General features: G+C 61.1%; 90 protein-coding genes, 2 pseudogenes and 1 riboswitch (2 of these 93 cut by a window edge). Of the genes and pseudogenes, 57 read left to right on the top strand and 35 right to left on the bottom strand.

Annotated elements, in window-relative coordinates:
* The 6 genes in view from ACQY47_RS12475 to ACQY47_RS12450 are tightly spaced (at most 9 nt apart) and all read right to left on the bottom strand, a layout consistent with a single transcriptional unit that may run on beyond the window.
* Positions 1–994: the 5' portion of an AMP-binding protein gene (locus ACQY47_RS12475; RefSeq protein WP_428557181.1), read on the bottom strand. 677 nt of this gene lie to the left of the window's left edge; the window shows 994 of its 1,671 coding nt (coding positions 1–994); the start codon lies at positions 992–994; its stop codon lies beyond the left edge, outside the window.
* On the bottom strand, positions 991–1,536 hold the full coding sequence (locus ACQY47_RS12470) for a membrane protein (protein WP_017138543.1): 546 nt from the start codon (positions 1,534–1,536) through the stop codon (positions 991–993). The genes ACQY47_RS12475 and ACQY47_RS12470 overlap by 4 nt, the downstream gene beginning before the upstream one ends.
* Positions 1,533–1,787: an acyl carrier protein gene (locus tag ACQY47_RS12465; protein WP_003187949.1), complete on the bottom strand. Its 255-nt coding sequence runs from the start codon at positions 1,785–1,787 to the stop codon at positions 1,533–1,535. Before ACQY47_RS12465 ends, ACQY47_RS12470 begins: the two co-directional genes overlap by 4 nt.
* 9 nt (positions 1,788–1,796) lie before the next feature.
* A complete protein-coding gene (locus tag ACQY47_RS12460; RefSeq protein WP_017138542.1) occupies positions 1,797–2,066 on the bottom strand; it encodes a phosphopantetheine-binding protein in 270 nt (89 codons plus the stop codon).
* Entirely contained in the window at positions 2,044–2,856 is an 813-nt protein-coding gene (locus ACQY47_RS12455; protein ID WP_017138541.1) for a lysophospholipid acyltransferase family protein, read from the bottom strand. The genes ACQY47_RS12460 and ACQY47_RS12455 overlap by 23 nt, the downstream gene beginning before the upstream one ends.
* Positions 2,832–3,551 (bottom strand): beta-ketoacyl synthase chain length factor, encoded by a 720-nt coding sequence (locus tag ACQY47_RS12450; protein ID WP_428557180.1) that lies wholly within the window; start codon positions 3,549–3,551, stop codon positions 2,832–2,834. Before ACQY47_RS12450 ends, ACQY47_RS12455 begins: the two co-directional genes overlap by 25 nt.
* A gap of 317 nt (positions 3,552–3,868) precedes the next feature.
* On the opposite strand from ACQY47_RS12450, the gene ACQY47_RS12445 reads away from it, so the two are divergent.
* Positions 3,869–4,639: a ParA family protein gene (locus tag ACQY47_RS12445; protein WP_017138539.1), complete on the top strand. Its 771-nt coding sequence runs from the start codon at positions 3,869–3,871 to the stop codon at positions 4,637–4,639.
* A 468-nt stretch (positions 4,640–5,107) separates the two neighbouring features.
* Positions 5,108–5,329 (top strand): DUF6124 family protein, encoded by a 222-nt coding sequence (locus ACQY47_RS12440; RefSeq protein WP_428557179.1) that lies wholly within the window; start codon positions 5,108–5,110, stop codon positions 5,327–5,329.
* 125 nt (positions 5,330–5,454) lie between these two features.
* Here ACQY47_RS12440 and trxC read toward each other — a convergent pair whose 3' ends face one another.
* From trxC to ACQY47_RS12410, 6 genes and pseudogenes are all read right to left on the bottom strand, one after another.
* Complete coding sequence (gene trxC / locus ACQY47_RS12435) at positions 5,455–5,889, bottom strand: thioredoxin TrxC (protein ID WP_017138537.1); 435 nt, start codon at positions 5,887–5,889, stop codon at positions 5,455–5,457.
* A gap of 216 nt (positions 5,890–6,105) precedes the next feature.
* Positions 6,106–7,569 (bottom strand): protein adenylyltransferase SelO, encoded by a 1,464-nt coding sequence (selO, locus tag ACQY47_RS12430; RefSeq protein ID WP_428557178.1) that lies wholly within the window; start codon positions 7,567–7,569, stop codon positions 6,106–6,108.
* 48 nt (positions 7,570–7,617) lie between these two features.
* Complete coding sequence (mscK, locus tag ACQY47_RS12425; protein ID WP_428557177.1) at positions 7,618–10,956, bottom strand: mechanosensitive channel MscK; 3,339 nt, start codon at positions 10,954–10,956, stop codon at positions 7,618–7,620.
* A 56-nt stretch (positions 10,957–11,012) separates the two neighbouring features.
* On the bottom strand, positions 11,013–12,755 hold the full coding sequence (locus tag ACQY47_RS12420; protein ID WP_428557176.1) for a potassium/proton antiporter: 1,743 nt from the start codon (positions 12,753–12,755) through the stop codon (positions 11,013–11,015).
* 229 nt (positions 12,756–12,984) lie between these two features.
* Positions 12,985–13,584, bottom strand: a pseudogene (locus tag ACQY47_RS12415) (methyl-accepting chemotaxis protein); the annotation flags it as partial.
* Positions 13,585–13,887: 303 nt separating this feature from the next.
* Positions 13,888–14,544 (bottom strand): annotated as a pseudogene (locus ACQY47_RS12410) (MCP four helix bundle domain-containing protein); the annotation flags it as partial.
* A 343-nt stretch (positions 14,545–14,887) separates the two neighbouring features.
* Between ACQY47_RS12410 and ACQY47_RS12405 the strand changes: the two are divergent.
* Positions 14,888–15,118 carry a hypothetical protein gene (locus ACQY47_RS12405; protein WP_017138532.1) on the top strand — a complete coding sequence of 77 codons (231 nt, stop codon included), beginning with the start codon at positions 14,888–14,890 and terminating at the stop codon, positions 15,116–15,118.
* Positions 15,115–15,408, top strand: coding sequence for a cell division protein ZapA (locus tag ACQY47_RS12400; protein ID WP_017138531.1), 294 nt, complete (start codon positions 15,115–15,117; stop codon positions 15,406–15,408). Before ACQY47_RS12405 ends, ACQY47_RS12400 begins: the two co-directional genes overlap by 4 nt.
* Here the strand turns inward: ACQY47_RS12400 and ACQY47_RS12395 are convergent.
* Positions 15,405–17,207 (bottom strand): acyl-CoA dehydrogenase, encoded by a 1,803-nt coding sequence (locus tag ACQY47_RS12395; protein ID WP_099548068.1) that lies wholly within the window; start codon positions 17,205–17,207, stop codon positions 15,405–15,407. The two genes, ACQY47_RS12400 and ACQY47_RS12395, sit on opposite strands and share 4 nt — an antisense overlap.
* 210 nt (positions 17,208–17,417) lie before the next feature.
* Positions 17,418–21,371 (bottom strand): trifunctional transcriptional regulator/proline dehydrogenase/L-glutamate gamma-semialdehyde dehydrogenase, encoded by a 3,954-nt coding sequence (gene putA / locus ACQY47_RS12390; protein WP_428557175.1) that lies wholly within the window; start codon positions 21,369–21,371, stop codon positions 17,418–17,420.
* Positions 21,372–21,831: 460 nt separating this feature from the next.
* On the opposite strand from putA, the gene putP reads away from it, so the two are divergent.
* A complete protein-coding gene (putP, locus tag ACQY47_RS12385) occupies positions 21,832–23,316 on the top strand; it encodes a sodium/proline symporter PutP (protein ID WP_017138528.1) in 1,485 nt (494 codons plus the stop codon).
* Between the two features lie 139 nt (positions 23,317–23,455).
* Here putP and ACQY47_RS12380 read toward each other — a convergent pair whose 3' ends face one another.
* On the bottom strand, positions 23,456–23,944 hold the full coding sequence (locus tag ACQY47_RS12380) for a DUF2165 family protein (protein ID WP_099548069.1): 489 nt from the start codon (positions 23,942–23,944) through the stop codon (positions 23,456–23,458).
* 186 nt (positions 23,945–24,130) lie between these two features.
* Here ACQY47_RS12380 and ACQY47_RS12375 point away from each other — a divergent pair, with 186 nt between their 5' ends.
* Both ACQY47_RS12375 and ACQY47_RS12370 read left to right on the top strand, forming a co-directional pair.
* Positions 24,131–26,143: a type VI secretion system tip protein VgrG gene (locus tag ACQY47_RS12375; protein WP_428557174.1), complete on the top strand. Its 2,013-nt coding sequence runs from the start codon at positions 24,131–24,133 to the stop codon at positions 26,141–26,143.
* A gap of 15 nt (positions 26,144–26,158) precedes the next feature.
* Positions 26,159–26,884: a DUF4123 domain-containing protein gene (locus ACQY47_RS12370; RefSeq protein ID WP_428557173.1), complete on the top strand. Its 726-nt coding sequence runs from the start codon at positions 26,159–26,161 to the stop codon at positions 26,882–26,884.
* Here ACQY47_RS12370 and ACQY47_RS12365 read toward each other — a convergent pair.
* Positions 26,870–28,147, bottom strand: a complete 1,278-nt coding sequence (locus ACQY47_RS12365; protein WP_176991743.1) for an O-acetylhomoserine aminocarboxypropyltransferase/cysteine synthase family protein — start codon at positions 28,145–28,147, stop codon at positions 26,870–26,872. The genes ACQY47_RS12370 and ACQY47_RS12365 overlap by 15 nt on opposite strands.
* 250 nt (positions 28,148–28,397) lie before the next feature.
* Between ACQY47_RS12365 and ACQY47_RS12360 the strand changes: the two genes are divergently transcribed.
* The gene (locus ACQY47_RS12360; protein ID WP_017138523.1) at positions 28,398–29,234 is read left to right on the top strand and encodes a 23S rRNA (adenine(2030)-N(6))-methyltransferase RlmJ; all 837 of its coding nucleotides are present in this window, start codon (positions 28,398–28,400) and stop codon (positions 29,232–29,234) included.
* Positions 29,235–29,330: 96 nt separating this feature from the next.
* Here ACQY47_RS12360 and msrA read toward each other — a convergent pair whose 3' ends face one another.
* The 4 genes from msrA to aceE form a co-directional block, all read right to left on the bottom strand.
* Positions 29,331–29,978, bottom strand: a complete 648-nt coding sequence (gene msrA, locus ACQY47_RS12355) for a peptide-methionine (S)-S-oxide reductase MsrA (RefSeq protein ID WP_138453027.1) — start codon at positions 29,976–29,978, stop codon at positions 29,331–29,333.
* A 72-nt stretch (positions 29,979–30,050) separates the two neighbouring features.
* Positions 30,051–32,744, bottom strand: coding sequence for a putative bifunctional diguanylate cyclase/phosphodiesterase (locus ACQY47_RS12350; protein ID WP_428557172.1), 2,694 nt, complete (start codon positions 32,742–32,744; stop codon positions 30,051–30,053).
* Between the two features lie 306 nt (positions 32,745–33,050).
* Positions 33,051–34,703 (bottom strand): dihydrolipoyllysine-residue acetyltransferase, encoded by a 1,653-nt coding sequence (aceF, locus tag ACQY47_RS12345; protein WP_428557171.1) that lies wholly within the window; start codon positions 34,701–34,703, stop codon positions 33,051–33,053.
* A gap of 11 nt (positions 34,704–34,714) precedes the next feature.
* On the bottom strand, positions 34,715–37,360 hold the full coding sequence (aceE, locus tag ACQY47_RS12340; RefSeq protein WP_428557170.1) for a pyruvate dehydrogenase (acetyl-transferring), homodimeric type: 2,646 nt from the start codon (positions 37,358–37,360) through the stop codon (positions 34,715–34,717).
* 383 nt (positions 37,361–37,743) lie between these two features.
* On the opposite strand from aceE, the gene glnE reads away from it, so the two are divergent.
* The 8 genes from glnE (at position 37,744) to ACQY47_RS12300 (ending at position 47,859) form a co-directional block, all read left to right on the top strand.
* Positions 37,744–40,683, top strand: coding sequence for a bifunctional [glutamate--ammonia ligase]-adenylyl-L-tyrosine phosphorylase/[glutamate--ammonia-ligase] adenylyltransferase (glnE, locus tag ACQY47_RS12335; RefSeq protein WP_017138518.1), 2,940 nt, complete (start codon positions 37,744–37,746; stop codon positions 40,681–40,683).
* A 229-nt stretch (positions 40,684–40,912) separates the two neighbouring features.
* Positions 40,913–41,947, top strand: coding sequence for a lipopolysaccharide heptosyltransferase II (gene waaF, locus ACQY47_RS12330; protein WP_017138516.1), 1,035 nt, complete (start codon positions 40,913–40,915; stop codon positions 41,945–41,947).
* A gap of 1 nt (position 41,948) precedes the next feature.
* Entirely contained in the window at positions 41,949–43,010 is a 1,062-nt protein-coding gene (gene waaC, locus ACQY47_RS12325; RefSeq protein ID WP_428557169.1) for a lipopolysaccharide heptosyltransferase I, read from the top strand.
* A complete protein-coding gene (locus tag ACQY47_RS12320) occupies positions 43,010–44,134 on the top strand; it encodes a glycosyltransferase family 4 protein (RefSeq protein ID WP_428557168.1) in 1,125 nt (374 codons plus the stop codon). The genes waaC and ACQY47_RS12320 overlap by 1 nt, the downstream gene beginning before the upstream one ends.
* Entirely contained in the window at positions 44,131–44,937 is an 807-nt protein-coding gene (gene rfaP / locus ACQY47_RS12315; RefSeq protein WP_017138513.1) for a lipopolysaccharide core heptose(I) kinase RfaP, read from the top strand. The genes ACQY47_RS12320 and rfaP overlap by 4 nt, the downstream gene beginning before the upstream one ends.
* Positions 44,937–45,671, top strand: a complete 735-nt coding sequence (locus ACQY47_RS12310) for a lipopolysaccharide kinase InaA family protein (protein WP_138817155.1) — start codon at positions 44,937–44,939, stop codon at positions 45,669–45,671. Before rfaP ends, ACQY47_RS12310 begins: the two co-directional genes overlap by 1 nt.
* Positions 45,668–46,420, top strand: coding sequence for a lipopolysaccharide kinase InaA family protein (locus ACQY47_RS12305; RefSeq protein ID WP_176991747.1), 753 nt, complete (start codon positions 45,668–45,670; stop codon positions 46,418–46,420). The genes ACQY47_RS12310 and ACQY47_RS12305 overlap by 4 nt, the downstream gene beginning before the upstream one ends.
* The gene (locus tag ACQY47_RS12300) at positions 46,420–47,859 is read left to right on the top strand and encodes a lipopolysaccharide kinase InaA family protein (protein ID WP_428557167.1); all 1,440 of its coding nucleotides are present in this window, start codon (positions 46,420–46,422) and stop codon (positions 47,857–47,859) included. The genes ACQY47_RS12305 and ACQY47_RS12300 overlap by 1 nt, the downstream gene beginning before the upstream one ends.
* Before the next feature lie 198 nt (positions 47,860–48,057).
* Here the strand turns inward: ACQY47_RS12300 and ACQY47_RS12295 are convergent, their stop codons facing one another.
* A complete protein-coding gene (locus ACQY47_RS12295) occupies positions 48,058–50,142 on the bottom strand; it encodes a TonB-dependent receptor family protein (RefSeq protein ID WP_428557166.1) in 2,085 nt (694 codons plus the stop codon).
* A 183-nt stretch (positions 50,143–50,325) separates the two neighbouring features.
* On the opposite strand from ACQY47_RS12295, the gene ACQY47_RS12290 reads away from it, so the two are divergent.
* From ACQY47_RS12290 to ACQY47_RS12255, 8 genes are all read left to right on the top strand, one after another.
* Positions 50,326–50,661, top strand: a complete 336-nt coding sequence (locus ACQY47_RS12290) for a YceK/YidQ family lipoprotein (protein WP_099548079.1) — start codon at positions 50,326–50,328, stop codon at positions 50,659–50,661.
* Between the two features lie 133 nt (positions 50,662–50,794).
* Positions 50,795–52,552: a carbamoyltransferase family protein gene (locus ACQY47_RS12285; protein ID WP_017138507.1), complete on the top strand. Its 1,758-nt coding sequence runs from the start codon at positions 50,795–50,797 to the stop codon at positions 52,550–52,552.
* Positions 52,536–53,666, top strand: a complete 1,131-nt coding sequence (locus ACQY47_RS12280) for a glycosyltransferase (RefSeq protein ID WP_428557165.1) — start codon at positions 52,536–52,538, stop codon at positions 53,664–53,666. Before ACQY47_RS12285 ends, ACQY47_RS12280 begins: the two co-directional genes overlap by 17 nt.
* Positions 53,666–54,562: an antimicrobial resistance protein Mig-14 gene (locus ACQY47_RS12275; protein WP_017138505.1), complete on the top strand. Its 897-nt coding sequence runs from the start codon at positions 53,666–53,668 to the stop codon at positions 54,560–54,562. The genes ACQY47_RS12280 and ACQY47_RS12275 overlap by 1 nt, the downstream gene beginning before the upstream one ends.
* On the top strand, positions 54,559–55,974 hold the full coding sequence (locus ACQY47_RS12270) for a PIG-L family deacetylase (protein WP_428557164.1): 1,416 nt from the start codon (positions 54,559–54,561) through the stop codon (positions 55,972–55,974). The genes ACQY47_RS12275 and ACQY47_RS12270 overlap by 4 nt, the downstream gene beginning before the upstream one ends.
* A gap of 58 nt (positions 55,975–56,032) precedes the next feature.
* Positions 56,033–56,917 carry a DUF6625 family protein gene (locus ACQY47_RS12265; RefSeq protein ID WP_428557163.1) on the top strand — a complete coding sequence of 295 codons (885 nt, stop codon included), beginning with the start codon at positions 56,033–56,035 and terminating at the stop codon, positions 56,915–56,917.
* Positions 56,914–58,068 carry a glycosyltransferase family 4 protein gene (locus ACQY47_RS12260; protein WP_138450531.1) on the top strand — a complete coding sequence of 385 codons (1,155 nt, stop codon included), beginning with the start codon at positions 56,914–56,916 and terminating at the stop codon, positions 58,066–58,068. Before ACQY47_RS12265 ends, ACQY47_RS12260 begins: the two co-directional genes overlap by 4 nt.
* Complete coding sequence (locus tag ACQY47_RS12255; protein ID WP_177034882.1) at positions 58,065–58,949, top strand: glycosyltransferase; 885 nt, start codon at positions 58,065–58,067, stop codon at positions 58,947–58,949. The genes ACQY47_RS12260 and ACQY47_RS12255 overlap by 4 nt, the downstream gene beginning before the upstream one ends.
* 453 nt (positions 58,950–59,402) lie before the next feature.
* Here the strand turns inward: ACQY47_RS12255 and ACQY47_RS12250 are convergent, their stop codons facing one another.
* Entirely contained in the window at positions 59,403–61,265 is a 1,863-nt protein-coding gene (locus tag ACQY47_RS12250; protein WP_138450528.1) for a bifunctional O-antigen ligase/aminoglycoside phosphotransferase family protein, read from the bottom strand.
* A gap of 159 nt (positions 61,266–61,424) precedes the next feature.
* Here ACQY47_RS12250 and msbA point away from each other — a divergent pair, with 159 nt between their 5' ends.
* The 3 genes from msbA to ACQY47_RS12235 all read left to right on the top strand — a co-directional run bounded on the left by msbA (position 61,425) and on the right by ACQY47_RS12235 (position 65,799).
* Entirely contained in the window at positions 61,425–63,230 is a 1,806-nt protein-coding gene (gene msbA, locus ACQY47_RS12245) for a lipid A export permease/ATP-binding protein MsbA (protein ID WP_017138499.1), read from the top strand.
* 216 nt (positions 63,231–63,446) lie between these two features.
* Positions 63,447–64,871 (top strand): bifunctional D-glycero-beta-D-manno-heptose-7-phosphate kinase/D-glycero-beta-D-manno-heptose 1-phosphate adenylyltransferase HldE, encoded by a 1,425-nt coding sequence (gene hldE / locus ACQY47_RS12240; RefSeq protein WP_017138498.1) that lies wholly within the window; start codon positions 63,447–63,449, stop codon positions 64,869–64,871.
* Positions 64,864–65,799 (top strand): NAD-dependent epimerase/dehydratase family protein, encoded by a 936-nt coding sequence (locus tag ACQY47_RS12235; protein ID WP_017138497.1) that lies wholly within the window; start codon positions 64,864–64,866, stop codon positions 65,797–65,799. The genes hldE and ACQY47_RS12235 overlap by 8 nt, the downstream gene beginning before the upstream one ends.
* Before the next feature lie 141 nt (positions 65,800–65,940).
* Here the strand turns inward: ACQY47_RS12235 and ACQY47_RS12230 are convergent, their stop codons facing one another.
* The 4 genes from ACQY47_RS12230 to ACQY47_RS12215 all read right to left on the bottom strand — a co-directional run bounded on the left by ACQY47_RS12230 (position 65,941) and on the right by ACQY47_RS12215 (position 69,394).
* Positions 65,941–66,900 (bottom strand): hypothetical protein, encoded by a 960-nt coding sequence (locus ACQY47_RS12230; RefSeq protein WP_017138496.1) that lies wholly within the window; start codon positions 66,898–66,900, stop codon positions 65,941–65,943.
* A 41-nt stretch (positions 66,901–66,941) separates the two neighbouring features.
* A complete protein-coding gene (locus ACQY47_RS12225) occupies positions 66,942–67,754 on the bottom strand; it encodes an aldo/keto reductase (protein WP_428557162.1) in 813 nt (270 codons plus the stop codon).
* Entirely contained in the window at positions 67,751–68,920 is a 1,170-nt protein-coding gene (locus tag ACQY47_RS12220; RefSeq protein WP_428557161.1) for an NAD(P)/FAD-dependent oxidoreductase, read from the bottom strand. The genes ACQY47_RS12225 and ACQY47_RS12220 overlap by 4 nt, the downstream gene beginning before the upstream one ends.
* Before the next feature lie 138 nt (positions 68,921–69,058).
* On the bottom strand, positions 69,059–69,394 hold the full coding sequence (locus tag ACQY47_RS12215; RefSeq protein ID WP_017138493.1) for a DMT family transporter: 336 nt from the start codon (positions 69,392–69,394) through the stop codon (positions 69,059–69,061).
* A gap of 103 nt (positions 69,395–69,497) precedes the next feature.
* Between ACQY47_RS12215 and ACQY47_RS12210 the strand changes: the two genes are divergently transcribed.
* Positions 69,498–70,388: a LysR family transcriptional regulator gene (locus ACQY47_RS12210; RefSeq protein ID WP_428557160.1), complete on the top strand. Its 891-nt coding sequence runs from the start codon at positions 69,498–69,500 to the stop codon at positions 70,386–70,388.
* 23 nt (positions 70,389–70,411) lie between these two features.
* Positions 70,412–71,689: a lipid IV(A) 3-deoxy-D-manno-octulosonic acid transferase gene (waaA, locus tag ACQY47_RS12205; protein ID WP_428557159.1), complete on the top strand. Its 1,278-nt coding sequence runs from the start codon at positions 70,412–70,414 to the stop codon at positions 71,687–71,689.
* A gap of 137 nt (positions 71,690–71,826) precedes the next feature.
* Here waaA and ACQY47_RS12200 read toward each other — a convergent pair whose 3' ends face one another.
* Complete coding sequence (locus tag ACQY47_RS12200; RefSeq protein ID WP_026013800.1) at positions 71,827–73,266, bottom strand: TolC family outer membrane protein; 1,440 nt, start codon at positions 73,264–73,266, stop codon at positions 71,827–71,829.
* A gap of 196 nt (positions 73,267–73,462) precedes the next feature.
* A riboswitch (TPP riboswitch) is annotated at positions 73,463–73,568 on the top strand.
* 147 nt (positions 73,569–73,715) lie between these two features.
* Between ACQY47_RS12200 and thiC the strand changes: the two genes are divergently transcribed.
* Together thiC and cytX are read left to right on the top strand one after the other, a co-directional pair.
* On the top strand, positions 73,716–75,620 hold the full coding sequence (thiC, locus tag ACQY47_RS12195) for a phosphomethylpyrimidine synthase ThiC (protein ID WP_138453474.1): 1,905 nt from the start codon (positions 73,716–73,718) through the stop codon (positions 75,618–75,620).
* 139 nt (positions 75,621–75,759) lie between these two features.
* Positions 75,760–77,049: a putative hydroxymethylpyrimidine transporter CytX gene (gene cytX, locus ACQY47_RS12190; protein WP_428557158.1), complete on the top strand. Its 1,290-nt coding sequence runs from the start codon at positions 75,760–75,762 to the stop codon at positions 77,047–77,049.
* On the opposite strand, the gene ACQY47_RS12185 is transcribed toward cytX, so the two are convergent.
* Complete coding sequence (locus tag ACQY47_RS12185) at positions 77,018–77,764, bottom strand: RsiV family protein (RefSeq protein ID WP_428557157.1); 747 nt, start codon at positions 77,762–77,764, stop codon at positions 77,018–77,020. The two genes, cytX and ACQY47_RS12185, sit on opposite strands and share 32 nt — an antisense overlap.
* Before the next feature lie 194 nt (positions 77,765–77,958).
* Here ACQY47_RS12185 and ACQY47_RS12180 point away from each other — a divergent pair, with 194 nt between their 5' ends.
* From ACQY47_RS12180 to ACQY47_RS12140, 9 genes are all read left to right on the top strand, one after another.
* Positions 77,959–78,576, top strand: a complete 618-nt coding sequence (locus ACQY47_RS12180; RefSeq protein ID WP_017138486.1) for an NUDIX domain-containing protein — start codon at positions 77,959–77,961, stop codon at positions 78,574–78,576.
* Positions 78,567–79,016, top strand: coding sequence for a DUF1249 domain-containing protein (locus tag ACQY47_RS12175; RefSeq protein WP_123716136.1), 450 nt, complete (start codon positions 78,567–78,569; stop codon positions 79,014–79,016). The genes ACQY47_RS12180 and ACQY47_RS12175 overlap by 10 nt, the downstream gene beginning before the upstream one ends.
* A gap of 86 nt (positions 79,017–79,102) precedes the next feature.
* A complete protein-coding gene (cpdA, locus tag ACQY47_RS12170) occupies positions 79,103–79,918 on the top strand; it encodes a 3',5'-cyclic-AMP phosphodiesterase (RefSeq protein ID WP_017138484.1) in 816 nt (271 codons plus the stop codon).
* A 179-nt stretch (positions 79,919–80,097) separates the two neighbouring features.
* Positions 80,098–80,706: a YqiA/YcfP family alpha/beta fold hydrolase gene (locus ACQY47_RS12165; RefSeq protein ID WP_099548086.1), complete on the top strand. Its 609-nt coding sequence runs from the start codon at positions 80,098–80,100 to the stop codon at positions 80,704–80,706.
* A 44-nt stretch (positions 80,707–80,750) separates the two neighbouring features.
* Positions 80,751–82,655 (top strand): DNA topoisomerase IV subunit B, encoded by a 1,905-nt coding sequence (gene parE, locus ACQY47_RS12160; RefSeq protein WP_099548087.1) that lies wholly within the window; start codon positions 80,751–80,753, stop codon positions 82,653–82,655.
* A complete protein-coding gene (locus ACQY47_RS12155) occupies positions 82,655–83,650 on the top strand; it encodes an esterase-like activity of phytase family protein (RefSeq protein WP_170039105.1) in 996 nt (331 codons plus the stop codon). Before parE ends, ACQY47_RS12155 begins: the two co-directional genes overlap by 1 nt.
* Positions 83,647–84,168 carry a retropepsin-like aspartic protease family protein gene (locus ACQY47_RS12150; protein ID WP_177023483.1) on the top strand — a complete coding sequence of 174 codons (522 nt, stop codon included), beginning with the start codon at positions 83,647–83,649 and terminating at the stop codon, positions 84,166–84,168. The genes ACQY47_RS12155 and ACQY47_RS12150 overlap by 4 nt, the downstream gene beginning before the upstream one ends.
* Positions 84,169–84,178: 10 nt before the next feature.
* The gene (gene parC, locus ACQY47_RS12145) at positions 84,179–86,443 is read left to right on the top strand and encodes a DNA topoisomerase IV subunit A (protein WP_428557156.1); all 2,265 of its coding nucleotides are present in this window, start codon (positions 84,179–84,181) and stop codon (positions 86,441–86,443) included.
* 176 nt (positions 86,444–86,619) lie between these two features.
* Positions 86,620–87,327, top strand: a complete 708-nt coding sequence (locus tag ACQY47_RS12140) for a PqiC family protein (protein WP_428557155.1) — start codon at positions 86,620–86,622, stop codon at positions 87,325–87,327.
* 304 nt (positions 87,328–87,631) lie between these two features.
* Here the strand turns inward: ACQY47_RS12140 and ACQY47_RS12135 are convergent, their stop codons facing one another.
* Positions 87,632–89,164: an AhpA/YtjB family protein gene (locus ACQY47_RS12135; protein WP_065930685.1), complete on the bottom strand. Its 1,533-nt coding sequence runs from the start codon at positions 89,162–89,164 to the stop codon at positions 87,632–87,634.
* A 133-nt stretch (positions 89,165–89,297) separates the two neighbouring features.
* Here ACQY47_RS12135 and serB point away from each other — a divergent pair, with 133 nt between their 5' ends.
* On the top strand, positions 89,298–90,512 hold the full coding sequence (gene serB / locus ACQY47_RS12130) for a phosphoserine phosphatase SerB (RefSeq protein ID WP_017138476.1): 1,215 nt from the start codon (positions 89,298–89,300) through the stop codon (positions 90,510–90,512).
* Positions 90,513–90,653: 141 nt separating this feature from the next.
* Here serB and asd read toward each other — a convergent pair whose 3' ends face one another.
* The 3 genes from asd to ACQY47_RS12115 are packed head-to-tail and all read right to left on the bottom strand — an operon-like array spanning position 90,654 to position 93,938.
* A complete protein-coding gene (gene asd / locus ACQY47_RS12125; RefSeq protein WP_017138475.1) occupies positions 90,654–91,514 on the bottom strand; it encodes an archaetidylserine decarboxylase in 861 nt (286 codons plus the stop codon).
* Positions 91,515–91,529: 15 nt separating this feature from the next.
* Positions 91,530–92,345 (bottom strand): thiosulfate sulfurtransferase, encoded by an 816-nt coding sequence (gene rhdA / locus ACQY47_RS12120; protein WP_099548090.1) that lies wholly within the window; start codon positions 92,343–92,345, stop codon positions 91,530–91,532.
* 57 nt (positions 92,346–92,402) lie between these two features.
* Positions 92,403–93,938 (bottom strand): HDOD domain-containing protein, encoded by a 1,536-nt coding sequence (locus tag ACQY47_RS12115; RefSeq protein WP_017138473.1) that lies wholly within the window; start codon positions 93,936–93,938, stop codon positions 92,403–92,405.
* 166 nt (positions 93,939–94,104) lie between these two features.
* Here ACQY47_RS12115 and motA point away from each other — a divergent pair, with 166 nt between their 5' ends.
* A complete protein-coding gene (gene motA / locus ACQY47_RS12110) occupies positions 94,105–94,956 on the top strand; it encodes a flagellar motor stator protein MotA (RefSeq protein WP_017138472.1) in 852 nt (283 codons plus the stop codon).
* A 3-nt stretch (positions 94,957–94,959) separates the two neighbouring features.
* Positions 94,960–95,985, top strand: coding sequence for a flagellar motor protein MotB (gene motB, locus ACQY47_RS12105; RefSeq protein WP_017138471.1), 1,026 nt, complete (start codon positions 94,960–94,962; stop codon positions 95,983–95,985).
* 455 nt (positions 95,986–96,440) lie between these two features.
* Here the strand turns inward: motB and rsgA are convergent, their stop codons facing one another.
* Entirely contained in the window at positions 96,441–97,472 is a 1,032-nt protein-coding gene (rsgA, locus tag ACQY47_RS12100) for a small ribosomal subunit biogenesis GTPase RsgA (protein WP_003171340.1), read from the bottom strand.
* Between the two features lie 107 nt (positions 97,473–97,579).
* Here rsgA and orn point away from each other — a divergent pair, with 107 nt between their 5' ends.
* Entirely contained in the window at positions 97,580–98,122 is a 543-nt protein-coding gene (gene orn, locus ACQY47_RS12095; RefSeq protein ID WP_060767947.1) for an oligoribonuclease, read from the top strand.
* 415 nt (positions 98,123–98,537) lie between these two features.
* On the top strand, positions 98,538–99,155 hold the full coding sequence (locus tag ACQY47_RS12090) for a trimeric intracellular cation channel family protein (protein WP_169986743.1): 618 nt from the start codon (positions 98,538–98,540) through the stop codon (positions 99,153–99,155).
* On the opposite strand, the gene queG is transcribed toward ACQY47_RS12090, so the two are convergent.
* Positions 99,152–100,216: a tRNA epoxyqueuosine(34) reductase QueG gene (gene queG, locus ACQY47_RS12085; RefSeq protein WP_017138468.1), complete on the bottom strand. Its 1,065-nt coding sequence runs from the start codon at positions 100,214–100,216 to the stop codon at positions 99,152–99,154. The genes ACQY47_RS12090 and queG overlap by 4 nt on opposite strands.
* A 63-nt stretch (positions 100,217–100,279) precedes the next feature.
* Between queG and ACQY47_RS12080 the strand changes: the two genes are divergently transcribed.
* The 12 genes from ACQY47_RS12080 to ACQY47_RS12025 all read left to right on the top strand — a co-directional run bounded on the left by ACQY47_RS12080 (position 100,280) and on the right by ACQY47_RS12025 (position 114,629).
* On the top strand, positions 100,280–101,140 hold the full coding sequence (locus ACQY47_RS12080) for an NAD(P)H-hydrate dehydratase (protein ID WP_428557154.1): 861 nt from the start codon (positions 100,280–100,282) through the stop codon (positions 101,138–101,140).
* On the top strand, positions 101,128–101,598 hold the full coding sequence (gene tsaE / locus ACQY47_RS12075) for a tRNA (adenosine(37)-N6)-threonylcarbamoyltransferase complex ATPase subunit type 1 TsaE (protein WP_017138466.1): 471 nt from the start codon (positions 101,128–101,130) through the stop codon (positions 101,596–101,598). Before ACQY47_RS12080 ends, tsaE begins: the two co-directional genes overlap by 13 nt.
* A gap of 17 nt (positions 101,599–101,615) precedes the next feature.
* Positions 101,616–103,037, top strand: a complete 1,422-nt coding sequence (locus ACQY47_RS12070; protein ID WP_017138465.1) for an N-acetylmuramoyl-L-alanine amidase — start codon at positions 101,616–101,618, stop codon at positions 103,035–103,037.
* A complete protein-coding gene (gene mutL, locus ACQY47_RS12065; protein WP_428557153.1) occupies positions 103,037–104,950 on the top strand; it encodes a DNA mismatch repair endonuclease MutL in 1,914 nt (637 codons plus the stop codon). Before ACQY47_RS12070 ends, mutL begins: the two co-directional genes overlap by 1 nt.
* On the top strand, positions 104,950–105,921 hold the full coding sequence (miaA, locus tag ACQY47_RS12060; RefSeq protein WP_017138463.1) for a tRNA (adenosine(37)-N6)-dimethylallyltransferase MiaA: 972 nt from the start codon (positions 104,950–104,952) through the stop codon (positions 105,919–105,921). The genes mutL and miaA overlap by 1 nt, the downstream gene beginning before the upstream one ends.
* Positions 105,922–106,014: 93 nt before the next feature.
* Positions 106,015–106,275 (top strand): RNA chaperone Hfq, encoded by a 261-nt coding sequence (gene hfq / locus ACQY47_RS12055; RefSeq protein ID WP_003188059.1) that lies wholly within the window; start codon positions 106,015–106,017, stop codon positions 106,273–106,275.
* 12 nt (positions 106,276–106,287) lie between these two features.
* Entirely contained in the window at positions 106,288–107,589 is a 1,302-nt protein-coding gene (hflX, locus tag ACQY47_RS12050) for a ribosome rescue GTPase HflX (protein WP_017138462.1), read from the top strand.
* Between the two features lie 96 nt (positions 107,590–107,685).
* Positions 107,686–108,864 (top strand): FtsH protease activity modulator HflK, encoded by a 1,179-nt coding sequence (gene hflK, locus ACQY47_RS12045; RefSeq protein ID WP_017138461.1) that lies wholly within the window; start codon positions 107,686–107,688, stop codon positions 108,862–108,864.
* A complete protein-coding gene (gene hflC / locus ACQY47_RS12040) occupies positions 108,864–109,730 on the top strand; it encodes a protease modulator HflC (RefSeq protein WP_017138460.1) in 867 nt (288 codons plus the stop codon). The genes hflK and hflC overlap by 1 nt, the downstream gene beginning before the upstream one ends.
* A 292-nt stretch (positions 109,731–110,022) precedes the next feature.
* On the top strand, positions 110,023–111,210 hold the full coding sequence (locus ACQY47_RS12035) for an ATP phosphoribosyltransferase regulatory subunit (RefSeq protein ID WP_017138459.1): 1,188 nt from the start codon (positions 110,023–110,025) through the stop codon (positions 111,208–111,210).
* Positions 111,211–111,264: 54 nt separating this feature from the next.
* Complete coding sequence (locus tag ACQY47_RS12030; RefSeq protein WP_017138458.1) at positions 111,265–112,554, top strand: adenylosuccinate synthase; 1,290 nt, start codon at positions 111,265–111,267, stop codon at positions 112,552–112,554.
* A 140-nt stretch (positions 112,555–112,694) separates the two neighbouring features.
* Positions 112,695–114,629 carry a methyl-accepting chemotaxis protein gene (locus tag ACQY47_RS12025; RefSeq protein ID WP_428557152.1) on the top strand — a complete coding sequence of 645 codons (1,935 nt, stop codon included), beginning with the start codon at positions 112,695–112,697 and terminating at the stop codon, positions 114,627–114,629.
* A 108-nt stretch (positions 114,630–114,737) separates the two neighbouring features.
* Here the strand turns inward: ACQY47_RS12025 and ACQY47_RS12020 are convergent, their stop codons facing one another.
* Positions 114,738–115,343 carry the final stretch of an ABC transporter permease gene (locus ACQY47_RS12020; protein WP_428557151.1) on the bottom strand. It continues 948 nt past the right edge of the window, so 606 of the gene's 1,554 nt are visible here — the last part of the coding sequence; its start codon lies off the right edge, out of view; the stop codon is at positions 114,738–114,740.

Below are 115,343 nucleotides of genomic sequence, written 5' to 3'. Positions count from 1 at the left end.
TGCGGTCCAGGCGCCCGAGCAGCTCGAAGCGGCCATCGGAATGAATGCGCGCCGCGTCGGCGGTTTGTTCGATATGCCCGGCCGGCAGGTACGGCGAGGCAATGCGCAGGGCGCCGTCGGCATCCTGGCTCAGTTCCACATCGGCAAATGGCTGCCACGGCTGTGCGCCCTGGCGCCAGGCGATACCGCCGGTTTCCGAGCTGCCGAGGATTTCCGTCGGCCATTGCTGCAAGCGGTCGTACAGGCTGCCGGCGGCTTCCACTGGCAGCGCGCCGCCGGAGGAGAACACTCGCGACACTTTACTCAGTGCGGGCCAGTCGAGGTTATCGCCCATGCGCTTGAGCAGTGCGGGGCTGGCGACCCAGGCAAATTGCGCATGTTCGCGGCTGGCGCGCTGCATGTCTTCAGGGAAGGCCAGTTGTTTGCGCACAAAGGTGCGGCCGGCGCACAGCGGCCACAACACCCGGAACAGCAAACCATAGATATGTTGGGTGGCCACGCTGCCGATGATGCAGGCGTCTTTGAGGCCTGCGCCCCACAGCGCTTCCAGCGCCGCCACTTCGTTGGCCAGTTGGCGCAGGGTCTTGTCGATGCGCTTGGGTTCGCCGCTGGAGCCGGAGGTGCACAGGCTCAATTGGCAGGCGTCGAGGTCGAGCGCGGCAGGGCTCAATGGCGCCTGATACAACGCGTCAAGGTCGGCTGCCTCTACGAGCCAGGCGTCCACGCTGTCGTCCCAGCGTTGGCGGGTCTGGGGCTGCAAGTCGGCAGGCAGCAGCACACTGACCCCGGCACGCCAGGCGCCCAGCAGGGCAACGGCCAGCACGCCTGCGTCTTCCAGGTGCACCGCCAAGCGCTGGATGCCGCGCGCCTGCAGGCCCGCCGCGAGGCTCAGGGCCTGCTCGCAGAGTTGGACGTGATTCATCGCAGGTTCGGTGGTGACCGAACGTTGTTCCAGCGCCTCAAGCAGCAAGTGCTCAAGTTTCAACCCATTCATACGCGGCCTCGAACCCTTTGTCGTACCAGCCATTCCACGGCAAACAGCAGCCCCATCAGCCCGTAGGCGATGAGGCCGTTGTACAACGTCCACCAGCTCAGTGGCGCCCACAGCGTGAGGGCGGCGGCGAGCAAGCCATTACACAGAAAAAACACACTCCACACCACGGTGACCTGGCGCGTGTACACAATTGCTTTGGGCGGCAGCTGCGGGTCGGTCATGCGTGCAAGACGCTCGACCATCGGCGGCCCGTATTTGAGGCTCATGCCGAACAGCGCCAGCATGAACGCGCTGACCAGGCTCGGGTACCAGCGCAGCAACTGCGGGTTGTCGAACCAGGCCAACAGCAGGCAGAACACGATCACCGCCACGGCCATCCAGCGGCTGCCGGGGCGCCGTGCGCCGGTCAGCGCACGCAACAGCCACAGGCTGCCCAGCAGCAAACCGAATTGCCACGGCGCGAAGTGCTCGGTGCCGTAATACACCGCAAAAGGGTACAGCAGCCCCGCCAGCAACAGGCCAAGGCCGATCAGCCGGCTCATGCGGCAGGCTGGACCAGACGGTACACCGCCTCAACCACGTCGTTGACAGTGCGCACCGCCTTGAACTCTTCGGCGGCGATCTTCTTGCCGGTCTGGCGCTTGATATGGTCGATCAGGTCCACGGCATCGATGCTGTCGATTTCCAGGTCCTGATACAGGTTGGCGTCGAGGGTGACGCGCTCAGGCGGCAGTTCAAACAGTTCCACCAAGGCATCGCGCAGGGTGTTGAAAATATCGTCACGAGTTTGCATGGTCCGGTCTCAAGCTGCCTTTTTAGCCGTGACGAATGCCGCAAGGCTGGCCACGTTGGTGAAGTGATTGCGCGTGTCTTTGGCGTCGGCATCGATCTTGATGCCGTACTTTTTCTGGATCGCCAGGCCCAACTCCAGGGCGTCCACCGAATCCAGGCCCAGGCCTTCGCCGAACAGGGTCTGGTCGCTGCCAATGTCGTCGGGGCTGATGTCTTCCAGGCCCAGGGCCTCGATGATCAGCGCCTTTATGTCGTGCTCAAGGCTGTGTTGGTTGCTCATCTTCGGCGAGCTCCTTAATGAAATAGTGATGCAGGTAATCGTTGAGCTTGCGTGAAGCCTGGGGCGCAGGTCCCAGTGTGGCAAACGCCTGTGGGTCTATATCGGCACCTACGCGCAAACTGAAGTGAAAACGGCGTTTGGGAATGCGATACCAGGGTTCGGCCTTGGTCAGGGTGGTGGGGCTGACCTTGATCACCACCGGGGTGATGATTGTCGCACCGCGCAGCGCAATGGCCGCGCCGCCGCGATGAAAGGCCGGTGCTACGCCGGGCGTGGTGCGCGTGCCCTCGGGAAAGATGATCAGCGTCTGGCCATCGCGCAGCGCATCGGCCGCGGCATCGAGCATATCGGCGCTGCCGTCATTGCTGATGTAACCGGCGTCGCGCACCGGCCCACGGGTGAACGGGTTCTGGAACAGGCTCTGCTTGACCACGCAGTTGGTCTGGCGCATCAGGCCGATCAAAAACACCACGTCGATCAGCGACGGGTGGTTGGCGATGATCATCTGGCCGGGGCGCCCGAGGTTTTCTGCGCCTTCAACGCTATAGGTCAGCACACCGGCGCGTTGCATCATGCGGATAAACAGCCAGAACAGCTTGCTGATGGTGTGGCGGGCGCGGCGCTGGTGTTTAGCGGCACTGCCTGGCAGGCAACTGAGCAGCGGGAACACCAGCAAACGCAGGCACAGCCCGCCGACACCGAAGCAGAAGAAGCTCGCGGCGGTGGCGAACAGGCGCCAGTAATAGGCGTCCCGTGGCTTGTCGGTCAGGGCTTGCGTTGCCAGTTCCATACACGGTTCTTCCAGGCATGTTGGCAGGTGGCCTGCTCGGTAAGCAGGGTGCGCAGCAGGTTCAGGGCGTGGGGCCACTGGGTTTGACTGAGTTGGACAGCGCCGCTGTTTAGTTCCAGTTGCCACTCGTCGCCCGGGGTCAGCAGCAGGCCGAGGGCATAAGGGAAGGGCACATCATGGATCCAGTCGGCGTAAGCCGCAGGCGGTTGTTCTTCGGTGATCACCAGCAACACCGCCGGGGCGCCTTCGTTGAGCAGCGCGGCGGCTTCGAGCATGCCGTGTTCCAGGCCATCGCCAGCGGCGGCGAGGGCGGTCATTTCGCAGGTCTCATTGCGCAGGATCGACCACAGGCCAATCACCGCGTTATGCACCGACAGGCTGAACTGGGTGGGCGACAGCGGTTCGTCGTTGGCCAGGTCGCTGAGTATATCGAGGGTGCGCGGGGTTTCGCCGTGCCGGGAAACAAACACCAGCGGCAGGTCTTGCCGGCCCTCGGCCAACGGCCAGCCCACGCTGAACGCCATGCGCGCCAGCCGGCTCAGGCGGCGGCGCTGCATGGCGGGCAGGAACGACACATCGGGTGACGCATCGCTGGCCGGCACTAACACCGGAGCCTGGCACCAGGCGCGCCAGTCCTGCGCAGTCTCAAGGCCCGGAGCCCAGGCGCGCCATTGGTCGATATTGAAAGTGATCACTGAGAAGTTATCCCGCCCCTGCGGGCTTCCATGTGCAGCCGTTGGCCCCGAATACCGGGACAGGGAACAATGGCCGAATGGCGCGCATTATCCCGGTGCCGTGGGGTTCTAGCAAACTTTGGTAAAGAATTGTTCACGGATGAATACAATTTGCCGGAAAAGATTTACAGATTGTCCTTTACCCGTGCCGCGTGCGGATTGTAGGAGTCTTCCTTTTGTTCACCGGGTGATGCGCCAGTGCATGGATGAACGAGGTAGCTAACAGGCGCTTTTGCCCTCTACACTCGGACATTCATTGATACACGGAGGTTTTTTCCATGCGGCGTGTGGTGTTCAATCAAAAAGGCGGCGTTGGCAAGTCCAGCATTGCCTGCAACCTGGCGGCGGTGAGCGCCAGTGAAGGCTATCGGACCCTGTTGGTGGACCTCGATGCACAAGCGAACTCAACTCAGTACCTCACAGGGCTGACCGGCGACGATATCCCGATGGGCATCGCCGACTTCTTCAAGCAAACCCTGTCTTCCGGGCCGTTTTCGAAGAAAAATCAGGTGGATATCTACGAAACGCCGTTCGACAACCTGCACGTGATCACTGCGACTGCCGAGCTTGCGGACCTGCAGCCCAAGCTTGAGGCCAAACACAAGATCAACAAGCTGCGAAAGCTGCTGGATGAGTTGAGCGAAGATTACGACCGGATTTACCTGGATACGCCGCCGGCACTGAATTTTTATGCGGTTTCGGCGTTGATTGCCGCTGATCGTGTACTGATCCCGTTTGATTGCGACAGCTTCTCGCGTCAGGCGTTGTATGGTCTGTTGCGTGAAATCGAAGAATTGAAGGAAGACCACAACGAAGGCCTCGAAGTGGAAGGCATCGTGGTCAACCAGTTCCAGGCCCGTGCGAGCCTGCCGCAGCAGATGCTGGATGAGTTGATTGCCGAAGGTTTGCCGGTACTGCCGGTGTACCTGGCCAGCTCGGTGCGCATGCGCGAGTCGCACCAGGAGAGCAAGCCGCTGATCCACCTGGACCCACGGCACAAGCTGACGTTGCAGTTCGTGGAGCTGCATAACTTGCTGGAAAATGCCTGATCCCAATAGCAACACAAATCCCCTGTGGGAGCTGGCTTGCCTGCGATGCTGACAACTCGGTCTATCAGTTAGACCGAGGTGATGCCATCGCAGGCAAGCCAGCTCCCACATTTGTTTTTGTGTTTCAGCAGGGGGATTTGGATTGTTCCTACGAAGGCTGTAGGAAGGGTCTGGCAAATGGGGTTGTGGGTTGTATCGTTGCCTACAGCTAAGCCAGAATCGCCCGGCTTGTGCGTCTGGATGGGCGTCTCTAAGGTTGGCCGGTCGCTGAATGTTCAGTGATCGGGTTTAGTAGCCCGTGGTGAGACGTACAGCAAATCATTGATCAGGACTGCCCTGTATTTGATGGTGGCTGTACGGAGGGCGCTTTCGAGCGCGCCGGTGAGTCTCCCCGGTCTACTAACCTGCGTACAGCTGCCACCCTCCGTTTAGTAGCGGCTGGTTGCGGCTCCTACCCGGAGACGTTCCATGGTTAACCTTTATTCCGTTGCACCCAACCTCCCTACCGAAACCCTCGTACTCAACAGCTACGAAACCTTCTCTTCCGTCCGTACCCTGTTACTCAAGCTCTCCAACGACCTCACCGGCGAGCACCGCGACGTGGCCCTGGCCATCCATCAATTAAGCGAACTCGGCGTAATGCTGGTCGGCCAGATGATGGACCACGAAACCCCCGTAGCCCGAGCTTAAAACGCGGTCAATGTGGGAGCTGGCTTGCCTGCGATGCAGGCAACTCGGTCTATCAGTCAGACCGAGGTGATGCCATCGCAGGCAAGCCAGCTCCCACAGTTGACCCCGTTGCTTGAGGGACTGGTTTACACCCCTTGGCTACGCAACCAACTCATCAACTGCGGCAACGGAAACGCGCCACTCTGGCGTGCCACTTCACGGCCGTTCTTGAACAGAATCAAACTCGGAATCGAGCGAATTCCCAACTGCGCGGAAAGTTGCTGATTAGCCTCACTATCAAGCTTGGCCAACCGACATTTACCCTCCAACTGCCCAGCCGCCTGCTCAAACACCGGCGCAAACGATTTGCACGGCCCACACCACTCGGCCCACACATCCACCAACAACGGCAGGTCACCCTTGATCTGGCTGGCGTAGTCGCCTTGCTTCAGCTCGAAAGGCTTGTTCAGCAACACAGGCTGCTTGCAGCGCCCGCATTTAGGCGCATCACCCAGGCGTTCGCCAGGGATGCGGTTGAGGCCGTTGCAATGCGGGCAGGGGATTACAAGAGGTTCGGACATGGTGGGCTCCTAGGGCGTGGCCAATGGGTTTAATTTGGAGCCGGCAATGAGGTTTATCAAGACCAGGCGAAAAGGATGAAACACTGATCGTTCCCACGCTCCGCGTGGTAATGCATCCCGTGACGCTCCGCGTCACCCGTGCGCAGATGCACTGCAAAAGGCGGGACGCGGAGCGTCCCAGGCGGCATTCCCACGCGGAGCGTGGGAACGATCATCTTACGACGAGCAACTAATCTCCAAATGCTTGCCCCAGTCCGGTGGCCGCTGGGCGTATTGCTCCATCCCAGGCTGTTCTTCAAACGGTTTGGAAAGCACCTCATGCAGCCGCCGCGCTTCGCTGTAGTCGCCTGACTCGGCAGCCGCGATGGCGTTTTGCGCCAGATAGTTGCGCAGGATGTACAGCGGGTTAACTGCGTGCATGCGTTCACGGCGCTGTGCCTCGCTGTAATCGCCATCCCGTGCGACGCGAGCCTTGTATTGATCAGCCCAGGCATCAAACCCGGCCAGGTCGACAAAGTCATCGCGCAAGCGCGCCACGGCCAGTGCCGCAGACTCATCACCCAGACGGCGGAAGAACAGCGTGTAGTCCACGCCGCTGTTCTGCATCAGTTTCAGCAAGCGTTCCACCAGTGGCTGGTCAGCGTCTTCAGCCGTGGTGAGCCCCAAGCGTCGACGCATCAGGTCCAGGTAGTGCGCCTGATACAGCGGCAGATACAGCCCAAGGGCTTCTTTTAAGGCATCCACACTGATAAACGGCGTCAGCGCCTGGGCCAGCGCGCTCAGGTTCCACTGCCCGATCGGCACTTGGTTGCTGAAGGAGTAGCGCCCTTCATGGTCCGAATGGTTGCAGATGAAGTGCGCGTCAAAATCATCCAGAAACGCAAACGGCCCGAAGTCGAAGGTGATGCCGAGGATCGACATATTGTCGGTGTTCATCACGCCGTGGCAGAAGCCATAGGCCTGCCATTTGGCGATCATTTCGGCATTGCGCTCGACGATTTCGCGGAACATCGCCAGGTACGGTTCGGGCTGTTCGCGGCACTCGGGGTAGTGCAGATTCAACACGTGCTCGGCCAATTCGGCCTGCTGCTCGGGCTTCTTGGTGTAGTAGAAGTATTCGAAATGCCCGAAGCGGATATGGCTGTGAGCCAAGCGCAATACCATGGCGCCGCGTTCTTGTTTCTCGCGCCATACCGGCGTGTCGGAGCCAATCACGCAGAGGGCGCGGCTGCTGGGAATACCCAAGGCATGCAGGGCTTCGGAAGCGAGAAACTCACGAATCGAAGAGCGCAGCACCGCACGCCCATCGCCCATGCGCGAATACGGCGTCATCCCGGCGCCCTTGAGGTGCAAGTCCCAATGCTCGCCGGCCTGGTTGTACACCTCACCCAGCAACAACCCGCGGCCATCGCCCAGTTGCGGGGTATAGCCGCCGAACTGGTGCCCGGAATAGACCATTGCCCGCGGTTCTGCTTCGGCCCACAGTTTGTGCCCGCCAAACAGCTCGGCAAATACCGGCGTTTCGGCCACGGCCGGGTCGAGGTCGAGCAAGGCCATGGCGGCGTCGCTCGCCACCACAAGGCGCGGCGCGTCGAGGGGCTCAGGCAGTACGTGGGTTGAGAACGCGTCGCCCAGGCGTGCGAAGCGGTTGTCGAAGGTCAGTTCGTCGAGGGCTTTCACCGGCCATCTCCAGCAGAATGTCCGAGCATTCTGCTGGGGATAGGGCGTTTAGTCGAGTTTGCTCGGCGGCGGTTCTTGCACGCCGCCGTCGTTGGCGGGTTTGGTCGGTGCGTCGACTTCCACCAGTTTGTATTCCTGGCCGTGGAGGTTCTTGAGGTAGACCTCCATCTGGCGGAACGAGATGTTGATGTGGTGGTTCTTGAACTCGCGGTTGATAAAGCGGTTCACCTCGTCGATCACCGGGTTGCGGTCACCCAGGTCGCGCACGTGCATGCGCAGTTCGTGGTCGAGGGTGCTTTCGCCGAAGTTGAGGAAGTACACATGGGGTTCGGGTTCTTTCAGCACGCGCGTGTTTTCACGCGCGGCCTTGAGCAGCAATTCCTTCACCAGATCCAGATCGGAGCCGTAGTCCACGCCCAGTTTCAGTGTCACGCGGGTGATGGTGTCGGTCAGTGACCAGTTGATCAGTTGCCCGGTGATAAACGTCTTGTTCGGGACAATGATGTCCTTGCGGTCGAAGTCGGTAATCGTCGTGGCGCGGATGCGGATCTTGCTCACCGTGCCCGACAGGTTGCCGATGGTGATGGTGTCGCCGATGCGCACCGGGCGTTCGAACAGGATCATGATGCCGGAGATAAAGTTGGCGAAGATCTCCTGCATACCAAAGCCCAACCCCACCGACAGCGCCGCCACCAGCCATTGCAACTTGTCCCAGCTCACGCCGAGGGTGGACAAGGTGGAGACGAAACCGACGCCGGCGATCACATAGGACAGCAAGGTGGTCGTGGCATAAGCGCTGCCTTGTGCCAGGTCCAGCTTGGACAGCACCAGTACTTCGAGCAAGCCGGGCAGGTTGCGCGCCAGGGCGAAGGTGATGCCGACGATGATCGAGGCGCCGAGCAAGTCGCCGATGCTGATCGGCACCATGCTGATATTGGCACCAGTGCCGCTGGTGTATTCGTAGAGGGTCACGTTGTCCAGGTAGGAGAACACAGTGATCAGGTCTTTCCACACCCAGTACAGCGCGGCGATAAAGCCGCCGAGCAAGGCCAGGCGGATCAGGCGCATGGACTGTTCGTTGACCTGCTCGATGTCCAGGGTCGGTTCTTCGATCACCGCTTCGCCGTCGCCGGCTTCCTTGGCGGCCTGGCGTTTGGCCAGGGCGCGGGCATAGGCCAGGCGTCGTGCAGCAACGCCGAGGCCGCGGACAAAGGTGGCCTCGATGACCAGCCAGAACATCAGCAGGTACAGCGTGTTGATCAGCCGGTCGCTGAGTTTGAGCGCGGTGTAGTAGTAGCCAAAGCACACGGCGATAAACAGCGCGACGGGCAGGGCGGTAAACACCAGGCCCACGGCCTTACGGAACAATGAGGCTTTTTCGTGGGTGGGGCTGTGCAGCAGCAGGCGACTCAGCAGCCAGGCCATCAGCGCGTAGCAGGTCAGCACCACAGCGATGCCCAGCACGTCGTCGGCCAGCGCGGCCGGCTGGTGTTCGGCGATGGCCACTACGGCTACCAGCGCCAGCACCACCAGCCCGAGCTTGCGGATCCAGCCCTGGAGGAATTCGACCTGGGGCTTTTCCCAGCGGAAATGCAGTTCGGCCACGCCACCCGGCGCGAGAATTCGGTAGGCGGTGTAGAACACCAGCCACGCTTGGGCGATCAGCAGCAAGGCCGCGCCCAAGTTGGCGTTTTGCCCACGGGCGTCGATTTGCAGCGCGTAGCCGCACAATGCCAGCGCCAGGGCCACCGGCAGCGCCAGCAGGATATTCACCAGGATGGCTACCGGCGTGTGCCATTGGCTGTCGCGCTTGAAGTGGCCAATATCGAGGTGGATCTTTTTCAGGCGCGCGTACAAGGCTTTACGCCGCCACAGCAGTGCGCCAATCAACAGCAGCAACGGCAAGAACAGCAGCGGGCGCTGGGTCAGGCCGTCATACAGTTCGCTGACGCTCGAAGCCCACGGCAGGGTGGTGACTTGCTTGGTCAGGTGGTCCGGCACGGTTTCCAGCCACTCGGTGTCCAGCGGCTTGTTGCTGGGGATCCAGAACATTTGCTCGTCGAGGGTCGCGCGCAGGTTGGTGGCGGTGCTGAGCAGTTGTTTCTGGTTCAGTTGCAGGGTGATGGATTCGTTCAGCAGCGCGCTCAGCTCACGGCTCAGGCGTTCGAGCAGGTCGCTGCGAGTGATCGCCAGTTCCAGCAAAGTGCGGCGCAATTGTGGCGTCACGTCATCCGGCGACTGATTGGCCAGCAGGCTATCCACATAGGTGCTGGGCGTACTGATCAGTTCGCGTTGCTGGTTGACCTCGAACTGGTACAGGCGAATGTTGGCGATGTCGTCCGCCAGGTTGCGGTCGACGGTAAGACGCGGCAGCGCCTGTTTTTGTTTGTAGAGGATCTTGGAGAGCAGCAGGCTGCCCTTGAGCACATTGATCTGTTCGTCCAGGGCCGAGTCGCTTTGGGTGACGGTGTCCAGTTGCTGCTTGGTCTGCAGGTTTTTCTGGGTCAGGTCATTGAGGCGGTCAGTGCTTTTGAGCAGGTAGTCGGAGAGCTTGAGGTTGGCCGCGCTTTCGGTCGCGAGCAGGCTGCTGCCGCCGGCCTTTTGCGCTTCGATGGACTGCTGGGTCACGGTCTGCTGGGACTGGGCCAGGCGTTTCTGGTTGATCAGGGTTTGCAGGTCCTGGATCTCTTGTTCCAGGCGCGCGGTCTTTTCCACCACCAGGTCATGCTGGCTGTTGCCCAGGTCTTGCAGTTGGCTGTTGCCGGCCAGTTCCTGGCGGCGCAGCGGGATCAGGGCATTAAGGGCCGCAAGTTCGGCATTCAATTGGTTGCGCTGGTCGCCGCTGAGGGTTTTGCCGTTGTCTTTACCAGCCTTGAGGATCGAATTGATCTGCTGGATGCGCGTCTGGCTGCTGCTGATTTCGGTCTGGGCGCGCTCTGGACGGGTTTGGGCGGCGATGGTCAGGCTGTTGGCGTCGGCCAACTCTTTTTGCAGGTCGCCTTGCTGGGTGCTGCGCTGCACGAGCAATTGCTCAAGTTGCGGCACGGGCAGCGAGGCATAGCGTTGGGCCACGGGGACAATTTTAGTCGCCTTGAGCCGCACCAATTCACGCTGGTTGTCGGTGGTCTGGCGCGGGGCGTCTGCCAGCTGGCGCTTGAGGTCGGCCAGGCGCTGCTCGTAATCCTGCTTGTTGCCCAGGTACGTCAACGTCTGTTGCAGGATGCTCTGCAACGCCTTCATGTCGGCGTCGGGCAGCTTGCGGTCGGGCAGCTTGTCCAGGCTTTGCTGGATGGCGTCGGTGCTGGGCGGGTCGGCGGCGTAGACGTTGCCCACGCAGAGGGTCAGGCCCAGCAGGGCAGTGGCTAAAAAGGTGCGCAGTAGGGTCATGGATACCGGTCGAGCAAGGTAAAGAGGCTGGTGGCGTGGCGCCATAGCCTCGCAGTTTAGAGGAAGAGTCCAGGGCCTGGACGACTTCCTTCGGGGAATTTGACGCCGACTTTTCCGATCTTGTTCCCGTCCATGACCGCGACGGTCCAGATTGTGTTGTTCCACTCCACCTGGTCGCCGACGATGGGCGCGCCGCCGACCTTTTGGGTGATGAAGCTGCTGAGCGGCATATCCGGGTCGATGCCGTCGAGCTTAAGCCCGTACAGGGCGGAGACCGCGCCCAGCTGGGCGTCGCCTTCGAGCACGAAATCGCCGAAGAAACGCAGGTCGAGGCCGCGCTGCGGCGCCTGGCTGAACAGCTTGCCGAGGGCCGGCAAGTTGTGTTCGTGGCCGATCACGCAGAGTAAATCGTCGACTTCCAGCACCGTACTACCCGACGGATGGAGCAGTTGCTGGCCACGGAACAGTGCGGCGATGCGTGTGCCTTCGGGCATTTTCAGCTCGCGCAGGGCGGCGCCGATGCACCATTTTTCCGCGCCCAGGCGGTAGACGAACAGCTCCCACTCGCTGGTGACGTGCACTTCCAGCGCGGCGCGGGAGATGGGCGCCGGTTCCGGCGGCACGGTGACCTTCAGCAATTTGGCCACCCACGGCAGGCTGGTGCCTTGCACCAGCAGCGACACCAGCACAATAAAGAATGCCAGGTTGAAGTACAGCTGCGCGTGCGGCAGGCCGGCCATCAGCGGGAACACCGCCAGAATGATCGGCACCGCGCCGCGCAAGCCGACCCAGGCGATAAAGGCTTTTTCGCGGCCGTGGAAGGCCTTGAACGGCAGCAGGCCGACCATCACCGACAGCGGCCGCGCAAACAGGATCATCCACAACGCCAGGCCCAGCGCCGGCAGGGCGATGGGCAGCAAGTCATGGGGTGTGACCAGCAGGCCCAGCACCAGGAACATGCCGATCTGTGCCAGCCACGCCATGCCATCGAGCATATGCAAAATGCCATGACGGCTGCGCACCGGGCGGTTGCCGATCACCAGCCCGCACAGGTACACGGCGAGGAAGCCGCTGCCGTGCAGGGCATTGGTCAGGGCGAACACCACCAGGCCACCGGCAATCACCAGGATCGGGTACAGGCCGGTGGCCAGGTTGATGCGGTTGACCATTTGCAGCATCAGCCAGCCGCCGCCCAGGCCGACGATGCCGCCGATGCCGAATTCGCGAATCAGGTGAGCCAGCAAGCTCCAGTGCAGGCCGGTCTGGCCGCTGGCCAGCATGTCGATCAGGGTGACGGTGAGGAATACCGCCATCGGGTCGTTGCTGCCGGATTCGATTTCCAGGCTGGCGGTGACCCGCTCGTTCAGGCCCTTGCCGCCCAGCAGTGAGAACACGGCTGCGGCGTCCGTGGAGCCGACAATCGCGCCGATCAGCAAGCCTTGGATGATATTGAGGTCGAACAGCCAGGCCGCCGCCATGCCGGTGAGGCCGGTGGTGATCAACACCCCCACCGTGGCCAGCGACAACGCCGGCCAGAGTGCCACGCGAAAACTCGCCACCCGTGTGCGCAAACCGCCGTCGAGCAGGATGACGGCCAATGCGAGGTTGCCCACCAGGTACGCGGTTGGGTAGTTATCGAAGATGATGCCGCCGCCATCGACGCCGGCGGCCATGCCCACCGTCAGGATGATCACCAGAATCGGGATCCCTAAGCGCGAGGAAAGAGAACTCACCAGAATGCTCGCACCCACCAGCAACGCGCCGATCAAGAACAGGCTGTTGATGGTCGTTGCATTCAAAGGCAGTACTCCAGAGCGGGGAAGACGGGGCGCAAACTGACCATGCAGTCTGCGTGCCAGCGATTCTAACCTGTTGAATTGCTGTGCTGTCAAAAAGCTTTTGTGGGCGCCGCTGATCAAATGTGGGAGCTGGCTTGCCTGCGATAGCGGTGTATCAGTCACTGGGGTTATTGACTGTTAGATTGCTATCGCAGGCAAGCCAGCTCCCACAAGGGATCACCGGTGTCAGTTAGAGCCTGAAGCGCCCCACCATCCCATTCAGGTCCACCGCCAAGCGCGACAACTCACTGCTCGCCGCACTGGTCTGGCTGGCACCCGTGGCCGACTGCACCGACAAATCACGAATATTCACCAGGTTACGGTCCACTTCCCGCGCCACTTGCGCCTGCTCTTCGGCCGCGCTGGCGATCACCAGGTTGCGTTCGTTGATCTCCACAATCGCAGTGTTGATGGTGTCCAGCGACATTCCCGCGCCTTTGGCGATGTTCAACGTCGACTCCGCACGTTCGGTGCTGTTGCGCATCGAATCCACCGCATGCTCGGTGCCGGCCTGAATGCTGCCGATCATCCGCTCGATCTCGCTGGTCGACTGCTGGGTGCGATGGGCCAGCGCGCGCACTTCATCGGCCACCACGGCAAACCCACGACCGGCTTCACCGGCGCGCGCCGCTTCAATCGCGGCGTTCAGGGCCAGCAGGTTGGTCTGGTCGGCCAGGCCGCGAATCACGTCGAGCACTTTGCCGATATCGCGGGACTCGTTGGCCAGGTCGCCAATCAAGGTGGCGGTGGCTTGCACATCGCCGCTCATGCGCTCGATGGCGCTGACGGTTTCCTGCACCAGATCACGGCCGTCACCGGCAGACGTGGTGGCGTTGCGCGAGGCTTCGGAGGTGCTCACCGCGTTGCGCGCGACTTCTTCAACGGCACTGGTCATCTCGTTGACGGCGGTGGCGGCTTGCTCGATTTCATTGTTCTGCTGGGTCAGGCCACGGGCACTTTCGTCGGTGACGGCATTCAGTTCTTCTGCCGCGGACGCAAGCTGGGTCGCGGAGCCGGCGATGCGTTGCAGGGTGTCGCGCAGCTTGTCCTGCATCTTGGCCATGGCAGCCAGCAGGCGGCCGGCTTCATCGTTGCCATCAACCTTGATCGGGCGGGTGAGGTTGCCTTCGGCGACTTCTTCGGCTGCTTCCAGGGCCTGGGCAATGGGCAGCGTGATGCTGCGGGTCAGCAGCCAGGCGAACAGCAGGGTCAGCGCGGTGGCAATGATCAGCAGGCCCACTACCAGATCAAAGGCCATGTCGTATTGGTCTTTGGCTTCTTGGTTGGTGGCGTTGGCCATTTGGTTGTTGATGTCCAGCAGGCGCGTGAGCACCGCGTTGACTTGCTCGGAATTACTCAGTAATTCGGTGTTGAGCAAGGCGCGCAGCTCATCAATCTGGTTGGCGCGTGACAGGCTCTTCATGCGCTCCTCGATCTGATGGTACTGGCCGAGCAAACGCACGTATTCGTTGTAGGTGGCGCGCTCTTCGCTGCTTTCGATAAGTTTTTCGTAGACGCCTTGGGCGGCACGAATCTGCTGGTTACGCAGTTCGAAGGCTTCCAGGGTCTTTTGCTGCACGTCCGGCTCGCGGTTGGTCAGCAGGCGGTACGACAGCACGCGCAGGCGCAGGGTCAACTGGGTGAATTCGTCGAGGGCGCGAATGCTCGGCACGCTGGACAGAGTGATGTCTTCGGTGGCTGCGCGAATTTTGCTCATCTGGTTCAAGGCGAACACACCGAGAAACAACATCAGCGCGCCAATAAACGCAAAGCCAAGGAAGGCCCTCGGAGCGATATTCATATTACGAAGAGACATGCGGGAGTCCTGGGGAGAAGCGCGATCCGTGCGGCCATGAGACGAGGTGTGCATTGCGTATCGGCCATGCGACTAAAGTCTTAAGGGGGCGCGCGCTTTTGTCGCATCTGACGAGGGGTTGGACGGATTCAGGAACCAGATCGGGTAAATGCAGTCACTAAGGCTCGAAAGTGCGGCCCGGCCCTTAAAAAACGGGCTGCCTGCCGGGGATAACCCTGGCATCCGAGGTGAATTTTCTTTATCGTCACCGCCCTTTGAAAATGCCCGAGAAATCAAAATGTTAGAAGCATCCCTCAGCCAGCTTGAACAGCTGGTCACTGACCTCGTACAACAAAACCAAGACCTGCTCGGCAGCAATGAAGCCCTGAAGGCGGAACTGGCCCGCGCCAAGGATGAAAACGACAGCCTGCAACTGAACCTGATGGAACAGGAAGAAAAACATGGCGCCACCGCCGCGCGTATCCAGGCGCTGGTTGAGCGTGTGAGCGCAGGGCCTGTCGGCGCATGAATGAAGGGATAAAGGTCGTTTCGATTCTCGGAGAGGATTACTCGATCAAGGCGCCGCAAGGGGAGGATCAAACCCTGATGCACGCCGTGACCATGCTCAAGGCCTCCCTGGCCACCACCAAGAAAAAGTACCCGACCCTGATCGGTGACAAATTATTGGTACTGGCTGCGCTGAACCTGTGCGCCGAGCAGATCGACATGCAAAAGCATCACCAGCAGGAACTCGACCGTTACCAAGAGCAAGTCAGCGCCACGGTCGAAGTGATATCCAAGGCGATCGGAACGCCTTAGAACCACGCGTCCTGCATGCCCAGGCACGTGTCATCGCGTGCCTCCAGAATCGCCAGTTCATGATGGCAGCTCGGTACTTCCCAGGTCAGGAAGTACCGGGCGGCCTGGAGCTTGCCTTTATAAAAGGCCACATCGGCCGCATTCCCCTTGGCCAAACCTTCCTCGGCGCGAATCGCCTGCTCCAGCCAGCGCCAGCCAATCACCGTGTGCCCGAACACCTTCAAGTACAGTGCCGAGTTCGCCAGGCTGCTGTTGACCTTGCCGTGGGCGAGATCCGTCAGCAGGCCAATCGTCACGCTTTGCAGGCGGCTGACCAATTGCTCCAGCGGTTCGCGCAGGGCCGTCAGTGAGGCGTATTCCTGAGCCCGAGCGCCGGTTTCGGCGATCAGGCGGACCAGTTGTTTCAAGCCCGCGCCGCCGTTTTGCGCGAGCTTGCGCCCGAGCAAATCCAGGGACTGGATGCCGTGGGTGCCTTCATGGATCGGGTTCAGGCGGTTATCGCGGTAGTACTGCTCCACCGGGTATTCGCGGGTGTAGCCGTGGCCGCCGAGGATCTGGATCGCCAGTTCGTTGGCCTTGAGGCAGAACTCCGATGGCCAGGACTTGACGATGGGCGTGAGCAGGTCGAGCAGTTCGTGGGCATGTTTGCGCTCTGCTTCGGTTTCCAGCGTGGTGGTGTCGTCAAACAACCGAGCCGCGTACAGGCCCAGGTCGAAGGCGCCTTCCACATAGGCTTTCTGGGTCAACAGCATGCGCTTGATATCGGCGTGCTGGATAATCGAAACCGGCGCAGTGCTCGGGTCTTTGCTGTCAGGCAGGCGACCTTGCGGGCGTTCGCGGGCGTATTCCAGTGAATAGAGGTAGCCGGCGTAACCCAGCATCACCGCACCCATGCCCACGCCGATGCGTGCCTCGTTCATCATCTGGAACATGCAACTCAAGCCCTGATGGGGTTTGCCCACCAGATAGCCGACGCAGTTGCCGTTATCGCCGAAGTTAAGTGCTGTGGACGTGGTGCCCCGCCAGCCCATCTTGTGAAACAGCCCGGCCAGCAGCACGTCGTTACGTGCGCCCAGGCTGCCATCCTCGTTGACCAGGAATTTGGGCACGATAAACAGCGAAATGCCCTTCACCCCAGGCGGCGCGTCCGGCAGCTTGGCCAGCACCATGTGCACGATGTTTTCCGACAGCGGGTGGTCGCCGCCGGAGATGAAGATCTTGTTGCCCTTGAGTCGATACGTGCCGTCGGACGCAGGCTCTGCGCGGGTACGAATATCCGACAGCGACGAGCCGGCATGTGGCTCGGTGAGGGCCATGGTGCCGAAGAAGCGGCCTTCGATCATCGGCTGCAGGAATCGCTGTTTTTGCGCCTCGGTGCCGAAGCTTTCGATCAGGTTGGCGGCGCCCATGGTCAGGAACGGGTAGGACGTTGACGCTGCGTTGGCCGACTGAAAGTGCGCGAAACAGGCTTGGGAGAGCAGGGTAGGCAACTGCATGCCACCGGCTTCGAAACTGCGGGCAGCGTTCAGAAAGCCCGCTTCCAGAAAAGCGTCCACGGCGGGTTTGACTTCAGGGATCAGGATCGCCTGGCCATCTTCGTAGCGCGGTTCGTTCTCGTCATTTTTGCGGTTGTGCGGCGCGAAATACTTCTCGGCAATGCTGCGCGCCGTGCTGATGGCGGCGTCGAAGGTTTCACGGTTGTGCTCGGCAAACCGCTCGCGCTGGGTCAGGCCCTCGGCATCGAGGACTTCGTACAGCTCGAAAGCCAGATTGCGGGAACTGAGCAGCGTCTCGGACATGGCGGCTTACCTTTGAAGGGAATGGCCTGAGTCTAAGTGCGCGAATAGAGGCTGGATAGCAAGATTGATTTGCGTGATGGAGGGGCAGAACGCGGGCGAAAGGTTGGATGCGGTCAATGTGGGAGCTGGCTTGCCCGCGATGAGGCCGTGCCAGCTGACATCTAAGTCACTGGCCCACCGCTATCGCAGGCAAGCCAGCTCCCACATGAGTTAACCGATGGTCATCAGGCTCGCGTTACCACCCGCCGCAGCGGTGTTAACGCTCAATGCCCGCTCGATCACCAGGCGCTCCAGCGCAATCGCCGTCTCACCTTGCGACAAGCCGTGCACCCCGACAATCGCGCCACCGCGCTGCGCCACTTGCTGGCACACCGCACGCAGTTGGTCGGAATCACCGTGGTGCACAACGGCGTCGAACACCACCTCATCCTTGGTCCAGTCAGCCACACGCTTGATCTTCGCCTGAACTTCCCTCGGCAGGCGTGGGAACAAGGCTTTGGTCAGGTCAGTTTCCGGCCATACCGCCGAGCCACCAACCGCCAATACCGCCGCCAGTTGCGTCAGCAGGTCGCCTTCCACTTCCGCCAGGCACAACACGTGCTCGCGGGGCAGGATGGCATAGCTGTTGCGCTCGCCGGTCGGGCCGGCCAGTTGGCGGGTGATACCGCTTTGCGACTGTGCGGCAAACTGGCTGCACAGGGCGCTCAGGTCACTGAACGTGTTGCTGTCGGCCCAGGTTTTCAGGGTGGTCAGCGGTTGGCTCATGGCGTCGCGCAGGCGCACGTCCGGTGCAGCCAGCTTGTCGCCGCGCACGAAGGATTGCTCGATGGCATCCGTAGGGCGAGTCGACAGCAGGCGGTACAGGTACAGCGGACCGCCAGCTTTCGGGCCAGTACCCGACAAACCTTCGCCGCCGAACGGCTGCACGCCGACCACGGCACCGACGATGTTGCGGTTCACATAGACGTTACCGGCATGCACATTGTCGATCACCTTGGCGATGGTCTCGTCGATGCGCGTGTGCACGCCCAGGGTCAGGCCGTAGCCGGAGGCATTGATCTGGCCGATCAACTGGTCGATCTCTTTGCGCTTGTAGCGCACCACGTGCAGTACCGGGCCGAAGATCTCGCGTTGCAGTTCGTCGAAGCTTTCCAGCTCGATCAGGGTTGGCATCACGAAGGTGCCGCGCTTGATCTCTTCGCCGTCGGCGATCGCCACCTGGTACACGTTGCGGCCTTTGTCGCGCATGGCCTGGATGTGTTTCTCGATGCCGGCCTTGGCTTCGGCGTCGATCACCGGGCCGATATCCACCGACAGGCGCTCCGGGTTGCCCAGGCGGCATTCAGCCATGGCGCCCTTGAGCATTTCGATCACGCGGTCGGCCGAATCTTCCTGCAGGCACAGTACGCGCAGGGCCGAGCAACGCTGGCCAGCGCTGTCGAAGGCCGAGGAAACGACGTCGATCACCACTTGTTCGGTGAGCGCCGAAGAATCGACGATCATCGCGTTCTGGCCACCGGTTTCGGCGATCAGCGGAATCGGGCGGCCCTGGGCATCCAGGCGACCGGCGACATTGCGTTGCAGCAGGCGCGCCACCTCTGTGGAACCGGTAAACATCACGCCTTTGACGCGATCATCACCGACCAGACGGGCACCGACGGTTTCGCCCTGGCCCGGCAGCAGTTGCAGCACGCCTTCCGGGATACCGGCTTCGAGCAGGATACGCACGGCCTGTGCGGCCACCAGTGGGGTTTGTTCGGCCGGCTTGGCCAGTACCGGGTTACCGGCGGCCAGTGCAGCGGCCACTTGACCGCTGAAGATTGCCAGCGGGAAGTTCCACGGGCTGATGCAGACCACTGGGCCGAGGGGGCGGTGGGCATCGTTGGTGAAATCGTTGCGCGCCTGCACCGCGTAGTAACGCAGGAAGTCCACGGCTTCGCGCACTTCGGCGATGGCATTGGCGAAGGTTTTGCCGGCTTCACGGGCCAGCAGGCCCATCAGCGGCTGGATCTCGCCTTCCATCAAGTCGGCGGCGCGCTCCAGGATCGCGGCACGTTCGGCGGGCGGCGTGGCCTGCCAGATCGGGCCGGCGTTGATCGCGCACTGGATCGCATTGTCGACGTCTTCGACGGTGGCTTCCTGTACATGGCCCACCACATCACGCAGATCGGACGGGTTCAGCACCGGTGCAGCGGCTTCAGTGCTGGAAGCGCAGCCCAGCATCGGCGCGGCTTTCCAATCGTTATGCGCGGTGGCCAGCAGCGCGCAAGACAGCGACGCCAAGCGATGTTCGTTCGCCAGGTCGATACCTGCCGAGTTGGCGCGGTCGCTGCCATACAGGTCACGCGGCAGCGGGATACGCGGGTGCGGCAGGCCGAAGCCGCCTTCCTGCGTGGCCATCTGCTCGATGTTGGCCACTGGGTCGGCCACCAGCTCCTGAATCGAGATGGTGTGGTCGGCAATGCGGTTGACGAATGAGGTGTTGGCGCCGTTTTCCAGCAGGCGACGCACCAGGTACGCCAGCAATGTTTCGTGGGTGCCGACCGGAGCGTACACGCGGCACGGACGGTTCAGCTTGCCCTCGGAAACCTTGCCTACAACCTGCTCATACAGCGGTTCGCCCATGCCGTGCAGGCACTGGAACTCGTACTGGCCGGGGTAATAGTTCTGACCGGCGATATGGTAAATGGCCGACAGCGTGTGGGCGTTGTGCGTGGCGAACTGCGGGTAGATGACTTCCGGCACCGACAGCAGTTTGCGTGCGCAGGCAATGTAGGAAACGTCGGTGTACACCTTGCGGGTGTACACCGGGTAGCCTTCCAGGCCTTCGACCTGGGCGCGCTTGATTTCGCTGTCCCAGTACGCGCCTTTTACCAGGCGGATCATCAGGCGATGGCGGCTGCGGCGCGCCAGGTCGATCACGTAGTCGATCACATACGGGCAACGCTTCTGGTAGGCCTGGATCACAAAGCCGATGCCGTTCCAGCCGGTCAGTTGCGGCTCGAAGCACAGGCGTTCCAGCAGGTCGAGCGACAGCTCCAGGCGGTCGGCCTCTTCGGCGTCGATGTTCAGGCCGATGTCGTATTGCTTGGCCAGCAAGGTCAGCGACAGCAGGCGCGGGTACAACTCGTCCATCACACGCTCGTACTGCGCACGGCTGTAACGCGGGTGCAGTGCCGAGAGTTTGATGGAGATGCCCGGGCCTTCATAAATCCCACGGCCGTGGGAGGCTTTGCCGATGGAGTGAATGGCTTGTTCGTACGAGGCCAGGTACTTCTGGGCGTCGTGTTCGGTCAGCGCGGCTTCACCGAGCATGTCGTAGGAATAGCGGAAACCCTTGGCTTCGAACTTGCTCGCATTGGCCAGGGCTTCGGCGATGGTTTCGCCGGTGACGAACTGCTCGCCCATCAGGCGCATGGCCATGTCGACGCCCTTGCGGATCATCGGCTCGCCGCTCTTGCCGATGATGCGGCTCAGGGACGAGGTCAAGCCCGCTTCGTTATGGGTGGCAACCAGTTTGCCGGTCAGCAGCAAGCCCCAGGTGGCCGCGTTAACGAACAGCGATGGGCTGTTGCCCAAGTGCGGCTGCCAGTTGCCGGTGCTGATCTTGTCGCGGATCAGCGCGTCGCGGGTGCCCTTGTCCGGGATGCGCAGCAGCGCTTCGGCCAGGCACATCAGCGCTACGCCTTCCTGGGACGACAGGGAGAATTCTTGCAGCAAGCCCTGAACAATACCGGCACGGCCGCCAGCGCTCTTCTGATTGCGCAGTTTTTCGGCAATCGAGGCGGCCAGCTTGTTGGTGGCCTCGGCCATTGGCTGCGGCAGACGCGCCTGCTCGATCAGCATCGGCACCACTTCCGGCTCCGGGCGGCGGTAAGCGGCGGTGATCGAGGCGCGCAATACCGATTGCGGCAGAATGCTTTCGGCAAACTCCAGGAAGCACTGGTGGGCGTGGTCAGGTTGCACTTCGCCGGCGTCTTCAGCGTCCTTGCTGCCCGAGCCATTGAGCTCGGGCAGGGTTGCACCACCCTCGAGTTTCTCCAGGTAATTGAAAATCGCCTGCTTGATCAGCCAGTGCGGCGTGCGATCAATGGAGGTCGCGGCTGCCTTGAGGCGTTCGCGGGTCGGGTCGTCGAGTTTGACCCCAAGGGTGGTCGTTGCCATCTTTTTATCCTCATGGGTGCCACTACCGAGTGGCATCTGCTGGCGGCAAGATTAGCTTTGCGCATGCAGAGGTGCAACCGGGTGCAACCCAAATTGTTCAGGAATTTTTCGATCGTGATCGGGAAAAATTCCGGCCCTCGACGGAATACGCTGCGTCTTGGTGCGTTTACTTCTAAAATCGGCTGTTCTTGCTCCGAAAAGGAGCAAAAACCCGGTATTTTCGCGAAAACATATCGAGGTGCAACTTAATCTCAAGAAACTGGTTGCACCTTATTTACTTTGTTGAATAGCATTCGCGCCCAAGGTGCAACCACTCGCAAGGGTCGGTTCATCGGCTGGCGGCTTTCCTGGGGAAACGCCAGTCATAAATGCGCGGCTCGCCGAATCGTCTACCCGTTACCAATGGGTGGCCGTCTGCCAGACCGCTGCTACATAAAAACAAAGCCAGGGCGTCACTCCTATGAGCGTTAGCAATCCAACCCTGATCACATTCGTGATCTACATCGCAGCAATGGTGCTGATCGGCTTCATGGCCTATCGCTCCACCAACAACCTTTCTGATTACATCCTCGGCGGTCGCAGCCTCGGTAGCGTGGTCACGGCCTTGTCGGCCGGTGCCTCGGACATGAGCGGCTGGTTGCTGATGGGCTTGCCGGGCGCGATCTACATGTCCGGCCTGTCGGAAAGCTGGATTGCCATCGGCCTGATCGTCGGTGCCTACCTCAACTGGCTGTTCGTGGCCGGTCGCCTGCGGGTGCAGACCGAGCACAACGGCGACGCCCTGACGCTGCCGGATTACTTCTCCAGCCGTTTCGAAGATAAAAGCGGCCTGCTGCGGATCATCTCTGCGGTAGTGATCCTGGTGTTCTTCACCATCTACTGCGCGTCCGGCATCGTGGCGGGCGCCCGTCTGTTTGAAAGCACCTTCGGCATGTCCTACGAGACCGCGCTGTGGGCCGGTGCTGCGGCGACCATCGCCTACACCTTCGTGGGTGGCTTCCTGGCGGTCAGCTGGACCGACACTGTGCAAGCTACGCTGATGATCTTCGCGCTGATCCTCACGCCAATCATCGTGCTGCTGGCCACCGGTGGCGTCGACACCACGTTCCTGGCGATCGAAGCCAAGAACCCCGACAACTTCAACATGCTCAAAAACACCAGTTTCATCGGCATCATCTCGCTGATGGGCTGGGGCCTGGGTTACTTCGGCCAGCCGCATATCCTCGCGCGTTTCATGGCGGCGGATTCGGTTAAGTCGATCGCCAAGGCGCGTCGCATCTCCATGACCTGGATGATCCTGTGCCTCGCCGGCACCGTGGCGGTGGGCTTCTTCGGTATTGCTTACTTCTCCGCGCACCCGGAAGTGGCCGGTCCTGTCACCGAGAACCACGAGCGTGTGTTTATCGAGCTGGCCAAGCTGCTGTTCAACCCATGGATCGCGGGCGTGCTGCTGTCGGCCATCCTGGCGGCGGTGATGAGCACCCTGAGCTGCCAACTGTTGGTGTGCTCCAGCGCGCTGACCGAAGACTTCTACAAAACCTTCCTGCGCAAAAACGCCTCCCAGGTTGAGCTGGTGTGGGTGGGTCGCGCGATGGTGCTGTTGGTGGCCCTGATCGCCATCGCCATGGCCGCCAACCCGGACAACCGCGTACTGGGCCTGGTGAGCTACGCCTGGGCAGGCTTCGGCGCTGCATTCGGACCTGTGGTGCTGATCTCGGTGATCTGGAAAGGCATGACCCGTAACGGCGCACTGGCCGGTATTCTGGTCGGCGCGATCACCGTGATCGTGTGGAAGCACTTCAATCTGCTGGGCCTGTACGAAATCATCCCGGGCTTTATCTTCGCCAGCCTGGCGATCTATTTCGTGAGCAAGATGGGCGCACCGACTGCGGGTATGGTCGAGCGTTTTGATGCAGCGGAAAAAGACTACAACCTCAACAAGTAACTCGGTGGGCGGTAAGCGCCAATTGCGTTAGAAAAAAGGCCCGCATCCTTAGGATAGCGGGCCTTTTTTTGATCGTTTTGATCGTTCCCATGCTCCGCGTGGGAATGCCACCCCGGACGCTCCGCGTCCCGCTGTCAGTTCAGCCAGCATCCGGCTGATTGAGAAAAATCAGCACGCCCAGGATCGCCATGTAGAACTTGAATGCCGCTTCCTGGCCGTTCCACTGATGGGACTGCCACATCAGAAACCACTCACCGCCGACCACCATAAAGCCAAAAAACCACACCACAAAGCCGAGGGTCAGGCCGGCTGTTGCACCTGCCTTGGCGCGGTTGAATTCGCTCCCGCCTGCATGCCGCGCGCGCCATAGCGATAGCGCGCCCCGCGCCAGCAGTACCGCGGTGAGCGCCTCGCCGAGAATGATCAGCACGTAGGCCGCGTGCCACATCCACGGCGTCGTGATTGCCCGATACATGGCGGCGTTGTTCGGGAAAGTGGTGTCCATGCTCAACACGTGTTGGACGAAGGCGAAGTTGGAGCCGTAGTCCGTGATGTTGTTGAACGCAACCAGGGTGGCGAAGGCGGCGAGGGCCAGGGTCAGGATGATTTTTGCGTAGCGGGTGGCCATGCTTTTTCCAGTGATCCGGTGAGGAGGAGCTATTACGCTAGCACGGCCTTGGCGTGCCTTCGACGCCAGATACATGAAGAATCCGGCACCCAGGGTGTAGGAGCTTACTGATTTGTCCGTGGTGTGCTCTGGTGGGTGAAAAGCTGGTGCAGAATCGCTCGCCCACCCCTTGCGGAGAGACACCGGATGTTTGCTCTTGCCAATCAAAGTGCCTTTAACCTGACCCTTGATGGGCAGCCCAGTGAACTTAAGGTTCGAGGGTTTTCGGGTGATGAATTTATCAGCCTGCCTTTTCGTTTTGACCTTGAGTTGGTGAGCGAACAACCCGACCTGGACCTCGATAGCCTCCTGCACCGTCAGGCGTTCCTGGGGTTTGATGCGCAAGGGCACGGCGTTCATGGCCAGGTGTACCGGGTGGCGCAAGGCGATTCCGGCAAGCGCCTGACCCGTTACCAGATCACCCTGGTGCCGCAGTTGGCTTACCTGGAACACAGCACGCACCAGCGGATCTTTCAGAAAAAAACCGTGCCGCAGATCATTGCGCTGGTACTGGAGGCACAGGGTATCCAGGGTGATGCCTTTGCGTTTCAGCTGAGTGGGCAATACCCCGAGCGTGAGTACTGTGTACAGTTCGGCGAAACCGATCTGGCGTTCATTCAGCGCTTGTGCGTGGAGTCGGGCATTCACTATCACTTCCAGCACAGCCCCGAACGCCATCTGTTGGTGTTTGGCGATGACCAAAGCGTGTTCACCCAGCCAGACCAAGCCACTCCCTACTCGGCCGGTTCCGCCATGGTGGCCGGGGCCCCTGCGATCAAGCACTTCATCCTGCGGTTGGAGACCCGCACCACCGGCGTAAGCGTGCGCGATTATGATTTCAAAAAGCCCGGTCTGGTCCTGGAAAGCGCGGCATCCAGCGGGCAACAGCCTGTGCTGAATGAGCAGTACTACCCTGGGCACTTCACTGATCGAGCCCATGGCAAGTACTTGGCGCAACGGGTGCTTGAGCGTCATCGCAGTGACTTTCGCCAAGCCAGCGGTAGTGGTGACCAGCCGGCCTTGTCCACTGGGCAGTTCCTGAAGATGACCGGGCACCCTCGTCCGGAATGGAATAATTTGTGGTTGGTTACCCGGTTGTACCATTCAGGGCAACAGCCTCAGGTCCTTGAGGAATCTGCGCCTGACACTTATGACGATGGCGTCTCCCCCGGCTACCACAATGAGTTTGTCGTCACACCTTGGGATGTGCCGTTTCGAACGCCGCTGATCATGTCCCGCCCGCAAATATCGGGCTACCAGAACGCAGTGGTCACCGGGCCTGCCGACGCTGAGGTCCATTGCGACGAATACGGTCGCGTCAAAGTGCAGATGGCCTGGGATCGCGACGGCGAACACAACGAGTACTCCAGTTGCTGGCTGCGGGTAGCCAGCGGCTGGGCTCACGACCGTTATGGTGCGGTGCTGATCCCGCGGGTCGGCATGGAGGTGTTGGTGGGCTTCGTCAATGGCGACGTGGATATGCCGCTGGTGATGGGCTGCCTGCCCAACGCGGCGAATCTGTTGCCCCTTGACCTGCCGGCGGAAAAGACCCGCAGCATCTTTCGCAGCCAAAGCACTCCGGGCGGCGGTGGTTACAACGAGCTGCGCATTGAGGATCGCAAAGGCGCCGAGGAGATTTACCTGCGTGCCCAGCGCGACTGGACCCAGCACGTATTGCATGACCAGCAGGTACAGGTCGATAACCAGCGGCAGGTGAAGGTGGGCGGCGAATCCCACCATGAGCTGCTGGGTGAAGAACAGCGCATCACCCATGGCAATCGCCTCGCGGAGCTTAAACAGGATGATCATCTGGTCATCGGTGGTTCGCAGCAGGTGCGGGCCGGGCGGACCATCCAGATCGGCGCCGGGCAAAGCGTGGTCATCGATGCGGGCGCCAGCGTGACAATCCAGGCCGGAGGGCAATCGATCACCCTGTCGGCCGCCGGGATTTTCAGCAGTGTGCCGATTCAGGTTGGCGGTGCGCCCGCTGCCGTGCCGATGCCGTTGATGCCGGGTGTCACCGAAAAGTTGTCAGCGGCTGTTGCTGCACCTCTCAGTGGTGTACAGGTTGCCAGCCTCAAGCGCAGTGCGCCGTTTTGCGAGGAGTGTGAGCGCTGCAAGAACGGCCAGTGTGATATCCCCGGACACTCTCACCCTTAAATGGAATTTATCCCGATGTCTCAGTGCATGGTTCCCAGCGCCTGGCTCGCACAGTGGCCACTACAACCCGAGGAGCGCCTCTACGCAGTGTTGGGCAGCGCCAGCGAAGCCAGGCCGCTTAATGCATGGCAAACCCTGGCACCGAGGAAATTGCCGCATTCGATATGGGCCGGTACGGCTTACGCCGAATGGGTCGACGTCATGCCTTATGTGGGCATTGTTGAGCCGGGCAGTGCCTTCCTGGATTGGGTCGCCAGCGCCGAGGCAACGGACTGGGGTTGGCTCGCGGTCTCGTCCAGCCCACCGGAGACGGTGGCTGCGCACCTGCAAGGCCTGACCAAAGTGTGGTTGCCGGATGAGCAGGCGGTGTTTTTGCGTTTTTGGGATGGCGCTCAGTGGCTGCCCATTCTGCAGAAGCTCGGCGATGAGGCCGGGCGCGTGTTGCCGGTGTTTCAGCGCTACCTGATCAATGGCCAGCCGCTGGCCGTCAGCACCGGCCCGGCCACGGCGGCCAAGGCCAGCCCATGGTGGCAAGTGCCTGCGTCGCTGCTTGCGCACTTGGCAGAGCAATCGCCGCAGGTGCTGATCGGCAACCTGCTGCAATGGCTCGAAGAACAGCGCCCGGACCTCTACACCGCGTTCAGGCCTGCGACCTTGCGGCACAAGGTCGCCTACTTTGCGCGCAGGCCCGACGTCAGCCCTCAAGCGCTGGCGGATTATCTGGCTTCAGAGTTGAGTTGAAGCCAGGGCCTGCTGCAGGTCCTCGATCAGGTCTTCAATCGCCTCGATGCCGACCGACAGGCGAATCATCTCCGGCTTCACGCCGGCCTTGGCCTGTTCCTGCTCGTTCATTTGCCGGTGAGTGGTGGACGCGGGGTGGCAGGCCAGGGATTTGGCATCGCCAATATTCACCAACCGCTTGAAGATTTGCAGCGCATCGTAGAAACGCACGCCCGCGTCATAGCCGCCCTTCAAGCCGAATGACAGGATCGCCGAGGGTTTGCCCTGCATGTATTTCTGCGCCAAGGCGTGGTGCGGGTGGTCCGGCAGCCCGGCGTAGCTGACCCACTCCACCTCGGCGTGGCCTTGCAGGAATTGCGCAACCTTCAGCGCGTTTTCGGTATGGCGCTCCATGCGCAAGGCCAGGGTTTCCAGGCCTTGCAGCAACAGAAATGCATTCATCGGCGCCAGCGCAGCCCCGGTGTTGCGCAACGGCACGGTGCGGGCGCGGGCAATGAAGGCGGCGGGGCCGAACTTTTCCGTGTAGACCACCCCGTGGTAGGCCGGCTCCGGTTGGTTGAGACCGGGGAATTTTTCCGGGTATTGGGTCCAGGGGAAGCTGCCGCTGTCGACGATCACACCGCCCAGGGAGTTGCCATGGCCACCCACATATTTGGTGACCGAGTGCACCACGATGTCGGCGCCGAACTGAATCGGCTTGCACAGGATCGGCGTGGCCACGGTGTTATCCACCATCAGCGGTACGCCGCGCGCATGAGCGACATCGGCCAGGGCTTCAATGTCGATAATATTGCCTGCCGGGTTGCCGATGCTTTCGCAGTAGACCAGCTTGGTGTTGTCGTCGATCAGTTCGGCGATGGCCTGGGCAGAGTCGTCGCGGGCGAAGCGCACGTCGACGCCAAAGCTTGGCAGCAGGTGGGCGAACAAGGTGTAGGTGCCGCCGTAAAGCTGGGGCGTGGTGACGATATTGTCGCCCGCACGGGTGAGGGTCTGGATTGCATAGTGGATTGCCGCGCTACCGGCCGACACGGCCAGGGCGGCGATACCGCCTTCAAGGGCGGCAATGCGCTGCTCCAGCACGTCGTTGGTGGGGTTCATGATGCGTGTGTAGATGTTGCCGGGCACGTCCAGATTGAACAGGTCGGCGCCATGCTGGGCATTATCGAACTCGAAGGCGACGTTCTGGTAGATCGGCACGGCGACGGCCTTGGTGGTCGGGTCCGACTTGAAGCCGTGGTGCAATGCAATGGTGGCGTCTTTCATGATGCGGGTTGACCTCCTTGGATTCCAGGGTTGCCCCCAAGCAATGTGGGGGCTGGCTTGCCTGCGATGCCAGCACCGCGGTGTACGGGTAATACCGCGGTGATGCCATCGCAGGCAAGCCAGCTCCCACAGCAGCCATAGATTGTTTTCGGCAGTGCGCCTGCCTTTGCGACATAAGCACCGCCCGACACGCAGCCCTGCACCTTTGCCGCCGTAGAAGGTAAACTTCGCCCCCTGCGCAGGAGCAACCATGAATTATCGTCACGCCTTTCACGCCGGCAACCACGCCGATGTCTTCAAACACCTGACCTTGACCCGCCTCATCGCCCTGATGTCGCGCAAGGAGCAGCCGTTCGCCTACCTCGACACCCACGCCGGGATTGGCCTGTACGACTTGCAGGGCGACCAGGCCAACCGCACCGGCGAATACCTGGAAGGCATTGCGCGCCTGTGGGGCGAAAGCGACCTGCCGCCACTCACCGCCGACTACATGCGTGTGCTGCACGAGATGAACCCGGACGGCCAACTGCGCTACTACCCAGGCTCGCCGGAGCTGGCGCGCCGCCTCACGCGGCCCCAGGACCGTGTATTGCTCAATGAGAAGCACCCGGAAGACGGCGTGCTGCTCAAGGACAACATGAAAGGCGATCGCCGGGTCAAAGTGCACTTGGGCGAAGGCTGGCATGTGCCACGTGCTTTGCTGCCAGTGCCGGAAAAACGCGCGTTGATGCTGATTGATCCGCCGTTTGAACAGCTTGATGAGATGCAGCGCTGCGCAGCGTCCCTCAAGGAAGCGGTCAGCCGCATGCGCCAGACCGTCGCGGCAATCTGGTACCCGGTGAAGGACCAGCGCATGCTGCGGCGTTTCTATCAGGACCTGGCCGGCACCGGCGCACCGAAGCTGCTGCGTGTGGAATTGCTGGTGCATCCGCTGGACACGCCCAACACCCTGACCGGCTCGGGCCTGGCGATTGCCAACCCGCCGTGGGGGCTGGAGGAGGAACTGCGTGAGCTGCTGCCGTGGCTGTCCAAGAAACTTGGCCAAACCCAGGGTGGGTGGCAGATGGATTGGCTCATCGCTGAGTAATGAGTCGCCTGTCGGAACGCTATCGCGGGCAAGCCCGCTCCCACATTTGGAATGCATTCCAAGGTGGGAGCGGGCTTGCCCGCGATGCTTTTGGCGTCAGATAGGGCAGGTCACGCCGGTACCGCCGATGCCGCAATAGCCTTGCGGATTCTTCGCCAGGTACTGCTGGTGGTACGCCTCGGCGAAATACACCGTCGGGGCTTCTTCGATTTCAGTCGTGATCACACCCAGGCCCGCCTTGTTCAATTCAGCCTGATAGGCGTCGGCGCTGGCCTTGGCCGCTTCCAGATGCTCAGGTTTCACCGCGTAGATCACCGAACGGTATTGGGTGCCGATGTCGTTGCCCTGGCGCATGCCCTGGGTGGGGTTGTGCAACTCCCAGAACATTTTCAGCAGTTCTTCATAGCTGATCTTGTCCTGGTCAAACACAACCAGTACCACCTCGCTGTGGCCGGTCAGGCCCGAGCAGACTTCTTCGTAGGTCGGGTTCGGCGTGTAGCCACCGGCGTAACCGACCACGGTGCTGACCACGCCGTCGCGCTGCCAGAACCGCCGTTCGGCACCCCAGAAGCAACCGAGGCCGAAGATCGCGAACTCTACGTTGTCGACAAAGGGGCCAAGCAGCGGGTTGCCGTTGACGAAGTGGGTTTCGGGCAGGTTCATCGGCGTTTCACGGCCAGGCAAAGCTTGTTCTTGAGTCGGCAGCACGTTTTTGTTCACCAGAATTTCCGAGCGCAAGACCATGATCAGTCCTCTCAGTCAGATTGAGTTATGTATTAAGACAGACAGCCAGTGTGCCCGAGTGTTACAGCGCTGTCAGGCGATTGGCCCGCGCGGATAGCGTTTAAGCTTTTCCAACAGCTCTGCGCCGGGGATCGGCCGGTCGAACAGGTAGCCCTGGCCCACATCGCAGCGATGGCGGCGCAGGAACGCCAGCTGTTCGGCCGTCTCGATGCCCTCGGCCACTACCTTGAGCTTGAGGTTATGGGCCATGGCGATGACCGCCGAGGTGATCTCCATGTCGTCCTGGTTGTCCGGGATTTCGTGGATAAAGCTGCGATCGATCTTGATGATGTCGATGGGGAATTTTTTCAGGTAGCTCAGCGACGAGTAGCCAGTGCCGAAGTCGTCCATGGCCAGGGTCAGGCCGAAGCTCTTGAGCTGGTCGAGTTGAAGGCGCGTGTCTTCGGTGGCTTCGAGCAGCAAACCTTCGGTCAACTCCAGCTCCAGCAGGTTGGCCGGCAGTTGTTCTTCCTTGAGGATGGTGGCGATCGACGCCACCAGGTCCGGGTCGGAGAACTGCTTGGGCGACAGGTTGATCGCCACCTGCAGATTGCCCATGCCGCCTGCGCTCAACTGCTTGCTCATGCGGCAGGCCTGGCGCGCGATCCATTTGCCGATGGGGATGATCAACCCGGTTTCTTCGGCCACGCTGATGAACTGGTCCGGGCGGATCATGCCCTTTTCCGGGTGATTCCAGCGCAGCAGCGCTTCCATGCCCAGCAAGCGGCCGCTGTGCAGGCACAGTTTGGGCTGGTAGAACACGTCCAGCTCGTTTTGGGTCAGGGCGCGGCGCAGGTTGTTTTCCACGAACAGCTTGTAACTGGCCTCGGCGTTCAGGGCCTCGGTGAAGACCTGCACCTGATGTTTGCCGTTGGCCTTGGCCTTGTGCAGGGCCAAACCGGCGTTACGCATCAGGGTCTGCGGGTCGCGGCCGTGCAGCGGTGCACAGGCCAGGCCCACGGAGCCGGTGACGCTGATCAACTGGTTGTCGACAAACATCGGCTTGTCGAGGGTGGTCAGCAATTGGCTGGCCACCTGTTGGCCGGTCTCAAGGTCGGTGTCGTCCAGCAACACCGCAAACTCGTTACTGGCAAAACGCGCCAGGCTGCCACCGGCACTCAGGCTGTTGCGCAGGCGCCGGGCCAGGCTGATCAGCAGTTTGTCACCGGTCTGGTGACCGAGGCTGTCGTTGATGCGCTTGAAGTTGTCGATGTCCACCAGCAGCAGGCTGATCGGGCTGTCGCTGTCGCGGGCGAAGCGTTCATCAAGGTTGCGGATAAACGCCGGGCGGTTGCCCAGGTTGGTCAGGTTATCGGTGTAGGCCAGGCGCTCGATACGCTGCTGCGCGAGCTTGGTCTGGGTGATGTCTTCGTAGATGCCGATGTAGTGGGTCAACTCACGGTTGTCGCCATACACCTTGGAGATCGACAGCTGGCCCCAATAGGGTTCCAGGTTTTTGCGCCGGCTCTTGAATTCACCCTGCCAGCTGTTGCTCTTGGCCAGGCTCGACGGCGCGTCGAACAGCAGTTCGCTGAGGTTTTCCAGGGCCGGCAACTGCGCCAGGCGGTGGCCGTGGACTTCTTCGGCACTGTACTGGGTGATCGCGGTAAAGCTTGGGTTGACGTACTCCACCACGCCGTCGCAATTGACCAGCAGAAAGGCGTTGGCGCTTTGTTCCACCGCGCGCTGGAACAGGTGCAAGGCGCTGGTGGCGGTGCGGCGGTTGTGGTTATTGATCACTTGCGCGAACTGGTCCGCCAGCTCGCCGGCAAAGGCGATCTCATCCGACTGCCAGGCACGCGAGCTGCCACTTTGCTCCAGGCACAACACACCGACGACCTGGCCATCTACGCGGATGCTGGCGTCGAGCATGGCGTGGACGTCCTTGGCGCGCAGGCTCTCGGCCATTTCCCGGGTGCGCGGGTCACGCATCGCGTGGGTGGCGTCGATGGCACGGCTCGAATGCAGGGCTTCCAGGTAATCCGGGAAGTTGCTGGCGTCAATCGCTTCGGGCAAGTGGTGCTGCTGGTCTTCGCGGTGGTAGGCCGAGATCGGCACCAGGCGCTGGCCTTCGAGGTTCCAGATGCTGGCGCAGTCGATCTGGTAGATATCGCAGGCACTGCGGGTGATCAGCTCGGCGGCTTCTTGCAGCGAATTCGGCGTGGTGTAGCGCTGGCGCGCCAGCAGCAGGATCAGCTCCTGTTGGGCGCGTACCCGTTCAAGGTGCTGCAGCTGTTCCTGCTGGGCACGCTGGTTGAGTTCCAGGGCAATCTGCAGGCGGCTGTTCTGGTTTTCCAGGTCGGCGGTCGGGGCGGCGGTGGGGATTTCGCTGAACAGGCCGTCGACCACCATCAGGTAGCCGCGCAACAGGTGGCGATTGTGTTGTTTATACGCCTCGCCCATCTCCAGCAGGCTCAATGGCCCATCGTTGGTGTGCAGGGTGTAGCGCACCAGGTAATGCGGGCTATGGGCCAACTGCTGCTGGATGGTGTCGTGCAGTTGATAGCGCGCCTGGGGTTCCATCAGGCTGGCGTAAGGGGTGCCGATCAAGGCGCACAGTTCCACCGCCGGCAGGCCGAATTGGCGCTCGCAATTGGGGTCCAGGTACAGCAGCGCCCAGCTTGCCTCATTAAGCCGCTCGAAACGCAGCATACCGAGGCGCGAAGGCACCGGTAATTGCGTCACTACCTCGGCCGCCATACGGGCGACATCGGGTTGGCTTTTCATGGGGGAAACTCGCTTGGGAAGATGCGCACGGCGCCGGGCTCACGCCCTCTTTACTGTCACCTGCGGCAAGGTTGCATCATGCAGCACGCACTGACAAGAGAGGATGAAGGCTAAGTGCTATAACCCTGTTATCGGCCGCGTGGGGGATTTCTGCAATCGGGGTGATGGAAGGTGTACAAACCTGTTTTGCGTGTTCAACAGACACCCAAAAAAAGCCCCGCCAAGTGGCGGGGTTGAGGTACGAGCGTGGCGCTCGGAAATCGGTAGTGCCAGGCCTCCCCGGTGACAGGGAGGCCCGTTTGTGGCTTATAGCAAGATGGTGCGGATGTCGTTGAGCAGTTGGCTCAGACGCTGCGTGAAGCGGGCAGCAGCAGCGCCGTTGATCACACGGTGATCGTAGGACAACGACAGCGGCAGCATCAGCTTCGGCTGGAACGCTTTACCGTCCCACACAGGCTGGATAGTGGCCTTGGACACACCCAGGATCGCCACTTCCGGCGCGTTGACGATTGGCGTGAAGCCAGTACCGCCAATGTGACCGAGGCTGGAGATCGTGAAGCAAGCGCCTTGCATGTCATCGGCGGTGAGCTTCTTGTCGCGGGCCTTGGCAGCCAGCGCAGCAGCTTCAGCGGCGAGTTGCAGCAGGCTCTTCTGATCAACGTTCTTGATCACAGGAACCAGCAGGCCGTCCGGGGTATCCACCGCGAAACCTACGTTCACGTACTTCTTGCGAATGATCGCCTTGCCGCTTGGTGCCAGCGAACTGTTGAAGTCCGGCAGCTCCTTGAGCAGGTGCGCGCACGCCTTGAGCAACAGTGGCAGCACGGTCAGTTTCACACCGGCTTTTTCGGCCACGGCTTTCTGCGCAACGCGGAACGCTTCCAGGTCGGTGATATCGGCCTGGTCGAACTGAGTCACGTGCGGGATGTTCAGCCAGCTGCGGTGCAGGCTCGACGCGCCGATTTGCATCAGGCGGGTCATCGGCACTTCTTCGGTTTCGCCGAAGCGGCTGAAGTCCACGACCGGGATCGGTGGAATGCCCGAGCCGCCCGTAGCAGCGCCGGCAGCCGGAGCTTCCTTGGCTTTCTGCATCATGGCTTTGACGTACACCTGCACGTCTTCTTTGAGCACACGACCGTGCGGGCCGGTGGCCGACACAGCGTTGAGCTCAACGCCGAACTCACGGGCCAGCTGACGCACGGCAGGGCCGGCGTGAACCTTGGCACCGCTTGGCGCAGGTGCAGGCGCAGCCGCCGGAGCCGGTGCGGCCTCGGCTTTTGCAGCAGGTGCAGGAGCGGCAGCCGCCGGAGCAGCTTCAGCCTTGGCAGACGGAGCAGCAGCCGGTGCTGGCGCAGCTGCAGCAGGTGCAGCGCCTTGTACTTTGAGCTTGAGGATGAAGTCGCCAGTGCCGACTTCGTCTTCCAGCTTGACCGCGATGCTTTCCACCACGCCGGCAGCCGGCGATGGGATTTCCATGGAGGCCTTGTCGGACTCCAGGGTGATCAGCGACTGGTCGGCTTCGACGGTGTCGCCGACCTTGACCAGCAGCTCGATGATCTTGGCCTTGCCCGACGAGCCGATGTCCGGAACATGAATGTCCTGAACAGTGGCAGCGGCCGGAGCAGCAGCCGGGGCCGCAGGGGCCTCGGCAGCAGCAGGTTTTTCAGCGGCAGGTGCGGGTGCAGCAGCGGCAGCCGGGGCTGGCGCAGGGGCCGCATCAGCGGCACCTTCGATTTCCAGTTCCAGCAGTTCGTCGCCTTCTTTCAGGCGGTCGCCCAGCTTCACTTTCAGGCTCTTGACCACGCCGGCCTTGGGAGCAGGGATTTCCATGCTCGCCTTGTCCGACTCCAGGGTCAGGATGCTCTGGTCGGCTTCGACGGTGTCGCCGACCTTCACAAACAGCTCGATTACTTCACCTTCACCGCTGCCGATGTCAGGTACGCGAATGAGTTCGCTCACAAAAAATCTCCTCAGCAGTCCAGTGGGTTGCGTTTTTCCGGGTTGATCCCGAACTTGACGATAGCGTCAGCCACCACCTTAGGTTCGATCTCACCACGGTCAGCCAAGGCTTCCAGGGCTGCCAACACCACGAAGTGACGGTCAACTTCGAAGAAGTGACGCAGCTTTTTGCGGCTGTCACTGCGGCCGAAACCGTCGGTGCCCAGGACTTTGAATTCCTTGGACGGGACCCACTGGCGAATCTGTTCAGCAAACAGCTTCATGTAGTCGGTAGAGGCAATGACTGGACCTTTACGGCCGGCCAGGCACTCTTCGACGTAGCTCTTGGCTGGTTTCTGACCTGGGTGCAGGCGGTTGTTGCGCTCGACTGCCAGGCCGTCGCGACGCAGTTCGTTGAAGCTGGTAACGCTCCACACGTCAGCGCCGACGTTGAACTCTTCACGCAGGATCTTCGCCGCTTCACGCACTTCACGCAGGATGGTGCCGGAGCCCATCAGCTGCACGTGGTGCGCCGCTTCCTTGGTGTCTTCTTCGAGCAGGTACATGCCCTTGATGATGCCTTCCTCAACACCAGCCGGCATGGCAGGTTGCTGGTAGGACTCGTTCATCACAGTGATGTAGTAGAAAACGTCCTGCTGCTCTTCGGTCATCTTCTTCATGCCGTCCTGGATGATCACCGCCAGCTCATAGCCGTAGGTTGGATCAAAGGTGCGGCAGTTCGGGATGGTGGCAGCCAGGATGTGGCTGTGACCGTCTTCGTGTTGCAGGCCTTCGCCGTTCAGCGTGGTCCGGCCGGCGGTGCCGCCGATCAGGAAGCCACGGGTACGGCTGTCGCCTGCTGCCCACGCCAGGTCGCCGATACGCTGGAAGCCGAACATCGAGTAGAAGATGTAGAACGGCAGCATCGGCTGGTTGTGGCTGGAGTACGAAGTACCGGCAGCGATGAAGGAGCTCATGGCGCCCGCTTCGTTGATGCCTTCTTCGAGGATCTGGCCCTTCTTGTCTTCCTTGTAGAACATCACCTGGTCTTTATCGACTGGCTCGTAGAGCTGGCCGACGGAGGAGTAGATGCCCAACTGACGGAACATGCCTTCCATACCGAAGGTACGGGCTTCGTCCGGGATGATCGGGACGATACGCGAACCGATTTCCTTGTCCTTGACCAGCTGCGCCAGGATGCGCACGAAAGCCATGGTGGTGGAGATTTCACGGTCGCCCGAGCCGTCCAGGATAGCCTTGAGGGTATCGAGTGGCGGAGTCGGGATGTCGAAAGACTTGGCGCGGCGCTGTGGCACGAAACCGCCCAGTGCAGTGCGACGCTCGCTGAGGTAGCGGGCTTCGGCGCTGTTTGGCTCCGGCTTGAAGAACGGCAGGTTTTCCAGCTCTTCATCCTTGACCGGGATGTCGAAGCGATCGCGGAACAGCTTCAGGCTTTCAACATCAACTTTCTTGGTGTTGTGCGCAGTGTTCTTCGCTTCGCCGGCACCGGTGCCATAACCTTTGATGGTCTTGGCCAGGATGACGGTAGGTTGTTCTTTGTGGTTGACCGCTTCGTGGTACGCCGCGTAGACCTTGTACGGGTCGTGGCCGCCACGGTTGAGTTTCCAGATCTCGTCGTCGGACAGGTCTGCAACCATTGCCTTGAGTTCAGGCGTGTTGAAGAAGTGTTCACGTACGAACGCGCCGTCTTTGGCTTTGTAGTTCTGGTACTCGCCGTCGATGACTTCGTCCATGCGACGTTGCAGGATACCGTCGACGTCCTTGGCCAGCAGTGGGTCCCAGAAACGGCCCCAGATGACTTTGGTCACGTTCCACTGAGCACCGCGGAACACGCCTTCGAGTTCCTGGATGATCTTGCCGTTGCCGCGAACCGGGCCGTCGAGGCGCTGCAGGTTGCAGTTGATGACGAAGATCAGGTTGTCGAGCTTCTCGCGGCCAGCCAGGGAGATAGCGCCCAGGGATTCCGGCTCGTCACACTCGCCGTCGCCCAGGAAGCACCAGACTTTCTGCTTGCCTTCAGGGATGAAACCACGGGCTTCCAGGTACTTCATGAAGCGTGCCTGGTAGATCGCCTGGATCGGGCCAAGGCCCATGGATACTGTCGGGAACTGCCAGAAATCAGGCATCAGCCAAGGGTGCGGGTACGACGACAGGCCGTTACCGTCCACTTCCTGGCGGAAGTTGTTCATGTGTTCTTCGGTGATGCGGCCTTCCATGAACGCACGGGCATAGACGCCTGGCGACGTGTGGCCCTGGAAGTAGATCAGGTCGCCGCCGTGTTCGTCGGTCGGGGCCTGGAAGAAGTAGTTGAAGCCGATGTCATAGAGGGTTGCGCTGGAAGCGAAGCTGGAGATGTGACCGCCCAGGTCAGAATCTTTCAAGTTCGTGCGCATTACCATCGCCATGGCGTTCCAACGTACCAGCGAGCGAATGCGGCGTTCCATGAACAGGTCGCCAGGCATGCGTGCTTCGTGGGTAACGGGGATGGTGTTGCGGTATGGCGTGGTGATGGCGTAAGGCAATTGCGAGCCGCTGCGGGTCGCGAGTTCGCCCATACGGGTCATCAAATAATGAGCACGGTCTTCGCCTTCTTTGTCGAGAACCGATTCCAGGGCGTCCAGCCATTCCTGGGTTTCGATGGGATCGAGGTCTTGCATGGCTTGCTCCAGGGCGGAAAGGCTACCAGAATCGGTTGCCTGAAGTTTGCGACTGGCCTTGTGGGCAGACGACATAAATTCTTGGATGGCCGAAGGTTGCTTCGGCGTCCTGTAGTTTTACTACAAATCGTCGGCCATTTCAGCCTTTCGAATGTATATACGAGTAGTAAAACTACACAAGACTGAGCGTATGGCTCGGTCTGGCTGGTGAGCATAATCGTTATTGTTGATCATTTGCGAACAAGAAAAGGTGAAAGTTTGATGCTGGCTGCCAAGATGAAATTAATTTCAGCTATTTCTAACCTTTGTTCGACAGTCCTTCACCAAGCGTGGTTCTTGCCTTCACAACCACATGCCTTTCGCGCGCCGATCAAGGATAGACCATGAGCCTTCCAACGCTGGCCGAACTGCCGGCCATTCTCTTGCCTTTTGCCCAGCGGGCCGAGCAGTCATTTCGTGACGCAGTGGCCGCGCTGGACGCCGATCATGGACTTTCTGCGTGGACGCCGCAACGGTGGGCCGACTTTGCCCGGGTGTGCGCCGCCAGTGATTTCGTCATTGAACAGAGTGTTCGTGACCCTTTGATGTTGCTTGAACTGGTGGCCTGGGGCGAGCTGGACCGCGGCTTTGCGCCCGGTGAGCTGTGCAGTCAGATCGCCGGTGCCGTGCAACAGGCCGAAACAGAAGATGAGTTGGGCCGGGTGCTGCGCCGCCAACGCACGCGTCAGCAAGTGCGCATTATCTGGCGCGACCTGACCCGACAGGCGGACCTGGTGCAAACCTGTCGCGACCTTTCCGACATGGCCGACGCCAGCATCGACCAGGCTTACCAGTGGCTGTACCAGCGCCACTGCGTACAGTTCGGCACGCCCACTGGCCGGCGCAGCGGCGAAGCCCAGCACATGGTCATCCTCGGCATGGGCAAGCTCGGCGCGGTGGAGTTGAACCTGTCATCGGACATCGACCTGATCTTCGCTTACCCCGAAGGCGGCGAGACGGTGGGCGTGAAGCGCGCGCTGGACAACCAGGAGTTTTTCATTCGACTTGGTCAAAAACTGATCAAGGCGCTCGACCCCATGACGGTCGATGGTTTTGTGTTCCGTGTCGACATGCGCCTGCGGCCCTATGGTTCGGCCGGTGCGTTGGTGCTCAGCTTCAATGCGCTGGAGCAGTACTACCAGGATCAGGGCCGCGACTGGGAACGCTACGCCATGATCAAGGCGCGCGTGGTGGCCGGCGACCAGGTGGCCGGCGCGCAATTGCTGGATATGCTGCGCCCGTTCGTTTACCGCCGTTACCTGGATTTTTCTGCGATTGAAGCATTGCGCACCATGAAACAGCTGATCCAGCAGGAAGTGCGGCGCAAGGGCATGGCCGAGAATATCAAGCTGGGCTCGGGCGGCATCCGCGAGGTGGAGTTTATCGCCCAGGCGTTCCAGTTGATCCACGGTGGTCGCGACCTGAGCCTGCAACAGCGGCCGTTGCTCATGGTGCTCGGCACGCTGGAAGGCCAGGGCTACTTGCCGCCTGCAGTGATCGCCGAACTGCGCAATGGCTATGAATTCCTGCGCTATACCGAGCACGCGATCCAGGCGATTGCCGACCGTCAGACGCAAATGCTGCCGGACAGCCCCGAAGATCAGGCGCGCATTGCCTTTATGCTGGGCTTTGTCGACTGGGCCGCGTTCCATGAGCGCCTGATGTATTGGCGTGGCCGGGTGGACTGGCACTTCCGTCAGGTGATTGCTGATCCTGACGAAGAAGAAGGCGAAGAAAGCGAGCTGGTGGTGGGCGGGGAGTGGTTACCGTTGTGGGAAGAGTCCCAGGACGAAGACGCCGCTTGTCGCCAACTGGCCGAGGGTGGTTTTACTGACGCGTCCAAAGCCCTCAAAGCCCTGGCTGGCCTGCGTGGCAGCCCGCAGTTGCGCGCCATGCAGCGCCTCGGTCGCGAGCGGCTCGACGCCTTTATCCCGCGCCTGCTGGCCCAGGCCGTCGAGCACGCCAACCCGGATCTGGTGCTCGAGCGCGTGCTGCCGCTGGTGGAGGCTGTGGCGCGACGTTCTGCTTACCTGGTGCTGCTGACCGAAAACCCCGACGCCCTGCGCCGCTTGTTGACGCTGTGCGCCGCCAGCCCGTGGATTGCCGAGCAAATCACGCGCTTCCCGCTGCTGCTCGATGAGTTGCTCAACGAAGGCCGCCTGTTCAAGCCACCTTTGGCGCCGGAGCTCGCCGCTGAGCTGCGTGAGCGCCTCACACGCATCCCCGAAGATGACCTTGAACAACAGATGGAGGCCTTGCGTCACTTCAAACTGGCCCACCGCCTGCGTGTAGCCGCTTCGGAAATCGCCGGCAGCCTGCCGTTGATGAAGGTCAGCGACTATTTGACCTGGCTCGCCGAAGCTATCCTCGAACAAGTGCTGGCCCTGGCCTGGCGCCAGACGGTCGCCCGTCATGGCTCACCGCAGCGCGTGGACGGCAGCCTGTGCGACCCGGGGTTCATCATTGTGGGTTACGGGAAAGTCGGCGGCATCGAGCTGGGGCATGGCTCGGACCTTGACCTGGTGTTCATCCACGACGGAGATCCCCAGGCCGAGACCGATGGCGCCAAACCCATCGACGGCGCGCAGTTCTTTACGCGTCTGGGCCAGCGGATCATTCACCTGCTCACCACCCAGACCAACTCCGGCCAATTGTATGAAGTGGACATGCGCCTGCGACCTTCCGGCGCCTCCGGTTTGCTGGTCAGCTCGTTGGGGGCGTTTGAGCGCTACCAGGAAAATGAAGCCTGGACTTGGGAACATCAGGCCCTGATCCGCGCGCGGGTATTGGTGGGCAGTCAGGATGTGGGCCATGCGTTCGAGCAGGTACGCGCTAACGTACTGGGGCGTGAACGTGACTTGGCGAAGCTGCGCCAGGAGGTCAGCGAGATGCGCGCCAAGATGCGCGATAACCTGGGCACCAAGGCGACGGCTGCCGGGACGGGGGCGAACGCCTTCGAGCCGACGACCGTGTTCGACCTCAAGCAAGACGCCGGTGGTATCGTCGATATTGAATTTATGGTGCAATACGCGGCTTTGGCGTGGTCTGCGCAACATCCATCGTTGCTGCGCTATACCGACAATATCCGCATTCTGGAAGGCCTGGAGCAGGTCGGGCTAATGCCCGCCGCCGATGCCCATCTGCTGCGTGAGGTGTATAAGGCCTACCGTTCCGCCGCGCACCGCCAGGCCTTGCAAAACGAGGCCGGCACGGTAGCCGGGGATCAGTTCGCCGACGAACGGCGCCAGGTGATGCGAATCTGGAATGAACTGGGGTTAAGCTGAAACTCGATTAAATGTGGGATGCCAATCTAATGTGGACACACAGCTTTGTGTGGGAGCCGGGCTTGCCCGCGATGCAGACGCCTCGGTTTATCAGTGATACCGAGTTGATGCCTTCGCAGGCAAGCCAGCTCCCACACAGGCCAGCTCTGACACAAAGTGGCTACCGTGACCTACAGTAAATAACGATGCGGGGAGGCATAAGCCTCCCCGCATCGTTTGTGGAAACTACATGAATATTCTGATCGTTGGGCCTAGTTGGGTCGGTGACATGGTAATGGCGCAGACACTGTTCCAGTGCCTCAAGCAACGTCATCCCGACTGCCAAATCGACGTGCTCGCCCCTGAGTGGAGCCGGCCGATCCTTGAGCGCATGCCCGAAGTGCGCACGGCCTTGAGCTTCCCGCTCGGCCATGGCGCCCTTGAATTGGCGACGCGCCGACGCATCGGTAAATCCATGGTCGGCCAGTACGACCAGGCGATTTTGCTGCCCAACTCGCTCAAGTCGGCGTTGGTGCCGTACTTTGCCGGCATCCCTAAACGTACCGGCTGGCGCGGCGAGTTTCGCTACGTGTTGCTTAATGACGTGCGCACCCTCGACAAGGCGCGCTACCCGCTGATGATCGAACGTTTCATGGCGCTGGCCTACGAGCCCGGCGCCGAGTTGCCCACGCCGTACCCGCGCCCGAGCCTGCAGATCGATCCGGTGAGCCGTGACGCGGCGCTGGCCAAGTTCGGCCTGGCGCTTGACCGTCCAGTGCTGGCGCTGTGCCCCGGCGCCGAGTTTGGCGAGTCCAAGCGCTGGCCGTCGGAGCATTACGCCAAAGTCGCCGAGATGAAGATTCGCGAAGGCTGGCAGGTGTGGCTGTTTGGTTCGAAGAAGGATCACCCGGTCGGCGAAGACATTCGCCAGCGCCTGATCCCCGGCCTGCGTGAAGAAGCGGTGAACCTCAGTGGCGACACGTCGCTGGCCGAGGCTATCGATTTACTCTCCTGCGCGGACTCAGTGGTGTCCAACGACTCCGGCCTGATGCACGTGGCGGCGGCGCTTAACCGCCCCTTGGTGGCGGTGTATGGCTCGACGTCGCCCGGTTTTACCCCGCCTTTGGCCGACAAGGTTGAGGTGGTGCGCCTGGGCCTGGATTGCAGCCCGTGCTTTGAGCGTACCTGCCGTTTTGGCCATTACAACTGCATGCGTCAGTTGCTGCCGCAGCCGGTGAATGAAGCCTTGCAGCGGTTGCAGGGTTCCGCGGTCGAGGTTCGCTAGTTTGCGCGTATTGGTAGTCAAGACCTCATCCCTGGGCGATGTGATCCACGCCTTGCCGGCACTGACCGACGCGGCGCGGGCGATCCCTGGCATCCGCTTTGACTGGGTGGTGGAAGAAGGCTTTGCCGAGATTCCCACCTGGCATCCAGCCGTGGACAAAGTGATCCCGGTGGCGATTCGTCGCTGGCGCAAGAACATCTGGCAAACCATCAAGAGCGGCGAATGGCGGCGCTTCAAGCAGAGCGTGCAGTCGACCAAATACGATTTGGTGATCGATGCCCAAGGGCTGCTCAAAAGCGCCTGGCTGACGCGCTATGTACGCGCGCCGGTGGCCGGTTTTGATAAGAATTCTGCCCGTGAACCGATGGCTGCGCGTTTCTACTCGCGCCGGCTGGCCGTGGCCCGTGGGCAGCATGCAGTAGAACGCTTGCGCCAGCTGTTCGCCGTGGCGTTGGGTTATGACTTGCCCAAAGGCCTGGGCGATTACGGCCTGAGCGTCGACAAGTTGCTCGGCCTGCCGCCGAAAAAACCCTTTGTACTGCTGCTGCATGGCACCACCTGGGACACCAAGCACTGGCCCGAAGCCTACTGGCGTGAGCTGGCCGAACGCATGGGCCGCCTGGGTGTGGACGTGAAATTGCCATGGGGCAATGCCGCCGAAAAGGCCCGCGCCGAGCGTCTGGCCCAAGGCCTGCAAAACGCCGAAGTGCTGCCCAAACTCAACCTGGCCGGCGTCGCCCGTGTGCTGGCCGGTGCCCGCGCCTGTGTGGCGGTGGACACGGGCCTGGGCCACTTGGCCGCCGCGCTGGACGTGCCGACCATCTCCCTGTTCGGCCCCACCAACCCGGGCCTGACCGGCGCCTACGGCAAAGGCCAGATTCACTTGGCCAGCGACTTCCCATGCGCACCGTGCCTGCAAAAAACCTGTACTTATCAACCGACGGCCGACGACCTGCGTCGGTTCGACATCACGCGCGAGTCGCCCCTGTGCTTCACGCGCTTGAACCCTGAGCGTGTGGCAAGCCGGCTGAGCACGTTGTTATTGGCTGAGGAGCTGCACTGATGCAACTGGCTTTTGTTTTGTACAAATATTTCCCCTTCGGTGGCCTGCAGCGCGACTTCATGCGCATCGCCCTGGAGTGCCAGCAGCGCGGCCATACGATTCGGGTCTACACGCTGATCTGGGAAGGCGACATTCCGCCCGGCTTTGAAGTGCTGGTGGCGCCGGTCAAGGCGTTCTTCAACCATCGGCGCAACGAGAAACTGTTGGCCTGGATGGACGCTGACCTGGCCAAGCGCCCGGTGGACCGTTTGATCGGCTTCAACAAAATGCCCGGCCTGGACGTGTACTACGCCGCCGACGGCTGCTTTGAAGACAAGGCGCAAAACCTGCGTCACTCGCTGTACAAAAGCTTTGGCCGTTACAAGCACTTTGCCGAGTACGAACGTGCGGTGTTCGCCAAAGACGCCAAGACCGAAGTGTTGATGATCTCCGAAGTGCAGCAACCGCTGTTCATCAAGCATTACGACACGCCGCTGGAGCGCTTCCACCTGCTGCCGCCGGGCATTGCCCAGGACCGCCGCGCGCCGCCAAATGCGGCCGAAATCCGCGAAGGTTTCCGCAAGGAGTTCAACCTGCGCGACGACGAGTTGCTGCTGGTACAAATCGGTTCCGGCTTCAAAACCAAGGGCGTCGACCGCAGCCTCAAGGCCGTGGCCGCGCTACCGACCGAGCTTAAAAAACGTACGCGCCTGTTTGTAATCGGCCAGGACGACCCCAAAGTATTCCAGTTGCAGAGCGCCACGTTGGGGCTGGGCGATAACGTGCAGTTCCTCAAGGGCCGCAGCGATATCCCGCGTTTCCTGCTGGGCGCCGACCTGTTGATTCACCCGGCGTACAACGAAAATACCGGTACCGTGTTGCTCGAAGCCCTGGTGGCCGGGTTGCCGGTGCTGGTCTCGGCGGTGTGTGGGTATGCCCACTACATTGGCGAAGCCGACAGCGGGCTGGTGCTGGATGAGCCGTTTGAACAAGCGCAGCTCAACCAGTACCTCACGCAGATGCTTACCGACACTGCACAGCGCGCGGCCTGGGGCCGCAATGGTTTGGCCTTCGCCGAGACGGCCGACCTCTACAGCATGCCGCAGCACGCGGCAGATGTGATTCTGGCGGAGCCGAAACGATGAAGTTGATTCTTGCCGAACCGTTCAAGACCTTATGGGCCGGGCGTGACGCCTTTGCCGAAGTCGAGAAACTGCAAGGCCAGGTATTTCGTGAACTGGCGGCGCGTCGCACCTTGCGTACCGAGGTGGAGGGCCGCCCGTATTTCGTGAAAATCCACCGTGGCATCGGTTGGGGCGAGATCTTCAAGAACCTGATCACCGCCAAGCTGCCGGTGCTGGGTGCCGGCCTGGAATGGTCGGCCATCCACCGCTTGCAGGAACTGGGTGTGCCGACCATGACCGGCGTGGCCTTCGGTGAAAAAGGCAGCAACCCGGCCGACCAGCACTCGTTCATCATCACCGAAGAACTGGCCCCGACCATCAGCCTGGAAGACCTGACCGTCAACTGGGTGGCCGAGCCGCCGGCACCGGCATTGCGCCATGCGCTCACTGCCGAACTGGCACGCATGGTCGGCGACATGCACCGTGGCGGCGTCAATCACCGCGACTGCTACCTGTGCCACTTCCTGCTGGATACGTCCCGGCCGATCGATGCGCGCACCATCAAGCTTTCAGTGATCGACCTGCACCGTGCCCAATTGCGTGCCCATCTGCCGCTGCGCTGGCGCGACAAGGACTTGTCCGCGCTGTACTACTCGGCGCTGGACATCGGCCTGACTCAGCGCGACAAACTGCGCTTTCTCAAAGGCTACTTCCGCCAGCCGCTGCGCCAGATCCTGGCCGAGCAGTCGGCGTCCCTGAGCTTGTTGCAGCGCAAGGCCGACAAGCTGTATGCGCGCAAGCAACGCCTGGGGGATGCGATCTGATGGCGGGTTGGAACCTGGAACCTGCTTACGCCGCCCTGGCGGATGACTTTGGTAGCCTGGAGGCGGTGTTTGCCTTGCAGGGTGAGCGACTGACGCGCGACCCCTTGTCGGAAGTGATTCGGGTGGAGCGTGGCGGGGTCAATTACTACGTCAAACGCTACGTAGGCGCCGGCAAAGGCCTGCGCCGTTACCTGGGCAAACCTCGGGTGAAGTCCGAATGGCAGAACCTCAAGCGCTTCGCCAAGTGGGGGATTCCCACCGCCGACGTGGTGGCCTGGGGCCTGGAGCGCAAGGGTTTGGCCTATGCGCGCGGGGCGATGATTACCCGCGAGTTGCCCAAGACCGAAGACCTGTCGGTGCTGGCCGATCGTAACGATCCGTGCTTGAAAGACCCCCAGTGGGTCAATGTGATCAGCCGTCAGCTCGCCGAATATACGCGCACGATGCACGAACACCGCTTTACCCATAACGACTTGAAGTGGCGCAACCTGCTGGTTGACGATAACCGCACGCTGTACCTGATCGATTGCCCCAACGGCGATTTCTGGCGCGGTTTTTGGCTCAAGTACCGTATTACCAAGGACCTGGCCTGCCTGGACAAAGTCGCCAAGTATCACTTGTCGGCCACCCAGCGCCTGCGCTTCTACATGCAATACCGCCAACGCACGCACCTGACGGCTTCGGACAAACAGCGAATCCGGCACGTGGTGAAGTTTTTCGAGGGGCGCGAATGACTGATTTTCTGGCGGCCGATGATCGCGCATTGCTTGCGCGCCACGGCCTGGCTGACTTCGATGCGCTGTGGGCCAGGCAACTGGACGCGGTGGATGAACCCAATACCAGCGACGGCGGCTGGAGCAGCGTGTTTCGCCTGGAGCTTGATGGCCAGGGTTACTACCTCAAGCGCCAGAGCAACTACCTGACGCGCACGCTCAGCAAGCCGTTTGGCGAGCCGACGTTTGCCCGCGAGTTCCGTAATATCAGCCGCTACCGGAAGCTGGGCATTCCGGCGTTGCAGGCGGCGTTTTTCGGTGAGCGCAAGGTTGAAGGCGAGCGCCGCGCGATGTTGCTGACCCGAGCCCTGGACGGCTGGAATGACCTGGATTCACTGCTCGAACAATGGCCGCAGCTGAGTGACGACCAGCACCGTGCGATCTTGCTGGCCTGTGGTCAGCTGGCGCGCCACCTGCACAGCGTAGGGCAAGTGCATGGCTGTTTTTACCCCAAGCATATTTTCCTGCAACCGCTCGGAGACGGTTATGCCGCGCAGTTGATCGACCTGGAGAAAACCCGCCCGCTGCTGTTTGGCCGGCGTGATCGGGTCAAGGATCTGGAGCCATTGCTGCGTCGTGCGCCGCAATGGTCGGACGCGCAAGTGCGGCAACTGCTGGCAGCGTATCTGGACCAGCCTGAAGACAGCGCGCGGGTGGGCGCCTGGTTCGAGCGCCTGACGGCCCGGCGCAGTCACAAGGAGAAGCGCTGATGCGCTTGTCCGAACTGAAAAAAGCCGGCCGCAGGCCTGAGCTGCCGCTGACCCTCGAGTTGGCCGACGCCGCAGGCACCGGCCAGCTGCAACTGCTTAACCTGTTGCGCGTGTTGCCGGGCGAACGCTACGTGGGCGCCGCCGTCTGGCGCGGCCGCCCGGTGTTGGCCAAATTGCTGGTGGGCAGCAAGGCGGCGCGGCATTTTCAGCGCGAACTCAGCGGCGTGCGCCTGCTGGCCGAGCAGGGCCTGACCACGCCACAGTTGCTGGCCGATGGCTTGCAGGAAGGCGAGGGCGGCTGGCTGCTGTTTGAATTTATCGAAGGCGCCGAAAGCCTTGCCGATGCCTGGCAGGCGGTCGAAGGGTTGCCGCCTTTGGCGGACGAGCAAACGGCTGTGCTCGCAGAGGCGTTGGGCGCAATTGCGCAGATGCACGCCAAAGGCCTGTGGCAAGAAGACCTGCACCTGGACAACCTGCTGCGTCAGGACGGCAAGCTGTACCTGATCGACGGCGCCGGGATTCGTGTTGAAGCGGCGGGCAAGCCGTTGTCGCGCAACCGGGTGCTGGAAAACCTTGGCGTGTTCTTCGCCCAGTTGCCGAAAAACCTCGAGCCGTTCACCGAAGAATTGCTGGTGTACTACCTGCTGGGCAACGGCGAGCACGCCTTGCCGCTGGAAGCCCTGGAAAAACAGGTGCGCAAGGTCAGCGCCTGGCGCTTGAAAGACTTTTTGAACAAGGTCGGCCGTGAATGCACGCTGTTCAGCGTGGTGCGTGGCGCCTTTGCCTTGCGTGCGATTCGTCGTGAGGAAGAGGCGGCGATGCTGCCGGTGCTGGAGCAGGCCGACGCGCTGCTCGACCAAGGCCATTTGTACAAAACCGGTGGTGCGGCCACCGTCGCCAAGGTCGAAGCGGGCGGACGGCCACTGGTGATCAAGCGCTATAACATCAAGGGGTTTGCCCATTGGCTCAAGCGCTTCTGGCGCCCCAGCCGGGCCTGGCATTCGTGGCGTGAAGGCAACCGCCTGGCGTTCCTTGGCATCGCCACGCCCAAGCCGCTGGCGGTGTTGGAAAAACGTTTTTTGTGGCTGCGCAGCCGGGCCTACCTGGTGACTGAATACCTGCCGGGGCCGGACATCATCGAGCGTTTTGCGCCGTATGTTGAGAAAGGCGATGCGCCCGAGAATGAACTGCTGGCCCTGGACCACTTGTTCGCCGAGCTGATCCGCGAGCGGATCAGCCATGGTGATTTCAAGGGCCATAACCTGTTCTGGGCCGAGGATCGCTGGGCGTTGATCGACCTGGACGCGATGTGTCAGCACAGCTCGGTCGCAAGCTTCGCGCCGGCGTTCGCCAAGGACCGCGCGCGGTTTATGCGTAACTGGCCTGAGAGCAGTGCGCTGTACCAGCTGATCGATGCGCGTTTGCCCAAACAGATTTAACCCAAAGTCTGTGGCCGGTTGGCTGTTGTGGCGAGCAGGCTTGCCCTGCGTTGGGCTGCGCAGCGGCCCCAGTAAAGGCACTGCGATTTCTCCTGAAAACACTCAGTGCCTGGTTTTAGGGCTGCTGCGCAGCCCAACGCAGGGCAAGCCTGCTCGCCACAGGGGATATGAGCACCTTCAAAAGTAGAGTGGCGATACTCAGAACTGGTATTCAGCCCCGGCCCCCGCATACCACGACCTTCCCGGCGCCGCCTCGTAGTAACGGAAGTTGCCGTCCCCAACAATTACCGAACCGACATACTGGCGATCCAGCAAGTTATCCAGGCGCACCGTCTGGTGAAAGGTCCAGTGCTCCACCTTTTGTTCGAAGCGCGCCCGCCAGTTGAACACGCTGTAGCCCGGCGCGGCGCGTTGCTGGTTGGTGTCTTCGACGTAGACCTTGCTGCGGTACAGGCCTTCGAGGGCGGTGCTGACCCAGTCGCGGGGTTTCCAGTTCAGCTCGGCGAAGAGGGTGGTTTGCGGCACGCCGGGCAAGTAGTTGCCCTTGTCGATAGCCTTGCCGCTGTTGGTAAAGTCGCTGTCGTAGGTCGCCTGCAGGCGGGTGTAGGCGAGGGTGGTGCTCCACTGTTCGCTGAGTTGGCTTTCCAGGCCCAGCTCGAAGCCTCGGCGCAGGGTTTTACCGGCGTTTTGGTAGGTGGTGCGACCGCCGCTGGATTGCTGCACGACCAACTCGTCGTCAGTCGTGATCTGGAATAGCGCAGCGTTGAGGCGCGTGTCTTGACCAAGCTTTGCTTTCAGGCCGACTTCATACTGCTTGCTGACCGACGGCTTGAGCGCAAAGTTAAAGCCGTTGGCGCTACTCGAATACGCCGACTCGGCCTGGGTCGGGGTTTCGAAGCCTTTGCCCGCGCTCACATAGCCATGCAGGTCCGGCGTGAAGGCGTACATCACGCTGACCGAAGGCGTGTTCTTCTGGTAGGTCTTGCTGCCACTGTCATTGCCGTCGCCGTCGCTTGTGAAGTGGTCGTCCACCTCCATTTTCATGCTGCTGTGGCGCAGGCCGGCTTGCAGGGTCCAGTCGCCCAGCAGCCAGTTGGCTTGCACGAACGGGTCGATGCTGGTGGCGGTGTCGAGTTCGTCGCGGCCCAGGGCGCCTTTGACACCGTGCACGCCATTCAGGGTGTTGGAATAACCTTGGCGGTCATCCTGGCTGCGGTCGTAATCGAGGCCGGTGATCAGGGTCAGCTCGCCGGGGGCGCTGGTGATCGGTTGCAGCCAATGCACCGAACCGCCGTAGAATTTACGGTCGAAGTCCACCACGCCGCCGCGCTTGTCAGAGGCGGTGCCGCCTGGAATCGACAGGTACTGAATCACGCTCCTGCGCCCGGTGTACGCATTCACCTGCAGCGTGGCATCGCCGATGTAGCGTTCGTAATTCAGGCCCAACTGCTGATGATCGATGCTTTTTCGCGTGTTGTACTGCAATGCAGCCGGCGCTACCGAGCGCGGATCGGCCTTGTAGGCTGCCCAGCTTTGCCCAAGCGGATCCTGCGTGCCGTTTTGCTCCAGGCTGCTATAGATCAGCGCCAACTTGCTGTCTTCGTCCGGCTGGAAGTTGAGCTTGGCGAAGGTCTGGTCACGACGGGCGCTGCTGTGGTCGCGGTAGCCATCGGTGTCCATGCGTGAAGCGTCGAGCACAAAACCTGCGCCGTTCGCCGCGCCTTCGGCGGTGAGGTGGTTTTTGCTCATGCCGTCGCTGCCCACCAGGGTTTCGGCGCCGATGCGCGGCGGGCCTTCGCCGTCGCGGGAAAACATCTGGATCACGCCGCCGGCATTGCTGCCATACAAGGTGGCGGCCGGGCCGCGCAGCACTTCAATGCGCTCGGCGGTGTCGAGGTTGAAGGTGGCCGCCTGGCCCTGGCCGTCCGGAGTGCTGGCCGGGATGCCGTCGGCGATCAACTTGAGGCCGCGTACGCCAAACGCCGAGCGCGCGCCGAAGCCGCGCGAGGAGATCTGCAGGTCCTGGGCATAGTTCTGACGGTTTTGTACCACCAGGCCCGGTACGCGAGACAGCGCCTCGGAGGCGTTGATGCCGAGTTGGCCGTCGCTGATTTGCGCGTGGCTGATGCTGTCCACCGAGTAAGGCAGGTCGAAAGTCGGGCTGGCGCTGCGCGAGCCGGTGACCACGCTGGGGTCGAGGACCAAAGTGGCATCGTCGGCCAGGACGGTGCTGCTCAAGCCGAGCAGCAGCAGGGCAAGGGGAACGGGTGGGGGTGTATTCATCGGGAAGCCGGATCAGTGGCGCGACGCGAGGGATAGACGTCGGCGCAAGAAAAGCGCGAGTTTAACGGCTCCCTCCTGCTTTTGCCGAAGAAGAAGACTCCTACGCCGTTTTGAGCTTCGAGTTATCTGTCAGTCGCCGGCCATAATGGTAGGTTCTCGCCTTTCCAACGATTAGAGGCAACCATGAAAGGCAAAAAAGCGAGCCTGTGGGTCTTGATAGGCGGGTTTCTGGTTCTGGGCGGCTGCGGCACCGTGACCACGGCGTTCCGTGAGGATGGCGACACGGTTCGAACGCTCAAGGCGAAAAAAACCTATTGTCAGTCTGTTCCGCGTATCTACAGCGGGGTGGTCTATGACCTCTGTGTACTGCATGGGCCGCCGAATTCCGCAAGCGGGATCGCGTTGAACGACGTGCCATGGGCTTTTATCGATGTGCCTCTCTCCGCTGTTCTGGATACGCTCATCTTGCCCTACACGATCTACCAGCAAAATGTCGATGGCAGCATTGAGCTTCGCTAGTCCCTCGCAGCTAACAGCTTCCTACCTCTTTTACGCTATAATCCCGCCCTTTAGCTGTTTCTCGCTCAGGCGGGAGGCACACTTTTTTCAGGCGTAACCCGCCTGCATGCAGACTAAAAGAGGCTAGACCCCAGTGGCATTGACGATTCTTGGCCTGTCCGGCGCCCTTAGCCATGATCCTTCCGCAGCCCTGTATATCGACGGCAAGCTGATCGCGGCCGCCGAAGAAGAGCGCTTCGTACGCGACAAACATGCAAAGAACCGCATGCCCTACGAATCGGCGAAGTTCTGCCTGGAACAAGCCGGCATCAAGCCTTCCGACGTTGACGTGGTGGCGATCCCGTTCGCCCCGATCAGCCTGTTCGGCGAGGCGCGCTGGCACTACGCCAAGCGTTACTGGTACGCCCCGGACCGCGCCCTTGACGCGATCCTGATGGGTAACCGTCGCTACAAGCGCTATCGCAATAAGATCGTCTGGTGCCTGGAGCAGTTGGGCTTCGATCCGAAGAAAATCAAGATCGAGCCGGTTGAACACCACCTGGCCCACGCTTCCAGCGCCTACCACTGCTCGGGTTTCCAGGAAAAAACCGCGATCCTGGGCATCGACGGTAAAGGTGAGTACGCCACCACGTTCTTTGGCTATGGCGAAAACGGCAAGATCCACAAGATCAAGGAATTCTACGACCCGGACTCCCTGGGCGGCCTGTATGGCGCGATCACCGAGTTCCTCGGTTTCGAGATGCTCGACGGCGAGTTCAAGGTCATGGGCATGGCGCCGTATGGCGACGCCAGCAAATACGATTTCTCGCGCCTGGCTTCGTTTGAAAACGGCGAGTTGGTGATCAACACTGACTACGCCAACGTCATCGGCCTGCGTCGTTATAAAGAGAAGGGCAAGGGTTTCTACTTCTCGCCAAAACTGATCGAGTGGCTGGGTCCAAAGCGCGAAGGCGACATCGCCGACGAGCCGTACATCCACTACGCAGCCAGCATGCAGGCGCTGTTCGAGAAGCTGGCCTTGCAGATGATCGACCACTACCTGGGCGACATCCTCAAGGACACCGGCAAGCTGGCGTTCGCCGGTGGTTGCGCGCTGAACGTCAAGTTGAACCAGAAGATCATTGCCCGCGATGACGTTAAAGAGCTGTTCGTGCAGCCGGCGTCCGGCGATGCCGGCACCGCGGTTGGCGCGGCGGCCTATGTGTCCCACGCCCGTGGCGTGCCGGTGGAGAAGATGGAACACGTCTATCTCGGCCCGTCCTACAGCAATGAAGACGTGATTGCCGCGTGCGCCAAACACGAAAGCAAGCCGGTGTGGCGCAAGATCGAAAACATGCCCAAGCGCATCGCCAAGATCATGGTCGACGGCAACCCGGTGGCCTGGTTCCAGGGCCGCATGGAGTTCGGCCCGCGTGCGTTGGGCGGTCGTTCGATCATCGGTTGCCCAAGCGCGACCGGCGTGGCCGACCGCATCAACCACCAGATCAAGTTCCGCGAGCGCTGGAGGCCTTTCTGCCCGTCGATGCTCGACACCGTGGCCCCACAGATGATCAAGGTCGATCACCCGGCGCCGTTCATGACCTTCACCTTTGAAGTGTCCGAAGAGTGGAAAACCCGCGTACCGGAAGTGGTCCATGAAGATGGCACCTCCCGCGCCCAGGTGCTCAAGCGCGAATACAACCCGCGTTACTACGACATGATGAAAGAGCTGGAAGTATTGACCGGCAACGGCGTGTCGCTGAACACCTCGCTCAACCGCCGTGGCGAAGCGATGATCTGCTCGCCAACCGACGCGCTGAACATGTTCTTCGGCTCCGACCTGCAGTACCTGATCATGGAAGACATCCTGGTCGTCAAAGACGGCGTGGACCCTTATGACTCGGTCGGCTGAGCGCCACGTCCTGCAGTTCTGCCACGGCTATGACGGGCCGTTTCTGGACTGCGCGCGGCAGTACGCCAGCCTGTTCGCAGGCACAGGCTACAAGGTGACCACGGTGTTTCTCACCGGGGTCGCCGACCCCGATGTGGCCGCCGGTTGCGCCTCTGATGAAGTGCTGTTCATGGAGTTCAGCTCCAAGGCCATTCGTGGCCTCAAGCTGGGCGCCATCCGTGAATTGCGCAAGATCGCCGCGTCGCGCAACTTCAGTTTCTGTATTGCCCACCGCTTCAAGCCGATCTACATCGCCTTGCTCGGTACGCGCCTGCCAGTGATCGGCGTACATCACGCTTTTGGTGATTATCAGCGCCGCAGCCGCAAGCTGTTTGCCTCGATGTTCAGCAAGCGCCTGAGCCTGCTCGGTGTATCTGACGCGGTGCGTGATGATATGCGCCGCTGCCTGCCGGCCTGGCCGGCGGCACGTATCCAGACCTTGTATAACCGCATCGATGTCCAGGCCATGCAAGCGTTGCAGGTGTCGGCCGATGAGGCGCGCGATGCCTTGGGGCTGTCGCCGGATGAGTGGGTGGTCGGCAACGTCGGCCGCCTGCACCCGGACAAGGACCAAGCCACCTTGCTCAAAGGCTTTGCCTTGGCCTTGCCGCATTTGCCGGCGCAGAGCCGGTTGGCGATCCTCGGCACCGGCCGCCTGGAGCAAGACCTTAAGTCTCTGGCGCGCGAACTGGGCATTGCCGAGCAGGTGCTGTTCCTCGGCCAGGTGCCGGATGCGCGCCGGTATTTCCGTGCATTCGACGTCTTTGCCCTGAGCTCCGACCATGAGCCGTTCGGCATGGTGCTGCTGGAGGCCATGGCCGCTGGCGTGCCGCTGCTCGCTACGTCTTGCGGCGGCGCCAAGGAAGTGGTTGAAGGCGTGGGCATCCTGTTTCCGTTCGGCGATGCCGAGCACTTGGGGCAGGGCCTTCGGCACTTGGCCGCGATGGATCGTCAGCAGCACCAGCAGTGCGCCGAGATGATGCTTGAGCGCCTGCACCAACGGTTTTCGGATCAGGCCGTGCGCGATACCTTCTGGCAGTTGCCTGCTGTCACCGAACTGACCGCGAGGGCTTGATGCTCAATCGATTCCAAGGCTTTCGCGAGCGCGGTTGGTCGGTCGTTGACGCGCCGACCTACAGCGACGCTTGGCAGCGTTTTGGCGGCAGTGTCGCCACCCATCCGCAGGTGGTCGAGCGTCTGGCCGGGCTGGCCGAAATTCCCGTGCGCTATTTGGCCTGGGAGCAAAGCGGTGAGCTTAAAGCGTGTATTGCGACCTGGGGGCGCGACCTGGCGTTGTCCAAAGACGTGCTCAAGCGCAATGGCAAAAAAGGCTTGTTCGACCTCGGCAACGCCGAGTTGATCCTGCCCGCCGCTGCCGATGCCCAGGCGCCGCTGCGCCATCGCGCGCGTTACCTGTCGGCCCTGAATGAAGGCCGCTTTGCCGGCATCAAACTCCAGGCCGAACAGTTGGCCATGGCGCGCACGCCTGAAGAACTGTCAAAAAAGTTTCGCTATAACCAGCGCCGTGAATTGCGCCTGCTGGAAGAGGCGGGCGGTGTGGTGCGGCCGGTGCAGGACTTCTCCAGCGCCGAGCTGGCGGCGATCTACTGCGACCTGTTCCAGCGCCGCTGGGGCTTCGCGGCCACCGGTGCCGCGCACATGGCGCAGGTGATCGAGCTGTTGCGTGAGTGGCTGATCGGTTCGGTGATTTTCCTCAACGATGCGCCGATTGCTGTGCAATTGGTGTATCGCGTTGAAGCGCCGCAGTGGGTCAGCGTAGAGTACATCAATGGCGGCGTAGACCCCGAAACCCGCGCGTTCAGCCCCGGCAGCGTGCTGAGCTTCCTCAATACGCAAAGTGCCTGGGAACAGGCGCGGGAAGTCGGCAAGCCGTTGCGCTTTTCGTTCGGCCGTGCGGACCGCGAGTACAAAGACCGTTGGTGCAACCCCGTGCCGGTGTTCACCGTATGAGTGCCTCGACCAGCCGCAAGCAGGCGTTGCTCAAGCGCCATCGCCGCAGTAAGCGCATCGGGCTGCTGGTCAGCCTGCTGGTACTGATTGCGGTGGGTGTGCTGGTGGCCTGGTGGTTGCCGCTGCTGTTGGCGGTGCTGGCCTGGGTGGCCCATGAAGCCTGGTTTGCCGACCATCTGTTTTACTCGCCCAAGGACGACTATCAGTATCAGTTTGCCGCCGATACCGAACAGCCCAAGGTGACGTTGGACAAGGGCCGGCTGGTGCTGGGCCAGACGCTGGAGCTGGCGGGTGATGAGACTTTGATCCTCGCACTGCGGCTCAAGAGCAACCTGCTGGGGCGGTTTATCGATCCCTATGTTGCGTTGCCGGGCGGCGACCGCCAAGTGTTCGAACGCGGCGTCAACGGCCTGCGCTACCTCAATCTCACGGGTCAGGCGCAAGCCTTGCTGGCTGGGCAGTTGCTGTTGCGTGGCCGGTTTTGCCAGGTACAGGCTGAGCCTGTGCTGTCGGTATTCCGCCAGCCGGATGTGCGTCAACAGCGGGTGATGGTGATTGCGCCGCATGCCGACGATGCCGAACTGGCCGCCTTTGGCCTGTACAGCCAGGCAGCACAGCCCTGGATCGTGACACTGACCGCCGGGGAGATCGAAGCCGAGCATTATCAGCACATGGGCCTGGGCAAGCCTGAAGCGGCGCGCCTCAAGGGCCGGCTGCGGGCCTGGGACAGTATCGCCGTGCCGCGCTGGGCGGGCGTGGCGCAAGAGCACTGCGTTCAGCTCGGGTATTTTTGCCTGCAGTTGGCGGCGATGAAGGCCGAGCCGGAACGTGCCATTGCGTCGCGGGAAGCCGAGTTGAGCGATATCCGCCTGTTTCGGCAGTTCAACCCGTTCGCGCTGCCCGCCGACGCCGATGGCCAGCCGACCTGGAACAACCTGCTGGCGGACCTGCGTGCCGTGCTGTTGATGGCACGTCCTGAGGTCATTGTGCTGCCGCATCCGGTGATCGATCCGCACCCTGACCATATCTGCGCTCAGCAAGCTGTATTGGAAGCCTTGCAGGGCCTGGAATGGCAGCCGACGACCTTGCTCGGTTACGCCAACCATCTGCATGACAACGACCGCTGGCCGATGGGGGATTCGGGCAATAGTGTCGCTTTGCCGCCATGCTTCGACTCCACTTACATTTTGCAACCATATTGCATGCCAGTATCGGAGGAGCGGCAGTGTGAAAAGGCCATGTCGCTGGGCATGATGCATGACTTGCAACCGCAGATGCCGTTCAAACGGCGGGTGCGGCGAGTCATACAGCGTCTGCTGGCGGGGAGGGCCGTCTCACCGTGGGGTGAGAACGAGTTTTTCCGCAAGGCCATTCGGCGTCATGAACTCTTTTGGTTCATCAAGCACAAGTAACGTTAAGCAACGTGGTGGCGCGCAGCGCGCCTCAGTACCAAATGACAGTGAGTCCCCCTTGAGCAATTCGTGCCCCCGCATCCTTTTCATTATTCCTTACTTTGGCCGCTGGCCATTCTGGATGCCGTTTTTTCTCGAAAGCTGCCGTCACAACGCGGACATCGACTGGTTGCTGTTCAGCGACTGCCCGATGCCGGCCAATGTGCCGGACAATGTCCGCATCGAAAGCATCACCTTTGGCGATTACTGCGCGCTGGTTTCCCAGCGGCTGTACATCAATTTTGCACCCCTGGCGCCGTACAAGCTGTGCGACATCAAGCCGGCGTTGGGGCATATCCACGCTGACCGCCTCACCGGTTACGATTTCTGGGCGTTTGGCGATCTGGACCTGATCTACGGCAACCTGCGCGAGTATTTCACCGCCGAGCGGTTGGCCAGCCATGACTTGTTTTCAACCCATGAACGACGAGTCGCCGGCCATTTGTGCCTGATGCGTAACACGCCCAGGAAGCGGCATGCGTTCATGCACATCAAGGATTGGGAAGCGCGTTTTACCGATCAGGCGCATCATGCGCTGGATGAAGGCGCATTCAGTCGAATTTTCCTGTGGCGCAAGAACTTCCCGAAGCCGTTGTTTGAGCTGGTCGGCAAGTTCAACCCATGGCGTCGGCGCAGTGAGTTCACCGAGGCGTTCAGTACGCCCGGTGGTGTGATCAAATGGCACGACGGCAGTGATCGCTTCCCGCATCAGTGGTTCTGGAACAAGGGTCGCCTGACTAACGACAGGGATGGTGAGCGGGAATTTCCGTATTTCCATTTTGTCTGCTGGAAGCGTAATCAGTGGCCGTTGCTACCGGAGCCTGACGCCGAATACGTCGAGACGCTGGCGGCTGAAACAACCTGGGTCGTTGATGCCACAGGTTTCCATCGAGGAGAGTTATGAGTCGGCGTTTCAAGGTCCTGCAACTGCAGCCTGACTACAATGTTAAATCCCATGACTTTGCCGACTTGGCCGAGCAGATCGTCAAGGCATTGCCCGCCGAGCGCTATGAGGTCACCGCCGCGTTCCTGCGTGGCAAGCCGGCGCCTGGGGAACCGGTCAGCCGGGCTGCCAAGTCGGTCTACTTCGAGTTTTCCGACAAGTCACTCAAAGGCTTGCGACTGCGCGCCATGTGGCAGTTGTATAAGTTCTGCCGCCGCGAACAGTTCGACGTGGTGGTGTGTAACCGCTTCAAGCCGGTCAACATGATGTTGCAGCTCAACCGTTGGTTGAAGATCCCGTTGTGCATCGGCATCTCCCACGGTTTTGGCGAGTATGACCGTCTCTACCGCCGCAAGCAGGCGCAGCGCTGGATCGACGCGCACTGGCGCTTTGTCGGCGTGTCGCCGGCGGTCAAGCAGTACCTGCTCGATTGCCAGTGCGGGTTTACCGACCAGAATACCTACGCGATTACCAACGCCATCGACATCGAGCAGGCCGAAGGCTTGCAGCATTCACGCACGCGTGCGCGCGAGTTGCTGGGCATTGACCCTTCGGTGCGGTTGATCGGCGCTTTGGGCCGGCTGGTGCCGGTCAAAGGTCACACCTATTTGTTGCAGGCGTTTGCGGCGCTGAAAGATAACTACCCGACCGCGCAGCTGGCCATCATTGGCGCCGGGCGCGAAGAGGCCAACCTGGCCGCGCAAATCCAGAGCCTTGGCCTGGATGGGCGTGTGCACCTGTTGGGCTTCAAGGAAAATGCCCTGCAATACGTGCGTGCCTTTGACATCTGGGCAATGCCTTCGCTCGCAGAAGGCCTGGGCCTGGCACTGCTGGAAGGCATGAGCGGCCGCCTGCCGGTGATTGCCTCCAGCGTACCGGCCATGCTGCCGTTGATCGAAGGCGCCGGTGGCCTGGCGGTTGAGCCGGCCAATGTGCCCCAGCTGACCGAGGCGCTGGACACTTACCTGGCGCTGTCCGACGAGGCACTCGCACAAAAAGGCGAGCAGGCCTACCAGTACCTTCAGGCGCAACACGACATTGAGGTATTCCGTCAGGAATACCTGGAGCTGATTGATTCAGGGTTGGCTCAAGCACGCGGGAAGAATGTATGAGCCAGAGTCAGCCTTTGGTCACGGTGATCATTGCGTCGTATAACCATGCGCCCTACATTGAGGAAAGTATCCTCAGTGTGTTGAACCAGACCTATCCCAACATCGAACTGCTGGTGGTGGACGATGGCTCGACAGACGACAGTGTCGAGCGCATCCGTCGCCTGCAGGAGCAACACAGGTTCGACTTTCGTGTGCAGCAGAACCAGGGGCTGACCAACACCCTCAATGGTGCGATTGCCCGGTCTCAGGGGCCGCTGATCGTGCCGTTCGGTTCGGACGACATCATGATGCCCGAGCGCATTGCGACCCAGGTGGCCTATATGGATGGCAAGCCTGAGGTTGGGATCTGTGCGGGCAATATCGAGCTGATCGACTCCCAGGGCGAGCTGTTCCCGGAGAAGCGCCAGCGCCGTGACGTGCCGTTTCGACGCCTGGATTTCGACGATATGTTCCTGGAGCGCAAACCTTACCCGCCAGCGCCTACGCTGATGATCCGGCGTGAAGCGCTGGAAAGGGTCGGTGGGTTTGACCCGCAGATTCGTCTGGAAGATTTGCTGATCGAATTGAAGATTACCCACGCCGGGTACTTTATTGATGGCTTGAACGTGGTGATGGCGCGCTACCGCAAGCACGCGACCAATTCGTACAAGAATCATCGATTCATGATCGATAACATCCTGCGCACCTACGCGTTGTTCAGTGATCACCCGCTGTACAACGAGGTGCGTTACAAGTTCCTCAGCTCCATGTTCCTCAAAACCTCCAACCGCAACCGTGCGTTGGCGCGAGAGCTGCTGGCGCAGATCCCGTTTCGGGCCTGGAACAAGAAGACGTGGCGCGGCTTGGGCCGCCTGTATTTTTCCCCGCTGGAAAAAGACTGATACCAAGATCAAGCAGCACACCTCCACTGGATGTGCCGCAATCTAAATGTGGGAGCTGGCTTGCCTGCGATGGCGGGTTGTTGGTGTACATATCCGTTGCTGCGGTAACGGCTTCTATTGGTTCCGCTCTTACAGCGGGTCACTTTTGTAAAGACCGGAATGCCGGCCCAGACAAAAGTAACCAAAAAGTCTTCGCCCCAACACTCGGTGCCTCGCTATGGCTCGGCATGCCCGCAATCCGCCAGTGATTTGGGGGGGCGATTTCAGATCAAGATCAAGATCAAAAGCGCAGATCAAAAGACCGCTGACTTCGTCATCGAAAAGGATGTAAGGGCCAGAGCAACAGCAGAGCCATACTCGGTCAAAGGTGGGAGCTGGCTTGCCTGCGATAGCATCACCTCGGTGCATCAGAAGTACCGAGGTGTCTGCATCGCAGGCAAGCCAGCTCCCACATCAGGCCGCCGGGCGGGCGAGTGTCAGTACCTGCTCGCGGATTTTCTGCGTGGCGTGCGGCGAAGCCACCGAGGCATAGCCCTTGGCCAATTGCTCGAAGTGAGCTTCGAACAACCAATTGCGATCCTGCGAATAGCGTTGCATATGCTTGAGGTTGCGCTGGCGCAGCGTGTTGCGCAGCGCTGACGGATAGACGCGCATATCCGCCACGTCGATCAGGCCGAACTCGCCGTCTTCCAACAGAAGCACATTGCCCAGGTGCAGGGAGCGGAAGTAGACACCGCGTTCGTGCAGTTGGGCCATAAACCGCCCAAACCGTTCGATCAGCGATTCGCGCAGGCTGCTGTCCAGGCTTTGCAAGGCCTGGCGCAACGTCAGGCCCGGCAGTGGCTGGTAACGCACGGCGGTGCTGCCGTCGCGCAGGCTGTACAGGTCGAGGATCGGCGGTGCTGTAATGCCCAGTGCCTGGAGCTGTTCGCTGTTGCAGGCAAACCGTTCCGAGTACGGGTTGAATGTGCCCGAGGTGTACCAGCGTCGAGCCCTGAACAGCTTAAGGAAGCTGCCATTGCCCAGGCGCAGGACTTTAGGCCCCAGGCCATCTTCCTCGACGATATGCGCGCCTTCGCACAGGGCTTTGAACACCTGTGGCTTGGGCGTGCTCACCACAATGCGCAGCAGGCTGTGGCGACGCTTGGCGATGCTCAGGCCGGCGATCAGTGCGAGGGGGATCCATAGCAGGAACCAGTGCTCCTTGGGCCGCGACAAGATGCCACCGCCTTCGGTAAGCCCCGCGCCGATGCCGTAGGCCAGCAGCGAGGAAGTCAGGATAAACAGCGGCTGCGCGCGCTCCTTGAGCCCTGCGTACAGCCCGCGGCCAAGCATGAAGATCCACGGGATAAAGCCGATGATGCCGACGTAATAAAGCACGCCCAAGGCAAAGCTGTGGGGTTCGCGCAGTGGTTCAAAATCGTAGTTGGCAGGTTTTACATACAGTTCGGAGTCGTAGCTGTGGCCAAGCCATGGATGATCGGCGATGCGGTCGAGGATGATTTGCCAGATTTCGAAGCGGAATGAGCTGCCGCGCTCGGTGATCTGTTGCGGGTAAAACAGCAGCAAGCCGGCGGCCGCCAGCACCAGGGCGGCAACCATCAGCGCCGAGCGCCGATTGCGGCTGAGCAGGCCCATCCAGAGGACTGCTATCACCAGTGCAACCAATGGCGTCCTGGAACCGGTGGCCAGAATTGCCAGGGTCATGACCGCCAGGGCGGGTGCGCTGAGCCACAGTACCCGTAGCCGTTTGGTGGTGACGCAGAGGTACAGCCAATACACGCAGAAAAAGCCGAACAGGTGGGAACTGAGCAGCGGGTTGTCCAAGGCGCCAAGGCCGCCAATCATGCGCATGCTCGGCTCGAAGCCTTTGACGAATGCCACCAGGTTTAACAGCGTCACCACCAGCGCAATCACGGCGGCGCTGAAGAAGATCGGCTTGAACAGGTCATTGCGGTAATGCAGCAGCAGCCCGCAGCCGGCAAACAACATGAACGTCTGCAACGGGATCTTGAACAGGTTGGAGTCGCCGGTGGGTTCCGGGCTCCACAGCACCGTGATCATTGCCCATGCGCAAAATGCTGTGAAGGCAAGCACCAGCGGCTCGCGCAGTAACTCTTTGAGTTCACGTGGGCGCAGGCACAGCAGGAGCAAGGCCGGCAGGGCAAAGAAAATATAGAAGCCGCGGTGCATGACATTGCGATTGTTGACGAAAAACAGCGAACTCAGAAGCAACAATAAGCCAATGGGCAAAATCCAGAGGACCAGGAAGTCGAAAACGCGATTTGTGCCATAGGTAAGGCGCTTGGAGTGCATACAGTAAAGCCGTTCCAGAATAGAGAAAGCCGACCATGTTAAGGCAGTGGCTATATAATGTCGCCCGTTGGATCCAGCCGGGCCGCGGGTCAAGCCGGGTGCAAGTACAACAGAGAAGCTGTGCTAAAGTCAGCCTCCTTTTTCAAAACGCCGCGTGATATGACCGACTCTAGTCCGAGCGCAAGCCCTTCGAGCTTGAAAATATACTTCCGCCTGCTCATGTACGTTAAGCCTTACGCCGGCTTGTTCGCGTTGAGTATTGTCGGATTTCTGATTTTCGCGTCGACCCAGCCTATGCTGGGGTACATCCTCAAGTACTTTGTCGACGGCCTATCCAATCCTGACGCCGTGCTGTTTCCCAGCGTCCCATTCCTGCGTGACATGAAATTGTTGCAAGCCGTGCCGTTGCTGATCATTTTGATCGCCGCCTGGCAGGGCCTGGGTTCGTTCCTGGGCAACTACTTGCTGGCCAAGGTTTCCCTGGGCCTGGTTCACGACTTGCGTGTGCAGCTGTTCAACAACCTGCTGACGCTGCCCAACCGTTATTTCGACAACCACAACTCCGGGCACCTGATTTCGCGCATCACCTTCAACGTGACCATGGTTACGGGGGCGGCCACCGATGCCATCAAGGTGGTGATTCGCGAAGGCATGACGGTGATCTTCCTGTTTGCCTCGCTGCTGTTCATGAACTGGCGCCTGACGCTGGTGATGATCGCCATCCTGCCGTTGATTGCAGTGATGGTCAGCACGGCCAGCAAGAAATTCCGCAAGCAGAGCAAGAAGATCCAGGTGGCCATGGGCGATGTGACCCACGTGGCTTCGGAAACCATCCAGGGCTATCGCGTGGTGCGCAGCTTCGGCGGTGAAGTCTACGAGGAGAAACGCTTCTTCAAGGCCAGCCAGGGCAACACCGACAAGCAACTGCGCATGACCCGCACCGGGGCCATCTACACCCCGTTGCTGCAGTTGGTGATCTATACCGCCATGGCGGTGCTGATGTTCCTGGTGCTCTACCTTCGCGGTGACGCGTCGGCCGGTGACATGGTGGCTTACATCACGTTGGCCGGGCTGTTGCCCAAGCCGATCCGCCAACTGTCGGAAGTCAGCTCGACCATCCAGAAAGGCGTGGCCGGTGCTGAAAGCATTTTCGAACAGTTGGACGAAGAGCAGGAAGTCGACCGCGGCAGCGTCGAGCGCGACAAGGTCAGTGGCCGCCTGGAAGTGCGCAACCTGAACTTCACCTACCCAGGCACCGAGCGCCATGTGCTCAAGGACATCACCTTCACCGCGGAGCCCGGGCAGATGATCGCCCTGGTCGGCCGTTCCGGCAGCGGCAAGTCCACACTGGCCAGCCTGATCCCGCGTTTCTACCACCACGAAAGCGGCGAAATCCTGCTCGACGGCGTAGAGGTCGAAGACTACAAGCTGCTTAACCTGCGCAAGCATATTGCCCAGGTGACCCAGCATGTCACGCTGTTCAGCGACACCGTGACCAACAACATCGCCTACGGCGACCTGGCCGGCGCGCCACGGGCCGACGTTGAAGCGGCGGCGGCGGATGCTTACGCCAAGGATTTCATCGACCAGTTGCCGAAAGGCTTCGATACCCAGGTGGGCGAGAACGGCGTGTTGCTGTCCGGCGGCCAACGCCAGCGCCTGGCCATTGCCCGGGCCCTGCTGAAGAACGCGCCACTGCTGATTCTCGACGAGGCCACCTCGGCGCTCGACACCGAATCCGAGCGCCACATTCAGGCGGCCCTGGACAAGGTCATGCAGGGTCGCACGACCCTGGTAATTGCCCACCGCCTGTCCACCATCGAGAAGGCCGACCTGATCCTGGTGATGGACGACGGTCGGATCGTCGAGCGCGGCAGCCACGCCGAGCTGCTGGCCCAGAACGGCTACTACGCCCGCCTGCATGCCATGGGCCTGGATGCCCCGGTGCCGGCCGATATCACCTAAACCTTGTGGGAGCGGGCTTGCCCGCGATAGCGCAGTGTCAGTCACCGAATGTTTCGACTGATTCACCGCCATCGCGGGCAAGCCCGCTCCCACATGTGTTCCTCGGTGGATTCAATGGCAGGCCCGTCGCACTATCTTCTGTGCACACCCTCCACAAGCCTCCCATAACCCTGTGCTAATATCGCGCCCCTGTTCATTTTGTATGTGGGTTGCTCCATGAAGTTGTCCATGCCGCGATTCGATCAAGCCCCTGTCTTGGTGGTCGGCGATGTCATGCTCGACCGTTACTGGCATGGCGGTACCTCACGGATTTCCCCTGAGGCACCGGTACCGGTAGTCAAGGTCGAGCAAATCGAAGACCGTCCAGGTGGCGCTGCCAACGTTGCCCTCAATATTGCCGCCCTCGGCGCCCCGGCCTCCCTGGTGGGTGTGACCGGCGACGACGAAGCCGCCGACAGCCTGGCCAACAGCCTGCGCGGTGCCGGTGTGCGCGCGCTGTTCCAGCGCATTGCCCATCAGCCGACCATCGTCAAGCTGCGGGTCATGAGCCGTCACCAGCAATTGCTGCGTATCGATTTCGAAGAACCCTTCGCCACCGACGCCCTGGCCCTCAGCGGCCAGGTCGACGCGCTGCTCGAAGGTATCAAGGTGCTGGTGTTGTCCGACTACGGCAAAGGCGCCTTGAAAAACCACCAGATGCTGATCCAGGCCGCCAAGGCCCGCGGCATTCCGGTATTGGCCGATCCCAAGGGCAAGGACTTTTCGATTTATCGGGGCGCCAGCCTGATCACACCAAACCTCAGTGAGTTCGAAGCCATTGTCGGCGGTTGCGCCGATGAGCATGAGCTGGTGACCAAAGGCGCGGCGTTGATGGCCGATCTCGACTTGGGCGCCTTGCTGGTGACCCGTGGCGAGCACGGCATGACCCTGCTGCGCCCGGACCACCCGGCGATGCACCTGCCGGCCCGTGCCCGTGAAGTGTTCGACGTCACCGGTGCCGGTGACACCGTCATCTCCACCCTGGCCGCCTCGATTGCGGCGGGTGAAGAACTGCCCCACGCCGTGGCCCTGGCCAATCTGGCGGCGGGTATTGTGGTGGGCAAACTGGGTACCGCGGCTATCAGCGCACCCGAGCTGCGCCGGGCGATCCAGCGTTCCGAAGGCTCGGAGCGCGGCGTGCTGGGCATCGAGCAATTGCTGCTGGCCATCGACGACGCCCGTGCCCACAAAGAAAGCATTGTGTTCACCAACGGTTGCTTCGACATCCTGCATGCTGGCCACGTAACTTATCTGGAACAGGCGCGCGCCCAAGGCGATCGCCTGATCGTCGCGGTCAACGACGATGCCTCCGTCAGCCGCTTGAAGGGGCCTGGCCGTCCGATCAACAGTGTTGACCGGCGTATGGCCGTATTGGCCGGTCTCGGCGCAGTCGACTGGGTGATCAGCTTCTCTGAAGGCACCCCGGAAAACCTGCTGGCCCAGGTCAAGCCGGACGTGTTGGTCAAGGGTGGCGACTACTCCGTCGATCAAGTCGTAGGCGCCGATATCGTCAGCGCTTACGGTGGTACGGTCAAAGTGCTGGGGTTGGTTGAGAACAGCTCGACCACGGCCATTGTCGAGAAGATCCGCAACAATGAGTAATGCTGAAAAGTGGGTGTTGATCACCGGAGGTGCCGGCTTTATCGGCTCGCACCTGGTCGATGCGCTACTTGCCAAAGGCTATGCCGTGCGGGTGCTGGATGACTTGTCCACCGGCAAACGCAGCAATTTGCCGCTGGATAACCCGCGCGTACAACTGATTGAAGGCAATGTCGCCAATGCCGAGCTGGTGGCGCAAGCCGCCGTCGGCGCCACCGCCGTCGTGCACCTGGCTGCTGTGGCTTCAGTGCAGGCCTCGGTGGATGATCCGGTGAGCACGCACCAGAGCAATTTCGTCGGCACCCTGAATGTCTGCGAAGCCATGCGCAAGGCTGGCGTGAAGCGCGTGGTGTTTGCCTCCAGCGCGGCGGTGTATGGCAACAACGGCGAGGGTGCTTCGATTGACGAAGACACCACCAAGGCGCCGCTGACGCCTTACGCGTCGGACAAGTTGGCGGGTGAGCACTACTTTGATTTCTATCGCCGCCAGCATGGCCTGGAACCGGTGATTTTCCGTTTCTTCAACATTTTCGGGCCACGCCAGGACCCGTCATCGCCGTATTCCGGCGTGATCAGTATCTTCAGCGAGCGTGTGCAGCAGGGTGTGCCGATCAGCGTGTTTGGCGACGGCGAGCAAACCCGGGATTTCATGTACGTGGAAGACCTGGTGGATGTGCTGGTCCAGGCCATCGAAGCGCCCGAAGCGCCACTGGGTGCGATCAACGTGGGATGGAACCGCACGACCACGCTCAAGCAGGTGCTTCAGGCGTTGGAAGAGGTGGTGGGGCAGTTGCCGGTGATCACTTACGGGCCGGCGCGCTCGGGTGATATCCGCCATTCGCGGGCGAATAACCAGCGCCTGTTGGCGAGCTTTACGCTGCCGGAGCCGACGCCGCTGAAGGTCGGCCTGGAGCGCTTGCTTAACGGCTGACCTCGGTCATCTGTGGGCGCTGGCTTGTGTGGGAGCTGGCTTGCCTGCGATGCAGGCAACTCGGTACATCAGGCAAACCCAGTTGATGCCATCGCAGGCAAGCCAGCTCCCACACAAGCCAGCTCCCACATTGGATTTGCGTCAGCCTTTGGCCTTTTTCTTCGGCACGATCTTGCGCAGCACCCGTTGCGCCAATCGCTTCAACTTCGACTCCTTCTCAGGCTCCGCCAGGCCTTGTTGGCGCAGCCAATCCTTCCAGCGAATGCGCTCATCGCGCACCAGCCAGCCTTCCTGCTGAGCGAAGCTTTCCGCCAGGTACAAGCCGCGTGTGCTGGCCGGGTATAGCTGGTCTTTCTTGACGGTGTACAACTCTGCCAGCGGCTGGCCGTCCTTCAACGGCATCAGGTACAGGTCGGGCCGCTGACGGTCCAGGCGTGCCACCAACTGGTCGCCTTCGAGGCGCTCATCCACATGGAACAGGCTCAAGGACTTGGCTTCCTTGGGGACTTCAAGGCGCAAGTCATAAATCAATTGCAGCGACGCCGTCGGCAGATGCACATACGCTCGTGGGCGCTCGATCAGTTGCATGGTGGCGCAGCGCACCGGGCGAGCGGCGCCGGACAGCGGGCTCAAGCGAAACGGCAGGGCTTCACGGTAATGCAGCGCGGCGGAGTAGGGCGCGGGCAGCCAGGTGTCATTGAAGCGCCCGCCCAGCCAGCCTTCGGGCGTCTCCAGCAGGCATTCTTCGGCAATCTCCTGGATGGCGGTGTGCAGCGGCAGGTTCAGTTCGTGGGCGGGTACGTAGCCGGAGATCAGCTTGAGCACCACGTCGCCACGGTCCTGGCGGCGCTGGCGCACCAGTACCCAGTAATCCTTGTTCTGCCAATGCAGGGTCAGGCGCACCGATACGCCGAGGTTGGCCAGTTCCAGGGCGAAACGTTCAGGGTTTGCCACCTCCACCGGCTTGCGCCGTTGCAGGGTCTGGGCGAAGTTGAGCGGCATGCCCACGCTCTGGTAACTCAGGCCTTCGGGGGTGGCTTCGACGTGCAGCGGCAGTGTCTTGAAGTTGCTGGGGTTCTTTCTAATCAGCGTTCGCGGCATGTCGGCTCCTTCTTGCGACGGGGTCGGCCGCGTGGGCGGCATCAGAGTTGACGAATGACCTGGGCAGCGGTCGCCACGTTGTGGGCCAGGTGCAGCGGATTAATGGTCCCGACAATAGCACTGGCGACGCCCGTTTGCGCAAACAACAGCATGAAACTGGCATGAATTGGATCCATTCCTGGCTCAAGGCACACGTGGCCGCTGGCCAGAGCCTTTTTCACCAGGATGCCTTTGCCGTGGGCGGCGGCGTAATCGATCACGGCTCTCTCGGCCTGTTCATTCAGATTGTAGGTGACCATCGCGCAATCACCTTGTTCCAGAGCCTTCACGCCACCTTCGACGGTTTTGCCGGAGAAGCCGAAACCACGGATCTTGCCCTCTTTTTTCAGCTGCGCCAGGGTCTCGTACACCTCGCAATCATTGAGGATATGCAGGTCATTGCCGTCGGAGTGCACCAGCACCAGATCGATGACATCCGTTTCAAGTCGTTTCAAGCTGCGCTCAATGGACATGCGCGTATGCGCGGCACTGAAATTGTGATGGGACACGCCGTCGGCAAACTCTTCGCCGACCTTGCTGACAATCACCCAGTCGTTGCGCTGGCCGCGTAGCAGTGGCCCCAGGCGCTCCTCACTGCGCCCGTAAGCCGGCGCGGTGTCGATCAGGTTGATGCCCAACTGCTGGGCCTGGCGCAATAACATCCGTGCTTCGTCGTCATTGGGAATCTGGAAGCCGTTGGGGTATTTCACCCCTTGATCACGGCCCAGCTTGACGGTGCCCAGGCCCAGCGGCGAGACCAGCAGGCCGGTGCTGCCCAGTGGTCGATGCAGGTCGTGCAGGGTTGGCAGGCTCATGGCAACAGTTGCTCCCAGGCAGGTTGGCCGAGGGCCGGTTTTGGCAGCTCGGGCAGCGCGTCGCTGGCGCTTGGACGAATGCCGTCGCGTTCCAGGGCGTTGATTACACGATCGGCGAAGTCCGGCGCCAGCGCAAGTTTGGTCGGCCAGCCCACCAGCAAGCGGCCTTGTTCGGCGAGGAAGGCATTGTCGGGGCGGCTCAGGCCCGATTGCAGCGGCTCGGCACGCTCGACACGCAGGGTGGCCCATTGGGTCTGGCTCATGTCGATCCACGGCAGTAACTGCGCCAGCTCTTTTTGCGCAGTGGCGATCTGTTCTTGTGGTGTGCGGGCCACGCCATCCGCCTCGGCGATATCGCCGCCCATGTACCACACCCAGTTGCCGTCGGCAGCCGGGTGAGTGGTGATGGTAAGGCGTGGCTTGGTGCCGCCGCCCAGGCAGTGCGCATACAGCGGCTTCAGGCCAGGGCCTTTGGCGATGATCATATGCAATGGGCGGGTTTGCATGGCGGGCTGGCTGAGGCCCAGGGCCGTCAGTAACTCAGCGGTGCCGCCACCGGCACTCAGCACGATGCGCTGGGCGCGGATCTCGCGGCCATCGACCTTCAGGCCCACCAAGGTATCGCCTTCAAGCAGCGGTTCGATGTGTTGCCCGGCGAGCAAGCCGTCGCCGGCCAATTGCGCCAGGCGTTCGATCAGGCTGGGCACATCGATGACCAGTTCGGCCAGGCGATAGACTTTGCCCTTGAAGCGACGGTCCTGCAGGGCTGGCGGCAATTCGTCGCCCTTGACCTGATCGACGCGGCCACGCACGGCTTTACTGGCGAAGAAGCTGGTGAGGTTGCCGGCGATCGTGCCGGGCGACCACAGGTAATGGGCTTCGGAGAGCAAGCGCACGCCGGTCAGGTCCAACTCGCCGTTACCCGCCAGGGCTTCGCGCCAGCGGCGCGGCATGTCGGCAATGGCTTCGGACGCGCCGGTGAGGGCGCCGTGCAGGGCGTATTTCGCGCCGCCGTGAATGATACCTTGGGACTTCACGCTTTGCCCGCCGCCCAAGGTAGCGCTTTCCACCACCACCGTGGAAAACCCCTGGCGGCGCAGGCGTGCGTTAAGCCAGAGGCCGGCAACCCCGGCGCCGACAATCAGAACGTCGGTGGAAATAGGCATGCGCGCTGGACCTCTGGCGTAGAAAAAGGGTGCCTAGTATAGCGCGCAGTCGCAAGTTATCAGCTGCAAGCGGCAAGTTAGAAGCAATTCGCACCGCTCTTTCTTGGCGCTTGCAGCTGATAACTTGCCGCTGCATTTCTAATGCCCGGCGGTTTTCGAGAACAGCTGAATCACCACCACACCCAGCACAATCAGGCCCATGCCCAGCATTGCCGGTACATCCAGCTTCTGCCCGTAGATAAACAGCGCGGCGATACTGACCATTACAATGCCCAGTCCGGCCCAGACCGCATAGGCGATACCCACCGGCACCGTGCGCACCACCAGCGTGAGCATCCAGAAGGCCACGCCATACCCCACAATCATCAGCAACAGCGGAATCGGCGTGCTCAAGCCCTTGACGGCTTTCATGGAAACGGTCGCGATCACTTCCGAGCAAATGGCAATGGCCAGGTAAACGTAGGCAACATTCATGGGGGAATCCTCGGTGTGATACATGCTTGATTAGGTCCGCATTTTAACCCTTCGCGAGATGAGATAAAGTCATTACCTATCCGATTTAAAGATGGGTTGAGTCATGAGCGTGCAATGGAACCTGGAACAGATGCGCCTGTTTGTCAGCGTCGCCGATCAACGCTCGTTTTCGGCGGTGGCGCGTGGGCAGCGCAAGGCGCAATCGGCGGTGAGTAACGCAATTGCCCTGCTGGAAGCGGACCTTGGGCTTAGCCTGTTCGAGCGCAGCAGCGGCCGTCAGCCCCGTCTGACTGAAGCCGGCAGTGTGTTGCTGGAAGAAGCGCGTGAGGTGCTGCGCCAATGTGAACGGCTCAATGGTCGGGCGTTGTCGCTGACCCGTGGTGAAGAAGCCTGCCTGCGCCTGGCCCAGGACGAAGCCATGTTATTTCAGCCGGTGCTCGACAGCCTTGAAGCGTTGGCCCGGCAATACCCGCTGCTGGAAGTACAACTTTCCAGCGCCGCGCAAGGCGATGTGGCGCGCAAGCTGGTGGAGCGCAAGGCCGACCTGGGTTTGCTGTTCTATCACGACCAGATCCCCGAAGCGCTTGAGCGGCGGGTGGTGGGCAGCGTGGAAATGGTCACGGTGTGCGGCGTGAATCATCCACTGGCCCAGGACAAATACGTGACTTGCCAGCGCCTGGCGCAGTTTCGGCAACTGCTGATGTCGACCCAGACCAGCGTGTACCCCGGCAGTGAAGCCGCGAGCCCCTTGGTGTGGCGTGCCGACAGCTTCTACGTATTGGCCGAATGGCTGATGAGTGGCCTGGGCTGGGCCTGGCTGCCTCGGCACATCGTGCAGTACCCGGCCTATCAACAGCAGATGGTCGAGCTGGACAGCGAATGGACGCCGCCGGCGCTGGTGGTGGAGCTGGTCTGGCGCCGCGACGAGCACCTGGGCCCGGCCGCACGCTTCCTGACCGAGCGATTTGCCGAGTGCTTGCAGGCGATCGACTGAAAAAGCCGATAAACTCCGCCGCCATGAATAGAACTCTCTACAGCTGTCTGTTTTACCTGGCGCTGCCGTTGGTGGCTTTACGTCTGTGGCTGCGCGCGCGCAAGGCGCCGGCGTATGCAAAACGTATCGGCGAGCGGTTTTCCTATGGCCTGCCGGTGATGCAGCCGGGCGGGATCTGGGTGCATGCGGTGTCGGTGGGCGAAAGCATCGCGGCCGCGCCGATGATTCGCGGGTTGATGGAGCGCCACCCGACGCTGCCGATCACCATCACTTGCATGACGCCCACCGGTTCGGAGCGTATCCAGGCGCTGTTCGCCAATGAGCCGCGTATTCAGCACTGCTACTTGCCCTATGACTTGCCTTGCGCCGCCAAGCGCTTTCTTGATCGTGTGCAGCCCAGGCTCGCCGTGATCATGGAAACCGAGCTGTGGCCCAACCACATCCACGCCTGCGCTCAGCGTGGTATTCCGGTAGCGCTGGCCAATGCGCGGCTGTCGGCACGCTCGGCCAAAGGTTATGCACGCTTTGCCAAGCTGACCGCGCCGATGCTGGCCGAGATGAGCCTGCTCGCGGTGCAGACAAAAACCGAAGCCCAGCGTTTTTTGAGCCTGGGCGCACGACCACAAACCGTTGAAGTCACCGGCTCGATCAAGTTCGACCTGACCATCGATCCGCAACTGCCGGTGCGTGCCGCCGCCTTGCGCGAGCAATGGGGCGCCACCGAGCGCCCGGTGTGGATCGCCGCCAGCACCCACGAAGGCGAGGATGAAGTGGTGCTGGCCGCCCATCGCCAACTGCTCGAAAGTTACCCCAACGCGCTGCTGATTCTGGTGCCGCGTCATCAGGAGCGCTTCGGGCCGATGTTCGAGTTGTGCGAGCAACAAGGCTTTGCCACGGTGCGCCGCTCCAGCACTGAACCGGTGACGGCGCAGACCTCCGTGCTGCTCGGTGACACCATGGGCGAGCTGCTATTCCTTTACGCCTTGGCCGACAGCGCCTTCGTAGGTGGCAGCCTGGTGCCTACCGGCGGCCACAACCCGCTGGAACCGGCGGCGCTGGCCAAGCCTGTGATCATGGGGCCACACCTGTTCAACTTCCTCGAAATCAGCGCGATGATGCGTGAGGCCGGGGCGTTGCGTGAGGTGGATGATGCGCAAGGGTTGGCAGAAGCCGTGCGGCAGTTGTTCGAACTGCCGCAGGATGCGCGCAAGATGGCAGAGGCGGGATTGAAGGTGATGCAGGCCAACCAGGGTGCGCTCAAACGCTTACTGGATGGTTTGGACAAACTGCTCAATCACTGAACCAATACGGACCAAAATGTGGGAGCTGGCTTGCCTGCGATAGCATCACCTGGGCATGACTGATGTACCGAGTTGCCTGCATCGCAGGCAAGCCAGCTCCCACACAAGCCAGCTCCCACATTGGTTTTGCTGTGTTGTTAATACCCGGGGCGGGCTTTGAGCTGCTCGGCGGCGGCCTTGGCCAAATCCGGCGGCAGGAAATCCTTGTCCGGGTTGTAATCAGCCTTGAGGTAACGCGTCAGGTCCTGTAAATCCCCAGGGCTGAGCGTGCCCGCAGCCTGTTTCAAACGCAGGTTGTCGAGGATGTAGTCGTAGCGGCTGTTGTTGTAGTTGCGCACCGACGAGTACAGCTGGCGCTGTGAGTCCAGCACATCGACGATATTGCGCGTACCCACTTGATAGCCGATTTCCGTGGCTTCCACCGCGCTCTGGTTGGAGATGATCGACTGGCGGCGCGCCTGCACCTGTTCCACATCGGTGTTCACCGCGCGGTGCAGATTACGGGTGTTTTCCACCACCTGGCGGCGCAGGCCTTCGCGTTGCTGTTCCGTCTGGTCGAGGCGTGAATAGGATTCGCGCACTTGCGAGCTGGTCAAACCGCCGCTGTAGATCGGGATATTCAGGCGTAGGCCGATGGTGCGCTGAGACACATCACCACCGTACGGCACGGGCAATTGGTTCGGGTTGCTGAAACCCAGCGCGTCGTTGTCGCCTTTTTCGTATTGCGCCACGGCGTCGAGGGTCGGCAAGTGGCCGGCCTTGCGCTGGCGCAGGGTTTCTTCGGCAGCGGTCACTGCGTAGTTGCTGGCCAGCAAGTTCAAGTTTTGGCGGCCGGCGGTTTCGACCCAGGATTTGGCGTCATTCGGCGCCGGTGGCAGCACCGGCAGCGTGTGCACGATGCCCTGGATCGCGTTGTATTGGCGGTTGGTCAGCGTGATCAGCGCCTCAAAGGCGTCGTCCACCTGGCGTTGGGCGACGATGCGGTTGGCGCGGGCTGTGTCGTAGCTGGCCTGGGATTGCAGCACGTCGGTCTTGTCCGACAGGCCTACATCAAAGCGTTCGTTGGACTGGTCGAGCTGGCGCTTGAAGGCGTTTTCTTCGGCCTTGGTCGACGCCAGGTTGTCCTGGGCGCGCAGCACGGCGAAGTAGCTTTCGGCGCTTTGCAGGATCAGGTTCTGTTCAGTCGCCGAGAGTTGCAGCGAAGCTTGTTCGTTGACGGCTTCGGCGGCTTGCAGCTGGAACCAGCGATCAGCGCGGAACAGCGGCTGGCTCAAGGTTGCACGCCAGGAGTGCGCGTCACGGTTGACGGTGGCTGCCGGTTGGTCGATCTGCGTGCGCACGTTATTGCTGTCGGCGCCGGCCGACAGGTTCGGCAGCAAACCGGCGCGAGCCTGGGGCACCACTTCTTTTTGCGCGCCATATTGAGCGCGGGCGGCGGCCAGGTCGGCGTTGTTGTTCACCGCTTCCTGGTAGACGCTGACCAAGTCGGTTTTGGCGGACAAGGGCGCTTCAGCTGCCCAGACCATTCCATTGGTCGCACAAGACACGGCAAGAGCCAGTGAGAGTTTGCGCAGCATGAGGCGATCCCTAGTGTGAATATTACGACTGTAATTAAGCGCCCAAGGCTAAGGCTGGCCATTCCTGGCGTCAAGCATTGTGACGACGCCCGAGTGTAGTGGCGCTGACCCCGCGCAACAATCCCGCAATCACGCCATTCATCACGCTGAATACACCGCTATTGGCAATTTGCCCACACCATGGTCTAGACTGGCCGCGTTCTTGTCGGGGTGCCTTGTTGGAAGGCTGAGATCGGTAAATACCGGATCCCGTTGAACCTGATCAGGTTAACGCCTGCGTAGGGAACAAGATTTCTCGTCACCCGGCGAGTCCTCTTGTGCTTCGTCCGGGATGTTGTTCGACAATCGAACAGCGCTCGTGCCTTGCACAGCACTGGTTTCAGTGCGTCCATCCGTCACAGGTTCGCTCCGACAAAAATCCACCGCCTGGATAAGTTGGAGAGCCCGTGATGAGCACTGAATTAAAAAGCCAAAAATTAAAAAATACCGTGCACCTGAGTGAATCGGCCAAAGTCGACTCCGGCTCCGTGCAGCCGTTTACCCGCTCGCAAAAAATCTACGTGCAAGGCACTCGCCCGGACATTCGTGTGCCGATGCGTGAAATCAGCCTGGACGTGACGCCCACCGATTTCGGCGGTGAAATCAACGCACCGGTGGTGGTGTACGACACCTCCGGCCCGTACACCGACCCCAACGTCATCATTGACGTGCGCAAAGGCCTGGGTGATGTGCGTTCGCCGTGGATCGAAGTGCGTGGCGACACCGAGCGCCTGTCCGGCCTGAGTTCGCACTTTGGCCAACAGCGCCTCAGCGATGCTGAGCTCACCGCACTGCGCTTTGCCCACGTGAAGAACCCGCGCCGCGCCAAGGCAGGTGCCAACGTCACGCAGATGCACTACGCGCGCAAAGGCATCATTACCGCCGAGATGGAATACGTCGCCATCCGCGAAAACATGAAGCTTGAAGAAGCCCGTGCCAGTGGCCTGCTCGACCAGCAGCACGCCGGTCACAGCTTCGGCGCCAGCGTGCCGAAAATCATCACGCCTGAGTTTGTGCGCGAAGAAATCGCCCGTGGCCGCGCGATTATCCCGGCCAACATCAACCACACCGAACTGGAGCCAATGATCATCGGCCGTAACTTCTTGGTGAAGATCAACGGCAATATCGGCAACAGTGCGTTGGGTTCGTCCATTGAAGAAGAAGTGGCGAAACTGACCTGGGGCATTCGCTGGGGTTCGGACACGGTGATGGACCTGTCCACTGGCAAGCACATCCACGAAACCCGCGAGTGGATCATCCGCAACTCGCCGGTGCCGATTGGCACCGTTCCGATCTATCAAGCCTTGGAAAAAGTCGGCGGCGCCGCCGAAGACCTGACGTGGGAGCTGTTCCGCGACACCCTGATCGAACAGGCCGAGCAGGGCGTCGACTACTTCACCATCCACGCAGGCGTGCTGCTGCGCTATGTGCCGCTGACTGCCAAACGCGTGACCGGCATCGTGTCCCGTGGCGGTTCGATCATGGCCAAGTGGTGCCTGGCGCACCACAAAGAGAACTTTACCTACACGCATTTCGACGAAATCTGCGAAATCATGAAGGCCTATGACGTCAGCTTCTCCCTTGGCGACGGCTTGCGCCCAGGCTCGATTGCCGACGCCAACGATGCTGCGCAATTCGGCGAACTGGAAACCCTCGGCGAGCTGACCAAAATCGCCTGGAAGCACGACGTGCAAACCATGATCGAAGGCCCGGGCCACGTGCCGATGCAGTTGATCAAGGAGAACATGGACAAGCAGCTGGAGTGCTGCGATGAGGCGCCGTTCTACACCCTCGGCCCGCTGACCACCGACATCGCACCGGGCTACGACCACATCACCTCGGGTATCGGTGCGGCGATGATCGGCTGGTTCGGTTGCGCCATGCTCTGCTATGTCACGCCCAAGGAACACTTGGGTTTGCCGAACAAGGATGACGTGAAGACCGGGATCATCACCTACAAGATCGCCGCGCACGCTGCGGACTTGGCCAAGGGGCATCCGGGCGCGCAGATTCGTGACAACGCCTTGAGCAAGGCGCGCTTCGAGTTCCGCTGGGAAGACCAGTTCAACCTCGGTCTGGACCCGGACACCGCACGTTCCTATCACGATGAAACCCTGCCGAAGGACTCGGCCAAGGTCGCGCATTTCTGCTCGATGTGCGGGCCGAAATTCTGCTCGATGAAAATTACCCAGGAAGTACGCGAGTACGCCGCCAACCAACGCATTGAAGCGGTGGATGTGGACGTGGCCAAGGGCTTGGCCGAGCAGGCGGAACGGTTCAAGCAGGAAGGCAGTCAGCTGTACAAGAAGGTCTGATCCGCAATTGGATGTGCCTGTACGGGCCTCATCGCGGGCAAGCCCGGCTCCCACATTTGAAATGCGTTCAAATGTGGGAGCCGGGCTTGCCCGCGATAGCGATCTCTCAAACAACACCTGTCCCTCAGAGATAACACCCTTGAGCATTCAACCGAGTACTTACTCTCCTGAAATCGCGGTGCCGGCTGACAAACGCGTGTTCGGCGCCCGCGACCTGTTCTCCCTGTGGTTCTCCCTTGGCATCGGCCTGATGGTCCTGCAAACCGGCGCCTTGCTCGCGCCGGGCCTGGGCTTGTCCGGCTCGTTGCTGGCGATTTTTCTCGGCACGCTGGTCGGCGTGTTGCTGCTGGCCGCCGTCGGTGTGATCGGCAGCGACACCGGCCTGTCCGCCATGGCCGCGCTCAAACTCAGCCTCGGCGCCAAGGGCGCGAGCCTGCCGGCACTGCTGAACCTTTTACAACTGGTCGGCTGGGGCTCGTTCGAGATCATCGTGATGCGCGACGCCGCCAGCTTGCTGGGCGCCCGCGCGTTCAGCGAGGGCAGCCTGCTCGCCAGCCCATTGCTGTGGACCCTGTTTTTCGGTGGCTTGGCGACGTTGCTGGCGGTCAGCGGGCCGCTGACATTCGTGCGCCAGATCCTGCGTAAATGGGGCATCTGGCTGCTGCTCGCCGCCTGCCTGTGGCTGACCTGGAACCTGTTCGCCAAGGCTGACCTCACGACGTTGTGGGCCAAGTCCGGTGACGGCTCGATGCCGTTTGCGGTGGGCTTTGATATTGCCATCGCCATGCCGCTGTCGTGGTTGCCGCTTATCGCCGACTACTCACGCTTCGGCCAGCGCGCCAAAAGCGTGTTCGGCGGTACGGCGTTGGGCTTCTTTATCGGTAACTTCTGGCTGATGAGCCTGGGCGTGGCCTACACCCTGGCGTTTGCGCCCAGTGGTGAAGTGAATGCGCTGTTGCTGGCGCTGGCCGGTGCTGGCTTGGGCATTCCGTTGCTGCTGATCCTGTTGGACGAGTCGGAAAACGCCTTTGCCGATATTCACTCGGCGGCGGTGTCCAGCGGGATTCTGTTGCGCTTGAAGGTCGAGCACCTGGCCTTGGCCATCGGTGTGATCTGCACCTTGATCGCCTGCCTGGCGCCGCTGGCGCAGTATCAGAACTTCCTGCTGCTGATCGGCTCGGTGTTTGCGCCGCTGTTTGGCGTGGTGCTGGTGGATCACTTTATCCTGCGTCACCGTGGCCAAGGCACGGTTGCCAACCTGCATTGGCCGGCGCTGGTGGCCTGGCTGGGTGGCATCGCCACCTATCACTTGCTGGCCAACCTGTATCCGGATATCGGCGCAACCCTGCCGGCACTGGTACTGGCAGGGTTGTTACAGCTGGTGTTAGGGCGTGCGGTCAGTGGCGCGCAGGCATCAGCTCAGGCTTGAGCACGCCGGTGAGGCGCGCATAGGGGATGGTCATTTCGATCAGCCCCAATGCGTAAGGGGCGATGGTGCTCACGTTGTACTTGAGCACCACACCGGCGCTGGTCAGGGCCACGTTCGGGGTTTTCTGGAACGGCCAGCTCTTCACGAACTCCGGGTCGCGGTCCATCTGCGAATTGATCAGCCAGCTGTTGTGGGCGACTTTCGCGGTGTTCCAGAACGCCTGTTCCTGGCCCGGCAGCAACATGTCGGCCAGGCTCAGCTCTTTGTGCAGCAGGCGTGAATAGTTGATGAAACCGCGGCCGGGCTCGCCATGGACGGTGCCGGTATCCAGATAACTGGACACTTCAACGATCACCAGTCCGTCATGCTGCTCACGTACCTTGGCTTGCAAGTACATGCTGTTGCGGTTGGGCGACTCACGCAGGAACTTGTCGCGGTAGGCATTCAGGGTCGGCGGCACGCTGGCGCCGGGCGTGGTGCGGGTCATTTGCAGCAGGCGTTGCTCAACAATGCTGTCCAACTGCGGCTCGCTGGGGAAGTGCACGGTGTCGATGTTCACCAGTGGGCATTCCGGGCTGTTGCAGCCGGGTTTGATTTGTTCGGAAGTGTCCGGCTTGGTGTCCAGGGGCTTGAGGTAGCTGGGCTGGAACAGGCTCTGGCAAGCGCCCAGAGTCAAGGCAATACAGGCCACGGAGGCGATTTTTAAAAGCGACATGTGCGTCCTTCGGAAATCGATGGAAAGCGAAAAAGAGTAGCGCTTCGACTGCGAACAAAGCCGTCAGTTCGCCACTAAGCTGATTAGAGTGAGTTTGACGTCCGCCGTCTATCCCGGCAACCGGAAAGGGGCTGCATCAAGGGCCATGGGCGCGTTAGGATGGCGCGAATTGCACCTGCGTAACGAGGAAGGATATGACGGACATTGCCAAATCGACGCCGAACACCATCGAGATCGTTCAGCGCGACAATGCCTATAAGGGCTTTTACCAGCTTGATCGCGTGCAACTGCGCCACGAGAAGTTCGATGGCGGCATGAGCCGGGTGATCAATCGTGAAGTCTTTGTGCGTCATGATGCGGTGTGCGTGCTGCCCTACGACCCGCAGCGCGATGAAGTGGTGTTGATCGAGCAGTTCCGTATCGGCGCCATGGGCCGTACCGGCAACCCGTGGCTGGTGGAAATGGTCGCGGGGCTGATTGATAAGGACGAACAACCGGAGGAGGTTGCACACCGCGAAGCCGAGGAGGAAGCTGGCCTTACGTTCTCTGCGCTGTGGCCGATCACCAAATATTTCCCGTCGCCCGGTGGCAGTACCGAATTCGTGCACTTGTACCTCGGTCGTTGCGACAGCTCAGGTGCAGGTGGCGTCCATGGACTGGAAGAAGAAGCAGAAGATATCCGCGTCACCCCCTGGGCCTTTGAAGATGCCCTGCAAGCGGTGCGTGACGGCAAAATTTCCAACGCAGCCAGCATTATCGCCCTGCAATGGCTTGCGCTTAATCGCGCGGAAGTGAGGGGGTTATGGCAGTAAAGGTACGGGAACGATACCGGGTTGACCTGATCGGGCTGCAAGCCGCCTGCGAGGCCAATTATGCGCGGCTGATGCGCCTGCTCCCCGACATGCGTCACGCCCCCGAGGCGCGGCGTATTGCCGTGACCCATGGCGACCAGATGCTGGGCGTGCTGACCCTTGAGGTCATCGTCAACTGCCCGTACACCACCACCCTGCGGGTGCGCCAGGAGCACAGCCTGCCCTGGCTGCCGGTGCCGCAGCTGGAGGTTCAGGTGTATCACGATGCCCGCATGGCCGAAGTCATCAGCGCAGAACACGCGCGACGCTTTCGCAGCATCTATCCTTATCCGAATGTGTTCATGCACCAGCCCGATGAGAAAGCACAACTCAATGTGTTCCTCGGCGAATGGTTGAGTCACTGCCTGGCCCTGGGCCATGAATTCGAAGTCGTGCGCTAGATGTGAACTGCGTCTTTCCTCTTTGTGTCCTGCCCCAGCATAATCGCGCTACCTATCCATTCCTGTGATTGCCCTGGGAGAGCGCCTTGCCGAGCGTATCCGCTGTGAACCCTGATGCGTCGGTGCTGCTGGTGCAGTTGTCCGACAGCCACCTGTTTGCCGAGGCCGACGGTTCGCTGCTGGGCATGAACACCCGCGACAGCCTGCAGCGGGTGATTGGTTTGGTGCGCGAGCAACAGCCGCAGATCGATTTGGTGCTGGCCACGGGAGACTTGTCCCAGGACGGCACGCTTGAGTCTTACCAGCTATTTCGCGACCTGACTCGGCAGATCGACGCGCCGGCGCGCTGGATTCCTGGCAACCACGACGAGCCGCAGATCATGGCCCACGCGGCCGTGCACAGCGATTTGCTCGAGCCGGTGGTCGATATCGGCAATTGGCGCGTCACCCTGCTGGATTCGGCGGTTCCGGGTTCGGTCCCCGGTTATTTGCAGGATTCGCAATTGCAATTGCTCGCCCAAGCCCTGAGCGAGGCGCCAAACCGTCATCATCTGGTGTGTTTTCACCATCATCCGGTGTCCATCGGTTGTGCGTGGATGGAGCCCATCGGCCTGCGCAACCCTGAAGCCCTGTTTGCCGTACTCGACCGTTTCCCACAGGTAAAAGCAGTGCTGTGGGGCCATGTTCACCAGGAAATCGACCGCGAGCGCAACGACGTGCGCCTGCTGGCGTCGCCGTCCACCTGTATCCAGTTCGCGCCGGGCAGCGAGGACTTCAAGGTCAGCGAGCAGGCGCCGGGGTATCGCTGGCTGCGATTGCATGCCGACGGACGGTTGGAGACGGGCGTGGAGCGGGTCAAGGACTTCGCCTTCACCGTCGACTACGGCAGCAACGGCTACTAATACGTTGCAAACACTTATCAACATGTGGGAGCTGGCTCGCCTGCGATAGCGGTGGGCCAGTTAATCAATAGCTAACTGATCCGCCGCCATCGCAGGCAAGCCAGCTCCCACATTCGATCCGCTTCTGCCTGTATTCCCTGTAAACTGCGCCTCTTTGGCTGATGCACGGAGAGCCCGGCATGTCCGCGTCGATTCTATATATCCACGGTTTCAACAGCGCGCCTGCGTCCAACAAGGCCACCCAGTTGAGCACCGTGATGGACAGCCTCGGTTTGAGCGACCAATTGCGTGTGCCGGCCCTGCATCACCACCCGCGTCAGGCGATTCCTCAATTGGAAGAGGCCATTGCGGAACTGGGGCGGCCGCTGCTGGTGGGAAGCTCACTCGGCGGCTACTATGCAACCCATCTTGCCGAACGCCATGGCCTCAAGGCGCTGCTGGTGAACCCGGCGGTCAGCCCGCATCGGATGTTTGACGGTTACCTGGGCACCCAGAAGAACCTCTACACCGATGAAACCTGGGAGCTGACCCACGACCACGTCACGGCCCTGGCCGAACTGGAAGTGCCGGCGCCCCAGGATGCCGCGCGTTATCAAGTGTGGTTGCAGACCGGGGATGAAACCCTGGATTATCGCCTCGCCCAGCAGTATTACCGGGCCTGTGCCTTGCGCATCCAGGCCGGTGGCGACCATGGTTACCAGGGGTTCGCCCAGCAATTGCCGGCCATGTTGAGTTTTGCCGGCATTGGCGCAGATCAGTATCAATCCTTCGACTTTGCAGCACTGTAAAGTCCAGGGGCACTTTTTAATCGAACGACTCACGACGAGACCCCATGGCCACTCCCAGCGCTAGCTCTTATAACGCCGACGCCATCGAAGTCCTCTCGGGCCTCGACCCGGTGCGCAAACGCCCCGGCATGTACACCGACACCAGTCGGCCGAACCACCTTGCCCAGGAAGTCATCGACAACAGCGTCGACGAAGCCTTGGCCGGGCATGCCAAGTCGGTACAAGTCATCCTCCACGCCGACCATTCCCTGGAAGTGTCCGACGATGGTCGCGGCATGCCGGTGGACATTCACCCGGAAGAGGGTGTGTCGGGCGTCGAGCTGATCCTTACCAAGCTCCATGCGGGCGGCAAGTTCTCCAACAAGAACTACCAGTTCTCCGGTGGCTTGCACGGTGTGGGTATTTCCGTGGTCAACGCCCTGTCGACCCTGGTGCGGGTCAAGGTCAAGCGCGACGGCAACGAGTACCAGATGACCTTTGCCGATGGCTACAAAGCCACCGACCTGGAGGTCGTCGGTACCGTTGGCAAGCGCAACACCGGCACCAGCGTGTACTTCGCGCCGGACCCGAAATACTTCGATTCGCCAAAATTCTCCATCAGCCGCCTCAAGCACGTACTCAAGGCCAAGGCGGTATTGTGCCCGGGCCTGCTGGTCAGCTTTGAAGACAAAGGCACCGGCGAAAAGGTCGAATGGCACTACGAAGATGGCCTGCGCTCCTACCTGGAAGACTCGGTCAGCGACTTTGAACGCCTGCCTAACGAGCCGTTCTGCGGCAGCCTGGCGGGGAATAAGGAAGCCGTCGACTGGGCACTGCTGTGGTTGCCCGAAGGTGGCGACAGCGTGCAGGAAAGCTACGTCAACCTGATCCCCACCGCCCAGGGCGGCACCCACGTCAACGGTTTGCGCCAGGGTTTGCTGGACGCCATGCGCGAGTTCTGCGAATACCGCAGCCTGTTGCCGCGCGGCGTGAAGCTGGCGCCGGAAGACGTGTGGGAGCGCATCGCGTTCGTGCTGTCGATGAAGATGCAGGAGCCGCAGTTCTCCGGCCAGACCAAAGAGCGTTTGTCGTCCCGCGAGGCGGCGGCGTTTGTCTCCGGTGTGGTCAAGGACGCGTTCAGCCTGTGGCTCAACGAGCACCCGGAACTGGGCCTGGCCCTGGCGGAGCTGGCGATCAACAACGCCGGTCGTCGCCTGAAGGCCAGCAAGAAAGTCGAGCGCAAGCGCATCACCCAAGGCCCGGCACTCCCAGGCAAATTGGCCGATTGCGCCGGGCAAGACCCGATGCGCTCTGAGCTGTTCCTGGTCGAAGGTGACTCCGCCGGCGGTTCCGCCAAGCAAGCGCGGGACAAAGAGTTCCAGGCGATCCTGCCGTTGCGCGGCAAGATCCTCAACACCTGGGAAGTCGACGGCAGCGAAGTCCTGGCCAGCCAGGAAGTGCACAACATCGCCGTGGCGATTGGTGTAGACCCAGGCGCGGCGGACATGAGCCAGCTGCGCTACGGCAAGATCTGCATCCTCGCCGACGCCGACTCCGACGGCCTGCACATCGCCACGTTGCTCTGCGCACTGTTTGTGCAGCACTTCCGCCCGTTGGTGGATGCCGGCCACGTCTACGTCGCCATGCCGCCCTTGTACCGTATCGACCTGGGCAAAGAGATTTTCTACGCCCTGGACGAAGCCGAGCGCGATGGCATCCTCGACCGCTTGGTGGCCGAGAAGAAACGCGGCAAGCCACAGGTCACGCGATTCAAAGGCCTGGGTGAGATGAACCCGCCGCAGCTGCGCGAAACCACCATGGACCCGAACACGCGGCGCCTGGTGCAGTTGACCCTGGAAGACTTCGCCGGCACGTCGGAAATGATGGACATGCTGCTGGCGAAGAAGCGTGCGCCGGACCGCAAAGCCTGGCTGGAGTCCAAAGGTAACCTGGCCGAGGTGCTGGGCTGATGCGCACAGGTTTCGCCCTGGCGATCCTGATGTTGAGCGGGTTGGCGGCCACCCAAGCGGTGGCCGCGCCCGTGGCTGAGCTTAAATTAGTCTCCGAACACCCGGTGGACGGCATGCGCGGTGGCAACCTGTCGGGCCTGGCGCTGTGTGGCCAGGACCTGTGGACGGTTTCCGACCGTGATGACGACCAGATCTATCGCCTCGATATCAGCGCGCCGACCTGGAAGGCCGAAACTGTAAAGATCGAGGTGCCGCCGGTACCCGAGTCCGGCCTGCCTTGGGGTTTGCGTTCGCGCACCAAGGCTGCGTCGTTCATTCGTGGCGGCGACCTGGATTTTGAAGGCATCACCTGTGACGCCGCCGGCAACCGCTACATTGTCAGTGAAGCCCATGCGGCGGTGCTGCAAGTGCCGGTGAACGGTGCGCCGCAATGGTTGAAGATTGCTCCGGGCATGGTCCGCGAAGCGCGGGCCAGTGGGATGTTGCTGCACTTCAATGCCTTGTTCGAAGGTTTGGCGATCAACCCCGAAGGCAATCAGATCTGGCTGGCCGCCGAGCGAGAGCGACGAGGGTTGATCTCGATCAAGCGTGGCCAGAGCGTGTGGGATTGCGATGGGCCCTGTGTGTTGCTGAGCGAGGCCGGCCAGGAAGTGCAACCGGCACAGTTCACCAACGCCAAGGCGGTGTCCAAGGACTTTGCCGACCTGGCGCTGTTTAACGGCAAGCTGTTTACCCTGGAGCGCAATGCGTTCCAGATTTGCCGGCGCGATGCGGTCACGGCCAAAGTCGAGCTGTGCTGGTCGTTTGCCGACGAAACCCTGACACCGAACCGGCGTTATGCCCAGCCTTATGGCTTGGCCGAAGCCCTGGTGGTGGATGCCGAAGGTGTGTGGTTGGGTATCGACAATAATTTTGGCCCGCGTGCCGACGGTGAAAAACGCCCGGTGGTCTATCGTTTTGCCGCGCCGGCCGGTGGCTGGGGCGCCCAACCATGACGGCAGCGCCGCCCGGCAAACGTGCCGGACGTGTACTGATGTTCGTGGCATGGGGCGCCGGGCTGTTTTTGGCCACGCGTTTTTTTGGGCAGTGGGAAGCGCGTCAGGAAAACCCCAATGCGGTGGTGACCTCAGAGCAGCATGAGGGTTACATCGAAGTAAAATTGCTGGGCAACGGCCAAGGGCATTTTGTCGCCAGCGGCCAGATCAACGGATCGCCGGTGGAGTTTATGCTCGACACCGGCGCGACCGATGTGGCGGTGCCGGCCGAATTGGCCGACCGCCTCGGGCTCAAGCGCGGCCTGCCCGTGACCTTGAGCACCGCCAATGGGCGTAGCCAGGGCTACCGCACCCGCCTTGATCGCCTGAAGCTGGGCGATATTGTCCTGCAGGACGTCCGCGCGCTGGTAGCGCCGGGCTTGGGCGGTGAGCAGGTACTGTTGGGCATGAGTGCATTGAAACAACTTGAATTTACCCAGCGCAGCGGCACCATGCTGCTGCGCCAGACCAAACAATGATGAGGCCCGCATGAGTGACATCCTCGCAGACAGCTTAGATGGCGTAGAACGCCGATCGCTGGCTGACTTCACCGAAAATGCCTACCTCAACTACTCCATGTACGTGATCATGGACCGTGCCTTGCCGCATATCGGCGACGGCCTGAAGCCCGTGCAGCGGCGCATTATCTACGCCATGAGTGAGTTGGGCCTGGACGCAGATTCCAAGCACAAGAAATCGGCGCGTACCGTCGGTGACGTGCTCGGTAAGTTCCACCCCCACGGCGACTCGGCCTGCTACGAAGCCATGGTGCTGATGGCCCAGCCGTTCAGCTACCGCTACACCTTGGTGGACGGCCAGGGTAACTGGGGTGCGCCGGATGATCCCAAGTCCTTCGCCGCCATGCGGTACACCGAGGCGCGTCTGTCGCGTTACTCGGAAGTGCTGCTGAGCGAGTTGGGCCAGGGCACCGCGAACTGGGGGCCTAACTTCGACGGCACCCTGGACGAACCGCTGGTGTTGCCGGCGCGTTTGCCGAATATCCTGCTCAATGGCACCACCGGCATCGCGGTCGGCATGGCCACTGATGTGCCGCCGCACAACCTGCGCGAAGTCGCGACTGCCTGCGTGCGTTTGCTTGATGAGCCAAAAGCTACGGTCGAGCAGCTCTGCGAGCATATTCAAGGCCCGGATTACCCGACCGAAGCGGAAATCATCACGCCGCGTGCCGACCTGCTGAAGATGTACGAGACCGGCAAGGGCTCGGTGCGCATGCGCGCGGTTTACCACATTGAAGACGGCGACATTATTGTCACCGCACTGCCGCACCAGGTGTCCGGTGCCAAGGTGCTGGAGCAGATTGCCGCGCTGATGCAGGCCAAACCGTCGAAATTGCCGCAAGTGGCTGACTTGCGTGACGAGTCCGACCACGAAAACCCCTGCCGCATCGTGATCATCCCGACCAACAGCCGGGTCGACCACGAAGTGCTGATGCAGCATCTGTTTGCCAGCACCGACCTTGAGTCCAGCTACCGGGTCAACGTCAACATCATCGGCCTGGACGGCAAGCCACAGCTGAAAAACCTGCGCAACCTGCTGGTGGAATGGCTGGAGTTCCGCGTACAGACGGTGCGCCGCCGCCTGCAATTTCGTCTCGACAAGGTTGAGCGCCGCCTGCACCTGTTGGATGGTTTGCTGATCGCTTACCTCAACCTGGATGAAGTGATCCACATCATCCGCACCGCCGAGCACCCGAAAGCCGAGCTGATTGCGCGTTTCGAGCTGAGCGAGATCCAGGCCGACTACATCCTCGACACCCGCTTGCGTCAGTTGGCGCGGCTCGAAGAGATGAAGTTGCGCGACGAGCAAGACGCGCTGCTCAAGGAGCAAGCCAAGCTGCAAGCCCTGTTGGGTAGCGAAACCAAGCTCAAAAAGCTGGTGCGCAGTGAACTGATCAAAGACGCCGAAACCTATGGCGATGATCGCCGCTCGCCAATCGTCGAGCGCGCAGAAGCGAAAGCCCTGACAGAAACCGAACTGTTGCCTAACGAGAAAATTACCGTCGTTCTGTCGGAAAAGGGTTGGGTTCGTTCCGCCAAAGGGCATGATATTGACGCCACCGGCCTCTCGTACAAGGCTGGCGATGGTTTCAAGACCGCTGCGGCCGGGCGTTCCAACCAGTTTGCGGTGTTTATCGACTCCACCGGGCGCAGCTATTCGGTGCCGGCGCACACCTTGCCATCGGCACGTGGGCAGGGCGAGCCGCTTACCGGGCGCCTGACGCCGCCACCGGGGGCGAGTTTCGAGTGCGTGCTGCTGCCGGATGACGATTCGCTGTACGTGATCGCCTCCGACGCGGGTTACGGTTTTGTGGTCAAGGGTGAAGACCTGCAGGCCAAGAACAAGGCGGGTAAAGCGTTGTTGAGCTTGCCGAACAACGCCAAGGTGATCCTGCCGCGCACCGTGGAGGACCGCGAGAGCAACTGGCTGGCGTCGGTGACTACCGAAGGGCGTTTGCTGGTGTTCAAGATCAGCGATTTGCCGCAGTTGGGTAAAGGCAAGGGCAACAAGATTATCGGGATTCCCGGGGAGCGCGTGGCCAGTCGCGAAGAGTACGTGACCGACATCGCCGTGATCCCGGAAGGCTCTACCCTGGTGCTCCAGGCCGGCAAGCGCACGCTGTCACTGCGCCCCGACGACCTTGAACACTACAAGGGTGAGCGTGGCCGACGGGGTAATAAACTGCCGCGTGGCTTCCAGCGCGTGGATGCTTTGCTGGTGGAAACGCCTGTTTAAGGCGGATTAGAGGGCTCGATCTACGATTTAACGCGTAGATCGGCGCTTTCGCGCTGGAGTCAGGGCGCATATTCACGGATGATATGGCCTTTCCAGCGCCGGCGTGGCCGAGCGTGTTTAGGTTATTTTTAGTATTACATTGTGGTTCGCCTTGTGGCAGCCACCTGGATGGGATGATGACTGCTCCACGCCTTCCTTTATTTTTGATGCTCGCTGGCCTTTTGGGGCTGGCGGGTTGCAGCACACACCAACCGGTGTCGCTGTACCAGCTGGACAGCGGAAGTCCGGCTCAGCCTGCGCAAACCGCCGGCATGGCCGTTTTGCTTGGCCCGGTCGTCGTTGCTGATTACCTGCAACGCGAAACCCTGCTTCAACGTCAGAACGACGGCAGCCTGCAAGGTTCCACCGATGGTCGTTGGGCGGGTAGTTTGTCGTCCGATATCAACCAGCTGATGTTGCGTCAGGTGGCTGGCCATCTCGACAGCCAGCGTGTGGTGCTTGCACCTGGGCCGGCGGGTTTTACCCCGGACGTGCAGGTATTGCTGACCATCACGCGGCTTGACTCGGGTGCTTCGCAACCGGCGATTCTTGACGCCCAATGGCGCTTGATCGACCGCCGTGGCCAGGTGCGCGATAACCGCATCGTGCACCTGCAGGAAGAACATACCGGCACCACCGCGTCCCAGGTCCAGGCCCAGGGCGTGTTGTTGCAGAATCTGGCGCAACAGTTGTCGGTGGCGCTCAAGCCATTGGCCAACCAGCCGCCAGTGGCCGAGGCGCCGCGCAAGCAAGCGCCGTCCCAGGCCAAACCGTCAGCTCCGCAGAAGCCTAAGATGCCGATGGCCACGCCGATTCGCACGGATATGGAAGTGTTCAGGTTCTGATCTGAATCGCGCCCAAACAAAAGGCCCGCTTACTCAGCGGGCCTTTTTGTTGTCTGCACGGATATGGAAGTGTTCAGGTTCTGATCTGAATCGCGCCCAAACAAAAGGCCCGCTTACTCAGCGGGCCTTTTTGTCTGATTTGAGCTTTGTTGAAGATTAACGGTGGGCGCGGGCTTGTGTGGCGAGGGAGCTTGCTCCCGTTGACTGCGCAGCAGTCTCCGGCTTTTGGGGGGCGCTTCGCACCCCAGCGCAAGCAAGCTTGCTCGCCACACAAGCCCGCTCCCACAGGGACCTTATGCAGCTGTCAGGGCTTGTTACGGGTCTCATGCATGCGCGCCAGCTGGCGTTCCAGCATCGACGGGTACGGCTCCATCAGCCTCTCCACACAGCTCGCGCCTTCAGGGCTGGCAATCGGGCGGATTCGTGCGCGCTGGCGGATCAACGCATCTTCACTGATCTTGCGCTCCACCAGCAGCAGGTTGCGGCTGTGTTGGGACAAGGCCAGCGCATCCTGGGCGATCTCGGTAAGCAGCAGGTCGATCTGGCTCATGCCGAACAGATCGTCACCGACGGTCAGGCCAAGTTGCAGCTGCAAGGTAATGCCGCTGTCGGCCACTTCAATCTGCAAGGCATGGCCGAGGGCGCGCAGCAGTTCGCCGCAGCAAATCGCGTTGGTCAGGTAGTCTTCGCCGCTGTCTTCACTGTGGAACAGCATCAACGTGCTGCCATCGTTCAGGGTGTGCAGCTCGCTCTGGTAGAGCGACGCGGCCTGGTCGAGGCAGTCGCGGTAGCGCTCCAGCAATTCGGTGAGGCGCGCACGGGGCAGGCGACGCAGTTGGTCCTGCGAGCCCAGTTGCACCGCCAGTACGGCGCTGTGCTGCGGCTCGGTATTTTTCACCGGCGCAGGTTGCGGGGCCACAACGGGTGCGGCGGCCGAGGTGTCGCGCAGGTCGGCGAACGGGTCTTCATCGTCCAGTTCGTCTTCTTCGGCCTTGATTACCTGGCGTGGCGCAGGCTTGAGGGCGGCCACCGGCGCGCTTTCGTCAAAGCCTGGGTCACGCAGGTTGCGCACTTCAAACTCGGGCTCGTCGTCGTAGTCGGTGTCGTCGTACTCAGGCTCGGGTTCAACCTCAGGCACCACCGGCTCGGGAGCGAAGCTGGCGTGAAGCTGGCGGGCGAGGTCGCCGATTTCGTCCTGGCGGTCGGTGGCCGGGGTGTGTTCGTCGATATCGCGCAGCCAGATGCGCAGTTGCATCAGCGGCGTGGAGATATGCCGACCCAGGCGCAAGCTCAGGGCCAGGGCCAGTGCCAGCAGGATCGCGCTGAGGATGCCCATGCTTTGCAGGCTGATGGTCATCGGCTGCTGGAATTGCTGCATGTCGAGGCTGATGCGCAGTTGCCCGGCCTTCACATCCTGAAACGTAATATTGCTCGAATACAGACCTTCTGCTTCACCCAGCAGGCCGTTTTTCGGGCGCTGCCCGGCTTCGGCCATGATCCGGTTGTCCACGCTGTAGATGGCGGCGTGGGCCACCAGCGGGTTCTTGGTCAGGTTATTGAGCAGCACGTTGAGGCTGAGGATGTCGTTGGACACCAGCAACTCAGTCGCCGAAGTGGCGGTCTGGGTCGTCAGGCTCTCGCCCAGGGCGTCGGCTTGCTCGTGCATGGCCTGCTTGAACTGCAAACCCATCACGCAGGCGTAGATCACCAAGGCCAGAGCGACCAGGATCACGTTATGGCTGGCGATGCGTAATGCGATCGGTACACGGCGGTGGCGCAGTGCCCGGAAGATCAGCAGGAAGAAGTTATCGGTTTTTACTGGCGTGGGCCGGTTCACTTGCGCTCGGCTCTTGGTCCGTGAAGTTGACGCGCAGTATAGCGACAGGCCTAGAACCGGCAAAGCGCTCGCTGTGCCCGATGGTCACTGAAAGTGGGTAGAATGCGGTTTTTTTCCAGCCTGGGGGTGCGCTTTGCGCGAAATTGTCCTGATAAACATCACCGGCGAAGACCGCCCGGGTCTCACCGCAGCCATTACCGGTGTTCTGGCCCAGGGTGGTGTGAACATTCTCGACATCGGCCAAGCGGTGATCCACGACACGCTGTCGTTCGGCATCCTGGTGGAAATCCCCAGCACCGAGCAGGCCTCGTCGGTGCTCAAAGACATCCTGTTTACGGCGTATAAGCTTGATCAACAGGTGCGTTTCACCCCGGTTTCCGAAGCCGATTACCAGCATTGGGTCGAAGGCCAGGGTAAAAAGCGCCACATCGTGACCCTGCTGACCCGCAAAGTAACCGCCGAACAATTGCAGCGTGTCAGCTCGATCACCGCTCAATATGGTTTGAATATCGATCACATCGACCGTCTGTCGGGTCGTATGCCGTTGGACACGCCGGCCGACAAAGGCAAGGGCTGCATCGAGTTCTCCGTGCGCGGCGAGCCGGCCGACCCGCAAGCCTTGCGCGCCGAATTCCTCAGCGTGGCCCAGGAACTGAATGTCGACATCGCCTTCCAGGAAGATTCGCTGTTCCGCCGTAACCGCCGCCTGGCGGTGTTCGACATGGACTCCACGCTGATCGAAGCCGAAGTCATCGACGAGCTGGCCAAGGCCGCCGGTGTGGGCGAGCAGGTGTCCGAAATCACCGAGCGCGCCATGGCCGGTGAGCTGGATTTTCGCGCCAGCTTCAAGGAGCGCCTGGCACTGCTCAAGGGCTTGGACGTAAGCGTGTTGGATTCGATCGGTGCTTCGCTGCGCCTGACCGAAGGCGCCGAAACCTTGTTTGCCGAACTCAAGCGCCTGGGCTACAAGACTGCAATTCTCTCGGGCGGTTTCACCTACTTCGCCAAGCAATTGCAGGCCAAGCTGGGCATTGACTATGTATTTGCCAACGAGCTGGAAGTGGTGGATGGCAAAGTGACCGGCGTGGCGGTCGAGCCGATTGTCGACGCACAGCGCAAGGCGGACTTGCTGAAGGAATTGGCCCACAAGGAAGGTTTGCGTCTGGAGCAGACCATTGCGGTCGGCGACGGCGCCAATGACTTGCCGATGCTGGCGATTGCCGGGTTGGGTGTGGCGTTCCGTGCCAAGCCGCTCGTCAAGCAATCGGCCAAGCAGGCGATTTCGACGCTGGGGCTGGATGGTGTGTTGTATCTGCTGGGCTTTCGCGATCGCGACGGGCAGTTGTAACCCGATCTAACTGCAAGATTGCAGTAACTGTGGGAGCCGGGCTTGCTCGCGATAGCGGTAGTTCAGTCATTGAAGTATTGACTGATACGCCGCTATCGCGGGCAAGCCCGGCTCCCACATTTGATTTGCATCAGCTTCAAATCAGGCTTTCGGCAGTGCGATACCCTGGCCCATCTGTACCGGCGTACCCGCCACCAACTCCTCTGCCCACTTCACCTGATCCGGCCCGAACAGCACGATGGCGGTCGAACCCAGCTTGAAGCGGCCCAGTTCAGCACCTTTCTCCAAGTGAATCGGCGCGCGTGCGGCTTCGTCGTAGCGGAAGGTTTTCAGCTCGCGTTTCGGCGGCGTGACCAGCCCGGCCCATACGGTTTCAATCGACGCCACAATCATCGCGCCCACCAACACCACAGCCATCGGGCCGCGTTCGGTGTCGAACAGGCAGACAACACGCTCGTTGCGCGCAAACAGTTCCGGCACGTTTTCGGCGGTGGTCTGGTTGACCGAGAAAATCCGGCCCGGCACGTAGACCATCTCACGCAGCGTACCGGCCAAAGGCATGTGTACGCGGTGGTAATCCTTCGGCGACAGGTAAATAGTGGCGAAATCACCGCCCATGAACGGTGCAGCCAACGCCGCATCACCACCGAGCAATTCCAGCACGCTAAAGCTATGGCCTTTGGCCTGGAACACACGACCGTGTTCAATCGGGCCAAGCTGGCTGACCGCGCCGTCGGCTGGGCTCAGCACCGCGCCTGGGGTTTCATCCAACGGGCGGGCGCCGTCTTTCAGGGCGCGGGTAAAGAAGGCATTGAAGTGCTCGTAGGCGGTGAGGTCTTCCACCAGCGCCTGGGACATGTCCACTTGATAGCGCTTGGCGAACCACGCCGTGAAGGCATTCTTGAACCAGCGCACGCGGCACTCGGCAATGCAGCCGGCCAGGCGCGACAGCAAGTGGTGCGGCAGCAAGTACTGGCTGAGGATAAACAACTGCTTTTTCATAACTGTCCTTAAACCTTAAATCTCGACGGGGGTGTCGGGGTGGTTGCCCCATTCGCCCCAGGAACCGGCATAACCTTTGACTCGCGGATAACCGAGCGCCTTGGCCACCAGGTAGGTGAAGCCAGAGCGGTGGTGAGTCTGGCAGTGGGTGATGATTTCTTTGTCGCGGGTCAGCCCGAGGTCTTCGAGGATCTGCGGCATGTCGCGGCGGATACGCAGGTTGCGCGCCTTGTCCATGCCGGCAGTCCATTCGAAGTTGACGGCGCCGGGGATGTGACCACCCTTGGCGGCGAGCACTTTCTCGCCGGAATATTCCAGCGGGCCGCGTGCGTCCCAGATCCCCAGGTCGGCGGCGCCGAGACGGCTTTGCAGGTATTCGCGGGTGGCGGTGGGGCCGTCGTGCAGCGTGAGGCTGACCGGGCCGCCAACCGGGGCGGGCACTTCGGTGGATACCGGGTGTTTTTCGTCCAGCCAGGCCAGCAGGCCGCCATCCAGGTAGTGGTACTTCTGGTGGCCGATCACGTCGAGCAGCCAGATAAACCGCCCGGCCCAGCCGCCGCCTTCGTCGTCATAGACGACGTAAGTGGCGTCCGGGGTGTGGCCCAGTTCGCCGAACAGCTTTTCCAGGTCGGCCTTGTGCGGCAGCAAGCCGGGTGCTGGCGGCTGGCCCAGTTGGGTGCGCTTGGGGTCAACGAAATGCGCGCCGGGGATATGCCCTTCGGCGTAGCGGGCGGCACTGGTGAGGTCCACCAGAATCAAGTGTTCGGCATCCAGGCGACCAAGCAGGTCGCTGGACTCGATCACCAGCGGCAAGCCAGAGAAGTCAGGCATGTGAGGTCTCCTGGGCACAAATGTTGGTGATAAAAGAGGGCGATTGTAGCGCAAGCATCAGGCGCTGCGGTTGGTAAAGCTGTGCAGCGCTTTCTCGATGCATTGAGCGGTTTTGCCAAAAGCCTGCACGGTGGTTTCCGAGAACGGCCCGCCGCCCTGGTCGGCGACCATCAGCATCACCACGCGGCCATTGCAGCTCAGAGAGCGTAGCAACAGGTGTTCACCGGTAAACCAGCGGCGCAGGATCGGCGGCAGCAGCGCAGAAAATTGCGCGTGATTGTCTGGCGTGAGGCGCACCTGGGCGGACTTTTCCAGCAAGCGTTGCAGCAGTGTGCTGTTGACGACGTCGAGGCTCAGGTTGGCAGCGTCCTTGGGCAAGCCATCGGCCTGATGCACACGCAAGGTACTCAGGGCGCGGTCGGCCATAAAGAGCAGCACCCTCTGCATGCCACTGGCGACCAAGGCTTCCTTGGCGCAGGTGGTCAAGTGCATGGCGTTGGCAAAGCGGCTCGGTTCGACCAGCAACTCGGTGCAGCGCTTGCGCCACACGGCCAATGCTTCGGCAGTGGGCGGCGGTGCGGGCAGCAGGCCGCGATGGACCTTCTGCACGTGCCACGGCCAGATCAGCGACAGCGCCGGGTGCCAGAGGTCCGGCATCAAGGTGGTGCGCGCGCTGGTGACCGCTTGTTGGTGAACCTGCTGCTGCACGTCACACAGCGGCGCTTGCAGGTACAGCGCGGTAAGGTATTGCCAACGCTCGGTGTGCGGGCAGGTCCAGGATTCCTGGGCCGACATCGCCAGGCCGTTGGCCAGCAGCACGGTGTTGGCGGGTTGGTTCAACCAGCGCCGCAGGTTGGGTTCGGCATCGAGCAATTGCTGCTGGCGCAGCGCGTCATCTTCGCGGGCGATGTGCAGCGCCTTGACCAGCAAGCGCTGCTCGGTCAGCAGCAGGTTGTAGCCCTGGGACACCCAGATCGGCAGGTGCCAGGCTTCGGTCAGGCCAAGGCACAAGTCGAGCAGGCGTACACCGAACAGTTCCTGCTCGACCTTGTGCGCCGACTGGCCTTTGTGGATGACCCGCAGTTCCCATTCTTCCAGGAGTTTGGGGTAGGCCACGGCCAGCGGCCACAGTGGCGACAGAAACAGCAGGCTGCCCCAATGGATGTCTTGCCACAGCCGCGCCAGGCGGCTGGCGAACAAACCGTTGGCTTGCTGTGAGGCGTGTTGGCTTATCAGCAGCAGTTGGCGCAAAGCCACCGGGATGTCTTTTTCCGGCACCGAGGGCAGGCGCGCGAGCAATTCTTCGGCGCGTTTGAGACCCAGGCGGTTCAGCGCCACTTCGAGGTTTTCCGCCGGCCCCGACAGGCTGCCGTGCGCCTGGCTGTTGGCCTCGCGCATCACACTGAGCACCAGTGCCGGGCTGTTTTGCATCAGCTCGGCAATATCTCGCAATGAACTGCGGCTGTCGCGGATGGCCTTGCACACGCGTTCGTGACTAGCCTGAGGAACAGGCAGCAGCACATCGTCCAGGCGCTTGATCCAAGCGGCGAGGGTGGTGGGTTTTGTATTTGGAACTGTCGTTTCGTTTGCCATGATTGGGGCGCGATCATCACTTGCGTTCTACACGCCCGGAACGGGCCGAATTGGCTTTTCGCCTTAACGGGCTATAGTCTGGCGCAGTTTTGCCGATAAGTAGAACAAGAGTTTTCTGCAGCACCCACTATGTCCATGAACCCGACGGCGCAAGTACCAATCTCCTATGGCTAAAATTATCGGCATCATCGTCGTCATCGCAAGTGTGCTCGGTGGGTACGTCCTGTCCCACGGTAAAATTGCCGCGCTGATCCAGCCCTTCGAAGTGCTGATCATCGGCGGCGCCGCGTTTGGTGCTTTCCTGCAGGCCAACCCCGGCTACATGACCATGCACGTGATCAAAAAGTCGCTGGGCATGTTCAGCTCACGCTTCTCTCACACGTTCTATCTTGAAGTGCTGGGGCTGATCTACGAGATCCTCAACAAGAGCCGCCGCGAAGGCATGATGGCCATCGAAGGCGACATCGAAGACGCTGCCGCCAGCCCGATTTTCGCCAAGTACCCGGCCGTGCTCAAAGATGAGCGCATGACCGCCTACATCTGTGACTACCTGCGCATCATGTCCTCCGGCAACATGGCCCCGCACGAGCTGGAAGGGCTGTTCGACATGGAGCTGTTCAGCCTGAAGGAAGAGCTGGAACATCCTTCCCACGCCGTGACCGGCGTCGCCGACGGCATGCCCGGTTTTGGTATCGTTGCGGCGGTACTGGGCATTGTGGTGACCATGGCATCCCTGGGTGAGGGCGACCAGAAGGCTATCGGCATGCACGTGGGCGCGGCCCTCGTCGGTACCTTCTTCGGTATCCTCGCGGCCTACGGTTTCTTCGGCCCACTGGCCACGTCCCTGGCCCACGATGCCAAGGAAGAAGTGAATTTGTACGAAGCGATCAAGGCCTGCCTGGTGGCTTCGGCGTCCGGCATGCCGCCATCGCTGGCGGTGGAGTTCGGGCGCAAGGTGCTGTACCCGAAGCATCGCCCAAGTTTTGCCGAGCTGGAACAAGCGGTTCGCGGTCGCTAAGTCATGGAAAACAACCAGCCGATAATCATCAAGCGCGTCAAGCGCTTCGCTGCGGGGCACCATGGCGGCGCCTGGAAAATCGCCTTCGCCGACTTTGCCACGGCGATGATGGCGTTCTTCCTGGTGCTGTGGCTGATGTCGACCGCCACGCCCGAGCAGAAGATCGCCATTGCCGGTTACTTCAAAGACCCGATTGGTTTTTCGGAAAGCGGCACGCCCTTCGTGATCGACCTGGGCGGCTCGCCGCAACTGGCGCCTGAGCGCACCATCAACCCCGAGGTCAAGACCGAGTCGCCGCAGGAAAACATCCCGATCGAGCGCGACACCGTCGAGAGCATGGCCGAGCAGGTCGAGAAAGAGCGCCTGGAGTTGTTGCTGCAGGAACTGCAGACCAAGGTCGAAGAAAACCCGCAGCTGCTGAAGTTCAAGGATCAGATTTCCTTCGAGATCACCCCCGAAGGCTTGCGCATCCAGATCACCGATGCGGCCAATCGGCCGATGTTCGACTCCGGCAGTGCGCGCTTGAAACCGTACTTCGAAGATATCCTGCTGGCCATGGCCGACACCATCAAGGCGGTGCCGAACAAGATCAGCATCAGCGGTCATACCGACGCCAAGCCCTATGCGGGCCAAGGCGACTTCGGCAACTGGGAGCTTTCGGCCAACCGCGCCAATGCCGCCCGTCGTGCGCTGGTGGCGGGCAGCTATCCCGACCCGCAAGTGGCGCGCGTGGTGGGGTTTGCGTCCTCGCAGTTGTTTGACCCTAAAGACCCGTTCAACCCGATCAACCGCCGTATCGATATCGTGGTGCTGACTAAAAAAGCCCAGCGTGCGATTGAAGGTGATCAGCCACCACCTGCGGCACCGACCCAGGGCGAAGGCGCACCGGGTGAAGTGCCGGCCGATCCGAATGCCATTCCGCCAGGTCAGGAGCCGCTGCCGGCCCATGAGCTGCGGCAGAAGCTGAACCTGTTTGATGACGGCGGGGTGAAAGACCCTACGGCGCCTGCGCCAACGCCGGGTTCGTAAGCGGTCTTTGTTGGTTGTAAATGAAAACGCCCCGACTATGTCGGGGCGTTTTCATTTGTGTTCAGAGAGGAAGGTAGGCTTTGACGCCGCTGATGACACCTCGCATGTCCTCCACGCACTGGCGCGGCACGAAGTACTCCCGGCCCTTGGAGCGAGTCTTTCTGTGCAGTTGTTAATGCCCCACAAAAAGCAAAGCCGCCCGAAGGCGGCCTCATTCGACGCGCAGTGGAGCTTGCTTCGCCCCTTCTGCGCCGCTGGATCAACCCCGAAAAGGATCCAGACTCCTGCCAGCTTTCGCTGGTGACGGAGCAATTATGCGCATCGAGAAATCCGAATACAAGCTGGCTTGTGCGTATGAGCCACCCAGTTGGTCCGGATTCTTGATGCCTGCTCCTATTAAATCAATGGACTAGGGGCTTCAGTACACTGGTTTATGTGTATCAAGAAGTGGATCGTTAGTAGCTGCTCTCCGGCAAGCTCGCAATAATCGACCGATAGCTGTTCATTCGCTGCTGCTGCACACGCCCATCTTCCAGGGCCTTGAGCAACGCACAGCCCGGCTCGCGGTCGTGTTTGCAGTCGCGGAAGCGGCAGGTGCCGATCAGGTCGTTGAACTCGATGAAGCCCGCTTCCACATCGCTGCGGCTGACGTGGCCGAGGCCGAATTCACGGATGCCTGGGGAGTCGATCAACTCACCGCCGCCGGGGAAGTGGAACAACCGCGCGGTGGTGGTGGTGTGGGTACCCTGGCCGGACAGTTCCGACAGCGGGCCGACACGGGTGTCGACTTCCGGCAGCAGGCTGTTGACCAGCGATGACTTGCCCACGCCAGACTGGCCGACGAACACACTGATGCGCCCGTCCAACTGCTGTTGCAGTTGTTCCATGCCATTGCCGTGATGCGCCGACACTTCCAGCACCGGGTAACCCAGGGTGCGGTAGACCGCCAGCAACGCGTTGAGCGCCGGGGCGTTCTGCTCATCGATCAGGTCGAATTTGTTCAGCAGCAGCAGCGGGCGAATGCCGGCATGCTCGGCTGCGACCAGGTAGCGGTCGATCAGGTTGGCGTGCGGCTCGGGCAGCGGCGCGAACACGATCACGATCATGTCGACGTTGGCCGCCACTGGCTTGAGCTGGCCACGACTGTCGGGGCGGCGTAGTTCGGTGGTGCGCGGCAATTGGGCGACGATCACGCCGATGCCCTGGTTGCCGGCACGCCACACGACCTTGTCGCCGGTGACCAGCGCAGGCAGGTTGGCGCGCAGGTGGCAGCGCGACACCGAGCCTGCGAGTTCGCCCTCGAGCGCCTCGACTTCGACCTGCACACCAAAGTGCGCGATCACCAGGCCCGTTTGTTCAGGCCCCAGGTCGCCGCCCTCGAGCGCTTCCACGGCGGAGGATTCACGTTTGGCGGCGCGAGCGGCGCGTTCGCCTTGAATCTTTTCGATGCGCCAGTTTTGGCGGCGATTGAGCTGGCGTTTGGCCATTGGTGTTCCGTGTCGATAATGCAAAGGTTGGGTAAAACGGTCGCGAGTCTAGCACGCCCCCGCCTGCTAAACTGCGCAGCTAAGCCAAGGGCCAAGAGAATCAAGCCATGCAAAACCCACAGAACCTGATTTGGATCGATCTGGAAATGACCGGTCTGAACCCCGACACCGACGTCATCATCGAGATGGCGACCATTGTCACCGACAGCAACCTCAACACCTTGGCCGAAGGTCCGGTGATCGCCATCCATCACAGCGACGCTGTACTGGCCACCATGGACGAGTGGAATACCCGCACCCACGGCAACTCGGGCCTGACCCAGCGCGTGCGCGAGAGCCGCATCAGCATGGCTGAGGCCGAAGCTGAAACCATCGCCTTCCTGGAAAAGTGGGTGCCCAAGGGCAAGTCGCCGATCTGCGGCAACAGCATCTGCCAGGATCGTCGCTTCCTTTATACGCACATGAAGGGGCTGGAAAGCTACTTCCACTATCGCAACCTGGACGTGTCCACACTCAAAGAGCTGGCGGCGCGCTGGGCGCCGGAGGTCAAGGACAGCTTCCACAAAGGCAGCACGCATTTGGCGCTGGATGACATTCGCGAGTCGATCGCCGAGTTGCAGCATTACCGCAAGCATTTCATCAAGGCTTGAATCTGTGGCGCCTGCTCTGGCCCCATTGCAGCATTGGTGTCTACGCAGCCGGTTGAAACAAAGTCTGTGGTAAGTGGGCTGTTGTGGCGAGCAGGCTTGCCCTGCGTTGGGCTGCGAAGCAGCCCCAAATCCAGACGCTGAGTTCTTTCAGGAAAATTGCAGTGTCTTTACTGGGGCCGCTTCGCAGCCCAACGCAGGGCAAGCCTGCTCGCCACAGGGAAATCTGGATGCCTTCAAGTTGTGTAGATACCAGGCCCTATCGCAGGCAAGCCAGCTCCCACACTTTGACTTGTGAACACATTCAAATGTGGGAGCTGGCTTGCCTGCGATGCTGTCGATACGGTCTTTCGCCTGCTGCCCCCTTTTGGTGCCATCACCCAATGATTAGAATGCGCGCCTATTCGCAAGGATCGCCATCATGCTGTTGATGCTCTACCTCATCGCCATCACCGCCGAAGCCATGACCGGCGCGCTGTCCGCCGGGCGCCGTGGCATGGACTGGTTTGGCGTGGTGCTGATCGCCTGCGTCACGGCGCTGGGCGGCGGTTCGGTGCGCGATGTACTGTTGGGGCATTACCCGCTGACGTGGGTCAAACACCCGGAATACCTGGTGCTGACCTCGATCGCCGCGCTGGTGACGATCTTTATTGCACCGCTGATGCGCCGTCTGCGCTCGCTGTTCCTGGCGCTGGACGCCTTGGGCCTGGTGGCGTTTACCCTGATCGGCTGCATGACTGCTTTGGAAATGGGTCACGGCATGCTGGTGGCTTCAGTCAGCGGCGTGATCACGGGCGTATTCGGCGGCATCCTGCGCGATATCTTCTGTAACGACATCCCGCTGATCTTTCGCCGCGAGCTGTACGCCAGCGTGTCGTTTCTCGCCGCCTGGTTCTACATGTTGTGCCTGTATCTGCAACTGCCCAGCGAGCAGGCGATTCTGCTGACTTTGTTCAGCGGCTTTTTATTGCGGCTGCTGGCGATACGTTTTCACTGGGAAATGCCCAAGTTCGTCTACAACGACGACGTGCACTAGCGCGTAGCGTGCTGGTTCAGCGCCCATTCCACATGTTCGCGCACCAGTTCGGACGGATAATCGCGACGTGCTTTCAAGGCTTCGAGTACCGGAATGCTTGACGGCGCGTTGCCCAGGCCCACTGCCAGGTTGCGCAGCCAGCGCTCATACCCGGCACGACGCAGGGGCGAGCCTTCTGTGTTGCTGAGGAATTTATCCTCGTCCCACATAAACAATTCGGCCAGTTCTGCGTTATCCAGATTGTGCCGTGGCTTGAAATCGCTTTCGGCCGTGGATCGGGCGAAACGATTCCACGGGCAAACGATCTGACAGTCATCGCAGCCGAACACTCGATTGCCGATCAGCGGGCGCAGGTCCTCGGGGATCGCGCTCTTGAGTTCGATGGTCAGGTAGGAAATGCAGCGCCGCGCGTCGAGCACATAAGGGCCGACGAAGGCATTGGTGGGGCAGATATCCAGGCACGCGGTGCAGCGGCCGCAATGCTCGGTGACGTGAGGCGCGTCCACCGGCAACGGCAAATCGACAAACAGTTCGCTTAAAAAGAAATAGCTGCCGGCCTTGCGATTGAGTACCAGGGTGTTTTTGCCGATCCAGCCGAGGCCAGCTTGTTCGGCAATGGCTTTTTCCAAAACGGGCGCGCTGTCGACAAAGGCGCGAAAGCCGAACGGGCCGATTTGTGCCTGGATACGGTCAGCCAGTTGTTGCACGCGCTTGCGGATCAGCTTGTGGTAATCGCGGCCCAAGGCGTAACGGGAGATGTAGGCTTTTTCTGGCTTGGCCAGCAACTGCGCCATTTGCGTGTCGCCTGGCAGATAATCCATGCGCAGCGAAACCACACGCAGCGTGCCCGGCACCAGTTCATCGGGGTGCGAACGTTTGCTGCCATGGGCGCCCATGTATTCCATCTCGCCGTGGTAGCCCGCGTCGAGCCAGCGTTGCAGGTGCTGCTCATGCTCGGCCAGGTCCAGGCCGCTGATGCCGACTTGTTGAAAGCCCAGCTCGCGGCCCCAGTCTTTGATCGATTGGGCGAGGGCGGGCAGATCGGAAGTAATTGCAGGCATGAGACACGGGAAACCACAGGTTAGATGCGTATAATTCTGCCAGACATCGGAGCTTGAAGACGCATGCCGCAGACAAAACACACAATTACCGACGTACAGCCGCTGTTGCACGGCCATTTGCCGCAACTGGCTGCACGTTCCCCGGACGCCCATAAAGGCCAGTTCGGTCACCTGCTGGTCATCGGCGGCGACCATGGCTTTGGCGGTGCCGGGCTGCTCAGCGCCGAAAGCGCCTTGCGCAGTGGCGCAGGCATGGTTTCGTTGGCGACTCGCCCGGAACACGTGCCAGCCGCACTCGCACGTTTGCCGGAGGTGATGACCGTCGGCGTCAGTTCGGCCAATCAGTTGATGGGGCTGCTGGAAAAAATCTCGGTGATCGTTATCGGTCCCGGCCTGGGCGCAGCGTCCTGGGGCAAAAGCCTGTTGTCGGTTGCCGCTAATGCCAAACAGCCGCAAGTCTGGGATGCCGACGCCTTGAACCAGTTGGCCGCAGGTGGTGTAAGCCTGCCGGCCAACAGCGTTATCACGCCGCATCCCGGTGAGGCGGCGCGGTTGATGGGCATCACGACAGCCGCGGTTCAGGCCGATCGCCTTAACGTGGCGCGCGCGTTAAGCCAGAAATTCAATGCAGTGGCTATCCTCAAGGGTGCTGGCAGTTTGATTGCCAGCCCGGACGGCCGTGTTTCGCGCTGTGACCAAGGTCACCCGGCGATGGCGACGGCCGGTTTGGGTGATGTGCTGAGCGGCTTGGTGGGTGCATTGCTGGCCCAGGGCATGCCCGCCTATGAGGCAAGTTGCCTGGCCGTGTGGTTGCACGCCACGGCGGGGGATCGCCAAGGCACTTATGGTCGCGGCCTGGCCGCCAGCGACCTGATACCTGCCATTCGTCAATTGCTGGAGGAGCAGTCGCCGTGCCTGAAGTAAGCCTTTTTCTGGCTGATGAAGACGCCATGGTTGCGTTGGGTCAGCGTATTGCACAGGTTACGGCCGGCGCAGGACTGATATTCCTTGAAGGGGACCTGGGCGCGGGCAAAACCACGCTGTCGCGAGGGATAATTCGTGGGTTAGGCCACACGGGCGCGGTAAAAAGCCCGACGTTCACCTTGGTCGAACCCTACGAGATCGGTGCAGTTCGCGCCTTCCATTTCGACCTGTATCGGCTGGTCGACCCCGAAGAACTGGAGTACATGGGTATCCGTGATTACTTCGATGAAGACGCACTGTGCTTGATCGAGTGGCCAGATAAAGGCACAGGCTTTTTGCCAAAGCCGGACCTGACCATTACCATTACGCCGCATGAGCATGGACGTCAGCTGAAGTTGTTGCCCCAGAGTGCGCGCGGCCAGTCTTGGTGCGCGGCCCTGGCATTGGAATTCAAATAAAATTGGTGGGGTTAGGTATGCGCTTTCGCGCGATGGTTGCTGTCGTAGGGGTGTTGCTTGCGGCAATGACTTTCAATGCTCTGGCTGCTTCACAGGTGAAAAGTGTTCGCCTGTGGCGAGCGCCGGATAACACGCGACTGGTGTTCGACCTGTCTGGCCCGGTCCAGCACAGCGTCTTTACCCTGACGGCGCCCGATCGCCTGGTGATCGACATCAACGGCGCCACCCTCGGCGCGCCGCTGAAAGTCTCAACCGCCAATACCCCGATCACCGCGATGCGCTCGGCCCAGCGCACGCCGACGGACCTGCGTGTGGTCATCGACCTGAAAAAGGCCGTGACCCCGAAAAGCTTTGTGCTGGCGCCTAATGCCCAATACGGCAATCGGTTGGTGGTCGACCTGTTCGACAACGCCGCCGACGCTGCACCGCCGCCTGCGCCAACCCCAAGCGTTGCGACTGTTCCGGCCGTGCCGGTCAACCCGTCGCAGCCGCAGGTCAAGTTGCCGCCGCCACCACCTGCGCCTGCGGGCAAGCGCGACATTATTGTGGTGATCGACGCCGGCCACGGCGGGGAAGACCCGGGCGCCTCCGGCTCGCGCGGCCAGCATGAAAAAGATGTGGTGCTGGCCATCGCCCGTGAACTGCAGCGCCAGGTCAATGGCATGAAAGGTTATCGCGCCGAGCTGACCCGTACCGGCGACTACTTCATCCCGCTGCGTGGCCGTACCGAAATCGCCCGCAAGAAGGGTGCAGACCTGTTTGTGTCGATCCATGCCGACGCCGCGCCATCAACCGCTGCCTTCGGTGCCTCGGTATTTGCCTTGTCGGATCGTGGCGCCACGTCCGAGACCGCACGCTGGCTGGCCGACAGTGAAAACCGTTCCGACCTGATCGGCGGGGCCGGCAACGTGTCCCTCGACGACAAGGACAAAATGCTCGCCGGTGTACTGCTCGACCTGTCGATGACCGCTTCGCTGACCTCCAGCTTGAACGTCGGCCAAAAAGTCCTCAGCAACATTGGCCGCGTGACGTCCCTGCACAAACAGCGCGTGGAGCAGGCTGGGTTCATGGTGTTGAAGTCGCCGGATATCCCATCGATCCTGGTGGAAACCGGGTTTATCTCCAACTCCAACGAAGCCTCGAAGCTGGCCAGCGCCAATCACCAGCAGGCGCTGGCGCGTTCGATCAGCGCCGGTATTCGCCAGTTCTTCCAGCAGAACCCGCCGCCGGGTACCTACATTGCCTGGCTGCGTGATTCCGGCAAAATCGCCCAAGGCCCGCGTGACCATCGCGTGCAACCCGGCGACACGCTGGCCATGCTGGCCGTGCGTTTCCAGGTATCTGCCGCGACCTTGCGCAGCGCCAACAACCTGAAGACCGATGAGTTGAAAGTCGGTCAGGTGTTGACCATCCCTGGCACTGAATTGGCGGCGCAGTAATGAGCGACTCCTTATTGAACAGTAGCTCGCGCATCGAACTGCTCAGCCCGCGCCTCGCCAACCAGATTGCTGCGGGTGAGGTGGTTGAGCGCCCGGCGTCGGTGATCAAGGAATTGCTGGAAAACAGTATCGACTCCGGTGCCAAGCGCATTGATGTCGATGTGGAGCAGGGCGGCGTCAAGCTGCTGCGGGTTCGCGACGACGGCAGCGGGATTTCCTCGGATGACCTGCCGCTGGCCCTGGCTCGTCACGCCACCAGCAAGATTCGCGACCTTGAAGACCTTGAGCGGGTAATGAGCCTGGGTTTTCGCGGTGAGGCATTGGCGTCCATCAGCTCCGTAGCGCGCCTGACCCTGACTTCGCGCACCCGCAGCGCCGAGCAAGCCTGGCAGGTGGAAACCGAAGGCCGTGACATGGCGCCTCGTGTGCAGCCGGCCGCGCACCCGGTGGGGACGTCGGTTGAAGTTCGCGACCTGTTTTTCAATACGCCCGCGCGACGCAAATTCCTCAAGGCCGAAAAAACCGAATTCGATCACCTGCAAGAAGTCATCAAGCGCCTGGCGTTGGCGCGTTTTGATGTGGCGTTCCATTTACGCCACAACGGCAAAACCATCCTCAGCCTGCACGAAGCCCATGACGACGCCGCGCGCGCTCGGCGGGTCTCGGCGATCTGCGGCGCAGGCTTCCTTGAGCAGGCGCTGCCGATTGAAATCGAGCGCAATGGCTTGCGCCTGTGGGGCTGGGTCGGTTTGCCGACCTTCTCCCGCAGCCAGGCGGACTTGCAGTATTTCTTTGTGAATGGCCGTGCGGTACGCGACAAACTGGTGGCCCACGCGGTGCGCCAGGCGTATCGCGATGTGCTGTTCAACGGGCGGCACCCGACGTTTGTGCTGTTCTTTGAAGTCGACCCGTCGGTGGTCGACGTCAACGTGCACCCGACCAAGCACGAAGTGCGCTTCCGTGACGGGCGCATGGTGCATGACTTCCTCTACGGCACGCTGCACCGCGCCTTGGGCGATGTGCGCCCGGATGATCAGTTGTCAGCGCCGATTGTGACGGCGGCGGTAAGGCCGAGCGGTCCGGAGGCTGGCGAGTTCGGGCCTCAGGGCGAAATGAGCCTGGCCGCCAACCTGCTGCAATCGCCGCAGCCGCAGCCTTCCTACACCGCGCCGGGTTCCGGTTCGGGCGCGGGTTATCAGTACCAATACACGCCACGCCCGCAGTCGACTGTGCCGGTAGCCGAGGCCCAGGCGGCCTATCGCGAATTTTTTGCACCGCTGCCGGGGGCCGAGCCGGGCGCTGTGGCATTGCCTGAGGGCGGCGGTGATATTCCGCCTTTGGGGTATGCGCTGGCGCAGCTCAAGGGCATTTATATCCTGTCCGAAAACGCCCATGGCCTGGTGCTGGTGGACATGCACGCCGCCCACGAACGGATCATGTACGAGCGCTTGAAGATCGCCATGGCCAGTGAAGGTCTGAGCGGCCAGCCGTTGTTGGTGCCGGAATCCCTGGCGGTGAGCCAGCGTGAAGCCGATTGCGCCGAGGAGCACCACAGCGTGTTCCAGAAGCTGGGCTTCGAACTGCAACGCCTGGGCCCGGAAACCCTGGCTATTCGCCAGATTCCCGCCTTGCTCAAGCAAGCCGAAGCCAACCGCCTGGTCGCCGACGTGCTGGCCGACCTGATGGAATACGGCACCAGCGATCGCATCCAGGCACATATCAACGAACTGCTCGGTACCATGGCCTGCCACGGTGCAATCCGCGCCAACCGCCGCCTGGCGTTGCCGGAAATGAACGGTTTGCTGCGCGACATGGAGAACACCGAGCGCAGCGGGCAATGCAACCATGGCCGACCGACCTGGACCCAAATGGGCCTGGACGACTTGGACAAACTGTTCTTGCGCGGCCGTTGATGAGTGCCTTGCCCCCCGCCATCTTCCTGATGGGCCCTACGGCCGCCGGCAAGACCGACCTAGCCATCGAGCTGACCAAAGTGCTGCCTTGCGAGCTGATCAGCGTCGACTCTGCCCTGGTTTACCGGGACATGGACATCGGCACGGCCAAGCCTTCAAAAGAACTGTTGGCACAGTATCCGCACCGGTTGATTGACATCATCGACCCGGCCGAGAGCTATTCCGCCGCCGATTTCCGTGCCGATGCCCTGGCCGCCATGGCCGAGATCACCGCGCGGGGCAATATTCCGCTGCTGGTGGGCGGTACGATGCTCTATTACAAGGCTTTGCAGGAAGGCTTGGCGGATATGCCTGCGGCCGACGCCCAGGTGCGTGGCGAAATTGAAGAAGAGGCTGCACGCCTTGGCTGGCAAGCCCTGCACGACCAGTTGGCGGCAGTCGACCCGGTTTCCGCTGCGCGCATTCACCCCAATGACCCCCAGCGCCTCAGTCGCGCCCTGGAAGTCTGGCGGGTGAGCGGCCAGACCATGACTGAACACAGGCTGAAACAAACTGCGCAAAGTGCTGATGCAGGCGCATCTGGACAGTCACAATTGCCCTATACTGTGGCGAATCTGGCCATTGCTCCGGCAAATCGCCAGGTGTTGCATGAACGAATTGCACAAAGATTCACAATTATGTTGGAACAGGGGTTTGTGGACGAGGTCGTAGCACTGCGTTCCAGAGGTGACCTGCATGCCGGGTTGCCTTCGATACGTGCTGTAGGCTACCGCCAAGTCTGGGAACACCTGGATGGCAAGCTGACGTCAGCCGAAATGCAGGAGCGCGGCATCATTGCCACGCGCCAATTGGCGAAGCGCCAGTTCACCTGGCTGCGCAGCTGGAGCGATTTGCACTGGTTGGACAGCCTGGACAGCGACAATCTGTCACGCGCCTTGAAATACTTGGGATCGGTCTCCATATTGAGCTGAGTCCTTGCAATTGCCGTCTATCCTTGGGGGTGTGACGGCCATAAGCTATCTATTTTCCGAATTTTATTATTGATCCTTAAAGGAGTGCGGCACATGTCAAAAGGGCATTCGCTACAAGACCCTTACTTGAATACTTTACGTAAAGAGAAAGTTGGGGTTTCCATCTACCTGGTCAACGGTATCAAGCTGCAAGGCACGATCGAGTCGTTCGACCAGTTCGTGATCCTGCTGAAAAACACCGTCAGCCAGATGGTTTACAAGCACGCTATCTCGACAGTCGTTCCAGTTCGTCCAATCCGTCTGCCTAGCGCAGCAGGTGATGAACAGGGTGACGCTGAGCCAGGTAACGCCTGATAGGAGTCTCCTTTGTTCTTTGAGCGCCACGGTGGTGGTGAGCGAGTAATCCTCGTTCACTTGGATGGACAGGACCCTGAGGCGCGCGAAGATCCGCAGGAGTTTCAGGAGTTGGCAAATTCGGCCGGCGCCGAGACCGTTGCGTTTTTTAACGTACCGCGTCATCGGCCAACCGCCAAATACCTGATAGGCAGCGGCAAGGTCGAGGAACTGCGCGACCTGGTTCACGCCGAAGAAGCCGATCTGGTGATCTTCAATCACACCCTCACGCCCAGTCAGGAACGTAACCTCGAACGTGTTTTCGAGTGTCGCGTGATCGACCGCACCGGTCTGATTCTCGATATTTTCGCCCAGCGCGCCCGTACCCATGAAGGCAAGCTCCAGGTAGAACTGGCCCAGCTTGACCACATGAGCACCCGGTTGGTACGCGGCTGGACTCACCTTGAACGCCAGGGTGGTGGCATCGGCATGCGCGGCCCGGGTGAAACCCAGCTGGAAACCGACCGCCGTCTGCTGCGGGTGCGCCTGCGCCAGATCAAGGGCCGCCTGGAAAAAGTACGCAGCCAGCGCGAACAATCACGCCGTGGCCGCTCGCGTGCGGATATCCCTACCGTGTCCCTGGTGGGCTATACCAACGCCGGCAAATCCACGCTGTTCAACAACGTGACGAAATCGGACGTTTACGCGGCCGACCAACTGTTCGCCACCCTTGACCCGACCTTGCGCCGTTTGGATATCGACGACCTGGGGCCGATTGTCCTGGCCGACACAGTAGGTTTCATTCGTCATTTGCCCCACAAGCTGGTCGAGGCATTTCGGTCTACGCTCGAAGAGTCGAGCAATTCCGACCTGCTGTTGCACGTGATCGATGCGGCCGAACCGGATCGCATGTTGCAGATCGAGCAAGTGATGGTGGTGTTGGGCGAGATTGGTGCACAAGACTTGCCGATCCTCGAGGTCTATAACAAACTCGATTTGCTTGAGGGCGTTGAGCCGCAAATCCAGCGCGATGAAGACGGCAAGCCCCAGCGGGTATGGCTGTCGGCGCGCGATGGCAGTGGTCTGGAGTTGCTTGAACAAGCGATTGCCGAACTGCTGGGCAGCGATTTGTTTGTCGGCACCTTGCGCTTGCCGCAACGTTTTGCTCGACTGCGTGCACAGTTTTTCGAACTGGGCGCCGTACAGAAAGAAGAATACGACGAAGAAGGTGTCAGCTTGCTGGCCGTTCGATTGCCGCGCTCGGAGCTGAATCGGCTGGTCAGCCGTGAAGGTGTGGTACCGACAGAGTTCATCGAACAACACACTTTGCAATAAAAGCCTCCGAAAGCGGTTGTGCCGCAGTAGCAGGCATTCTGTAGCATTGGTCGGCGCGCCGTGGGTGCGTCTTTGCTTTATCAGATGGAGAGCGCTATGGCTTGGAATGAGCCGGGTGGCAACTCGAATAATCAGGATCCTTGGGGTGGTAAACGCCGCAATAATGGCGACCGCAAGGGGCCACCAGATCTCGACGAGGCCTTCCGAAAGCTGCAGGAAAGCCTGAATGGGTTGTTCGGTGGTGGAAAAAAACGTGGTGGTGGTGACGACGGCGGTCGCACAAGCAAGGGCGGCGGCTATGGCCTGCTGGGCCTCGGGCTTGTCGTGCTCGCAGCCGTTTGGCTGTACAGCGCCGTGTACGTGGTGGACGAGCAGGAGCAGGCTGTTGTGCTGCGCTTCGGCAAGTACTACGAGACTGTCGGGCCAGGCCTGAACATCTATTTCCCGCCGATCGACAAGAAGTACATGGAGAACGTCACGCGTGAGCGTGCCTACACCAAGCAGGGCCAGATGCTGACCGAAGACGAGAACATCGTCGAAGTGCCGCTGACCGTGCAGTACAAGATCAGCAACCTGCAGGACTTCGTGCTGAACGTTGATCAGCCGGAAATCAGCCTGCAACACGCAACCGAAAGTGCCCTGCGCCATGTGGTGGGTTCCACCGCCATGGACCAGGTGCTGACCGAAGGTCGTGAATTGATGGCCAGCGAGATCAAGGAGCGCCTGCAGCGGTTCCTCGATACCTACCGCACCGGCATCACCGTCACTCAGGTGAACGTACAGAGCGCAGCTGCACCGCGCGAAGTGCAGGAAGCCTTTGATGACGTGATCCGCGCCCGTGAAGACGAGCAGCGTTCGCGCAACCAGGCTGAAACCTACGCCAACGGTGTCGTACCGGAAGCCCGTGGTCAGGCCCAGCGTATCCTTGAAGATGCCAACGGTTACCGCGACGAAGTGGTCTCCCGCGCCAAGGGTGAGGCGGATCGCTTTACCAAACTGGTTGCCGAGTACCGCAAGGCTCCGGAAGTCACGCGTGAGCGTCTGTACCTGGACACCATGCAGGAAGTTTTCAGCAACACCAGCAAGGTTCTCGTGACCGGCAGCAAAGGTGGGCAGAACAACCTGCTGTACCTGCCGCTGGACAAGATGATCGAAGGTGGTCGTAGCGGCACCAGCGCACCGTCCAGCAGCTCGAATGCCGCTGCCAACGAAGCGAGCGCCCGTGCGGCCGCTGACTTGCTGCAACAGCAAACACGTACCAGGGAGAGTCGTTGATGAGCAATAAATCGCTGACCGCCCTGATTGTGGGCGTCGTCGTGGTCATCGCTGCCTGGAACTGCTTCTACATCGTGTCTCAGACCGAGCGCGCGGTGTTGCTGCAATTCGGTCGTGTGGTGCAGGCAGATGTCCAGCCGGGCCTGCATGTGAAAGTCCCCTACGTGAACCAGGTGCGCAAGTTCGACGGCCGCCTGATGACCCTGGATGCACCGACACAACGCTTCCTCACCCTGGAAAAGAAAGCCGTGATGGTTGACGCCTACGCCAAGTGGCGCGTCAAGGATGCCGAGCGCTTCTACACCGCGACCTCCGGCCTCAAGCAGATTGCCGACGAGCGTTTGTCGCGCCGTCTGGAATCGGGCCTGCGTGACCAGTTTGGTAAACGCACCCTGCACGAGGTGGTATCCGGTGAGCGTGATGCGCTGATGGCTGACATCACCCGTTCGCTGAACACGATGGCAGAAAAAGAGCTGGGCATTGAAGTGGTTGATGTCCGGGTCAAGGCTATCGACTTGCCGAAGGAAGTGAACCGCAGCGTGTTCGAGCGTATGAGCACCGAGCGTGAGCGTGAAGCCCGTGAGCATCGCGCCAAAGGTAACGAGTTGGCTGAAGGTATCCGTGCGGATGCCGACCGTCAGCGTCGTGTACTGCTGGCAGAGGCTTATCGCGAGTCTGAAGAGGCTCGTGGTGACGGCGACGCGCAAGCTGCGGCGATCTACGCCAAGGCTTACGGCCAGGACCAGGAGTTCTACGCGTTCTACCGTAGCCTGCGTGCCTACCGTGAAAGCTTCGCGAACAAAACCGACGTCATGGTGCTGGACCCAAGCAGCGACTTCTTCCGCTACCTGGAAAAGTCCAAGTAACCAAGCCTGTGACCTTAGGGCGCACTCCGTCGGGCGGCTAAAATGCCTGGCGGGGTGATCCTTTCAGAAAACGGGTGTATGATGCGGCAGCCGGGAAATTCCCGGCTTTTTTGCGTCTGCATGTTTGATTCGGCAGGCGCCACAGGTTTTTCGAGGAAAGTGCCCGACGAGGCCGCTGGCAGGCCGTTCGTCACGTCGCTCTTGCGCGTGGATTATGCAAAGCGTGGGTATTTTCTGCTTCACTCAAGGCTCGGCCGAGGGCTGGCCGCCCGGATCATAGGGGAATGGCGTAATGGCAACGGTAGACCGCTGGCTGCTGCCAGATGGCATCGAAGAAGTACTGCCACCAGAAGCTGCGCGCATTGAAGTAGCGCGTCGCCAGGTGTTGGATCTGTTCCAGAGCTGGGGTTACGAGTTTGTCGTGACCCCCCATATCGAGTACCTGGAATCCCTGCTGACCGGCGCGGGCCAGGACCTGGATCTGCGCACCTTCAAGGTCATCGACCCGCAATCGGGCCGGCAAATGGGTTTCCGTGCCGACATCACGCCGCAGGTGGCGCGCATCGATGCGCACACCCTGCGCCGCGAAGGCCCGAGCCGCCTGTGCTACGCCGGCAGCGTGCTGCATGCTCAGCCGCGTGCTTTGTCGTCTTCGCGCAGCCCGATCCAGTTGGGCGCCGAGTTGTACGGTGATGCCAGCCCGAGCAGCGACGTTGAAGTGATCAGCCTGATGCTGGCCATGCTGCAACTGGCCGATGTGCCGGATGTACACATGGACCTGGGCCACGTTGGTATCTACCGTGGTCTGGCCCGTGCGGCTGGTTTGTCCGGTGAAGTGGAGCAACAGTTGTTCGATGCCTTGCAGCGCAAGGCTATCGATGAAGTCATCGCCCTGACTGCAGGCGTGCCTGCGGACCTGGCCGACATGCTGCGCGCACTGGTGAACCTGTGCGGTGGCCGTGAAGTGCTGGTGGCTGCCCGTGAGCGCCTGGCCAATGCGCCGGCGCCGGTATTGGCTGCACTGGATGATGTGTTTGCGATTGCCGAGCAGTTGTCGGCGCGCTTCCCCGAGTTGCCGCTGTATTTCGACCTGGGTGAGTTGCGCGGCTATCACTACCACACCGGTGTGGTGTTCGCCGTTTTTGTGCCGGGTGTTGGCCAGGCCATCGCCCAGGGCGGTCGTTATGACGATATCGGCGCTGACTTCGGTCGCGCACGTCCGGCGACTGGCTTTTCTACCGATTTGAAAACCCTGGTGACCCTGGGGCGTGCTGAGGTCGAGTTGCCGTCTGGTGGCATCTGGATGCCCGACAGTACGGACGCAGCACTCTGGCAGCAGGTTTGCCAGTTGCGCAGTGAGGGTCAGCGTGTTGTCCAGGCTTTGCCTGGGCAGCCATTGGCCGCCGCCCGTGAAGCGGACTGCGACCGGCAATTGATTCTGCAGAACGGGCTTTGGCAAGTATCGCCACTGGCTTCTTGAGTTTTCCTGCCGGCCATCGCCGGCACCAAGTTTGCGCGAATGAGGACAAGTGTTATGGGTAAGAATGTCGTAGTCCTGGGCACCCAATGGGGTGATGAGGGCAAAGGCAAGATCGTTGATCTGCTGACCGAACATGCTGCCGCCGTAGTGCGCTACCAAGGTGGCCACAACGCTGGCCACACCCTGGTCATCGATGGCGAAAAAACCGTTTTGCACCTGATCCCGTCGGGCGTGCTGCGCGAAGGCGTGCAGTGCCTGATCGGCAACGGTGTTGTGGTTGCACCTGACGCCCTGCTGCGTGAGATCACCAAGCTGGAAGAGAAAGGCGTACCGGTGCGCGAGCGCCTGCGTATCAGCCCGTCCTGCCCGCTGATCCTGTCCTTCCACGTTGCGCTGGACCAGGCCCGTGAAAAGGCGCGTGGCGAGCTGAAGATCGGCACCACCGGTCGCGGCATTGGCCCGGCTTACGAAGACAAGGTTGCACGTCGTGGCCTGCGTGTGGGCGACCTGCTCAACATGCCGCGCTTTGAAGACAAGCTGCGTGAGCTGGTGGATTACCACAACTTCATGCTGGTGGGTTACTACAAAGAGCCGGCCATCGAGTTCGAAAAGACTCTGGCTGAGTGCAAGGAATACGCTGAGCTGCTCAAGCCGCTGATGCTGGACGTGACCGCCGAGCTGCACGACCTGCGTCGCGCCGGCAAAGACATCATGTTCGAAGGCGCCCAGGGTTCGTTGCTGGACATCGATCACGGCACCTATCCGTACGTGACCAGCTCCAACACCACCGCGGGTGGAGTTGCGACCGGTTCGGGCGTTGGCCCGATGTTCCTGGACTACATCCTGGGCATCACCAAGGCTTACACCACGCGCGTGGGTTCGGGCCCGTTCCCGACTGAGCTGTTCGACGCAGTCGGCGCGCACCTGGCCAAGCAAGGTCACGAGTTCGGTGCTACCACTGGCCGCGCCCGTCGTTGCGGCTGGTTCGACGCCGTTATCCTGCGCCGCGCTATCGATGTGAACAGCATCTCGGGCATCTGCCTGACCAAGCTGGACGTTCTCGACGGCCTGGAAACCATCAACATCTGCATCGGCTACAAAGATGCCGAAGGCAAGGATGTTGCACCGACCGACGCTGACAGCTACGTAGGCCTGCAGCCTGTGTACGAAGAAGTGCCGGGCTGGACCGAATCGACCGTGGGCGCCAAAACCCTGGAAGAACTGCCGGCCAATGCTCGTGCCTACATCAAGCGTGTTGAAGAGCTGATCGGCGCGCCGATCGACATTATTTCGACAGGCCCGGACCGCAACGAGACCATCGTTCTGCGTCACCCGTTCGCTTAACAAGCTGTTGATGTAAAAAGTAAAAGGGCTCCTTCGGGAGCCCTTTTTCGTGCCTGGCCGGCAATCGGCACGACCCTTGCTATGGTTCTTCCTTTCGCGGTGCTATCAAATTAATGGCACCCGTGGTGGAGGGATTTACCGTGTCTGCCGTTCTCTCATTGTTACAAAGCCGGCTGTTGCGGCCGGTGTTCGTTACCCTAGGTATCGCTCTTTTGGTGCAAGTGCTGGTGGCCGTTGCCCTGACGCGAAGCACCGTGACTGCGCTGGAAGCGGATTTAAGCAGCCGCCTGGGTGCCGACAGCCAGAAACTGTCTGGCGAGCTGGCGCAAGCCGGCAAGGAAGTCACCTCGAGCCTGGACAGCTTGTCTTCGAGCACGCGCCAGCGTCTGACCGCAGGGCTTTCCACGCGCCTGCAAGAGGAGCAGAAGCAACTGCGTGCGACCCTGGAAAAAGACCTGCAAGACTCGGCCAATGACATGGCCCAACTGCTGGCGTCGGTGGCGCCCCGCGCCATGTGGGACAGCGACGTGCCGACATTGTCGGAGTTCGCCCGGCGCGCCCAGCGTAATCCCAACGTGTTGTTCGTGGTGTATGACGACGCCGCTGGCGAGCACCTGACCCGTTACCTCAATCGCGAAAACCCGATCAACCAGGCACTGCTCGACAAGGGCAAGGGCGACCGAGCCTTGGATAAGGTCCTGGATGCGGCTAAAAACGACCCTTCGGTGTTCTACGTCGAGGCGTCCATCAGCCCCAACGGCACGGAGATCGGCAAAGTCCGCATGGGCGTCTCGACCAAAGCCGTAGAGGCCGACCTGGCGGCGCTGGACAAGCGTTTTGCCGCACTGATCGCGAGCAGTGATCAGTTGGTCGGTGACAGCCTCAAAGGCGCCGCCGCCGACAGCGCAACGGCTATGGGCGCGCGCCTGCAATCGGCGCAAGCCACTGCCACCCAGATGACCGCCAACACCAGCAGCGCCGTACAGGACGCTGCGGGAGCGCTGCGCTGGCGCATCGGTATGGGGCTCGCCATTGTCGGGTTTGGCGTATTGCTGCTGATCGCCATCGTCTTGGGCCGCCGTGTGGTCAATCGGCTGAAGTTGTTGATTGCCGCCATGGACGACCTGGCGGCGGGCGAGGGCGACCTCACCAAGCGTGTGCAGATCAATAGCAAGGACGAAATCGGCGACATGGCCTCGGCGGTCAATCGCTTTGTGGATAAGTTGCAGCCAATCGTGCGTGAGGCCGGCGATGTGGCACAGCGCACCGGCGTCGAAATCGGCGCCATGACCTTGCGCAATGCCGGGGCTGACAAGGCGGCCGGTTTGCAGCGCGACGAAGTTGCCGAAAGCTTGCGCGCTCTGTCGCAAATGGCCGATGAGGCCCAGGCCGAAAGCCATGCAATGCAGGCAGCGTTGCAGCAGGTGGTGGGTATTCGCCAGGCCACGGACGAAAACTCACGGACCTCGGCTGAGGTCGGCAGCCTGATCGAAGCGCTGGCGGGGCAAGTGCAGGCCGGTTCCCAGGTGATCGAGCGGTTGGCGCAGCAAAGCGAGCAGATCGAAGTGGTGTTGACGGTGATTCACGGGATTGCCGAGCAGACCAACCTGCTGGCCCTGAATGCGGCGATTGAAGCGGCGCGTGCCGGTGAGACCGGGCGAGGTTTTGCGGTGGTGGCGGACGAAGTGCGGGCGCTGGCGAGTAAAACCCAAAGCTCCACTGGGGATATCCAGGCGCATATCGTGGCGTTGCAGCAGGGCGCACGGGAAGCGGTGGAAACCATCGGCAAGGCCGGGCGCCAGGCAAATGAAGGGTTGTTGGTGCTGCGCGACAGTGTGCGCTTGCAACAGTCGGTGCAGGCTTCGGTGGAGCAAGTGCATGCGGCGATTGGCCTGGCGACGCGTGCGGCTGAGCATCAGGCTCAGGGCGCGCATGCGGTGCGTGGCCGGGTCGAGGTGATCCACGCCCAGGCCGAGCGGGCCGCGCAGGCGGTGGTGGAGACGACGGCCAGTGGCAAGGTGCTGGATGGGTTGGCAGCGCAGTTGAAGGCGAGTTTGGGGCAGTTTCGGGCTTAGCGTCGTCTGCGCCGGCCTCATCGCAGGCAAGCCAGCTCCCACATTTGACCGAGTTCCAACGTTGGAATGCAATCGAATGTGGGAGCTGGCTCGCCTGCGATAGTGGTCTCAGCGGCTCAAATACATCCGCGTCGTCAGCAGATACACCGGCAACCCCGACACCAGAATCAACAACGCCGCATACGGCGCCGCCGCCGCAAACTCAACATTCGAGGTATGCGCCCACACGGCAGTCGCCAGGGTATTCAGCCCCGTCGGGCTGAGGAGCAAAGTCGCCGTCAACTCCTTCATCGCATCCAGAAACACCAACGCGAACGCCGCCCCCAAGGCCGGGAAAATAATCGGCAAGGTCACCCGGCAAAACGCGCTGAATGACGAGGCGCCCAGCGTGCGTGCAGCTTCTTCCAGTTGCGGCGCAGCTTTGTTCAGTGCGGTTCGAATCGGCGCCTGAGCAAGCGGCAGAAACAACAGCGCATAAGCAATCAGCAGCAGCGCCGAGGTCTGATACAGCGCCGGCACATAGTGCAGGGCGAAATACACCAGTGTCAGCGCAATCACCAACCCTGGCAGGGCATGCAGCAGATAAGGCAGGCGCTCAGCCCAAATCGCCAACTGGCCTTTGTAGCGCACCACCAGCAGCCCCACCGGTACAGCTAATACCAGGCAAAGCGCAGCGCCGCCCAACGACAGTGCCAGAGAGGACAGCAGTGCCTC

Origin of the sequence: Pseudomonas edaphica, from assembly GCF_965277385.1 — a bacterium.
Taxonomy (GTDB): Bacteria; Pseudomonadota; Gammaproteobacteria; order Pseudomonadales; family Pseudomonadaceae; genus Aquipseudomonas; species Aquipseudomonas edaphica.
Note: the sequence above shows the minus strand (reverse complement) of the source record. Positions and strands in the feature narration are given on the sequence as shown.

Bases quoted from the DNA above. Each gene is read 5' to 3' on its own strand.
- putP (WP_017138528.1), top strand. From the start codon at position 21,832: ATGAGCGTTAGCAATCCAACCCTGATCACATTCGTGATCTACATCGCA.
- ACQY47_RS12115 (WP_017138473.1), bottom strand. From the start codon at position 93,938: ATGGCAAACGAAACGACAGTTCCAAATACAAAACCCACCACCCTCGCC.
- hflK (WP_017138461.1), top strand. From the start codon at position 107,686: ATGGCTTGGAATGAGCCGGGTGGCAACTCGAATAATCAGGATCCTTGG.
- aceE (WP_428557170.1), bottom strand. From the start codon at position 37,360: ATGCAAGACCTCGATCCCATCGAAACCCAGGAATGGCTGGACGCCCTG.
- ACQY47_RS12255 (WP_177034882.1), top strand. From the start codon at position 58,065: ATGAGCCAGAGTCAGCCTTTGGTCACGGTGATCATTGCGTCGTATAAC.
- parC (WP_428557156.1), top strand. From the start codon at position 84,179: ATGAGTGACATCCTCGCAGACAGCTTAGATGGCGTAGAACGCCGATCG.
- ACQY47_RS12250 (WP_138450528.1), bottom strand. From the start codon at position 61,265: ATGCACTCCAAGCGCCTTACCTATGGCACAAATCGCGTTTTCGACTTC.
- hflC (WP_017138460.1), top strand. From the start codon at position 108,864: ATGAGCAATAAATCGCTGACCGCCCTGATTGTGGGCGTCGTCGTGGTC.
- ACQY47_RS12370 (WP_428557173.1), top strand. From the start codon at position 26,159: ATGTCTCAGTGCATGGTTCCCAGCGCCTGGCTCGCACAGTGGCCACTA.
- ACQY47_RS12180 (WP_017138486.1), top strand. From the start codon at position 77,959: ATGACGGACATTGCCAAATCGACGCCGAACACCATCGAGATCGTTCAG.
- trxC (WP_017138537.1), bottom strand. From the start codon at position 5,889: ATGTCCGAACCTCTTGTAATCCCCTGCCCGCATTGCAACGGCCTCAAC.
- ACQY47_RS12400 (WP_017138531.1), top strand. From the start codon at position 15,115: ATGAATGAAGGGATAAAGGTCGTTTCGATTCTCGGAGAGGATTACTCG.
- parE (WP_099548087.1), top strand. From the start codon at position 80,751: ATGGCCACTCCCAGCGCTAGCTCTTATAACGCCGACGCCATCGAAGTC.
- glnE (WP_017138518.1), top strand. From the start codon at position 37,744: ATGAGCCTTCCAACGCTGGCCGAACTGCCGGCCATTCTCTTGCCTTTT.
- hldE (WP_017138498.1), top strand. From the start codon at position 63,447: ATGAAGTTGTCCATGCCGCGATTCGATCAAGCCCCTGTCTTGGTGGTC.
- ACQY47_RS12175 (WP_123716136.1), top strand. From the start codon at position 78,567: ATGGCAGTAAAGGTACGGGAACGATACCGGGTTGACCTGATCGGGCTG.
- ACQY47_RS12295 (WP_428557166.1), bottom strand. From the start codon at position 50,142: ATGAATACACCCCCACCCGTTCCCCTTGCCCTGCTGCTGCTCGGCTTG.
- mutL (WP_428557153.1), top strand. From the start codon at position 103,037: ATGAGCGACTCCTTATTGAACAGTAGCTCGCGCATCGAACTGCTCAGC.
- ACQY47_RS12455 (WP_017138541.1), bottom strand. From the start codon at position 2,856: ATGGAACTGGCAACGCAAGCCCTGACCGACAAGCCACGGGACGCCTAT.
- rfaP (WP_017138513.1), top strand. From the start codon at position 44,131: ATGAAGTTGATTCTTGCCGAACCGTTCAAGACCTTATGGGCCGGGCGT.
- msbA (WP_017138499.1), top strand. From the start codon at position 61,425: ATGACCGACTCTAGTCCGAGCGCAAGCCCTTCGAGCTTGAAAATATAC.
- ACQY47_RS12280 (WP_428557165.1), top strand. From the start codon at position 52,536: ATGACTCGGTCGGCTGAGCGCCACGTCCTGCAGTTCTGCCACGGCTAT.
- ACQY47_RS12320 (WP_428557168.1), top strand. From the start codon at position 43,010: ATGCAACTGGCTTTTGTTTTGTACAAATATTTCCCCTTCGGTGGCCTG.
- ACQY47_RS12155 (WP_170039105.1), top strand. From the start codon at position 82,655: ATGCGCACAGGTTTCGCCCTGGCGATCCTGATGTTGAGCGGGTTGGCG.
- thiC (WP_138453474.1), top strand. From the start codon at position 73,716: ATGAGCACTGAATTAAAAAGCCAAAAATTAAAAAATACCGTGCACCTG.
- orn (WP_060767947.1), top strand. From the start codon at position 97,580: ATGCAAAACCCACAGAACCTGATTTGGATCGATCTGGAAATGACCGGT.
- queG (WP_017138468.1), bottom strand. From the start codon at position 100,216: ATGCCTGCAATTACTTCCGATCTGCCCGCCCTCGCCCAATCGATCAAA.
- ACQY47_RS12275 (WP_017138505.1), top strand. From the start codon at position 53,666: ATGCTCAATCGATTCCAAGGCTTTCGCGAGCGCGGTTGGTCGGTCGTT.
- ACQY47_RS12235 (WP_017138497.1), top strand. From the start codon at position 64,864: ATGAGTAATGCTGAAAAGTGGGTGTTGATCACCGGAGGTGCCGGCTTT.
- ACQY47_RS12465 (WP_003187949.1), bottom strand. From the start codon at position 1,787: ATGCAAACTCGTGACGATATTTTCAACACCCTGCGCGATGCCTTGGTG.
- ACQY47_RS12375 (WP_428557174.1), top strand. From the start codon at position 24,131: ATGTTTGCTCTTGCCAATCAAAGTGCCTTTAACCTGACCCTTGATGGG.
- ACQY47_RS12165 (WP_099548086.1), top strand. From the start codon at position 80,098: ATGTCCGCGTCGATTCTATATATCCACGGTTTCAACAGCGCGCCTGCG.
- ACQY47_RS12460 (WP_017138542.1), bottom strand. From the start codon at position 2,066: ATGAGCAACCAACACAGCCTTGAGCACGACATAAAGGCGCTGATCATC.
- waaA (WP_428557159.1), top strand. From the start codon at position 70,412: ATGAATAGAACTCTCTACAGCTGTCTGTTTTACCTGGCGCTGCCGTTG.
- ACQY47_RS12220 (WP_428557161.1), bottom strand. From the start codon at position 68,920: ATGCCTATTTCCACCGACGTTCTGATTGTCGGCGCCGGGGTTGCCGGC.
- motA (WP_017138472.1), top strand. From the start codon at position 94,105: ATGGCTAAAATTATCGGCATCATCGTCGTCATCGCAAGTGTGCTCGGT.
- ACQY47_RS12035 (WP_017138459.1), top strand. From the start codon at position 110,023: ATGGCAACGGTAGACCGCTGGCTGCTGCCAGATGGCATCGAAGAAGTA.
- msrA (WP_138453027.1), bottom strand. From the start codon at position 29,978: ATGGTCTTGCGCTCGGAAATTCTGGTGAACAAAAACGTGCTGCCGACT.
- ACQY47_RS12230 (WP_017138496.1), bottom strand. From the start codon at position 66,900: ATGCCGCGAACGCTGATTAGAAAGAACCCCAGCAACTTCAAGACACTG.
- ACQY47_RS12350 (WP_428557172.1), bottom strand. From the start codon at position 32,744: ATGAAAAGCCAACCCGATGTCGCCCGTATGGCGGCCGAGGTAGTGACG.
- miaA (WP_017138463.1), top strand. From the start codon at position 104,950: ATGAGTGCCTTGCCCCCCGCCATCTTCCTGATGGGCCCTACGGCCGCC.
- ACQY47_RS12225 (WP_428557162.1), bottom strand. From the start codon at position 67,754: ATGAGCCTGCCAACCCTGCACGACCTGCATCGACCACTGGGCAGCACC.
- putA (WP_428557175.1), bottom strand. From the start codon at position 21,371: ATGGCAACGACCACCCTTGGGGTCAAACTCGACGACCCGACCCGCGAA.
- ACQY47_RS12150 (WP_177023483.1), top strand. From the start codon at position 83,647: ATGACGGCAGCGCCGCCCGGCAAACGTGCCGGACGTGTACTGATGTTC.
- ACQY47_RS12380 (WP_099548069.1), bottom strand. From the start codon at position 23,944: ATGGCCACCCGCTACGCAAAAATCATCCTGACCCTGGCCCTCGCCGCC.
- ACQY47_RS12140 (WP_428557155.1), top strand. From the start codon at position 86,620: ATGACTGCTCCACGCCTTCCTTTATTTTTGATGCTCGCTGGCCTTTTG.
- ACQY47_RS12470 (WP_017138543.1), bottom strand. From the start codon at position 1,536: ATGAGCCGGCTGATCGGCCTTGGCCTGTTGCTGGCGGGGCTGCTGTAC.
- motB (WP_017138471.1), top strand. From the start codon at position 94,960: ATGGAAAACAACCAGCCGATAATCATCAAGCGCGTCAAGCGCTTCGCT.
- ACQY47_RS12310 (WP_138817155.1), top strand. From the start codon at position 44,937: ATGGCGGGTTGGAACCTGGAACCTGCTTACGCCGCCCTGGCGGATGAC.
- rhdA (WP_099548090.1), bottom strand. From the start codon at position 92,345: ATGCCTGACTTCTCTGGCTTGCCGCTGGTGATCGAGTCCAGCGACCTG.
- ACQY47_RS12405 (WP_017138532.1), top strand. From the start codon at position 14,888: ATGTTAGAAGCATCCCTCAGCCAGCTTGAACAGCTGGTCACTGACCTC.
- rsgA (WP_003171340.1), bottom strand. From the start codon at position 97,472: ATGGCCAAACGCCAGCTCAATCGCCGCCAAAACTGGCGCATCGAAAAG.
- hfq (WP_003188059.1), top strand. From the start codon at position 106,015: ATGTCAAAAGGGCATTCGCTACAAGACCCTTACTTGAATACTTTACGT.
- ACQY47_RS12260 (WP_138450531.1), top strand. From the start codon at position 56,914: ATGAGTCGGCGTTTCAAGGTCCTGCAACTGCAGCCTGACTACAATGTT.
- ACQY47_RS12030 (WP_017138458.1), top strand. From the start codon at position 111,265: ATGGGTAAGAATGTCGTAGTCCTGGGCACCCAATGGGGTGATGAGGGC.
- ACQY47_RS12270 (WP_428557164.1), top strand. From the start codon at position 54,559: ATGAGTGCCTCGACCAGCCGCAAGCAGGCGTTGCTCAAGCGCCATCGC.
- ACQY47_RS12200 (WP_026013800.1), bottom strand. From the start codon at position 73,266: ATGCTGCGCAAACTCTCACTGGCTCTTGCCGTGTCTTGTGCGACCAAT.
- ACQY47_RS12210 (WP_428557160.1), top strand. From the start codon at position 69,498: ATGAGCGTGCAATGGAACCTGGAACAGATGCGCCTGTTTGTCAGCGTC.
- ACQY47_RS12300 (WP_428557167.1), top strand. From the start codon at position 46,420: ATGCGCTTGTCCGAACTGAAAAAAGCCGGCCGCAGGCCTGAGCTGCCG.
- ACQY47_RS12080 (WP_428557154.1), top strand. From the start codon at position 100,280: ATGCCGCAGACAAAACACACAATTACCGACGTACAGCCGCTGTTGCAC.
- ACQY47_RS12445 (WP_017138539.1), top strand. From the start codon at position 3,869: ATGCGGCGTGTGGTGTTCAATCAAAAAGGCGGCGTTGGCAAGTCCAGC.
- ACQY47_RS12290 (WP_099548079.1), top strand. From the start codon at position 50,326: ATGAAAGGCAAAAAAGCGAGCCTGTGGGTCTTGATAGGCGGGTTTCTG.
- ACQY47_RS12070 (WP_017138465.1), top strand. From the start codon at position 101,616: ATGCGCTTTCGCGCGATGGTTGCTGTCGTAGGGGTGTTGCTTGCGGCA.
- mscK (WP_428557177.1), bottom strand. From the start codon at position 10,956: ATGACCCTACTGCGCACCTTTTTAGCCACTGCCCTGCTGGGCCTGACC.
- ACQY47_RS12305 (WP_176991747.1), top strand. From the start codon at position 45,668: ATGACTGATTTTCTGGCGGCCGATGATCGCGCATTGCTTGCGCGCCAC.
- ACQY47_RS12215 (WP_017138493.1), bottom strand. From the start codon at position 69,394: ATGAATGTTGCCTACGTTTACCTGGCCATTGCCATTTGCTCGGAAGTG.
- ACQY47_RS12365 (WP_176991743.1), bottom strand. From the start codon at position 28,147: ATGAAAGACGCCACCATTGCATTGCACCACGGCTTCAAGTCGGACCCG.
- ACQY47_RS12440 (WP_428557179.1), top strand. From the start codon at position 5,108: ATGGTTAACCTTTATTCCGTTGCACCCAACCTCCCTACCGAAACCCTC.
- waaF (WP_017138516.1), top strand. From the start codon at position 40,913: ATGAATATTCTGATCGTTGGGCCTAGTTGGGTCGGTGACATGGTAATG.
- ACQY47_RS12185 (WP_428557157.1), bottom strand. From the start codon at position 77,764: ATGTCGCTTTTAAAAATCGCCTCCGTGGCCTGTATTGCCTTGACTCTG.
- ACQY47_RS12360 (WP_017138523.1), top strand. From the start codon at position 28,398: ATGAATTATCGTCACGCCTTTCACGCCGGCAACCACGCCGATGTCTTC.
- asd (WP_017138475.1), bottom strand. From the start codon at position 91,514: ATGAAAAAGCAGTTGTTTATCCTCAGCCAGTACTTGCTGCCGCACCAC.
- ACQY47_RS12395 (WP_099548068.1), bottom strand. From the start codon at position 17,207: ATGTCCGAGACGCTGCTCAGTTCCCGCAATCTGGCTTTCGAGCTGTAC.